The 115,343-nt window shown below is 53.2% G+C and carries 108 protein-coding genes and 1 tRNA gene (1 of these 109 running past the window's edge); 73 read left to right on the forward strand and 36 right to left on the reverse strand.

The genetic code is table 11. The annotated features are described in order from the left end of the window. Both F3J40_RS08840 and F3J40_RS08845 read left to right on the forward strand, forming a co-directional pair. On the forward strand, positions 1–1,676 hold a 1,676-nt coding region (locus F3J40_RS08840; protein ID WP_205297294.1), incomplete at its 5' end, for an Ig-like domain-containing protein. A 480-nt stretch (positions 1,677–2,156) separates the two neighbouring features. Further along, complete coding sequence (locus F3J40_RS08845) at positions 2,157–3,341, forward strand: aminotransferase-like domain-containing protein (protein ID WP_017346559.1); 1,185 nt, start codon at positions 2,157–2,159, stop codon at positions 3,339–3,341. A 43-nt stretch (positions 3,342–3,384) separates the two neighbouring features. On the opposite strand, the gene F3J40_RS08850 is transcribed toward F3J40_RS08845, so the two are convergent. The 4 genes from F3J40_RS08850 to F3J40_RS08865 all read right to left on the reverse strand — a co-directional run bounded on the left by F3J40_RS08850 (position 3,385) and on the right by F3J40_RS08865 (position 7,673). Next, a complete protein-coding gene (locus F3J40_RS08850) occupies positions 3,385–4,131 on the reverse strand; it encodes an SDR family oxidoreductase (RefSeq protein WP_167014461.1) in 747 nt (248 codons plus the stop codon). Positions 4,132–4,193: 62 nt separating this feature from the next. Next, entirely contained in the window at positions 4,194–5,072 is an 879-nt protein-coding gene (locus F3J40_RS08855) for a substrate-binding domain-containing protein (protein ID WP_167013862.1), read from the reverse strand. A gap of 67 nt (positions 5,073–5,139) precedes the next feature. Beyond that, a complete protein-coding gene (locus F3J40_RS08860) occupies positions 5,140–5,664 on the reverse strand; it encodes an HPP family protein (protein ID WP_167013864.1) in 525 nt (174 codons plus the stop codon). Between the two features lie 227 nt (positions 5,665–5,891). Then, a complete protein-coding gene (locus F3J40_RS08865) occupies positions 5,892–7,673 on the reverse strand; it encodes a chloride channel protein (RefSeq protein ID WP_167013866.1) in 1,782 nt (593 codons plus the stop codon). 80 nt (positions 7,674–7,753) lie between these two features. Here F3J40_RS08865 and F3J40_RS08870 point away from each other — a divergent pair, with 80 nt between their 5' ends. From F3J40_RS08870 to flhE, 18 genes are all read left to right on the forward strand, one after another. Further along, positions 7,754–8,161 carry a MarR family winged helix-turn-helix transcriptional regulator gene (locus F3J40_RS08870; protein ID WP_205297295.1) on the forward strand — a complete coding sequence of 136 codons (408 nt, stop codon included), beginning with the start codon at positions 7,754–7,756 and terminating at the stop codon, positions 8,159–8,161. A gap of 279 nt (positions 8,162–8,440) precedes the next feature. Continuing rightward, positions 8,441–9,226 (forward strand): trehalose-phosphatase, encoded by a 786-nt coding sequence (otsB, locus tag F3J40_RS08875; protein WP_167013868.1) that lies wholly within the window; start codon positions 8,441–8,443, stop codon positions 9,224–9,226. Next, the gene (gene otsA / locus F3J40_RS08880; protein WP_167013870.1) at positions 9,223–10,659 is read left to right on the forward strand and encodes an alpha,alpha-trehalose-phosphate synthase; all 1,437 of its coding nucleotides are present in this window, start codon (positions 9,223–9,225) and stop codon (positions 10,657–10,659) included. The genes otsB and otsA overlap by 4 nt, the downstream gene beginning before the upstream one ends. Before the next feature lie 995 nt (positions 10,660–11,654). After that, on the forward strand, positions 11,655–12,008 hold the full coding sequence (gene flhD, locus F3J40_RS08885; protein ID WP_017346551.1) for a flagellar transcriptional regulator FlhD: 354 nt from the start codon (positions 11,655–11,657) through the stop codon (positions 12,006–12,008). Continuing rightward, positions 12,005–12,583, forward strand: a complete 579-nt coding sequence (gene flhC / locus F3J40_RS08890; protein WP_167013872.1) for a flagellar transcriptional regulator FlhC — start codon at positions 12,005–12,007, stop codon at positions 12,581–12,583. The genes flhD and flhC overlap by 4 nt, the downstream gene beginning before the upstream one ends. Positions 12,584–12,717: 134 nt before the next feature. Next, positions 12,718–13,605 (forward strand): flagellar motor stator protein MotA, encoded by an 888-nt coding sequence (motA, locus tag F3J40_RS08895; protein WP_167013874.1) that lies wholly within the window; start codon positions 12,718–12,720, stop codon positions 13,603–13,605. Continuing rightward, on the forward strand, positions 13,602–14,546 hold the full coding sequence (gene motB, locus F3J40_RS08900; protein WP_167013876.1) for a flagellar motor protein MotB: 945 nt from the start codon (positions 13,602–13,604) through the stop codon (positions 14,544–14,546). Before motA ends, motB begins: the two co-directional genes overlap by 4 nt. A gap of 10 nt (positions 14,547–14,556) precedes the next feature. Further along, positions 14,557–16,515, forward strand: coding sequence for a chemotaxis protein CheA (cheA, locus tag F3J40_RS08905; RefSeq protein WP_205297303.1), 1,959 nt, complete (start codon positions 14,557–14,559; stop codon positions 16,513–16,515). Positions 16,516–16,538: 23 nt separating this feature from the next. Beyond that, positions 16,539–17,039 carry a chemotaxis protein CheW gene (gene cheW, locus F3J40_RS08910; RefSeq protein WP_167013880.1) on the forward strand — a complete coding sequence of 167 codons (501 nt, stop codon included), beginning with the start codon at positions 16,539–16,541 and terminating at the stop codon, positions 17,037–17,039. A gap of 140 nt (positions 17,040–17,179) precedes the next feature. Further along, positions 17,180–18,850: a methyl-accepting chemotaxis protein gene (locus F3J40_RS08915; RefSeq protein ID WP_167013882.1), complete on the forward strand. Its 1,671-nt coding sequence runs from the start codon at positions 17,180–17,182 to the stop codon at positions 18,848–18,850. A gap of 84 nt (positions 18,851–18,934) precedes the next feature. Then, complete coding sequence (cheR, locus tag F3J40_RS08920) at positions 18,935–19,804, forward strand: protein-glutamate O-methyltransferase CheR (RefSeq protein ID WP_167013883.1); 870 nt, start codon at positions 18,935–18,937, stop codon at positions 19,802–19,804. Further along, complete coding sequence (locus F3J40_RS08925) at positions 19,804–20,853, forward strand: protein-glutamate methylesterase/protein-glutamine glutaminase (protein WP_167013885.1); 1,050 nt, start codon at positions 19,804–19,806, stop codon at positions 20,851–20,853. Before cheR ends, F3J40_RS08925 begins: the two co-directional genes overlap by 1 nt. A 39-nt stretch (positions 20,854–20,892) precedes the next feature. Then, positions 20,893–21,282 carry a chemotaxis response regulator CheY gene (cheY, locus tag F3J40_RS08930; RefSeq protein ID WP_017346542.1) on the forward strand — a complete coding sequence of 130 codons (390 nt, stop codon included), beginning with the start codon at positions 20,893–20,895 and terminating at the stop codon, positions 21,280–21,282. A gap of 9 nt (positions 21,283–21,291) precedes the next feature. Further along, positions 21,292–21,930: a protein phosphatase CheZ gene (cheZ, locus tag F3J40_RS08935; RefSeq protein WP_017346541.1), complete on the forward strand. Its 639-nt coding sequence runs from the start codon at positions 21,292–21,294 to the stop codon at positions 21,928–21,930. A gap of 215 nt (positions 21,931–22,145) precedes the next feature. Continuing rightward, the gene (locus tag F3J40_RS08940) at positions 22,146–28,247 is read left to right on the forward strand and encodes a hypothetical protein (protein WP_167013887.1); all 6,102 of its coding nucleotides are present in this window, start codon (positions 22,146–22,148) and stop codon (positions 28,245–28,247) included. Positions 28,248–28,464: 217 nt separating this feature from the next. Continuing rightward, a complete protein-coding gene (gene flhB, locus F3J40_RS08945; protein ID WP_167013889.1) occupies positions 28,465–29,616 on the forward strand; it encodes a flagellar biosynthesis protein FlhB in 1,152 nt (383 codons plus the stop codon). After that, the gene (flhA, locus tag F3J40_RS08950) at positions 29,609–31,696 is read left to right on the forward strand and encodes a flagellar biosynthesis protein FlhA (protein WP_167013891.1); all 2,088 of its coding nucleotides are present in this window, start codon (positions 29,609–29,611) and stop codon (positions 31,694–31,696) included. Before flhB ends, flhA begins: the two co-directional genes overlap by 8 nt. Before the next feature lies 1 nt (position 31,697). After that, the gene (gene flhE / locus F3J40_RS08955; RefSeq protein ID WP_167013893.1) at positions 31,698–32,087 is read left to right on the forward strand and encodes a flagellar protein FlhE; all 390 of its coding nucleotides are present in this window, start codon (positions 31,698–31,700) and stop codon (positions 32,085–32,087) included. Positions 32,088–32,169: 82 nt separating this feature from the next. On the opposite strand, the gene argS is transcribed toward flhE, so the two are convergent. Further along, positions 32,170–33,900, reverse strand: a complete 1,731-nt coding sequence (gene argS / locus F3J40_RS08960; protein WP_167013895.1) for an arginine--tRNA ligase — start codon at positions 33,898–33,900, stop codon at positions 32,170–32,172. A 185-nt stretch (positions 33,901–34,085) separates the two neighbouring features. Then, a complete protein-coding gene (locus F3J40_RS25050) occupies positions 34,086–34,208 on the reverse strand; it encodes a hypothetical protein (protein ID WP_255464851.1) in 123 nt (40 codons plus the stop codon). 313 nt (positions 34,209–34,521) lie between these two features. Here F3J40_RS25050 and F3J40_RS08965 point away from each other — a divergent pair, with 313 nt between their 5' ends. The 6 genes from F3J40_RS08965 to F3J40_RS08990 all read left to right on the forward strand — a co-directional run bounded on the left by F3J40_RS08965 (position 34,522) and on the right by F3J40_RS08990 (position 40,420). Further along, complete coding sequence (locus F3J40_RS08965) at positions 34,522–35,079, forward strand: VOC family protein (RefSeq protein ID WP_167013897.1); 558 nt, start codon at positions 34,522–34,524, stop codon at positions 35,077–35,079. A gap of 260 nt (positions 35,080–35,339) precedes the next feature. Then, entirely contained in the window at positions 35,340–36,092 is a 753-nt protein-coding gene (gene cutC, locus F3J40_RS08970) for a copper homeostasis protein CutC (RefSeq protein WP_167013899.1), read from the forward strand. 905 nt (positions 36,093–36,997) lie between these two features. Further along, positions 36,998–38,053: an acyltransferase family protein gene (locus F3J40_RS08975; RefSeq protein WP_167013901.1), complete on the forward strand. Its 1,056-nt coding sequence runs from the start codon at positions 36,998–37,000 to the stop codon at positions 38,051–38,053. Positions 38,054–38,167: 114 nt separating this feature from the next. Then, positions 38,168–38,794 carry a glycoside hydrolase family 19 protein gene (locus F3J40_RS08980; RefSeq protein WP_167013903.1) on the forward strand — a complete coding sequence of 209 codons (627 nt, stop codon included), beginning with the start codon at positions 38,168–38,170 and terminating at the stop codon, positions 38,792–38,794. 78 nt (positions 38,795–38,872) lie between these two features. Next, positions 38,873–39,718 carry a hypothetical protein gene (locus tag F3J40_RS08985; protein ID WP_167013905.1) on the forward strand — a complete coding sequence of 282 codons (846 nt, stop codon included), beginning with the start codon at positions 38,873–38,875 and terminating at the stop codon, positions 39,716–39,718. Positions 39,719–39,796: 78 nt separating this feature from the next. Beyond that, entirely contained in the window at positions 39,797–40,420 is a 624-nt protein-coding gene (locus F3J40_RS08990; RefSeq protein ID WP_167013907.1) for a LysE family translocator, read from the forward strand. A 2-nt stretch (positions 40,421–40,422) separates the two neighbouring features. Here F3J40_RS08990 and cmoB read toward each other — a convergent pair whose 3' ends face one another. After that, complete coding sequence (cmoB, locus tag F3J40_RS08995) at positions 40,423–41,391, reverse strand: tRNA 5-methoxyuridine(34)/uridine 5-oxyacetic acid(34) synthase CmoB (RefSeq protein WP_167013909.1); 969 nt, start codon at positions 41,389–41,391, stop codon at positions 40,423–40,425. Next, entirely contained in the window at positions 41,388–42,116 is a 729-nt protein-coding gene (gene cmoA, locus F3J40_RS09000; protein WP_017346527.1) for a carboxy-S-adenosyl-L-methionine synthase CmoA, read from the reverse strand. The genes cmoB and cmoA overlap by 4 nt, the downstream gene beginning before the upstream one ends. Before the next feature lie 505 nt (positions 42,117–42,621). Between cmoA and F3J40_RS09005 the strand changes: the two genes are divergently transcribed. Next, the gene (locus tag F3J40_RS09005; RefSeq protein ID WP_167013911.1) at positions 42,622–43,053 is read left to right on the forward strand and encodes a hypothetical protein; all 432 of its coding nucleotides are present in this window, start codon (positions 42,622–42,624) and stop codon (positions 43,051–43,053) included. A gap of 6 nt (positions 43,054–43,059) precedes the next feature. Here F3J40_RS09005 and F3J40_RS09010 read toward each other — a convergent pair whose 3' ends face one another. Further along, a complete protein-coding gene (locus F3J40_RS09010) occupies positions 43,060–43,881 on the reverse strand; it encodes a DUF72 domain-containing protein (RefSeq protein WP_167013912.1) in 822 nt (273 codons plus the stop codon). 221 nt (positions 43,882–44,102) lie between these two features. On the opposite strand from F3J40_RS09010, the gene aspS reads away from it, so the two are divergent. From aspS to ruvB, 6 genes are all read left to right on the forward strand, one after another. Further along, on the forward strand, positions 44,103–45,881 hold the full coding sequence (gene aspS / locus F3J40_RS09015) for an aspartate--tRNA ligase (protein WP_167013914.1): 1,779 nt from the start codon (positions 44,103–44,105) through the stop codon (positions 45,879–45,881). Then, positions 45,881–46,312 (forward strand): dihydroneopterin triphosphate diphosphatase, encoded by a 432-nt coding sequence (gene nudB, locus F3J40_RS09020; protein WP_017346523.1) that lies wholly within the window; start codon positions 45,881–45,883, stop codon positions 46,310–46,312. Before aspS ends, nudB begins: the two co-directional genes overlap by 1 nt. A gap of 141 nt (positions 46,313–46,453) precedes the next feature. After that, a complete protein-coding gene (locus F3J40_RS09025; protein ID WP_017346522.1) occupies positions 46,454–47,197 on the forward strand; it encodes a YebC/PmpR family DNA-binding transcriptional regulator in 744 nt (247 codons plus the stop codon). 78 nt (positions 47,198–47,275) lie between these two features. Beyond that, positions 47,276–47,803, forward strand: a complete 528-nt coding sequence (gene ruvC / locus F3J40_RS09030; protein WP_167013916.1) for a crossover junction endodeoxyribonuclease RuvC — start codon at positions 47,276–47,278, stop codon at positions 47,801–47,803. Positions 47,804–47,880: 77 nt separating this feature from the next. Continuing rightward, positions 47,881–48,495, forward strand: a complete 615-nt coding sequence (ruvA, locus tag F3J40_RS09035) for a Holliday junction branch migration protein RuvA (protein WP_017346520.1) — start codon at positions 47,881–47,883, stop codon at positions 48,493–48,495. A gap of 8 nt (positions 48,496–48,503) precedes the next feature. Next, positions 48,504–49,511, forward strand: a complete 1,008-nt coding sequence (ruvB, locus tag F3J40_RS09040; RefSeq protein WP_167013918.1) for a Holliday junction branch migration DNA helicase RuvB — start codon at positions 48,504–48,506, stop codon at positions 49,509–49,511. 7 nt (positions 49,512–49,518) lie between these two features. Here ruvB and znuB read toward each other — a convergent pair whose 3' ends face one another. After that, a complete protein-coding gene (gene znuB / locus F3J40_RS09045; protein WP_017346518.1) occupies positions 49,519–50,304 on the reverse strand; it encodes a zinc ABC transporter permease subunit ZnuB in 786 nt (261 codons plus the stop codon). After that, positions 50,301–51,056: a zinc ABC transporter ATP-binding protein ZnuC gene (znuC, locus tag F3J40_RS09050; RefSeq protein ID WP_167013920.1), complete on the reverse strand. Its 756-nt coding sequence runs from the start codon at positions 51,054–51,056 to the stop codon at positions 50,301–50,303. The genes znuB and znuC overlap by 4 nt, the downstream gene beginning before the upstream one ends. 78 nt (positions 51,057–51,134) lie before the next feature. Between znuC and znuA the strand changes: the two genes are divergently transcribed. The 3 genes from znuA (at position 51,135) to lpxM (ending at position 54,542) form a co-directional block, all read left to right on the forward strand. After that, positions 51,135–52,094, forward strand: coding sequence for a zinc ABC transporter substrate-binding protein ZnuA (gene znuA / locus F3J40_RS09055; protein WP_167013922.1), 960 nt, complete (start codon positions 51,135–51,137; stop codon positions 52,092–52,094). 14 nt (positions 52,095–52,108) lie between these two features. Beyond that, positions 52,109–53,446 carry a murein DD-endopeptidase MepM gene (gene mepM / locus F3J40_RS09060; RefSeq protein WP_167013924.1) on the forward strand — a complete coding sequence of 446 codons (1,338 nt, stop codon included), beginning with the start codon at positions 52,109–52,111 and terminating at the stop codon, positions 53,444–53,446. A gap of 121 nt (positions 53,447–53,567) precedes the next feature. After that, positions 53,568–54,542 carry a lauroyl-Kdo(2)-lipid IV(A) myristoyltransferase gene (lpxM, locus tag F3J40_RS09065; RefSeq protein WP_167013926.1) on the forward strand — a complete coding sequence of 325 codons (975 nt, stop codon included), beginning with the start codon at positions 53,568–53,570 and terminating at the stop codon, positions 54,540–54,542. Positions 54,543–54,579: 37 nt separating this feature from the next. Here the strand turns inward: lpxM and F3J40_RS09070 are convergent, their stop codons facing one another. The 3 genes from F3J40_RS09070 to F3J40_RS09080 form a co-directional block, all read right to left on the reverse strand. Beyond that, positions 54,580–55,812 carry an MFS transporter gene (locus F3J40_RS09070; protein ID WP_167013928.1) on the reverse strand — a complete coding sequence of 411 codons (1,233 nt, stop codon included), beginning with the start codon at positions 55,810–55,812 and terminating at the stop codon, positions 54,580–54,582. An 80-nt stretch (positions 55,813–55,892) separates the two neighbouring features. Next, complete coding sequence (gene pyk, locus F3J40_RS09075) at positions 55,893–57,335, reverse strand: pyruvate kinase (protein WP_167013931.1); 1,443 nt, start codon at positions 57,333–57,335, stop codon at positions 55,893–55,895. 138 nt (positions 57,336–57,473) lie between these two features. Then, positions 57,474–58,325: a MurR/RpiR family transcriptional regulator gene (locus F3J40_RS09080; RefSeq protein ID WP_017346511.1), complete on the reverse strand. Its 852-nt coding sequence runs from the start codon at positions 58,323–58,325 to the stop codon at positions 57,474–57,476. A gap of 359 nt (positions 58,326–58,684) precedes the next feature. On the opposite strand from F3J40_RS09080, the gene zwf reads away from it, so the two are divergent. The 8 genes from zwf (at position 58,685) to F3J40_RS09120 (ending at position 67,978) form a co-directional block, all read left to right on the forward strand. After that, positions 58,685–60,160, forward strand: coding sequence for a glucose-6-phosphate dehydrogenase (gene zwf / locus F3J40_RS09085; protein ID WP_017346509.1), 1,476 nt, complete (start codon positions 58,685–58,687; stop codon positions 60,158–60,160). 252 nt (positions 60,161–60,412) lie between these two features. Then, complete coding sequence (locus F3J40_RS09090; protein WP_167013933.1) at positions 60,413–61,714, forward strand: NAD(P)/FAD-dependent oxidoreductase; 1,302 nt, start codon at positions 60,413–60,415, stop codon at positions 61,712–61,714. Positions 61,715–61,755: 41 nt separating this feature from the next. Continuing rightward, positions 61,756–62,130, forward strand: coding sequence for a cupin domain-containing protein (locus F3J40_RS09095; protein WP_167013935.1), 375 nt, complete (start codon positions 61,756–61,758; stop codon positions 62,128–62,130). 60 nt (positions 62,131–62,190) lie between these two features. Continuing rightward, positions 62,191–63,636 carry an APC family permease gene (locus tag F3J40_RS09100; protein ID WP_167013937.1) on the forward strand — a complete coding sequence of 482 codons (1,446 nt, stop codon included), beginning with the start codon at positions 62,191–62,193 and terminating at the stop codon, positions 63,634–63,636. A gap of 59 nt (positions 63,637–63,695) precedes the next feature. After that, complete coding sequence (locus tag F3J40_RS09105) at positions 63,696–65,183, forward strand: aldehyde dehydrogenase family protein (protein WP_167013939.1); 1,488 nt, start codon at positions 63,696–63,698, stop codon at positions 65,181–65,183. A 56-nt stretch (positions 65,184–65,239) separates the two neighbouring features. After that, a complete protein-coding gene (gene feaR / locus F3J40_RS09110; RefSeq protein ID WP_167013941.1) occupies positions 65,240–66,172 on the forward strand; it encodes a transcriptional regulator FeaR in 933 nt (310 codons plus the stop codon). A gap of 450 nt (positions 66,173–66,622) precedes the next feature. Continuing rightward, positions 66,623–67,333, forward strand: coding sequence for an NlpC/P60 family protein (locus tag F3J40_RS09115; protein WP_167013943.1), 711 nt, complete (start codon positions 66,623–66,625; stop codon positions 67,331–67,333). A gap of 60 nt (positions 67,334–67,393) precedes the next feature. Next, positions 67,394–67,978 (forward strand): hypothetical protein, encoded by a 585-nt coding sequence (locus F3J40_RS09120; RefSeq protein ID WP_167013945.1) that lies wholly within the window; start codon positions 67,394–67,396, stop codon positions 67,976–67,978. Positions 67,979–68,359: 381 nt separating this feature from the next. Here the strand turns inward: F3J40_RS09120 and F3J40_RS09125 are convergent. Together F3J40_RS09125 and F3J40_RS09130 are read right to left on the reverse strand one after the other, a co-directional pair. Further along, positions 68,360–68,435, reverse strand: a tRNA-Asn gene (locus F3J40_RS09125). Positions 68,436–68,589: 154 nt separating this feature from the next. Continuing rightward, a complete protein-coding gene (locus F3J40_RS09130; protein WP_167013947.1) occupies positions 68,590–69,273 on the reverse strand; it encodes a hypothetical protein in 684 nt (227 codons plus the stop codon). A 542-nt stretch (positions 69,274–69,815) separates the two neighbouring features. Between F3J40_RS09130 and F3J40_RS09135 the strand changes: the two genes are divergently transcribed. The 7 genes from F3J40_RS09135 to F3J40_RS09160 all read left to right on the forward strand — a co-directional run bounded on the left by F3J40_RS09135 (position 69,816) and on the right by F3J40_RS09160 (position 73,345). Beyond that, on the forward strand, positions 69,816–70,508 hold the full coding sequence (locus F3J40_RS09135) for a phosphohydrolase (protein ID WP_167013949.1): 693 nt from the start codon (positions 69,816–69,818) through the stop codon (positions 70,506–70,508). Positions 70,509–70,593: 85 nt separating this feature from the next. Then, a complete protein-coding gene (locus tag F3J40_RS09140; RefSeq protein WP_167013951.1) occupies positions 70,594–70,845 on the forward strand; it encodes a hypothetical protein in 252 nt (83 codons plus the stop codon). 254 nt (positions 70,846–71,099) lie between these two features. Beyond that, on the forward strand, positions 71,100–71,576 hold the full coding sequence (locus F3J40_RS09145; RefSeq protein WP_167013954.1) for a very short patch repair endonuclease: 477 nt from the start codon (positions 71,100–71,102) through the stop codon (positions 71,574–71,576). A 64-nt stretch (positions 71,577–71,640) separates the two neighbouring features. Next, positions 71,641–71,913 (forward strand): hypothetical protein, encoded by a 273-nt coding sequence (locus tag F3J40_RS09150; RefSeq protein ID WP_167013956.1) that lies wholly within the window; start codon positions 71,641–71,643, stop codon positions 71,911–71,913. Positions 71,914–71,928: 15 nt separating this feature from the next. After that, positions 71,929–72,840, forward strand: a complete 912-nt coding sequence (locus F3J40_RS09155; RefSeq protein ID WP_167013958.1) for a DUF808 family protein — start codon at positions 71,929–71,931, stop codon at positions 72,838–72,840. Between the two features lie 30 nt (positions 72,841–72,870). Continuing rightward, positions 72,871–73,002: a hypothetical protein gene (locus F3J40_RS25055; protein ID WP_017346444.1), complete on the forward strand. Its 132-nt coding sequence runs from the start codon at positions 72,871–72,873 to the stop codon at positions 73,000–73,002. Between the two features lie 163 nt (positions 73,003–73,165). Next, positions 73,166–73,345: a YodC family protein gene (locus F3J40_RS09160; protein WP_017346443.1), complete on the forward strand. Its 180-nt coding sequence runs from the start codon at positions 73,166–73,168 to the stop codon at positions 73,343–73,345. A 39-nt stretch (positions 73,346–73,384) separates the two neighbouring features. Here F3J40_RS09160 and F3J40_RS09165 read toward each other — a convergent pair whose 3' ends face one another. The 17 genes from F3J40_RS09165 to fliF form a co-directional block, all read right to left on the reverse strand. After that, positions 73,385–74,605, reverse strand: a complete 1,221-nt coding sequence (locus F3J40_RS09165) for a glycosyltransferase family protein (protein WP_017346442.1) — start codon at positions 74,603–74,605, stop codon at positions 73,385–73,387. A gap of 30 nt (positions 74,606–74,635) precedes the next feature. Next, on the reverse strand, positions 74,636–75,436 hold the full coding sequence (locus F3J40_RS09170; protein ID WP_167013960.1) for a mannosyl-3-phosphoglycerate phosphatase-related protein: 801 nt from the start codon (positions 75,434–75,436) through the stop codon (positions 74,636–74,638). Between the two features lie 516 nt (positions 75,437–75,952). Further along, positions 75,953–77,653 (reverse strand): methyl-accepting chemotaxis protein, encoded by a 1,701-nt coding sequence (locus tag F3J40_RS09175; RefSeq protein WP_167013962.1) that lies wholly within the window; start codon positions 77,651–77,653, stop codon positions 75,953–75,955. Between the two features lie 127 nt (positions 77,654–77,780). Continuing rightward, positions 77,781–78,419, reverse strand: coding sequence for a transcriptional regulator RcsA (rcsA, locus tag F3J40_RS09180; RefSeq protein WP_167013964.1), 639 nt, complete (start codon positions 78,417–78,419; stop codon positions 77,781–77,783). 620 nt (positions 78,420–79,039) lie between these two features. Continuing rightward, on the reverse strand, positions 79,040–79,825 hold the full coding sequence (gene fliR, locus F3J40_RS09185; RefSeq protein ID WP_167013966.1) for a flagellar biosynthetic protein FliR: 786 nt from the start codon (positions 79,823–79,825) through the stop codon (positions 79,040–79,042). Beyond that, positions 79,825–80,094: a flagellar biosynthesis protein FliQ gene (fliQ, locus tag F3J40_RS09190; RefSeq protein ID WP_017346437.1), complete on the reverse strand. Its 270-nt coding sequence runs from the start codon at positions 80,092–80,094 to the stop codon at positions 79,825–79,827. Before fliQ ends, fliR begins: the two co-directional genes overlap by 1 nt. A gap of 19 nt (positions 80,095–80,113) precedes the next feature. Then, complete coding sequence (gene fliP, locus F3J40_RS09195) at positions 80,114–80,851, reverse strand: flagellar type III secretion system pore protein FliP (RefSeq protein ID WP_026042443.1); 738 nt, start codon at positions 80,849–80,851, stop codon at positions 80,114–80,116. Continuing rightward, positions 80,848–81,243 carry a flagellar biosynthetic protein FliO gene (gene fliO / locus F3J40_RS09200; RefSeq protein WP_167013968.1) on the reverse strand — a complete coding sequence of 132 codons (396 nt, stop codon included), beginning with the start codon at positions 81,241–81,243 and terminating at the stop codon, positions 80,848–80,850. Before fliO ends, fliP begins: the two co-directional genes overlap by 4 nt. Before the next feature lies 1 nt (position 81,244). Next, the gene (fliN, locus tag F3J40_RS09205) at positions 81,245–81,655 is read right to left on the reverse strand and encodes a flagellar motor switch protein FliN (RefSeq protein ID WP_017346434.1); all 411 of its coding nucleotides are present in this window, start codon (positions 81,653–81,655) and stop codon (positions 81,245–81,247) included. Continuing rightward, positions 81,648–82,655, reverse strand: coding sequence for a flagellar motor switch protein FliM (gene fliM, locus F3J40_RS09210; RefSeq protein WP_017346433.1), 1,008 nt, complete (start codon positions 82,653–82,655; stop codon positions 81,648–81,650). The genes fliN and fliM overlap by 8 nt, the downstream gene beginning before the upstream one ends. Before the next feature lie 4 nt (positions 82,656–82,659). Beyond that, entirely contained in the window at positions 82,660–83,145 is a 486-nt protein-coding gene (gene fliL, locus F3J40_RS09215) for a flagellar basal body-associated protein FliL (RefSeq protein WP_017346432.1), read from the reverse strand. Between the two features lie 129 nt (positions 83,146–83,274). Further along, positions 83,275–84,534 carry a flagellar hook-length control protein FliK gene (locus F3J40_RS09220; RefSeq protein WP_167013970.1) on the reverse strand — a complete coding sequence of 420 codons (1,260 nt, stop codon included), beginning with the start codon at positions 84,532–84,534 and terminating at the stop codon, positions 83,275–83,277. Further along, on the reverse strand, positions 84,531–84,974 hold the full coding sequence (gene fliJ, locus F3J40_RS09225) for a flagellar export protein FliJ (protein ID WP_167013973.1): 444 nt from the start codon (positions 84,972–84,974) through the stop codon (positions 84,531–84,533). Before fliJ ends, F3J40_RS09220 begins: the two co-directional genes overlap by 4 nt. A 29-nt stretch (positions 84,975–85,003) precedes the next feature. Beyond that, a complete protein-coding gene (fliI, locus tag F3J40_RS09230) occupies positions 85,004–86,365 on the reverse strand; it encodes a flagellar protein export ATPase FliI (RefSeq protein ID WP_167013975.1) in 1,362 nt (453 codons plus the stop codon). Next, positions 86,365–87,060, reverse strand: coding sequence for a flagellar assembly protein FliH (gene fliH / locus F3J40_RS09235; protein ID WP_167013977.1), 696 nt, complete (start codon positions 87,058–87,060; stop codon positions 86,365–86,367). Before fliH ends, fliI begins: the two co-directional genes overlap by 1 nt. After that, positions 87,053–88,045, reverse strand: a complete 993-nt coding sequence (fliG, locus tag F3J40_RS09240; protein ID WP_167013979.1) for a flagellar motor switch protein FliG — start codon at positions 88,043–88,045, stop codon at positions 87,053–87,055. The genes fliH and fliG overlap by 8 nt, the downstream gene beginning before the upstream one ends. Beyond that, a complete protein-coding gene (fliF, locus tag F3J40_RS09245) occupies positions 88,042–89,733 on the reverse strand; it encodes a flagellar basal-body MS-ring/collar protein FliF (RefSeq protein ID WP_017346426.1) in 1,692 nt (563 codons plus the stop codon). The genes fliG and fliF overlap by 4 nt, the downstream gene beginning before the upstream one ends. Before the next feature lie 222 nt (positions 89,734–89,955). On the opposite strand from fliF, the gene fliE reads away from it, so the two are divergent. From fliE to F3J40_RS09260, 3 genes are all read left to right on the forward strand, one after another. Continuing rightward, positions 89,956–90,267 (forward strand): flagellar hook-basal body complex protein FliE, encoded by a 312-nt coding sequence (gene fliE / locus F3J40_RS09250; protein WP_167013981.1) that lies wholly within the window; start codon positions 89,956–89,958, stop codon positions 90,265–90,267. Positions 90,268–90,362: 95 nt separating this feature from the next. Then, a complete protein-coding gene (locus F3J40_RS09255) occupies positions 90,363–90,509 on the forward strand; it encodes a hypothetical protein (protein ID WP_167013983.1) in 147 nt (48 codons plus the stop codon). Next, on the forward strand, positions 90,494–90,961 hold the full coding sequence (locus F3J40_RS09260; protein WP_167013985.1) for a type II toxin-antitoxin system YafO family toxin: 468 nt from the start codon (positions 90,494–90,496) through the stop codon (positions 90,959–90,961). Before F3J40_RS09255 ends, F3J40_RS09260 begins: the two co-directional genes overlap by 16 nt. A 128-nt stretch (positions 90,962–91,089) precedes the next feature. Here the strand turns inward: F3J40_RS09260 and F3J40_RS09265 are convergent, their stop codons facing one another. Next, positions 91,090–91,719 (reverse strand): helix-turn-helix domain-containing protein, encoded by a 630-nt coding sequence (locus F3J40_RS09265; protein ID WP_167013987.1) that lies wholly within the window; start codon positions 91,717–91,719, stop codon positions 91,090–91,092. A 135-nt stretch (positions 91,720–91,854) separates the two neighbouring features. Between F3J40_RS09265 and F3J40_RS09270 the strand changes: the two genes are divergently transcribed. The 4 genes from F3J40_RS09270 to F3J40_RS09285 all read left to right on the forward strand — a co-directional run bounded on the left by F3J40_RS09270 (position 91,855) and on the right by F3J40_RS09285 (position 93,612). Next, positions 91,855–92,244, forward strand: coding sequence for a hypothetical protein (locus F3J40_RS09270; protein WP_017346420.1), 390 nt, complete (start codon positions 91,855–91,857; stop codon positions 92,242–92,244). Continuing rightward, positions 92,225–92,560: a hypothetical protein gene (locus F3J40_RS09275; protein WP_167013989.1), complete on the forward strand. Its 336-nt coding sequence runs from the start codon at positions 92,225–92,227 to the stop codon at positions 92,558–92,560. Before F3J40_RS09270 ends, F3J40_RS09275 begins: the two co-directional genes overlap by 20 nt. A gap of 81 nt (positions 92,561–92,641) precedes the next feature. Further along, complete coding sequence (locus tag F3J40_RS09280) at positions 92,642–93,064, forward strand: hypothetical protein (protein WP_167013991.1); 423 nt, start codon at positions 92,642–92,644, stop codon at positions 93,062–93,064. Positions 93,065–93,345: 281 nt separating this feature from the next. Beyond that, positions 93,346–93,612, forward strand: coding sequence for a hypothetical protein (locus F3J40_RS09285; protein WP_167013993.1), 267 nt, complete (start codon positions 93,346–93,348; stop codon positions 93,610–93,612). 38 nt (positions 93,613–93,650) lie between these two features. Here F3J40_RS09285 and F3J40_RS09290 read toward each other — a convergent pair whose 3' ends face one another. Together F3J40_RS09290 and F3J40_RS09295 are read right to left on the reverse strand one after the other, a co-directional pair. After that, positions 93,651–93,890, reverse strand: coding sequence for a DinI-like family protein (locus F3J40_RS09290; RefSeq protein ID WP_026042442.1), 240 nt, complete (start codon positions 93,888–93,890; stop codon positions 93,651–93,653). 339 nt (positions 93,891–94,229) lie between these two features. Further along, positions 94,230–94,553: a DUF6388 family protein gene (locus F3J40_RS09295; RefSeq protein ID WP_167013995.1), complete on the reverse strand. Its 324-nt coding sequence runs from the start codon at positions 94,551–94,553 to the stop codon at positions 94,230–94,232. A 170-nt stretch (positions 94,554–94,723) separates the two neighbouring features. Here F3J40_RS09295 and yedD point away from each other — a divergent pair, with 170 nt between their 5' ends. The 15 genes from yedD to gabT form a co-directional block, all read left to right on the forward strand. Next, positions 94,724–95,200, forward strand: a complete 477-nt coding sequence (yedD, locus tag F3J40_RS09300) for a lipoprotein YedD (protein ID WP_167013997.1) — start codon at positions 94,724–94,726, stop codon at positions 95,198–95,200. Positions 95,201–95,406: 206 nt separating this feature from the next. Then, positions 95,407–96,366, forward strand: coding sequence for an HTH-type transcriptional regulator Cbl (gene cbl / locus F3J40_RS09305; RefSeq protein WP_167014006.1), 960 nt, complete (start codon positions 95,407–95,409; stop codon positions 96,364–96,366). Between the two features lie 92 nt (positions 96,367–96,458). Further along, positions 96,459–100,307 carry a membrane-targeted effector domain-containing toxin gene (locus F3J40_RS09310; protein ID WP_167014008.1) on the forward strand — a complete coding sequence of 1,283 codons (3,849 nt, stop codon included), beginning with the start codon at positions 96,459–96,461 and terminating at the stop codon, positions 100,305–100,307. A 166-nt stretch (positions 100,308–100,473) separates the two neighbouring features. Next, a complete protein-coding gene (locus tag F3J40_RS09315) occupies positions 100,474–101,934 on the forward strand; it encodes an NAD-dependent succinate-semialdehyde dehydrogenase (RefSeq protein ID WP_167014010.1) in 1,461 nt (486 codons plus the stop codon). A gap of 352 nt (positions 101,935–102,286) precedes the next feature. Beyond that, a complete protein-coding gene (locus F3J40_RS09320) occupies positions 102,287–103,756 on the forward strand; it encodes an aldehyde dehydrogenase family protein (protein ID WP_167014012.1) in 1,470 nt (489 codons plus the stop codon). 30 nt (positions 103,757–103,786) lie between these two features. Then, entirely contained in the window at positions 103,787–104,455 is a 669-nt protein-coding gene (locus tag F3J40_RS09325; RefSeq protein WP_017346409.1) for a haloacid dehalogenase type II, read from the forward strand. Positions 104,456–104,472: 17 nt separating this feature from the next. Beyond that, the gene (locus F3J40_RS09330) at positions 104,473–105,750 is read left to right on the forward strand and encodes an NAD(P)/FAD-dependent oxidoreductase (RefSeq protein ID WP_167014014.1); all 1,278 of its coding nucleotides are present in this window, start codon (positions 104,473–104,475) and stop codon (positions 105,748–105,750) included. A 43-nt stretch (positions 105,751–105,793) separates the two neighbouring features. Further along, the gene (locus F3J40_RS09335; protein ID WP_167014016.1) at positions 105,794–107,398 is read left to right on the forward strand and encodes an ABC transporter substrate-binding protein; all 1,605 of its coding nucleotides are present in this window, start codon (positions 105,794–105,796) and stop codon (positions 107,396–107,398) included. Positions 107,399–107,426: 28 nt separating this feature from the next. Then, positions 107,427–108,383, forward strand: coding sequence for an ABC transporter permease (locus F3J40_RS09340; protein WP_017346406.1), 957 nt, complete (start codon positions 107,427–107,429; stop codon positions 108,381–108,383). Next, positions 108,380–109,231 (forward strand): ABC transporter permease, encoded by an 852-nt coding sequence (locus F3J40_RS09345; protein ID WP_167014018.1) that lies wholly within the window; start codon positions 108,380–108,382, stop codon positions 109,229–109,231. The genes F3J40_RS09340 and F3J40_RS09345 overlap by 4 nt, the downstream gene beginning before the upstream one ends. After that, entirely contained in the window at positions 109,228–110,892 is a 1,665-nt protein-coding gene (locus F3J40_RS09350; protein WP_167014020.1) for an ABC transporter ATP-binding protein, read from the forward strand. The genes F3J40_RS09345 and F3J40_RS09350 overlap by 4 nt, the downstream gene beginning before the upstream one ends. 86 nt (positions 110,893–110,978) lie before the next feature. Next, a complete protein-coding gene (locus F3J40_RS09355) occupies positions 110,979–112,310 on the forward strand; it encodes an NAD(P)/FAD-dependent oxidoreductase (RefSeq protein WP_167014022.1) in 1,332 nt (443 codons plus the stop codon). A gap of 10 nt (positions 112,311–112,320) precedes the next feature. Next, the gene (locus tag F3J40_RS09360; protein ID WP_167014024.1) at positions 112,321–113,169 is read left to right on the forward strand and encodes a GNAT family N-acetyltransferase; all 849 of its coding nucleotides are present in this window, start codon (positions 112,321–112,323) and stop codon (positions 113,167–113,169) included. Further along, positions 113,169–114,095, forward strand: a complete 927-nt coding sequence (locus F3J40_RS09365) for a 2-hydroxyacid dehydrogenase (RefSeq protein WP_167014465.1) — start codon at positions 113,169–113,171, stop codon at positions 114,093–114,095. The genes F3J40_RS09360 and F3J40_RS09365 overlap by 1 nt, the downstream gene beginning before the upstream one ends. Before the next feature lie 134 nt (positions 114,096–114,229). Further along, positions 114,230–115,343: the 5' portion of a 4-aminobutyrate--2-oxoglutarate transaminase gene (gene gabT / locus F3J40_RS09370; RefSeq protein WP_167014026.1), read on the forward strand. Its footprint extends 203 nt past the window's final position; the window shows 1,114 of its 1,317 coding nt (coding positions 1–1,114); it begins with the start codon at positions 114,230–114,232; its stop codon lies beyond the right edge, outside the window.

Raw genomic sequence — 115,343 nt, forward strand, 5'->3', positions numbered from 1 at the left:
CGACGAAGTCTGCCTCGTTGGGTGCTATCACGGAGAAAGGCAACGGCCTGTATGAAGTCACCCTGACGACGGGCACACGCTCAAGCCTCGCGGTGATTACAGCCTCTCTGGACGACGTGAGGTTGCCACTGGCCAGCGTTAAACAGATTGCGGATGAAGCGTCAGCGAGCCTGAACAAGGGAGATCTGACGCTGCTGAATACCGGCCCGGTAACGGCGAACGGCACGAGCCAGGCGCAGGCCAGTGCGCGCGTGCTGGATACCAATAACAACCCGGTGGCGGGCGTTGACGTGACGTTTTCACTGAGTGGTTCGGCGAAGCCCGTGGGCGGTGCGCTGGTGGTAAAAACCGACAGCAAGGGGATCGCTCTGCTGAAATTTACTAACACCGTGGCAGAAAAGGTGAAAGTGACCGGCAAAGTGGGCAGCGGCACGCCTCAGAGCGTGGAGGCAACCTTTATCGCGGACCGATCGTCAGCGAGCCTGAACAAGGGAGAGCTGAAGCTGGTTAATACCGCCCCGGTAGCGGCAAATGGCACGAGTCAGGCGCAGGCCAGTGCGCGCGTGCTGGATGGTAAAAACAACCCGGTGTCGGGCGTTGACGTGACTTTCACGCTGAACGGTTCGGCGAGGCCAGAGGGGGGTAGGCTGGTGATCAAAACTGACAGCAAGGGCATCGCTCTGCTGAAATTTACCAACACCGTGGCCGAAAAGGTGACAGTGACCGGCAAAGTGGGCAACGGCACGCCTCAGAGCGTGGAGGCGACCTTTATCGCGGATAGTGCGTCAGCGAGCCTGAAGCAGGGAGAGATGAAGCTGGTTAATACCGCCCCGGTAGCGGCAAATGGCAGGAGTCAGGCGCAGGCCAGTGCGCGCGTGCTGGATGGTAAAAACAACCCGGTGTCGGGCGTTGATGTAACGTTCACACTGGGCGGTTCGGCGAAGCCAGAGGGGGGTAGGCAGGTGATCAAAACTGACAGCAAGGGCATCGCTCTGCTGAAATTTACCAACACCGTGACCGAAAAGGTGAAAGTGACCGGTAAAGTGGGCAACGGCACATCTCAGAGCGTGGAGGCGACCTTTAAAGCTGATGAATCTACCGCGAATATCGTTGGATCCAATATCAAAACGAATGTCACGAAGATTACTGCCGATAGTGCTTCAAGCGTGCTTTACACGGTCACGGTTAAGGATGCTTTGGGTCATCCCGTACCCAATATGGCTCTCGTCTGGTCAGATGTTCCCGACGGCGCTACGCTGACAGGGCAGACCAAAACCAACAGTGAAGGCAAAGCAACGGTCAAAATGCACACGCGCAAGGGTGGAGATGCAGTACTTAAAGTCAGCGTCAACGGTAAAAGTAAAGTCTCAGCGCCGAAAATTATCATGGAGCAGAGTCGTGCCTCCTATAGCCACCAAATGACGGCTGCGAAGTTGAATGCGATACTCTTAAAATCACACGATGTCCTCATTCGATTTACTTATCCTACTAAGGGCAGTGGCACCGCCGTTTTTACTTTCCCTGCCGCAAGTGCGTCCAATAAGGGAGCTCGTATAGAAATATGGAGTCATGGCTACGGTGGTGTGCACGTTTACATAAATGGCTTAATGCTCAAACAACAATACGAAGCTGCTATGTATATATCTAACGGTGTAAAATGGACCAGAACTCGTTAAGACGAAAAACGATAACTATAAACTAACTAAAACCCCGGGCATTCCGGGGTTTTATTTTAAAAATCCAGTAAATGAGTGCAGGGATAATATCGTCCAATACTTGGTGGTGATAAATATAGAATACGCAAAAAATGATTTTTTCATCTGTGCCGCAATCAAAAGCAATATCAACATTATCCTTAAGGATATTATGGGCCGGGTATTGAGGTATCAATACTTTGACGAAGGTAGTGGAAGGAGGGGAGAAGCACGATATGCCACGAGCAGCAGTAAGGGATGCATGCATGGTAACGGCTGTCATTTGCAAGAAGGCGCTTTAACGTGCGCGATTTTGTGTGGTACCGGTGTGCACTAAACCACCACCACAGAGGGCAAAAAAAATTTCTTTTATCTACTCCGGTCAAACGCATCATTAGCAGTATTTACCTGAGGCAAAATTGTGATATGAATGCTGTATTAACATAAAAAAGGGTTCGCAGGATGTCGTCACAACAGTTAGCCAATCGAGTTAAAGCACTTCAGTCATCAGCCATTCGTGATTTGCTCAAGCACAGCAAAATGGAAGGGGTCATTTCACTGGGCGGGGGGATCCCTAACCCGGATCTGTTTGATACCGAAGGGCTCGAGTTGGCAATGGAACGAGTGATGACCACGGAGCGCCATAATGCGTTCCAGTATGGGCTGAGTGAAGGGGACCCGGCGTTAAGAGCGGCGATTTGCCAGATTCTGGCAGAGCGCGGCATCCAGTCGACGATTGATGATGTGATGGTCACGTCGGGATCGCAGCAGTCGCTGGATATCCTGGCGCGTGCGGTGATCAATCCCGGCGATACCATCGTGGTGGAAAGACCCACCTACCTGGCAGCATTGCAGGTCTTCCAGCTAGCGGAGGCGCAGTTAGCGTCAGTCGGCACCGATGGGGAAGGGATGATCGTCGATGAGCTGGCCGAACTGGTGCAAAAGCAGAAAATCAAAGCGGTCTACATCGTGCCGACTTTTGGTAATCCAAGTGGTGTGACGTTGTCTGCGGCACGCCGTCAGCAGTTAGTGGCCCTGGCACAGCAGCACGGTTTCCTGATTTTTGAAGATGACCCGTACAGCGAAATCAACTTCAGCAGCGAGAAGTTCCGCACCCTGAAATCGTATGCCCAGGAGATGGGAGCCAGCGATCAGGTGATCTACACCTCTACCTTCTCTAAAATCCTGGCACCGGGTGCGCGCGTGGGCTGGATTGTTTCACCTTCCTGGCTGAAACAGTCGGTGGTGAACCTTAAGCAGTCGACCGACCTGCATACCAGCTCATTGTCCCAGTCTTTAACGCGCCATTATTTAGAAACGGGCCGCTTGCAGTCGCAGATTGCCCTGATCAGCAAAGAGTATAAAAAGAAGTGTGATGCACTGTGCGTAGCAATGGAAAGCGAACTGGGCGATCGTATTCGCTTCCACCGTCCACTGGGCGGCATGTTCCTGTGGGCAACCTTTAAAGAGCCGTTCAACACCACCGAATGGCTGAAAACCACCTTGCAAAACGGCGTCGTGTACGTGCCGGGTGAGTTCTTCTATTGTGATAATCCAGACCAGTCTACGCTGCGTTTATCCTATGCCTCAGTCTCGGAAGAGAACCTGTTGAAAGCGGCACAGCGCCTGAAAGCGTCTCTGCCTTAAGTGATGCTCGACAGCCCTTATCTCCGCATAAGGGCTGTGGCGTTTAGCGGCCCCCGGAAACGTCAATAAACGTGCCGGTGCTGTAAGACGCGGCATCAGAAAGCAGCCACAACACCGCCTGCGCCACCTCTTCTGGTTGACCACCGCGCCCCATCGGCACGCCACCTTGTAACCGCGTGACGCGACCGGGTTCTCCGCCGCTGGCGTGCATCTCGGTGTGAATCAGCCCAGGACGGACGCCGTTAACGCGAATGCCTTCCTGTGCGACCTCTTTCGACAATCCGATAGTGATAGCATCCAGCGCCGCTTTTGATGCCGCGTAATCGACATACTCATTGGGCGACCCCAGCACGGCTGCACGTGAAGAGACGTTAACAATCGCGCCGCCACTCCCGCCATTGCGTGTTGACATGCGCCGAACGGCTTCGCGAGCGCACAGCAGGCTACCCGTGATGTTGGTACTCAGGATCTGTTGAATACGCGCGGCACTCATCTGCTCGACCCGCATCTGCTGCGATAAAATACCGGCGTTATTGACCAAGCCGTGTAGCGGTCCAGCGCGATCATCCAACTGGTGAAACAGGCGTTCGACCTGTGCTTCATCAGCAATGTCGGCCTGAAGGGCAAATGCGCTACCGCCGCGTTGCTGGATGCGATCCACCACCTGGGCAGCGGCATGCTCATCCGCACGATAGTTCACACACACCTGGTAGCCTTGTTCCGCGGCGAGCAGGGCGCAAGCGGCACCAATACCGCGCCCGGCACCGGTAATAAGCAGAGTTTTTGGCATCATTGCCTCTTTGAATTGTCAGCGCGAATAAAAAAGCCAGCAGGGCTGGCTCAGCGTAGGGATCAGTGGCGGATAGCACAGCCACACTTGTGCATCTCACCGTGCACGTGTTTGCCAAGGTGTGAGTGTCTAAGCTGTAGTTCACCGTGTCGCCACGCACCGTCTGGATTGGCTTTACCCTCCAGCAGGCGGCTCAGGGCTTCGGTCACCAGCAGGTCACTGCGCTGCGCCCAACTGGTTAAGTGCCAGGTGGGGGCATGAGCTTCACTGATATCGTCAAAGCCGACCACCGCAATATGCGCGCCCTGACCAAAGTCGCGGATGGCCTGCATGGCACCCAATGCCAGGACGTCATTTTCACAGAACAGCGCGTTGATACGATCAGAAGCGCGCGCCTGTTTCAGGTAGGCCATCATGGCGTTATACGCCACTTCACGGTCATAGCTGGCGGCTGTAATCACGTCTTCCAGCGGCTTCTCTGCGGTAGCCAACGCGCTGGCGTAGCCATCCATGCGCTGCAAATGTGTTGGGGAGGCGTGGAGGGATTTCATATAACCCGCACGTTGATGCCCCTGAGCCAGCAGCAGCCGGGCGATTTCGGCACCGGCGGCATAGCCTTCCACGGCGATAACGTCAGCCTGTGGATCGTCGGTGTGGCTGGCAATATGTATCGTCGGCACGCCAGGCAGCGCGGCGGCAACCAGTTGGCGTTCGTCAGCACAGACGGAGGTAAGGAACACCACGCCAGCCAGTGGTAATTGAGCAGATGCTTGCAACGTGGTCTGGAGTTGATCGCGCGAGGTGACATTAAGAAGCAGGGTGAGATCACCTCGCGCATTAAGCTGGCGGGTGACTTCATTTAACAGTTGTAAGGTATAAGGATTACTGAATTCATCGCTGACAACCCCGATGATTCGGCTCTGTGCTGCTGCGTTATTCATTATTATGATCCGGTTGGTAGAGTCACCCCAGAGTAACAAAAGAATAACAGCAGCAGTATCACCTGATTTACTCTTTTGTCTGCCCTAAGCCATGCCAGTAGTGCGGCCAGCGATTGGCTTTACCCAGGTTATTCAGCACCGAAGCAATCACCACTAGCGCGACGCTCCCTGCCAGCACCGGCGTTAACAAGAAGTGCCAGCCGACATCGTGCCCGGCCAGCATAATCACCACCGGATTAGCGCCCGCAGGCGGATGCACGGTGCGGGTGTATTGCATGACAAAAATGGATAACCCCACCGCGATAGCTAACACCGGCAGCGCATCACCAAACAGATGCAAAGCCGCAATACCGATGGCAGCGGTGAGCAAATGCCCGCCAATCACATTGCGCGGTTGCGCCAGCGGAGAGGCGGAAACAGCAAACAACAACACACAGGTTGCACCAAGCGGAGCCATCAGCCAGGATTCCCCGCTGAGTTGGCTCAGATAACCCAGCAGTAAAATGCCCAACGTGCCGCCGAGAAAGCCTTTAAACAGATGAAAGAAGCCCGCTTTCGGTGGCAGAGCACCTCCGCCAAGTAACTTACGCATAGTCCTGCTCCATAAGAAATTCCTGTTATTGTCCGCGCCGGAAAGCTGATAGGCTCGAAGTGCAGATCTTTACAATTTTTAATGAGTGTACCGATCTGTATTGATAAAGCAAAAGGCCAGCGGCAATGAGCCGGCCTATCGCGCGCGGGGTAAAGCCCTCGCCGGGCGGGTATAGCCCTGGCGTTAACCGCGCGAAACAGACCCCGGCTACCGCAGCGGATATTCAATTAACCGCGATGAGACGATAGCCGTGCACCAATAAATCGTTGGCGGCTGCCTTCATGGCGGCGCCAGGTGCCGCGCACTTTGAGCAAGTCAAAACGCGTGACGACGCCCGTGAGTTGGCCGTGGCTGTCTACAATCGGCAGCATGTTGTGCTGGCTGTCAAACAGATGGTCGGCCAGCGCGGCGCAGAGTGTGTCACTGGCGGCCACGGTTTGCGTCTGGTTAAGCAGCAGGTCCGCGAGGGTCAGCGTGTGATAATCCGCGCGATTTTGCCACTCCAGCGCCGCCTCACGTGAAACGACGCCCAGCAGCTGGTGCTGATTATCGACCACGGGATAACTGTGGTGCCGATGTTCACGCAGGAAAAAGGCCACGGCTGCGCTGGCGCTGAGATCGCCCGGCAGCGTTTGTACATCCTGCGTCATCACACTGCTGGCTGGGGTGGTCTCCAGCGGATCAACATGATACTCCTGCAACACATGGCGACCACGGCGAGCAAGACGTTCAGTGAAGATTGACCGCGGCATCAGCATCACACTAATGGCGTAGGCGGTGACCGAGGCCGCGAGGAGCAGCGGCAGCAGCGCCACATGGCCCGTGACTTCAGCAGCAAACAAGGCGCCGGTTAACGGTGCGCGCATCGCGCCACTGAGAATGCCCGCCATGCCTAACATCGCGCACAGTCCAACGCCGCCTGGCAGGAAGTGACCCGCCAGCGCGCCCAATGCACCCCCCAGAATAAGCAGCGGTGCCACCACGCCGCCGGAAGTACCGGAACCGAGCGAGACCAGCCAGACCACACCTTTCACCACCAACAACAGCATGATCGCCTGCATCGCCAGAGAGCCATCCAGCAGGTTCTGGATGTTGTCGTAACCGGTGCCAAGGACATGCGGATTGATCAATCCCCCCGCGCCGACCACTATCGACCCTAAAGCCGGCCACCACATCCAGTGTATCGGCAGGCGATGGAACAGATCCTCAATGCGATACAGACCATTTGACAGCACAATCGCTAAGACCCCCGTGATGATACCCAATGCCACCGCACCCGGTACCAGACTGCCGCTGAGGCTGGCAACGCTATGGAACGGGAACAAGGGGCCCGGTGTAAACAGCACATTGCGCCAGCACCATGAGACCATCACTGCGGTCACTACCGGGACAAAACTGCGCGGTTTCCACTCAAACAGCAGCACTTCAATCGCCAGTAACACCGCCGCTAGCGGCGTATTAAAAATGGCCGTCATCCCTGCCGCCGCACCTGCGACCAGCAGCGTTTTCCGCTCTGCGGCACTGAGATGAAAACTCTGGGCGAACAGCGAACCAATCGCACCACCGGTCATGATGATCGGGCCTTCTGCGCCAAACGGGCCGCCGCTGCCAATCGAAATGGCCGCAGAGAGCGGTTTTAGCAACGCCACTTTCGGTGACATACGGCTCTCGCCATATAAAATCGCTTCAATCGCCTCTGGGATCCCATGGCCCTTGATCTTCTCTGAACCGAAACGAGCCATCACGCCAATAATCAGGCTGCCTAACACGGGCGTCAGTAGCACGTTAATGCCCTGATGCGCTTCGGTGATGGCGCGGGTGTCGGTGGAAAAGTGGCCGAACCAGAACAGATTGGTCGCCAGCGCGATCATCTTCAGCAGCAGCCAGGCGCCCATTGCACCGCCGCTGCCTACCAGCAGACTCATTACGATCAGGCCCAGCATTCGGCGATCTACCGAGTGATCGGCCGTTTTATTCCGTCGTGGCAGGTTGACCAGCGGCGCATTCATTGTCATCTTCCTCACAGTTAAACAGTGCGCATTTATATCGCATTGCGATATAAATGCAACAACCAAACGGATATAAGCCGATGAAAAAATCTGCTATGCAGGATCAGGAGTACGCCGCCCTGGCGGATTTTCGCGCTACGTTGCGCCAGTTTCTTGCCTTCAGTGAGGGGGAAGCCAAAGAGGTGGGACTGACGCCACAGCAGCATCAGGCGCTGTTAGCGATCCGCGCGGCTAAACCCGGTGAGGCAACGATAGGTTTTGTGGCTAATCGGCTGATTCTGCAACCGCACAGCGCATCCGGACTGGTGCGCAGACTGGAAGAGCTGGAGATGCTGGAACGGGTGCCCTGTGAAGACGATCAACGTAAAACCCTGTTGCAGTTAACCGCAAAAGCAGAGGCGTTACTGGAGAGCTTATCCACGGTGCATCTGGAGGAATTACGCCGGTTAAAACCGCTACTGATTGATTTAATTACCCGTTTCGGATAATTCCGCAAATGGCAATTAGCCTGCTATTTATGGCAAACCCCGCAATGCCGTCTACACTTATCATTGACTATGTTCGCAGTCAGGATGTTGTGACGGCGTTATGTTGAGCGGTTTAAGGCGTGATATGCACGCAATTCTCTCTGTTAGCCCCTTCTCCGCGGTGTTAGCGCGAAAGCCGGCACCCGCATAAATTTCCTGCTGTGACATCGTCTACTGGATCCGTAACCGCGCTACGGATATCGCATCCCGTGATGGGACAGTCACCACCAGGAGGTACCAGTGACCGATTCATGCAGTACACATGGCACGCCCCCTGTCTTAAGTGAAGGGCCGTATGCCTTATTTTTTGATGTGGATGGCACACTCGCCACCCTGCAATCTCGCCCGGAAGCCGTGACGATCCCGGCTGGCGTGCGGGAACATTTACAGCAACTTGCCGCGCAGCAACAGGGCGCACTGGCGCTGGTTTCAGGCCGTCCGATAGCGGAGCTGGATCGTCTGGCGGCACCGTTAAACGCGCCATTGGCTGGCGTACACGGGGCTGAGCGACGCGATGCCCAGGGCAATCTCCACGTGATTTCGTTACCGGCTGCGCTGGTCCAGACGCTGGAAGCCCGACTCACGTCCGCACTTGCGCAGTGGCCCGGTACACAGCTGGAGTGCAAAGGCATGGCCTTTGCCCTGCATTACCGGCGTGGCATGACGTATGAAAGCCAGATTATGCAACTGGCCGAAGAGGTGGTTAGCCAGTTCCCTGAGCTGGTGCTACAGCCGGGAAAATGTGTGGTGGAGATCAAACCGCAGGGCGTTGATAAGGGGGCGGCGATTCGCGCATTTATGCAGGAATCCCCGTTTACAGGGCGAATTCCTGTGTTTATCGGCGACGATCTCACCGATGAAAAAGGCTTTCTGGCCGTTAATGCATTACAAGGCGTCTCGATTAAAGTCGGCGCAGGCTCAACCCATGCCCGATATCACCTCGACAGCGTTGAGGCGGTGTGGGCATGGCTTGAGGGATCATTACTACAACAACAAAATAATGTGGGTAAGGAGTTCAGCTTATGAGTCGCTTAGTGGTTGTTTCGAACCGTATCGCGATGCCTGAAGGGGGTAAAGCCAGTGCTGGTGGCCTCGCCGTCGGGATTCTTGATGCGTTGAGCAAAACAGGCGGCCTGTGGTTTGGCTGGAATGGGGAAATCAGTGAAATTTCTGGCGAGGAAGATGATGACCTGCAGCTAGTGGAACACGGCGGCATTACCTATGCATCCGTACCACTGAATCAGAACGACTATGACCTCTATTATTGCCAGTTCTCGAATACGGTTATTTGGCCTGCTTTTCATTATCGTCTTGATTTAGTGCAATATCAGCGTGAAGCCTGGGAAGTGTATTGCCGGGTCAATGAGCAACTGGCGCAGCGCTTAAAGTCACTGTTAAAACCAGACGATATCCTGTGGATCCATGATTACCATCTGCTGCCGTTTGCGGCTGCGTTGCGTGAGTCAGGTGTTCAAAACCGCATTGGATTCTTCCTGCACATCCCATTCCCGTCACCGGAAATCTTCAATGCGCTGCCGCCCCATGAAGATCTGCTGGAGATGATGTGTGACTACGATCTGCTCGGCTTCCAGACCGAGACCGACCGTATCGCCTTTCTCGATAGTCTGAGCCAACTCACCACGGTGCAGAATCAGGGTGAAAAATGCCATCGCGCTTTTGGCCACGACTTTGTTACCGAAACCTATCCGATTGGCATAGAGCCGGACAGTATTAAAGAGATGGCAGCAGGGGCGCTTCCACCGAAGATGGCCGCCATGAAGCGAGAGCTGGGGGATGCTCAGAACATCATCGCTTGCGAACGTCTGGATTATTCGAAAGGGTTGCCAGAACGCTTCCTCGCGTATGAAGCGCTACTGGAGAACTATCCCCAGCACCGAGGCAAAATTCGCTATTCACAGATTGCGCCCACGTCACGCGGTGAGGTGCAGGCATATCAGGACATCCGCCACCAGTTGGAGACCGAAGCAGGCCGCATTAACGGTAAATACGGCACGCTAGGCTGGACGCCGCTCTACTACCTGAATCAGCATTTTGATCGCCGACTGCTGATGAAGATTTTCCGGCTGACGGATGTTGGATTAGTCACACCGCTGCGCGACGGCATGAATCTGGTGGCGAAAGAGTATGTGGCAGCCCAGGACCCAGACGATCCTGGCGTGCTGGTGTTATCGCGCTTTGCCGGGGCGGCAAATGAACTGACATCAGCGCTGATCGTCAACCCTTACGATCGTGATGAGGTGGCTGCCGCGCTAGACCAAGCCCTGACCATGCCGCGCACTGAACGTATTTCGCGCTACAACGATATGATGGCGGTGCTGCGGAAAAACGACATTACCTTCTGGCGGGAGTCTTTCCTGCGCGATCTCAATGCCATCACGCTCCGTGACAGCGCAAGGTCTACAACTGGCAATGTGACGACATTCCCTAAGCTTGCCTGATAGCAGGACCAGTAACGTTATAGAACGTTACTGGTCATTTTCCAGTAAACCGCGCGACTTTATCGGTTAACGTGTCGATAAACGTCGGGCAATACTCGCGCGCAAACGCCTGTTTTCAGGCATCACGCCAGTAATTTTTTATCTTTTATATACAGTAACTTAATTTTATTTTTTGCGTTTTATCATAAAACAGGCTCAAGAAGTTGATTCACCTGCCGATACCTCAAATCCTGCCTTCTGTATCCTGATCAATACATTCAATTCGCTAATGTAACCCTTTGTTACACCTGCTAGCATAGGCTAAACATGCTTGACTCTCTGTTAACGCACCCTAACGTCCCGCTATCCAATTTTTGACGCCTTAGTGATAGCGCTATTTATCATTATGCGTAACATTTGATCTAAGTAACTAATTATATGTGGGTTATAAAACCCACAATGCGGAGCTATATGCTTCTTTAAGTGGATTTAAAGGTGTATTTTTGCGACTAAAGCGCAATAAATCAGACATAAAATCGGTTTGAATTGGTCCAGAGAGTGTGTAGCAGAATGTCATACTTTCTGCCGCTTTTGAGTGGGGAAAGTTAAGTAAAAAAAACCTTTGCAGTACAAAAAAGGGGCAAAAGAACAGCGATACTGAAGCTTCGTGAGAATAATTTGCCTTAAAAGTGTGACTCAGATCACACTTTATCTAAAATTTCATCCAAGTGTCGTTGTATGTCGAAATCAGAAGGGATAGATTTGCCTTGTTTTCAGATTAGTCTTAGAAAACTGTAAACAGACGTCCGGGAAGAGACCATAAAAACTCAGTAAATGAGTGGGCCAGGTAAGGGCCAGGGTGAAGGCGAAGCGAAAACAATCATGCTTGCTTCGAGATAGCCAAACGTTTGCGAAAGACAACTTTTACCATCGTTAAGCTCTTAACAACCAGCAACACGAAACGTGGCAGCTTACCGGCTGCGAAAGTATCAGTACGCGTCTGTCGGGATGGAAAAATGGGTACTACAGAATTACTGAAACATATTTATGACATAAATTTGTCATATTTGTTGCTTGCGCAACGATTAATAAACCAGGAAAAAGCTTCTGCAATGTTTCGCCTCGGTATTGATGAGTCGATGGCGGATACTTTGTCTCAATTGACCTTACCTGAAATGGTGAAACTGGCTGAAACTAATCAGCTGGTGTGTCAGTTCCGTTTTAACGATCATAATTTGATTAATCGCCTGACCCAGGAATCCCGCGTGGATGATTTACAGCAAATCCATACCGGTATTCTCTTATCCAGCCGTTTATTGCGGAATGGATCGTCTGAGGAAACTCCGGCGAAGAAGAGGGCGGTCTCATGAGTGAAAAAAGCATTATCCAGGAAGCACGCGATATTCACCTGGCCATGGAACTGATCACCCTCGGGGCTCGCCTGCAAATGCTGGAGAGCGAAACCCAGTTGAGCCGTGGCCGGTTGATTAAACTGTACAAAGAGCTGCGTGGTTGCCCTCCGCCAAAAGGAATGCTGCCATTCTCCACGGACTGGTTTATGACCTGGGAGCAGAACATTCACGCTTCCATGTTCTGTAACGCGTGGAAATTTCTGCTCAAAACCGGCCTGACGAGTGGCATCGAGGCCGTGGTTCAGGCCTATCGGCTCTATCTTGAACAGTGTCCTCAAACTGATGAAGGGCCACTGTTAGCGCTGACTCGCGCCTGGACGCTGGTACGCTTTGTCGAAAGCGGAATGCTGGAACTCTCAGATTGCCGCTGCTGCAACGGCAGTTTTATTAATCATGCACATCAGCCGCCGGGCAGCTTTGTTTGCAGCCTGTGCCAGCCGCCATCACGTGCGGTAAAAAGACGTAAACTTTCTCCAGAATTTGCCGATAGTTCTCCTCAACTGCTGGATGAACAGGTTAAACGCGCCGTTTAAGTCTGTTCGCAATGGGGAAGCACATACCAGCAGCGGTTAATCCGCTGCTTTTTTTTTGCTTGCGTTTGCGAATAACACCAGGCGCGCCCTCTGGCTTAACTTCCACCAACACGTTACGGACGTAAGGATTTTTTGTGCTGATCATATTAGGGTATATCGTTGTCCTTGGCTCCGTACTCGGCGGCTATTTAATGGTGGGTGGCCATCTGGGGGCATTATATCAACCCTCGGAGTTGCTGATTATCGGTGGTGCGGGCGTTGGTGCCTTTTTAGTCGGTAACAACGGCACGGCAATCAAAAAAACATTAAAAGCATTGCCGCTGTTAATGCGCGGATCGAAATATAACAAAGCCGTATACATGGATTTAATGTCGCTGTTATATCGCCTGATGGCAAAATCTCGCCAACAGGGGATGTTATCGCTGGAACGGGATATTGAAGACCCCAGCCAGAGCGAAATTTTTGCCAGCTATCCGCGAATTCTGGCCGATAAAATGCTGGTAGATTTTATCACTGACTACTTGCGCTTAATGGTCAGCGGCAATATGAATGCCCATGAAATTGAAGCACTGATGGACGAAGAGATTGAGACCTATGAGCATGAGTGTGATGTGCCTGCACAGAGTCTCTCCGCCATCGGTGATGGCTTACCGGCGTTCGGTATTGTCGCAGCAGTGATGGGGGTAGTTCACGCGCTGGCTTCGGCGGATCGCCCGGCGGCAGAACTGGGCGGGCTGATTGCCCACGCAATGGTCGGCACGTTCCTCGGCATCTTACTGGCCTACGGTTTTATCTCGCCACTGGCATCGGTGCTGCGACAGAAGTGCGCAGAAACTACCAAAATCATGCAGTGCATTAAGGTGACGCTGCTTTCCAGCCTCAACGGCTACGCCCCGCAAATTGCGGTGGAGTTTGGCCGTAAAATTCTCTACTCCACCGATCGTCCCTCATTTACTGAGCTGGAAGAGCACGTGCGCAATGCCAAAAATCCAGCGAAGCAGACGGCGGATGAGAATTCATGAAGCATGAAAACCGCCCGATTGTGCTGGTAAAAAAGCGCAAGCATAAAAAGCATGAGGGCAGCCATGGATCATGGAAGATTGCCTATGCCGATTTTATGACGGCGATGATGGCGTTTTTTATGGTGATGTGGCTGATCTCTATCGCCAATCCGCAGGAGTTGGTGCAAATCGCCGATTACTTTAAAACGCCGCTCAAAGTGGCGTTGACCGGGGGGCAGCGCAGCAGTGACAGCGACAGTCCTTTCCCCGGTGGCGGTGATGATCCGACGCAGAAAAAGGGTGAAGTACACAAAGAACCGAATATCGATGAACAAAAGCGTCAATTGGATGATATCCGCCTGAATCGCTTGCGCGAGCGGCTTGATCAGCTGATCGAAGCCGATCCACGCCTGAAAGCGCTGCGGCCGCATCTGATTATCAATCTGGTCGATCAGGGCTTACGCATTCAGATCATCGACAGTCAGAACCGACCGATGTTTAAGACCGGCAGTGCGGAAGTGGAGCCCTACATGCGCGATATTCTGCGCGCCATTGGCCCAGTCCTGAATGACATCCCAAATAAAATCAGCCTGGCAGGGCATACCGATGATATTCCCTATGCCAACGGCGATCGCGGTTACAGCAACTGGGAGCTCTCGGCGGATCGCGCCAACGCTTCGCGGCGCGAGTTGATCATTGGCGGCCTGGACGGTGCCAAAGTCCTGCGTGTGGTGGGCATGGCCGATACCATGAAGCTGAAAAATCGCGGTGGCGACGATGCGGTTAATCGACGTATTAGCCTGCTGGTATTGAACCACGATACCGAAGCTGAAATTGAAAAAGAGAATGCCGAGAGCGATGCCGCACAGGTCAGCGATCCGGCGCAGCTTGAACACATTACCGCGCCGCCTGTACCAGGCGCTTCTGCGGTAACCCCTGTTACTTCCTCACAACCGAGGTGATCCCGTGAGCATGGACATCAGCGATTTTTACCAGACATTTTTTGATGAAGCCGATGAGCTATTAGCGGATATGGAGCAGCACCTGTTGGCACTCGACCCGCAGGAGCCGGATGCCGAGCAGCTGAATGCGATTTTTCGCGCGGCCCACTCAATCAAAGGGGGGGCCGGTACTTTTGGTTTTAAGGTATTGCAGGAAACGACCCATATCCTGGAAAACATTCTCGATGGTGCACGCCGCGATGAAATGCAGCTCAGCACCGACATCATCAACCTGTTTTTGGAAACCAAAGATATTATGCAGGAACAGCTCGATGCCTATAAAACGGCCCAGGAGCCAGATGCCGATAGCTTCAACTACATTTGTGAAGCCTTGCGCCAACTGGCGTTAGAAGCCAAAGGGATTGCGCCTGAGCCAGCGGCAGCTGTCGCGGTGGCTGCACCCAGCGCCGCGACAACTGGCCTGCGCATACAGTTGGTCGACCTGAAAGAGAAAGAGGTCGATCTGATGCTGGAGGAGCTGAGCAATCTCGGCAAAGTGAGCCAGGTCAGCAAAAGCCAACATCAGTTGGACGCCACCGTTGAGGGCGTCGAAAAAGATGACATTGTGGCGGTGCTCTGTTTTGTGCTGGAAGAGCAGCAGATCCTGTTCCCGGAACCGACCTCCTCTGAGGTGGAAGCACCGGCAGCAGCCACGGCAAACGTCGTTACTGAAATCGCCCCTGTTGCGGTGGCTGAAGTCAAACGCGACAGCCGACGTGCAGCCCCCGCCGCCAAAGCCGGGGAGTCTAGCAGCATTCGTGTTGCGGTTGAGAAGGTCGATCAGTTGATCAACCTGGTCGGTGAGCTGGTGATCACGCAGTCGATGCTGGCGCAGCGGTCGGGCAGTCTCGATCCGGTGAATCATGGCGATCTGCTGAACAGCATGGGGCAGTTGGAGCGCAACGCCCGCGATCTGCAAGAGTCGGTGATGTCGATCCGTATGATGCCAATGGAGTATGTGTTCAGCCGTTTCCCACGTCTGGTGCGAGATCTGGCGAGCAAGTTGGGTAAGGAAGTCGAGCTGACGTTATCGGGCAGTTCAACCGAGCTGGATAAAAGCCTGATCGAACGCATTATCGATCCGCTGACCCACCTGGTCCGTAATAGCCTGGACCATGGTATTGAAGCCCCGGAAAAACGTCTGGCCGCTGGGAAAACCGCGGTGGGCAATTTGACGCTGTCTGCGGAACACCAGGGCGGCAACATCTGTATTGAAGTGGCCGATGACGGTGCAGGCCTTAATCGCGAACGTATTCTGGCGAAGGCGCTCTCTTCCGGCTTGCCAGTCAGCGACAGCATGACCGATGAAGAAGTGGGGATGCTGATCTTTGCGCCAGGTTTCTCCACGGCGGAAACGGTAACGGATGTCTCTGGCCGTGGGGTCGGCATGGACGTGGTGAAGCGTAACATCCAGGAGATGGGTGGACACGTTGAAATTGCCTCGAAGCAGGGTAAAGGCACTACGATCCGTATTCTGCTGCCGCTGACGCTGGCGATCCTCGACGGGATGTCCGTCAAGGTGGCGGACGAAGTGTTTATTTTGCCCCTGAACGCGGTAATGGAGTCACTGCAACCGCGAGCCGAAGAGCTGAAACCGTTGGCGGGTGGCGAATGCGTCCTCGAAGTCCGGGGTGAATATCTGCCGCTGGTAGAGTTGTGGAATGTCTTTGACGTGCAGGGGGCAAAAACCAATGCCACGCAGGGCATTGTGGTGATCCTGCAGAGCGCAGGTAAACGCTATGCCCTGTTGGTGGACCAACTGATTGGTCAGCACCAGGTGGTGGTGAAAAACCTCGAAAGCAACTATCGCAAAGTCCCTGGGATTTCCGCTGCCACCATTCTGGGCGACGGCAGCGTAGCACTGATTGTGGATGTTTCGGCGTTGCAATCACTCAATCGCGAAAAACGTGTGGCCGGTGCCGCAGCGTAATTGATTAATAAGGGTAAAAATACATGAGTGGAATGGCGACCGTCACTAAGATCACAGGTGAAACTGTCGGGCAGGAGTTCCTCGTCTTTACACTGGGTGAAGAGGAGTACGGCATTGATATCCTCAAGGTGCAGGAGATTCGGGGCTATGATCAGGTCACACGCATCGCGAATACGCCTGAGTTCATCAAAGGCGTCACCAACTTACGCGGTGTGATTGTGCCGATTATCGATCTGCGTGTGAAGTTCTCCCAACCCGATGTGGACTACAACGACAACACCGTGGTGATCGTGCTGAATCTGTTGCAGCGCGTGGTCGGCATTGTGGTCGATGGCGTGTCTGATGTGCTGTCGTTGACGCAAGAGCAGATCCGTCCGGCACCCGAATTTGCCGTCACCATGTCCACCGAGTACCTTACCGGACTGGGCGCACTTAACGATCGCATGCTGATTCTGGTGGATATCGAGAAGCTGCTCAGCAGTGACGAGATGGCGCTGGTGGATGGCCTGCATCACGCACTGTAAACCGCCTCATCTTCTTGCCCGTCAGCCCTGCTGACGGGTTTTTTTCCTCGCAAATATTCCTGCTTTTTCGCCTGTCCCCACTAACAAAACCGCGCACTTTGCCGATAACACCTGTGATTCGCCAACCAATTGAGGTGTGTATGTTTAATCGTGTTCGTGTGGTCACAGGCTTGCTGAGTGTGCTGGTCCTGTTTGCCATTATTCAGTTGTTTTCCGGGGGAGTGTTTTTTACCACCGTTCAGACCGACAAAGAGAATTTCTCTTACAACCAACGCCTGAGCGATCTACAGCGGGCAATGGGTTCCTCCTGGGTGGCGCTGATTCAGGCGCGTAACACCCTGAACCGTGCCGGGATCCGCTTCATGCAGGATTCTACGCAAAGCGGTTCGGGTGCCACGGTAAAAGAGCTGGTGGCACTGGCTCAGAGTGAGATGAAAAAAGCCGATGTGGGCATGGAACAGTTCAATGCCAATCTGTCGGAGAAAGGCAAAACGGCAGAGAACGTGTTGGCGTTGAAAGCCAGCTATACCGCGTATTCCGACTCACTGAACCGTCTGGTTGCCGATCTGAATGAAGGGCGCTTCCAGGCGTTTGTTGATGAGCCAACTCAGGGTTATCAGGATGGCTTCGCCAAACTGTATAACGCCTGGCTGGATTACAACGTGGTGCTTGGTCAGCGCGGTATTGATGCCAACCAGCAGGCTTATAACCGTTCCATTGTGCTGGTGAGCGGCATTCTGATTCTGACGCTGTTGGTGATTGCGCTGGTGTGGACCGGGATGCGCCGCATTCTGATCACCCCGCTGAAAGAGGGTATTGAACACATTCAGCACATCGCACGTGGCGATTTGACGCAGCCGATCAATGTCACGCTGCGCAATGAAATGGGTGAGTTGTTGAGTTCATTGCGTCACATGCAGCAGGAGCTGGTGCGGACTGTGGGTACGGTGCGTGATGGCGCAGATGCCATCTACAACGGTGCCAGCGAAATTTCCGCCGGTAACAATGACCTCTCTTCACGTACTGAACAGCAGGCCGCTTCGCTGGAAGAGACGGCAGCCAGTATGGAACAGCTCACTGCCACGGTGAAACAGAATGCTGAGAACGCGCGTCAGGCATCACAACTGGCGTTGAACGCGTCAGAGACCGCGCAGCAGGGCGGAAAAGTGGTGGATGGCGTGGTGACCACCATGAAAGAGATCGCCGGAAGTTCCAAGAAAATTGCGGATATTACCAGTGTGATCGACGGCATTGCCTTCCAGACTAACATTCTGGCGCTGAACGCGGCGGTTGAAGCGGCACGTGCGGGTGAGCAAGGCCGTGGCTTTGCCGTGGTCGCGGGTGAAGTGCGTAGTCTGGCACAACGCAGTGCGCAGGCGGCAAAAGAGATCAAATCGCTGATCGAAGACTCGGTTAGCCGCGTTAACACCGGCTCTGTGCAGGTAGAAAGCGCAGGCGAAACTATGAGTGAAATCGTCAGTGCGGTGACCCGTGTCACCGACATCATGGGCGAGATCGCTTCAGCTTCCGATGAGCAGAGCCGTGGGATCGATCAGGTTGGGCTGGCAGTAACCGAGATGGACCGTGTTACGCAGCAGAATGCCTCGCTGGTAGAAGAGTCCGCTTCAGCGGCGGCTTCACTGGAAGAGCAGGCCAGCCGCCTCAAGCAGTCGGTCGCAGTGTTCAATATTGGTAAAGAATATGCCACCCAGGCCGTTAATGTCAGCAGCGCCGTGAAAAGCATCAGGAAAGAGACACCGCTGACGCTGGCGCGCCAGAGCAGCAGTAACGACAACTGGGAAACCTTCTAAGCGTTGCCCGGCTACCCCGCGAACGCGGGGTAGCTCGTCGTCGAATCGAGCAAATAACCGTTTTGTCCGGGCAGGTGGAATCACATGAAAAAAACGTCATTACTGGAACAGGATACCACCACGCTGTTGTCGCAAATGGTCCAGCGCTTACCGCTTTCCGATACCCATTTTCGTCGTATCAGTCAGTTGATCTATCAGCGCGCCGGGATCGTGCTGGCGGACCATAAGCGCGAAATGGTCTACAACCGCCTGGTTCGCCGTCTGCGCACGTTGAATATTGATGACTTTGGCCGCTATCTGGCCTTGCTCGAGCAGGATCAGAATAGCGCTGAGTGGCAGGCGTTTATCAACGCGCTGACCACCAATCTCACGGCGTTTTTCCGCGAGGCACACCATTTTCCCATTCTGGCCGAGCTGGCGCGCAAACGTAGCGGCAGTTTTAACGTCTGGAGTACCGCCGCATCCACCGGGGAAGAACCCTATTCGATAGCCATGACCCTGGCCGAAACCCTGGGTAACGGGCCGGGTAAATTCCAGGTTTACGCCAGCGATATTGACACGCAGGTGCTGGAAAAAGCGGTTAACGGTGTCTATCGCCAGGAAGAGTTACGTACTTTGTCACCGGGGCAGATGCAACGCTTTTTCCTGCGAGGCACCGGTCCACAGGCGGGCATGGTGCGTGTGCGCTCTGAACTGGCGAATAACGTGACGTTTGCGCAGCTTAATCTGCTGGCTAACGAATGGTCACTGCCTGGCCCGTTTGATGCCATCTTCTGCCGTAATGTCATGATCTATTTCGATAAAGAGACCCAGGAAAAAATCCTGCGACGCTTTGTCCCGCTGTTGAAACCCGGCGGATTGCTGTTTGCCGGACATTCAGAAAACTTCAGTCAGATCAGTAAAGAGTTCTGGTTACGTGGGCAAACCGTCTATGGACTGACGAAGGAAAGATAATGAGCAAAATCACTGTGATGTGCGTGGATGACTCCGCATTAATGCGTCAGTTGATGACTGAGATCATTAACAGCCATCCCGATATGGAAATGGTGGCGACCGCGCCAGATCCGCTGGCGGCTCGCGATCTGATCAAACAGTTTAATCCGCAGGTGCTGACGCTGGATGTCGAAATGCCGCGCATGGACGGTCTCGACTTCCTTGAAAAGCTGATGCGTCTGCGCCCGATGCCGGTAGTAATGGTCTCCTCACTGACCGGTAAAGGTTCTGAGGTGACGCTGCGTGCCCTGGAGTTGGGTGCGGTGGATTTTGTCACCAAACCACAACTTGGCATCCGTGAGGGGATGTTGGCCTATAGCCAGATGATTGCGGACAAAATCCGCGCGGCCTCCCGTGCCAGGTTGCATCCTCGCTCCCCCGCATCTGTGCCGCCGGTGATCAAAGCCGGGCCGCTGCTGAGTAGCGAAAAATTGATTGCCGTCGGCTCTTCGACCGGGGGCACCGAAGCGATCCGGCATCTGCTGCAGCCGCTTCCGGCGACCAGCCCTGCGCTGATGATCACCCAACATATGCCACCGGGCTTCACCCGCTCGTTTGCCGAACGCCTCAATAAACTCTGCCAGATCACCGTTAAAGAAGCGGAAGAGGGCGAGCGAATTTTACCGGGGCATGCCTATATCGCACCGGGCGCACTGCACATGGAGTTGGGCCGCAGTGGCGCGAACTATGTGGTGCGGCTCAATGACGGGCCTGCGGTGAATCGCCATAAACCCTCGGTGGATGTGCTGTTCCGTTCGGTGGCGCTACACGCCGGCCGCAACGCAGTCGGGGTGATCCTGACGGGCATGGGCAATGACGGTGCGGCGGGCATGTTAGACCTGCATCGCGCCGGTGCCTGGACTATCGCGCAGAGCGAAAAAACCTGCGTGGTGTTTGGCATGCCGCGAGAAGCGATTGCTTTCGGTGGAGTGAGCGAGGTTTTGGACCTGGGAGAGATCAGTCAGCGCATGCTGGCGAAGATCAGTGCCGGTCAGGCATTACGAATTTAACCCGCCCGTCCAGCCGGGCAGATAAACACAGGAGTAAATATGGCTGATAAAAATATGCGTTTTCTGGTGGTCGATGATTTCAACACGATGCGTCGAATCGTCCGCAACCTGCTGAAAGAGCTGGGATTCAACAATGTGGAAGAGGCAGAAGACGGTGCTGATGCGCTGAACAAGCTGCGAGCTGGTGGATTTGATTTCATCATCTCAGACTGGAACATGCCCAATATGGATGGTCTGGAGCTGCTGCAAACGGTCCGCGCCGATGCCACCTTAGGTAAGCTGCCGGTGTTGATGGTGACCGCAGAAGCGAAAAAAGAGAACATCATCGCTGCGGCACAGGCGGGAGCCAGTGGCTACGTGGTGAAGCCCTTTACTGCAGCGACGCTGGAAGAGAAATTAAACAAGATCTTTGAAAAACTGGGTATGTAAGGAGATGTGATGAGCGTACTTCCGAAACCTGCTCAGGATGCTTCGGCGCACGATATCATTTCTCGTATCGGCGCGCTGACCCGTATGCTGCGCGATAGCTTGCGAGAGCTCGGGCTGGATCAGGCGATTGCGGAGGCAGCGGAAGCGATTCCGGATGCCCGCGATCGCCTGGATTATGTCGTACAGATGACGGCCCAGGCCGCCGATCGTGCGTTGAACAGCGTTGAGGCCTCGCAGCCGCATCAGGATGCGATGGAGGCAGGCGCGAAGGGATTAAGCGTGCGGTGGGATGCGTGGTTTGACAACCCGATTGAACTGACTGACGCCCGTGCACTGGTTTCGGATACGCGTGATTATCTCGCCGCCGTGCCAGAGCATACATCGTTCACCAACAAGCAACTGCTCGATATCATGATGGCGCAGGATTTCCAGGACCTCACGGGCCAGGTGATCAAGCGCATGATGGATGTTATCCAGGAGATTGAGCGTCAGTTGCTGATGGTACTGCTGGAGAATATTCCAGAAGCAGGTGCGGCACGTAAAGAAGATAACGGTCTGCTAAACGGTCCGCAGATCAATGCCGAGGCACCCAATGTGGTAGCCAGTCAGGATCAGGTAGATGACCTGCTGGACAGTTTAGGCTTCTGATTCAGGGGCACCCGCTTTTGACAGGTACAGTGCGATCGTTCCGATCGCACTGCTTGCATTTTCAGCAACTTCACCGATACTTATTCTGAAAGTTTCCATTTTTTATTTATAAAAATATTTTCCTTTCTTCAAGTCTATTTAATTTAAATATATATTTTCAATTTGATGCATTTTTTATCGCGGCGGCAAAGGGTTAACTCTGTCTGGAGATGAAAATGTCTGATTATGATGTATTAAATCAACAAGGGAATGATGCTTTAACCGAGGATGATGCGCTAACATATAGTCAAGGCAGGTTAATGGAAGAGACTTCGCTGTTATCATCAGAAGTGAGTGCTAATCCAGTAATTGATTCCCCATCAAATAAAGGGGCTGTAATCCTGGCTAAAACGATGCTGCCCGTTTTTCAACGGATGATTTATCAACTGCTTCATGCCTATTTTATTATGGTCTGCGAACAATATCTCAAACCGCTGGATAAGATAGAGCAGCAACTTAACGAAGTGCGGTCAATAATTAATGACGACACGATTTCTTTAAGCAGAAAAATTGCCGCCTTTCGCTCGCTAATTGATTCTCTCGACACCGGCTGGAGCGACGATGTCTCCGCTACGCTGACCGCATTTGACGGCTTGTCACTAAAAATCAGTACCGCCCTCAGTCCGGAAGATATTCCCGCTATGCTGGATACCTTTATCAACGTATTGTCACTTCCCAGTGTGGTCAGCCATGTTGATAAAGATTTTCTCTCTTACTGGAGAGAGCATTTAGTTTCACTTAAGCAACATATTCAATGGTCAGTCAGAATTTACACCGCGCCGCGTAACAGCATTACCGATTATCTTAACCTTATCTTTGATTCCGCGTTATTACCCGAATGGGCCACGGAGTTTATTCACCAGGTTCAGGATTTATATCTCTACTTGCAGCAGTGGGTAGCCGAACTCGGTGAGGGGGAGTTACCCGGAACCCTGGCGTGGATTAAAGGATACACGCAAGCCTACTCTGCCGCAGGAAGTCCGGGAGAGCGTATGAAAGTCATGTTTCATATGTTGCAACATGAGGAGGTCATGCAGATTATTTATCCGCTCATCAGACAGAAAATACCGCTGATCGCTGAGGCCTTCCAGACTCTGGATACCCTTAAGCTGGAAGCCAGTGAAATAGACCTGCGCCATGGTTCAGTCGCAACCTCGCTGGATTATTTCCTGCGCGTCACTGACGATAAATTCACCCAAAAACTGATGGAGGGGAGTGAGGATACCGCAGGTGAAAACAGGTTGCATATTGGCCGCGAAGTAGGCGCCATTCTCAGGCAGGCGGGTCAGTATACCCAGGCAGGCAGCTATTCCGGCATGTTGTTTAAAAATATGCTTAAGGTGATGCAATCTGACATGGGCTGGATAGAGTTTGTTAAAGCCTGCGCCAGTGAAACGCAGTGGTGGGATTTAACCGTCTCACTGCTCAAAACGGGCGTGGATTACTCACTCGGCGCATTTGTTGCAGCAATAAATATCGTTAACCTTGGCTGGAATTCCGAATTTGTTGCCACCTGGGGTTCGATGACATGGCGTCAGCTTCCCGCCGCCGCATTGAAAAATCTCAGCGATGAACTGAATAAAAAAGATTCGGCCTTGCTCAAAGAAGTGGAACGGTTTCCTTTGCTGGGGGCGGTAATCAAAACGCTGATGTTGCTGCTGAATGATTTATCCAATAAAGATAACTGGCTGGAAATATTAATCTCAAGATTGAGTGAGTACATCAGGGATGTGCCCCTGATAAAAATGCTCGATAAACTGATTAAATTAGGGCTGATGTGGCAGTTGTGGCAGGTCAGCCGCCTGCAGGGAACCGCGTCTTCGCTGGAGGAGAAAAAGCAGGCAATCCAGCAGGCGCAGTCAACGTTATATACCTATATGCAGTACTTCCCTGAGCAGGATCTGAGGATGCTACAGCCGATGATAAGCTGGCTGCCGATGATTCGTACCGCATGGGATCTCTCTGTGGGCGTGCCTCAGGTTGAGGATCACGCATCTCTTCTCAATTGGGGAGCTGAATTATTATCAAACGTGGAAAGCCAGGCCGAAGCCCATCCGACGCCAGCCGTGGTAGCGCTACAGAATGAAATGGCAGCGGGGCTAAACCCGGTGATAGATATTGCGCTGGGGGCAGGCGCTGAAAATATCCTGGCGGATAACGCTGAAGAAGCATCTCAACAGGCGGGTGTAACCCCCGGCTTTCTCCAGCAGCAGCGGGCAAAGATTGCACAATTGTCAGCGTTTGATGTCACGAAATGGTTGAATAAAGAAGAGATCGGAAATTTTACCAGCAGCACGCTACGTACGGGTAAAAATAACGCGATAAGCGCGCTCAGAAAATTTAATACGCTGGGGACGAGCAGAGTATCTTCAGTACGTAATAGCGTAATAGATTACTTCACAAATAAAGGAAAAACCGATGACCTGACGTTGCAGGGGTTTGAGGAAATCAGTCTTAATGACGATGTCACCGAACCTGCTGAGTTACGTTCAGCGGTTCAGACATTTATACCGCAGGCTGCCAGCGCATGGAGAAATCTCAGCCAGTATACCCGGGGACAGGGGCAGGAGGTTTATCAACGCTGGCAAAATATGAGCAGCACGAAGAAAAATGCGATTAAAGGCGTTGCCATCGGGTCTGCGGTGATTGCGGGCGGTGCCGGACTCTATGCGTTATTCAGAAATCAGGAACATGCACAGGGAATACCGGAATTTGAGCATCCGGAAGAACAAGAGGCTTACAGAAATCAGCTTATCGGGCAGCTTACGGGTATTGAGAAACGCAGGAAAATCGCCAAAGGCGTAAGCCTGGGGTCCGGCGTTCTTTCATTACTGATATCAGGCATGGGAGCAGGTATTCGGGCCGGTAAAGTTTATGATGCCTACCGGCGCGGAGAAATTCCTGAGGATGAGTTATCCGCAACGCCGCCGGATTTAGTCGGCAGGGAGGCGGAACAGGCGGCTGACGCCCAGCATGAAGCCCCCCAGGGCGTGTTAAGCCGCCTGAAAGCCACGCTGAATAATAATGAACGCCTGTTCTGGTCAGTAGGGGCGGCGCTGTTGCTCCCGGCCACGGTAGGCGGCTATTACTGGTGGCGCTACGCCCAACAGGCGAAAAACTTACATCGGCAGCTAGAGATGCTGGATGAAAAAGAGGAGGGCAGCGGCAGCGAACTATTGGCCCTTACGGCTGAGAGGCTTCTGGAGACTCTGGGGGATGATGCCGCCACGGCGTCACCAGAACAGATACGGGCTGCGATGCAGCAGGCTGATACAGAAAATAATAAATATATCGATGCAGTTTCCGATATCCAGAATGATGGTACTCCTTTCTATGCCAGACACATTCATACGTTTCCTCAAGAGAGACAATCCGGCCCAAATTCCTTTGCGATGGGGAGCGGGATACGAAATAAATTACGGGAAAATGTCAATCAAAGAGATGCAGAGAGGCGGGCAGACGAAGCCCAAAAAAGAGCTGAAACACAGCGTTTGGCTGAGGCAAACCGAGACCGAGACTGGCAATCCATGAGTACCGAAGAAATATTAAGCACTATTGTGAATGTTTCTTATCAGCAACGCTGTAAGGCTTACGAGGTTTTATCCGGGCGTAAAGGTGTCAATGAAAAAATCAAGATAGACCTCATTGAAATAGGTATGGTTTATGATCCCGTCCTTAACAAAGGATCTGCGCGTGCATTATCGGTTAAAAATACCAAAGGTTATCTTTCATGGGGTAATTCTGGAAAGAGGGTTATTGGAATTCTGCGAGATAAGCGAGGTGGTGTGCGTTCATTCCCCCTAGGACGGTATTTTCATTTGGACCTTGAAGCAAATGATGAGGTTAAATTCTCAAAAAATTATTTACCAAAAAAAAGTTACAAAGAAGAAGAGTGGCATGCTGATATTTCTCAACAGATAAATAAAGATATGGAAGGTTTACCTGAAAATTATCGTGCCAGAGTAGGAAGTATCAGTGATGAAAGCTATAATACCTTAACGCCTGAGATTATTGACGAGGTTTCACAGTCAACACTTAGAAATGTTTTTGTGACAGGAAATAACAGCCTGCTTACCGATGCGACCTGGCGGTTAGAAAAAATGCCCCAGCTTATGAGTAAGAGTGATGCTGAGTCGGATTTTCCTTCAACTAAAGTTTTTTTAATCACAGCCTACGACAGGAATAATCATGAAGTCTATAAGAAAAGTTTCATCCCACAAAAATATCGTGAAAACTTTTCTTACTCAGAAACTGAGAGATCCAGTAAACGTGCTGAAACCCTGAAAAATGCCAACTGGAAAAGAGATGTTATTGAACAGTTTCAGGAAGAATGTAAAGGTGATCGCCGCTTAGAAGGACTGTCTATTCACTGGCAAGGTGGCGAGGTGCTGTATTGTGTGAATGGTAATAGTTCAATTTCGAAAGTAGAAGGGAGGTTTAGTTCAGCACTGAGAAATACAGAAATATTCGTTCCAAAAGAAGTCAAAATTTGGATTAATGTTAATGCACCCGAGGTGTCTCTTGATTCATTGATAACCATTACGCAGTATTCAGAAAATTCCAAAGCATATTTTGATAAGCAATTTCCTGTGTCAGTTGCACTCTCACCTGGATTTAATACTCTCAATTTATTTGCTCCCACCAGCGATCATCCCGGAAAAATCGTTAACTGGGAGCCGGATAGTCATGGATGGGTGATGCAGAACTATAACTCAGGGATGACGGAAGAGGATTTTAAGTTGTCCCGGTCACTTACTGATGTAGAAGTAAATAAAAGGGCTAATGCTGCATTTGATGAAGTCATGAAGGAAAATCGTGGAAAGAACGATGCTATCGCTATGTTGGATGCCAGAACGTGGCTGGATAAACAAATTATTGATGCCATTAAAGATTATGGCGTTCCTGAAAATACTAAAATTGACTTGGAGCAAAATGTTAAATTCTTCATGAAGTCACAGAGGACAGCAAAATATTCTCCGATAAGAATAGCAACTGGACCACCTATATATCGTAATGAATCATTAAGCTTACGTGAGACGATTCTTAAGAATGTTGTCTTATCTGGTGTGATAAAAAGTGATGAATATAGTAAAAACCATATTATGTCAACCAGTTGGCCTGGCTATCTTCAAAGTAGAGAGAGGTTGCTTAACACATTGAATGACATTAATTTCGAAAAGAGGTATGTGAATAGAAAAAAAGAGTTGTCTGCAGAGGATAAGAATATTCAACGCGCTATCATTAAGCCCCAAGTAGATAAAGCCCTGACACGTGTCAGAAGGTATCAAGGTATCACTGTCGACGCTAACCCAGCGATCAGACTTTTACATAATGAGGGGCCTGTTATTCGGACTGTAGTTCATGGGGTATTCGTTGTAAATTGCAAGGATTCGCAAATGAAAAATATACTTGCACTATTGTCAACTAGAGATGACCGCCCTCCTTTGATTATTCATCGACTTGATGATTTGAAAAGAAATGATAATCTCATTGAGTGGTTGAAACCTCACCTTCACTTAGATGAAGAGTCATATAGACTAAAAGAATTTTCACTTGGAACTCAGCGATATACATTGAATCAAGTTTATGAACAAATGCGCGAATGGCAAATAGCAAAGGTGGCGAGGGATATTGATACATTGGTTGAAACTTCAACTGAGGTTTACATTGAATTCTTTAAAAACCTGGGAGGGCAACTTTTGCAATTTCTTGCATTTCCTTTGACGTTTCTTGGGTTAGCAGGCGTGCCGTATATGGTTACTACGGGACTGGTGGCATTTGCGGTGCTAGGACTGGCACCGACATTAATCAGTTATCTTGCTGCCGATACGCCAGAAAAGAGAGAGGCATTAGGACAGGAGTTGGAAGCGATGGTGATATCTGAACTATTTGGCTTATTTTTAGGTAAAATAACAGCGCCAATTTTAAAAGGTATCGGGAATGGGGTTTCTGCTTCTTTAAAAAATGCGAAAAAATTGGTGACTGATTTACAACAGAGGGCAAACAAGAAACTGTTCTCAAAACTAACTAATCCAGGCGAGGAAGTTACAAAAAAACTGAATTCATCGGAAGGGCGGGGGCGATTAACCTCAACCCAAAAAAACATCTTAAATGGCATTAATGAATCTCTGGGCAAAAATGTTAAATCGGCTACCTCAGACGGTGTTAGCCACACGGAAAATGTAGCAAATCTCATGACCGGTTCGTATGATTATCAATTTAAAGGGAACCTTCAGGCGTTAATACAGGAAATTTTAAAAGAGGATGAGGGAAATTAACTGCGTGAACAGCACCGGTGTAGGCTTCTTTGGCCACTGTCTACTCAGCATGAGACAGTGGCCGAAGTGTAAAGCCTGCTGATTTACTCTCTTGCTTCAGTTGTGCCCTCAGCTCTATTGCCTAAAAAGCCCCTCTTTCACCCCTGTATTTCTCGCATTAGCTGCGATCACCTTTGGCATCCTGTAGCGACCATTCCTGCGAGTCGAGAGGTGTGTTATGGCTGATGACAGCGATGACGACAAAACAGAATCGGCCACACCCCACCGAATAGAAAAAGCGCGTGAGGAGGGGCAAATCCCACGATCGCGCGAGCTGACGTCATTACTGATGTTGCTGACGGGCATCATGATCCTGTGGATGGGCGGCGGTGCGATGGCGCAGCGGCTGGCGGATATGCTGGCGAGCGGGTTGCTGTTCGACCATGGCATGGTGACGGATGACAAACAAACCGGCGTACACGTCGGCGATCTCATCGGCCAGGCAGTGCTGGCCATTTTGCCGATGATGGCGGGCCTGGTGCTGGTTGCCATTGCGGCACCTATGCTGCTGGGCGGCATCGTACTGAACAGCAAAGTGATCAAGTTCGACCTCACCAAGCTCAATCCACTGCCGGGCCTGCAACGGATGTTCGCGATGCAGGCCTGGGTTGAACTGTTTAAAGGTGTGCTTAAAGCGGTGTTAGTCGGCTGCGTGGGCGGCTGGTTTATCTGGACACACTGGCCGGAGATGCTGCGGCTGATGAGCCAGTCACCGGAAATGGCCCTGCGTCACGGCTTGAACATGATTGCCATGGGGTGTGCGCTGGTGATGCTCGGCCTGATTCCCATGGTGGGCTATGACGTTTTCTGGCAAATCTATAGCTATTACAAAAAGTTGCGTATGAGCCGTCAGGAGATCCGCGACGAGTTCAAACAGCAGGAGGGCGACCCGCACGTGAAAGGGCGTATTCGTCAACAAATGCGCGCCGCCGCACGCCGCCGCATGATGTCTGATGTGCCAAAAGCGGACGTGATTGTGACCAACCCCACCCACTATGCCGTGGCGCTGCAATACAACGAAAAGAAGATGAGCGCCCCCAAAGTGTTGGCGAAAGGCATGGGAGAAGTGGCGTTGAAAATTCGAGAAGTGGCGGCAGAACATCGTGTGCCGTTGCTGGAAGCACCGCCTCTGGCGCGTGCATTGTATCGCCATACTGAGATTGGTCAGGCTATTCCTGGCGCATTGTATGCTGCAGTGGCCGAGGTCTTGGCCTGGGTGTGGCAGCTGCGCCGCTGGAAGCGTGAAGGCGGACTGATCCCGAAAAAACCCGATAACCTGCCAGTGCCGGCAGAGATGGACATAGCAGGAGAGAAGCAAAATCATGGCTAACCTGGCCGAAAAACTGCGTTTACCGGGGAATCTGAAAGAGACCCAATGGCAGGTGCTGGCGGGGCCAGTACTGATTCTTCTGATCCTGTCGATGATGGTGCTGCCGCTACCGCCCTTTATTCTCGATCTTCTGTTTACCTTCAATATTGCCCTGTCGATCATGGTGCTGTTGGTGGCGATGTTCACTCAGCGCACGCTCGACTTTGCCGCGTTTCCGACCATCTTGCTGTTCTCCACCTTGCTGCGACTCTCTCTGAATGTGGCATCAACACGTATTATTTTGCTTGAAGGACACACCGGCGCTGGCGCTGCGGGTCGTGTGGTGGAGGCCTTTGGTCACTTCCTGGTGGGCGGTAATTTTGCCATCGGTATCGTGGTGTTCATTATTCTGGTGATCATCAACTTTATGGTGATCACCAAAGGTGCCGGGCGTATTGCTGAAGTGGGCGCACGCTTTGTACTGGATGGTATGCCGGGCAAACAGATGGCCATTGACGCCGACCTGAATGCCGGACTGATTGGCGAAGACGAAGCGAAACGGCGGCGTTCGGATGTCACCCAGGAAGCCGATTTCTACGGTTCCATGGACGGTGCCAGTAAGTTTGTTCGTGGTGATGCTATCGCCGGGATCATGATCATGGTGATCAACGTGATCGGGGGATTACTGGTGGGTGTGGTGCAGCACGGTCTGGATCTGGGCCATGCCGCGGAGAGTTACACCCTGTTAACCATTGGTGATGGCCTGGTGGCACAGATCCCGGCGCTGGTGATCTCGACGGCTGCGGGTGTCATCGTCACGCGTGTGAGTACCGATCAGGACGTCGGTGAGCAGATGGTGGGGCAGCTGTTTAATAACCCCCGCGTGATGGTATTGAGTGCCGGGGTGTTGGGATTGCTTGGCCTGGTGCCGGGAATGCCAAACCTGGTGTTTCTGTTGTTCACCGCAGGTTTATTGGGCCTGGCCTGGTGGGTGCGCGGTCGTGAGATGCAGCCGAAAAATCCGGCTTCCGCCGTGGTTAGCAGCAAGCCGCAGGAGAGCCAGTCGGTGGTGGAAGCTTCCTGGAGCGATGTACAGCTGGAAGATTCGCTGGGGATGGAAGTGGGCTATCGACTGATCCCCATGGTTGATCATCTGCAAAATGGTGAGTTGCTGGGACGTATCCGCAGTATCCGTAAAAAAGTGGCGCAGGAACTGGGCTTCCTGCCGCCGGTGGTGCATATCCGTGACAACATGGATCTGCCACCTTCGCGCTATCGTATCCTGATGAAAGGGGTAGAGATTGGCAGTGGCGATGCCTGGCCGGGCCGCTGGATGGCGATCAACCCCGGTACGGCTGCGGGCACTTTGCCGGGCGAAGCCACGGTCGATCCTGCTTTTGGACTGGCTGCGATCTGGATCGATGCTGCGCTTAAAGAGCAGGCGCAGATTCAGGGCTTTACTGTGGTTGAAGCCAGTACCGTGGTGGCAACGCATCTTAACCACTTGATCGGCCAGTTTGCGAGCGAGTTGTTTGGCCGTCAGGAAGCACAGCAACTGCTGGAGCGCGTGACCAAAGATATGCCGAAGCTGACGGAAGACCTGGTACCAGGCGTAATCACCCTGACCACGCTGCATAAAGTGCTACAGAATCTGTTGATTGAACGCGTGTCGATTCGCGATATGCGCACCATTATTGAAACCCTCGCAGAACACGCGCCGGTACAGAACGATCCCCAGGAACTCACCAGCGTGGTGCGCGTAGCCCTGGGCCGTGCGATTACGCAGCAGTGGTATCCGGGCGGGGATGAAGTACAGGTGATTGGTCTTGATGCCACGCTTGAACGCCTGTTACTCCAGGCGCTACAAGGCGGCGGCGGGCTGGAGCCAGGCCTTGCCGACCGTCTGCTGACGCAGGCGCAAGACGCGGTACAACGTCAGGAGATGCTGGGTGCGCCGCCGGTGCTGCTCGTTAACCATCCATTACGCGCCTTATTAGCCCGCTTCCTGCGTCGTAACCTGCCACAGCTGGTGGTGCTCTCAAACATGGAACTGAGTGAAAACCGTCAAATTCGTATGACCGCCACCATCGGAGGCAAATAACATGCAGAGCCTGTGGGGATTGTTATTGTTGCCGTTGATGGCCCATGCGGCCAGCGGCGGCTGGCATGCAAGCGTGAGTGGGCCGGGCTTAACTCAGCGCGGAAGCTGGCTGGTTTCACCGGCATTGCCGCCTGCAACAGGCGTGAGCGGGGAAATCACTATGGTCAACTGGCGTTATCAGCTTAATATGCCCGCGCCTTCTGGCCTGAAGGTACGGCTGTGCGCACCTCAACGTTGTGTCTTGCTGGAAGGGGCCAGCGGCATCACGCTGGGCCTGGCACACCTGCCTGCTAATCAGGCACTGCATTTTGCGTTTGGTTTTACGGGAAAAGGTGATCTGCCACCGGGACTGCGCGTTGTAAGCAGCGAAGTGATGGTGAACTATCACTGAATATAAGGAGGATGAAAATCAGAGGGATGAGTGAAAAGATGAGAACTGCGGCCACTGATATTCAGTGACCGCAGAGTAAACATTACATCCGGTCTACGGTTTTAATTCCCAACGTATTGAGACCCTGTTTCAGGGTTTTTGCGGTCAGCGCGGCCAGTTGCAGGCGGCTGTCACGCGTGGCTTCATCCTCTGCACTCAGAATTGGGCAGTGCTCGTAGAAGCCTGAGAACAGACCCGCCAGGTCGTAGAGGTAAGCACACATCACATGCGGCGTGCCGTCACGGGCAACCTGAGTGATGGTCTCTTCAAACTGCAGCAAACGCGTTGCCAACAGTGCTTCACGATCTTCTGTGATGATCACCGGTGCATTGAGCGAATCGGCTTCAATTCCGGCCTTGCGGAACACAGAGAGTACGCGGGTGTAAGCATACTGCATGTATGGCGCGGTGTTGCCTTCAAAGGCCAGCATGTTATCCCAGTCAAAAATGTAATCTGTGGTGCGGCTTTTTGACAGGTCGGCATATTTCACTGCGCCGATCCCCACGACTTCCGCCAGATCTTTCAGCTCCTGCGCAGACATCTCTGGGTTTTTCTCGCTCACCAATGCATGTGCGCGATCGACCGCCTCATCCAGCAGGTCCGCCAGTTTAATGGTGCCACCGCTACGGGTTTTGAACGGACGTCCATCTTTGCCTAACATCATGCCAAACGCGTGATGCTCTAAAGGTACCGATTCCGGTACATAACCGGCCTTACGCACGATGGTCCATGCCTGTTGCAGATGCTGATGCTGGCGTGAGTCGATGTAGTAGAGCACGCGGTCTGCACCCAGCGTTTCATAGCGGTACTTCGCACAGGCAATGTCCGTGGTGGTGTAAAGGTAGCCGCCATCCTTTTTCTGGATGATGACGCCCATCGCTTCGCCTTCCTTGTTTTTGAACTCATCAAGGAACACCACGGTGGCACCTTCACTGGTGACGGCCAGGCCTTTTTCGCGCAGATCGCTGACGATGCCAGGCAACATGTCGTTATACAGGCTTTCACCCATGACATCGTTACGGGTCAGAGTGACATTCAGGCGATCGTACACTTCCTGATTTTGGCTCATGGTAATGTCGACCAGCTTCTTCCACAGGGTGCGGCAATACTCATCGCCCCCTTGCAGCTTCACGACGTAGCCACGAGCGCGCTCTGCGAAAGCTTCATCCGCGTCATAAGTGACTTTGGCTTCACGGTAGAATTCTTCGAGATCCGCTAGGGCGATATCTTCATGATGCTCGTTCTGCTGCTTTTCCAGGTAGGCAATCAACATACCAAACTGCGTGCCCCAGTCGCCGACGTGGTTAGCGCGAATAACCTTGTGGCCGAGGAACTCCAGCGTACGAACGGCCGCATCACCAATGATGGTGGAGCGGACGTGGCCCACGTGCATCTGTTTGGCGACGTTAGGCGCTGAATAGTCAATAACGATGGTTTGCGGTTTCAGGCTGCTCACGCCGAGACGAGGAAGTTGCAGCGCCTGTGCCGTCTGCTCTGCCAGCCACTGGCGATCAAGGAATATGTTGATAAAGCCGGGACCGGCAATTTCAACTTTGCTGGCAATGCCGGTGAGATCCAGATGTTGGATCACGACCTCAGCCAGCTGGCGCGGTGCCTGCCCGAGCTTTTTCGCTACCGCCATAATGCCATTGGCCTGATAATCACCAAACTGGACCTTGGCCGACTGGCGAACCTGAGGTTCACAATCGGCGGGTGCGCCAGCCGCAATCATTGCCTGACTGACTTTATCGGAAAGAAGAGCCTGAATATTCACCGCGTTACCTTCATAAGCTGAAAAGGCCCGGCTGAGAAACAGCGGGCCGCTGGTTATCTCCTGTTAGGGTTAACCAACAGGAAAAACAAAAAATTAAGGGGCTAAGTATACGTGAATTGTGGCGGGGCGTCAGCAGCGGTTGTCGTTACGAGGGACAAAGGGGGAAGCTGCCTTCCCACTTTCTGCTAACGGCGTCGTGAATGACGACGCGTATTTTTAACGCTTTTGTCTGCTCGCACCTTCCAGTGGCGGGAAATAGCAAATCCCGTCACGGCGATCAGGACTGCAACAACAATGAGCATGGCCATAAAAATTTCCTTGCAGTAATGAAGCTGCAAATTTACAGGTAATGCAGGTAAAACTGCAAACCTCCGGCCGTAATTTAAGATGTTTCTCATTGTACTTATTAACACCAATAAAAACATGGTGTTATTACTGTTTTGTGTATTAATTAATGGCCCTGATATATAGATGTATCCGAAATAGCCGCGTAAAATAGGGGCCATAAAGCCAAAAAACAGGTGAAATCGGATGAGTCCGATCTACACCGTGGCGATATTTTGTACATTAATTTAAATTAAATGATTAAAGAAACTAACTATATTATGAGGTGGATCGAAGATGAGTTTGTCAACCGCAGGTCTTGAAGATCTGACCGAGGATTTAGAACGTTTTGACAATGAATTACAGAAATTTTCCCAATTACTGGGTCTGGATCTTGTGGGATGTGAGGCGGACCACATCGCGCTGCGTTGCCACCAAAATGCAACGGCTGAGCGCTGGCAACAGGGGCTGTTGCAAATTGGCACGGAATTCTCACGTGCGATGATTAATGGTCGCCCAATTTGCCTGTATCGCTTGCATCAGCCTCTGGCGGTAGCAGGTTTGACGATCAAGGTGGTTGAACTGCCGTGGCCGGGTGAAAAGCTCTATCGCCATGAGGGCTGGGAGCACATCGAAATCGTCTTACGTGGCGATCCTGCCACATTGGGCGTGCGAGCGATGGCACTGATTGCCGATCAGGCTTTGGTCACACCAGGCATTACTTTTAAGACCAGTAGCCCGCAGGGAGAAAATGAGCGCTTACCAAACCCCACTTTGGCGGTGAGTGATGGCCGAACCACCATTAAATTCCATCCCTGGAGCCTGGAAGAGATCGTCGCCAGCGAACAAGAATAGCTTCTCTCTTCTCGCATTGCGCCCTGATTGTTATCGGGGTGTAATCAAAAGGTGGATTTATTCACCTTCTCAACGCCGTGGTGACCCGCCAAAATGTAAGCTGTGTCATATTTATGCAATTTCAAACCTTTGCTGTGACCCCGGTCGATTCAGGAATCACTATTGAGTGCCATAGTTAGCGCTGTCTGGCCACGCTGGCCGCTATTTAGCCGTATCTGAACAGTGATTTTTCAACCAGATGCCACCACCGGAGGATTCAGATGCTGACACTGGAAATTTGTTGCTATGGCATAGATTGTGCGCTGACGGCACAGCAGGCAGGTGCGGACCGCATTGAGCTTTGTAGTGCACCCCGTGAAGGCGGATTAACGCCTTCCGCCGGTATGTTATCGGCAGCCCGTGCCGAAATTACGATACCGGTACACCCGATTGTACGCCCGCGTGGTGGAGATTTTTGTTACAGCGCGCGTGAGTTTTCGCTCATGAAGTCGGATATTGCCATCATGCGGGAGCTGGGGTTCCCGGGCGTGGTGCTTGGGGCGCTCGATGAAGACGGGCACATTGATATGCCGCGCATGCAGCAGCTTATGTCACTATGTGAAGGAATGGCGGTGACTTTTCATCGTGCCTTCGATCTGTGCCATAACCCGAAGCGTGCTTTAGATCAGTTGGCCGGGTTGGGCGTGGCTCGTGTACTCACCTCGGGCCAGCAGCAGAGTGCGGAAAGCGGAATTGTGTTACTGCGGGAACTTAATGCCAGCACGCCAGGTCCAATCATTATGGCTGGCGCAGGAGTACGTTTGAGCAACGTGCAAAAATTCCTGGATGTCGGATTGCAGGAGCTTCACAGTTCAGCCAGCCAACGCATTGCTTCGCCCATGCGCTACCGTAAAGCAGGTGTTTCGATGGGGAGTGACGTTGATGTCGACGAGTTCAGCCGTAACTGCGTTGATGGCGATATAGTAGGAGCAATGAAGAGTGTGATGCAGGTAGGCGATATCCGTGTTGCCTGAATCTGCCCGTTTTTGCCGCGCAGCGCGTCGAACCTGACGTGATGTTTGCAAGTACCAAGCCCCGGCCTCTATTGCTGGGGTTCTTTTTATCTGCGGTTTGCCAGCCAAACCTGTCACCGTTCTGCTACAAAGAAAAAACCCCGCATTATGCGGGGTGAAAAATCTAACTAACCAGTCAGAAAACCTTAGTCAGACAACTGCTTACCAATCTCGTAACAACAACTCGGGAGGCATCCTAACACACTGAAAAGTCCTAATTTTGATCCAGATCAACTTTTGCATCATTGAAAAACAGTGCTTATCAATTGAGTGTTATTTGAGTAATTTTTCATGAGGCTTGTCACAAACACCCGCATTTTTTGGTGAATTTAGTTAATGATGTGTTATCAATGTCCATAGTGATGATTAATTCCCTAACGATATCCTTACAGTGTGTGTGGTGTGTTGCCAGGCAGCCTCAGCGGTGTTGCGGCACTGTGCCTGCGCCTCACAGCGCGGTAATAATGCAATGTCTTAAGATTAATCCAGTGAAATATAGAGAAATATTTGTTGTTAAATAGTAAAGGTAGTATTAGTTTACTGTAAGTATCATCTTGTCGTTATTGGCCCGATTGTTTTAACACCAGTTATGTAACTCATTGCCTGAAACTAAACACTTTCAGTCAGGCAGACTCAATTCACAGGTAGGGTGAGTCGATGATTAGCCATGTCTCTGCTGCGTGCTTTTTCTCTATTAGTTTTATGATAAGACGAAACAAGGCTTTTTCCCCACATTAGGTCAGCCTCCGTGGGGAGCTAAACTACGCCGGTGACCTTGGCAGGTGTAGTTCTATTTTAATAATAAATGTTGGCGGTTTAACCGGCCGACTGATTTTTCCTGCGCGTTACTTATATGGGAGGGTGTTATGACAACGAATTATTCTGCTAAGCACGATAATAGTTTTGATATCATTCGTTTGCTGGCCGCAGTTGCTGTTATTTATAGTCATCACTTTGCTTTGAGTGGGTTTTCTGAGCCGCAAGTTTTAGGGCTGGAGTCGTTTGGTACCACCGCAGTGATTATTTTCTTCTCTATTTCTGGCTATCTTATTGCGCAAAGTTACCAGCGTTCTTCTTCTGATTTCGAATATGCGCGCAAACGTTTTCTCCGGGTGTATCCGGGGCTTGCCGTGTGTCTGGTTTTTACCATCTATATTTGCGGTGGGTTACTCGGCAGCGAGAGCTTCCTTCACTGGGTGACCTCCTGGGATGCGCTTAAAACCTGGCTTCGTGTGATGGGATTGACCGGCATTGGGTTTGTGGGTGTCACGCCTGAAGGGATGAATAACTTCACTAATGGTTATATTTATCCGAATACCATGAATGGCAGTTTGTGGACGCTTTTCTTCGAAGTGTTTGATTATATAGTGCTGGCATTTTGCCTGAAGTGGTTTTCGCGTTATAACGCAGGGTTATGGATATTTCTCGTGGGCTCTGTGGTGTTGCAGTTACTGTGCCTGCACTTTGGTATCACGAAGCTTGCTTTGGTAGCGACCAGTCATTTCTCTATTCCCTTTGCCGTTGGTGCACTGTTTTGCGTTTATCGCGACCGCTGGATCAATAATCCCAAAGTAAAAGTTGTCTTGCTGGTGGTGGCATTGATTGCGCTGTTGCTTTCTGGCCTTGATGTTATTTTGGTGAAAACGCTGTACACGGTTGCGGTTTGCTATTTGACACTGCTTATTGGGATCTCCTTCCGCGATCGTTTGATTAAAGGGCGCTTTGATTTCTCTTACGGTATCTATATTTATGCATTTCCAGTGCAACAGATTGCAATTAATGAGTTAGGTATTGGTTTCTGGTCATCAATGTTGTTATCGCTGCTGGTTACGCTGGTAATGGCTGCACTCTCATGGTTCTTGATTGAAAAACCAATGATTGGCCGGAAAAAGTCGCGTGTTCTGGTTAGAGCAACCGAATAAGCTGTCTTTTTCCTGGCGTATTTATCCGAAAACAAGCATTCCAGTCAGGCAAATGCCGGGTTTTTTTGCCCTCTGTCTAAGCTTAAGAGTGAGAGCTTAACAGAGGGCTTATTTATGACTCAGGATCAGTTCCAGAAGGCGGCAGGCATTAGTGCTGTGCTCGCGGTTCGTTGGTTTAAACCCATCACAGATGCCATGGCAGAGTTTGGCATCGATACCCCAACACGCCAGGCGAATTTCATCGCACAAACAGGCACGGAGTCCGCCGGTTTTAGTCGCCTGGTGGAGAGCTTTAACTATTCAGTGGCAGGTTTGGCCATTTTCGCTAACCGATTGACGTCGCAGCAGCGTCAACAGCTCGGACGCCGCAGTGGTGAAGCGATAGTCCCGATAGCGCGCCAAAGGCAGATTGCTAATCTGGTGTATGGTGGCCGTTATGGAAATACACAACCTGATGACGGCTGGACCTATCGTGGTCGAGGCCTCAAGCAAATTACCTTTCGCGCCAATTACGCCGCCTGTGGCACGGCATTAGCACTGCCGCTCCTGGATCAACCCGATTTGCTGCTGCAGGATGTGAATGCAGCGCGTTCCGCCGGTTGGTTCTGGCAGGCGAACAAACTGAATCCCATCGCCGACAGTGGGAACGTTGAAGCGCTAACGCGGCGTATCAACGGGGGCGAAAATGGGTTGGCCGATCGTATCGCCCGGACGCAACGAGCCAGTCAGGTGCTGGTGTGAATTCAGGCTAAAGATTATTTTTCTCCCCGTCGCACAGAGCGGTTTACACTGATTACATGGCGACTGGGGAGTAAGCGTATGAAACAGGTCATTTTTACCGCAATCGCGGCTTTACTTGTGGTCTGTAGTCCATCACTCCAGGCAAAGCCTGTCTGTATGGCGAAGAGTGCTGCCATCTCTGCCAGTAATAACTGGGTTTTGCTGGGCGGGAATGCAAAGGGCAACGTGCAGCAGGTGGTGGCCGGTGAGTTTGGCAAGGATGTGGATTCACAGAAGCGAGTGCTGGGGCAGTTTGATCGCTGTGGATCGCTGTTGGTGGCGGATATCAGCTATGACAAGAACGAACGCAATGTTGCCTTTAGCATGGAGCAGCACATTTCGCGGGTGCAGGGCGGTTGGGTCGCTGAATATGCCTATCTGGTTAAAGTGATCCGGCAAGGCAAGGAAGAGGTGGTGGATAATCGTCAGGGAACGGTGAGCTGGCATGTGGGGCGACACGGCACCATCACCAGCAGTTCAGACCGTTTTACCAGCATGGGGAAAAATGGCTTTACCGATATTACCTACCACTACGATCCGCAGTTGCGGTTGCAGAACAGTGTGGCGCGCGGCAGCGATGAAGAGAGTAACGGGGTTAATCGCTATCGCTGGAATGCGCAGGGTCAGGTGACGAATGCGGATACCGAGCGCAGTAAAAATCGTTACACCTATGACAGCCAGCGCCGTGAATGGAAACTGGACGCCACTGAACAAACCTCCGTCAGCATGTTGCACTCGGCCGATGAGTGCCAGTTATGGGATGAAGCCGGCAACTGCACCTTGAGTTATCTGCATGAAACCGAGGTCTTTGCTCAAGGCGTTATTGAGCGCCATCTTACTTCGGCTTATCGCTATCAGTACTGGGGCAGTAAAAGCGACAATTAATGAACAACGAACTCGCTGTCAACAGGACTCGGCTGCTAAACCTGGGTACACTGACGGCTGTTCAATAAGGAGATGTAAATGACGACGCTGTGGCTCTCTTTTCTGTTTGCGATCACCATTCTGACGTTAACCCCAGGTTTTGATACCGCTCTGGTGCTGCGCTCTGCGGCTGCTCAGGGATCGCGCCGTGCGGCGGCAACGGCATTAGGTGTCACTACTGGCTGTCTGGCCTGGGGTGTTGCCGTAGGTTTTGGCCTGGGCGCGCTGTTGCTGGCCTCGGAAGTGGCTTATGCCACGCTGAAATGGGTCGGTGCTGCCTATTTGTTGTATCTGGGCTTGCGTTTGTTGCTGAAGAAACCGGAAGCGGTGGCAGAAGTGGCGGTAGAAACGCCGGCCCAGCAAGGGATGTTTGCCTGTTTTAGCCGCGGATTGCTCGGCAACATGCTTAATCCGAAAGTGGGTGTGTTTTACGTGACCTTTTTGCCACAGTTTATTCCGGCTGGTGCCTCAGTGCCCCTGTGGTGTTTTTTGATGGCACTGGCACATATGGCGATTGGCCTGGTGTGGAACGCCGTGTTGATTGGCGGTAGCCATTACTTTTCCGCGCATTTACGTCGGCCAGCCGTCCAGAAAGTGATGGACCGACTGACCGGTGTGGTGTTTATCGGCTTTGCGGCGCGACTGGCACTGTCACGCCACTAATCTTACGGTTTGCGCGCCACGAGCACGGCGCGCAGCGGTGCCGGATAACCTTCTACCGTTTTGCTGCTGTCGTTCGGGTCGAGGAATTCAGCCAGTGATTCGCTGGTCATCCAGGCGGTTCGGCGCTGCTCTTCGGTGGAAGTGACGGCATAATCGGCGATGCGAACGTCTTCAAAACCACATTTTTCCAGCCAGCTTTTGAGTGCTGCCGCCGAAGGGATATAGTAGACGTTGCGCATTTGTGCGTAACGTTCGCCTGGTACCAGTACCTGATTCTCATCACCTTCAATGACCAGCGTTTCCAACACCAGTTCGCCTCCGCTGACCAGCTGATTTTTTAGCTGTAGCAGGTGATCCAACGGTGAACGGCGGTGATATAACACGCCCATTGAGAAGACGGTATCAAAGGCCTGCAAAGTAGGGAGCTGTTCGATCCCTAGCGGCAGGAGGTGAGCACGACGATCGTCGTTCAGCAGTTTACGCACGGCTTCAAACTGGCACAAAAAGAGCTGCATGGGGTCAATGCCGACCACTAAGCGCGCGCCAGCCCCAACCATACGCCACATGTGATAACCGCTGCCACAACCGACGTCCAGAATAGTGCGGCCAGCCAGCGGTGAGATGTGCGGCAGTACGCGTTCCCACTTCCAGTCCGATCGCCATTCCGTGTCGATTTCGGTGCCATACAGTGAGTAAGGCCCTTTGCGCCATGGCATGAGGTTGCGCAGGAGTTTTTCAATGCCTTGTCGCTGGCGATCGCTCAGTTCATCATGTTGTGCGCTGACGCTATCCACCAGGTCGAGATGCTGCGGGGCCAGTTGGGGCAAGTGTTCAACTGACTTTTCCCAGTTGCGGAAGTGCCCATGAAGGTTTTCACGCTGCCAGGTGGCGACCTGCGCTGGTAAGGTTTCTAGCCAACTGGCCAGGGGGCCGGTGGCAATTTGCTGATAGAAGCGGCCAAAATCAATCATTTCAGCGCCACCAGAGAACCAAAGTTGAAGCACTGGAACCACAGTTCAGCATGGGAGAAGCCAGCGGTTTTCAGGCGTGCTTTATGTGCTTCAACGCTGTCCGTCAGCATGACGTTTTCCAGCATGCTGCGCTTCTGGCTGATTTCCAGTTCGCTGTAGCCGTTGGCACGTTTGAAGTCGTGATGCATGTTGAACAGCAGCTCACCGACTTCGGCGTCTTCAAAGCTGAACTTCTCTGACAGCACCAAAGCGCCACCCGGATTCAGTCCGCGCCAGATTTTTTCCAGCAGTTTCAACCGTGCTTCGGGGTCGAGGAATTGCAGGGTGAAGTTGAGTACCACCAGCGAAGCATTTTCGATTTCGACATCGCGAATATCCGCTTCCATGACGTTGACCGGTGTTTCACCCCGGAAGGCATCAAGATGGCGGCGGCAGCGCTCGACCATCGCGGGGGAGTTATCAATGGCGATAATGGTACAACCCGGCACATGGATGTTGCGGCGCACTGAGAGCGTTGCCGCACCGAGTGAGCATCCGAGGTCATAAACCTGGCTGTCTGGTTGAACAAAACGTTCTGCCAACATGCCAATCATCGAGATGATGTTGGAGTAGCCAGGTACGGAGCGCTGAATCATGTCAGGGAAGACTTCAGCCACGCGCTCATCAAAGGTCCAGTCACCCAGTTTGGCAATGGGTGCGGAGAATAGGGTATCGCGGTCAGGCATAGCGAAAAATCCGAAGAATCGACATCAAAGGCGCTATTTTGGCAGAAATGCGCGCGCGCTGCATCTCTTAGCGGTGTGTTGAGAAGCCGCTGTAGATTCAGGTGGCAGGTCAGACAATGGGGGGTATGACTGCAAAGGAACATGCATCCTGCGATCCGCTGGCACATCCATGTGCCAGAGGCATTTGCTGTCATACCCCCCATCATCTTCCCAGAAGCAGCAGTGCGGCTGTTAGCAGCCCCAGCCCTTGGTGAGTTTCAGTGCTTAACTTCCAGGCAGCCTATGTTCAGGCAAAACAACCGTATGGATTTCGGAGGGCAGGGTAATCGGAGCGAGCCACGTCGCAGCCCGATTGCCCTGACAGGCCGAGGTATCTCGATCTATCAGACGATGGTTTAGACGTTGACGTTGACGTTGACGTTGACGTTGACGTTCCAGAGCTGAGCGCGTAAGACTACCGCTCAAGTAAATCAGGAATAAGCTTCATTTCAAGGATGAAAAAATTATGCTCATTAAGGGAAAACTTCAGCGGTTAAACCTGCTGGAACAGTGGCGGCGTGACAGCTACCGAATCTACTTCAATCTGGCGATATTAGCACTCTATATCAGCATCATCCGATGGGTGCTGCCGCTGTGGGCACATGGCAACATTCATGACGGTATTGTGGGGTGCATCTGTGGACTGGCAGCCACGTTTTGGCTCACCTGCATTGCGCGCCTCACGCTACCGGACGACGTCACGCCTGACCAGCTCAACGCTTTACTCACCAAAGCGAAATATCACGCCACCAGTGCCGGTTACTATGATGTGCCTCTTCATAAACGCATGAAATTCAAATCACAGCGTATCTACATTGAAAACCAAACGGGCCAGATTGTGCTCACCGGCCCGCACAACATCCTGAAGAGAATCAGAAACCAACTTGAGGAAGGATAACGCGACCTAAAACAGCGCGGCTTGCTGTGGCCAGTCTGGTCCGCTGCCGATGGTGGCATCCAACTGCTGCAACTGAGGCCACAGCGCCTGCACCAACGGAAACACCTGACCCATATCGGGCGTATGCAAAAACACCATCGGGTCGCTTTCCGGCTGCCACTGACGCAATTTTTCCAGCCAGATAGCAAACAGTGGCACACTCTCCTCTACGCTATCACTGGCGATAAACCGCACCATCGGTTGTGTCGCCGTACGGATAGCGTGAGGGGGCACACGCGGTTTCTTACTTCGCGCTTCAATGGCGGCGGGAGAAGTGGAAAGCGAAGCATGTACCGCACGGCTATCGAGAATCACCCGGTTCACGCCACGCTGATGCAAACCCCGATTCAGCGCCTGCTCGGCTTCACCTTTAGCAAAAAAGGCCGCGTGGCGGACTTCAACACCGTAGTGGAAACACTTAGGCAACGCGTCGAGAAAACGCCACAGGTCCGCCAACTGGGCCGGGGAAAATGACGCAGGTAACTGCAACCAGTATTGGCCGATACGTGCAGAAAGTGGATCAAGCAGACGAAAAAACGCATCAACCTCATCGTCACACTGACGCAGCGCAGCCTGATGGCTAATCGCAGAAGGAAACTTAAAACAAAACCGGAAATCGTCATGGGTCATCGCCTTCCAGCGCTGAACCGTGGCGGCATCTGGCAATGCATACAGCGTAGTATTGCCCTCCACGCACTGAAAATAGCGCGCATAGTCCGCCAGGCTCTCAATGCCCCAGCGCTTCCAGTGTGCATGCTGCCATTGCGGCAGACCAATACGAAGTGTCAAAACAGAATTCCCTCTACCCAAAGCATGATTTTTGCCCGCTAACAGCTTACCAGCAAATGAAAAGCCACGATTCAACCCGACAGAGTTGCATAGTCTGTTCGCTCTACTTATCCTGCCTGCCTTTTTAAATTATACTAAGCGCCATTTTTGCAGCAGCATCACTTCAGGTTACGTGGCCTGGTGTTGCCAGGCAGCAGCGGCGAAGTTAAAAGGATAGCGTTATGCGTACAGAATATTGTGGACAGCTCAATCTGTCACATGTGGGTCAACAGGTAACACTTTGCGGCTGGGTCAACCGTCGTCGCGATCTGGGCAGCCTGATCTTTATCGATATGCGCGACCGTGAAGGTATCGTGCAGGTCTTCTTTGATCCCGACCGTGAGCAGGCTTTCAAGCTGGCTTCAGAGCTGCGCAACGAATTCTGCATCCAGATCACCGGGACCGTGCGTGCTCGCGACGAAAAAAACCGTAACAGCGACATGGCAACCGGCGATGTTGAAGTGTTCGCCCATGAGCTAAACATCATCAACCGCTCTGAGCCCCTGCCGCTGGACTCCAACCAGGTCAACAGCGAAGAAGCACGCCTTAAATATCGCTATCTTGACCTGCGTCGCCCGGAAATGGCTCAGCGCCTGAAAACCCGTGCTCGCATCTCCAGCTTTGTTCGTCGCTTTATGGATGACAACGACTTCCTCGACATCGAAACGCCAATGCTGACCAAAGCCACGCCAGAAGGTGCGCGTGACTACCTGGTACCAAGCCGTGTGCATAAAGGCAAATTCTATGCGTTGCCACAATCACCACAGCTTTTCAAACAGCTGCTGATGATGTCGGGCTTTGATCGCTACTACCAGATCGTGAAATGCTTCCGTGATGAAGACCTGCGCGCTGACCGTCAGCCTGAATTCACCCAAATCGACGTAGAAACCTCCTTCCTCAGCGCTGAACAAGTGCGTGAAATGATGGAACGCATGATCCGTGAACTCTGGCTGGACGTAAAAGGTGTGGATCTCGGCACCTTCCCGCAGATGACCTTCGCCCAAGCGATGCAACGTTACGGTTCTGATAAACCTGACCTGCGTAACCCAATGGAACTGGTCGACGTGGCTGACCTGCTGAAAAACGTCGAATTCCAGGTCTTCGCGGGCCCGGCGAATGATGCCAAAGGCCGCGTTGCTGCGCTGCGTGTACCAGGCGGTGCCAGCCTGACGCGTAAACTGATTGATGAATACGGCAAATTCGTTGAGATCTATGGGGCTAAAGGTTTGGCCTGGATGAAGGTCAACGAACGTGCCAACGGCCTTGAAGGTGTGCAGAGCCCGGTTGCAAAATTCCTGACCGCTGACATCGTTGAAGGCATCCTCAGCCGTACCGGCGCACAAGATGGCGACCTGATCTTCTTCGGCGCGGATCGCGCTAAAGTGGTAGCGGATGCGCTGGGTGCACTGCGCCTGAAAGTGGGACGTGACCTGCAAATTACCGATGAGAAAGCTTGGGCGCCGCTGTGGGTAGTGGATTTCCCAATGTTCGAAGCGGATGATGAAGGCGGCCTGGCGGCTATGCACCACCCGTTCACCTCGCCGAAAGACCTCTCGGCAGAAGAGCTGAAAGTGGATCCAACCCAGGCTGTGGCGAATGCTTACGACATGGTCATCAATGGCTATGAAGTGGGTGGCGGTTCAGTCCGTATCCACAATGGTAAAATGCAGCAGACCGTGTTCAGCATTCTGGGTATTGAAGAACAGGAACAGCAAGAGAAGTTTGGCTTCCTGTTAGATGCCCTGAAATACGGCACGCCTCCGCACGCGGGCCTGGCATTTGGTCTTGATCGCCTGACCATGCTGCTGACCGGCACCGACAACATCCGTGATGTTATCGCGTTCCCGAAAACCACCGCGGCCGCCTGCCTGATGACCGAAGCACCAAGCTATGCCAATCCGGCAGCGCTGGGTGACCTGGGCATTCAGGTCGTCAAAAAAGACAAGCCTGAGAATAACTAATGGGCTATAAACACCCGGTATCGGTACTGATCGTGATTACTGCGCAGGATACCGGCCGGGTGCTGATGCTGCAGCGGCGCGATGATGCGGAATTCTGGCAATCGGTCACCGGTAGCCTGGAACCGGGTGAACAACCCGCTGAAGCCGCATGGCGGGAAGTACTAGAAGAGACGGGCATTGATGCCAGAGCCGAGCAACTGGCGCTGGAAGATTGCCACAAACAAATTGAGTTTGAGATCTTCGCCCACTACCGCCATCGCTACGCGCCGGATGTCACCCACAATCGCGAACACTGGTTTCGTTTAACCTTACCGGTCGAGCGTGACGTCACTATCAGTGAACACCTGGCGGCGCGTTGGCTCAGCGCAGCGGAAGCGGCAGCATTAACCAAGTCCTGGAGTAACCGCCAGGCAATTGAAGAGTTTGTCTGAATGGCGGTCTGACCGCCAACTGAACGTTTTGTTTATCGGGTGCAGGCTCCTGTACTGCACCTCTGCATTGAACCATCGGGTGGAACCGCCTCAGCAATAACCGGGCACAGTACCCCGTGCAATAGACAAGAGAGAAGAGAAATGGCTGGACATAGTAAATGGGCAAACACCAAACACCGTAAAGCGGCGCAGGATGCCAAGCGTGGTAAGATCTTCACCAAGATCATCCGTGAGCTGGTCACCGCAGCAAAACTGGGCGGCGGCGATGCGAACTCTAACCCGCGTCTGCGTGCTGCAATGGATAAAGCGCTGTCAAACAACATGACGCGTGACACCATGAACCGTGCGATTGCCCGTGGTGTGGGCGGTGAAGATGATTCCAATATGGAAACCATCATTTATGAAGGTTACGGTCCTGGCGGCTCAGCGGTCATGATTGAGTGCCTGAGTGACAACCGTAACCGTACCGTAGGTGAAGTGCGTCATGCATTCACCAAAACCGGTGGCAACCTCGGTACTGACGGCTCGGTATCTTACCTGTTCAGCAAAAAAGGGGTGATCTCCTTTGCGCCAGGTCTGGATGAAGATGCGGTGATGGACGCAGCGCTGGAAGCCGGTGCAGAAGACGTTGTCGCTTATGACGACGGCGCAATTGATGTGTTCACTGCCTGGGAAGAGCTGGGCAAGGTGCGTGATGCACTGGAAGCGGGTGGTCTGAAAGCAGACACCGCCGAAGTCTCAATGATCCCATCGACCAAAGCCGATCTGGATGCGGAAACCGCACCAAAACTGCTGCGTCTGATCGATATGCTGGAAGACTGCGATGACGTGCAGGAAGTTTACCATAACGGTGAAATTTCTGACGAGGTGGCGGCAACTCTGTAATGCCTTGCGCATCACTGAGTGCAGTGCACGCAGCGGCCATTCTCGTGCCGCTGCGTTATCGCTTAACGGGGAGTTGATATGGCGATCATTCTAGGCATTGACCCCGGCTCCCGCGTCACGGGGTATGGCGTAATCCGCCAGACCGGACGCCAACTCACTTATCTTGGTAGTGGGTGTATTCGCACCAACGTGACCGATCTTCCCTCCCGCCTGAAACTGATTTATGCCGGTGTCACCGAAATCATCACCCAGTTTTCGCCAGACTATTTTGCCATTGAGCAGGTATTTATGGCGAAAAATGCGGACTCCGCGCTGAAGCTGGGGCAGGCACGCGGTGCGGCGATCGTGGCGGCGGTCAATTTGGATCTGCCGGTGTTTGAATACGCGGCACGTCAGGTCAAGCAAACCGTCACCGGAACCGGTGGCGCAGAGAAAAGCCAGGTGCAGCATATGGTTCGCTCGCTGCTCAAATTACCGGCTAATCCGCAGGCGGATGCGGCGGATGCCCTGGCTATCGCGATTACGCACTGCCATGTCAGCCAGAATGCTGCGCGCTTGAGTGACAGCAAACTGACGTTAACCCGTGGCAGGCTACGTTCGGTCTAACCGGTGAGGCTGGATATTCATCCAGCCTTTTTTATGTTATAAACAGCGCATTATGCATTGAGAAAGGACAGAAACAGGTGATAGGGCGTTTACGCGGTACAATTCTGGAAAAGCAGCCACCGCTGGTGCTGATAGAAGTGAATGGCGTTGGCTACGAAGTACATATGCCGATGACCTGTTTTTACGAACTGCCTGAAATCCATCAGGAAGCCGTGATTTTTACCCAGTTTGTGGTGCGTGAAGATGCGCAACTGCTGTTTGGCTTCAATAATAAGCAGGAGCGGGCACTGTTCCGCGAGCTGGTGAAAGTCAACGGCGTTGGGCCAAAGCTGGCGCTGGCAATCCTTTCCGGCATGTCTGCACAGCAGTTTGTTACTGCGGTGGAGAAAGAAGAGATCGCGGTGCTGATCAAACTGCCTGGTGTCGGTAAGAAAACCGCTGAACGTCTGGTCGTTGAGATGAAAGACCGCTTTAAAGGCATGCACGGCGATCTGTTCGGTGGCGATTCTACCTTCACCCTCACCACGCCGGGGCCAGAACCTGAAGGCAATGATGCCGAAGCAGAAGCCGTTGCGGCACTGGTTGCGCTGGGGTATAAACCGCAGGAAGCCAGTCGTATGGTAAGCAAAATCGGTAAGCCAGATGCTGATTGTGAAACCCTGATCCGCGAAGCGCTCCGCGCTGCCATTTGAGGTAAGTCATGATAGAAGCCGATCGCCTTGTTTCCGCTGCACCTTCTTTTAACGAAGAAGAGAGCCTTGACCGCGCCATTCGCCCAAAACGGCTGACGGAGTATGTCGGCCAACCGCAGGTCTGCGAGCAGATGGAAATCTTCATCAAGGCGGCGAAACTGCGTGGCGATGCGCTCGACCACTTACTGATCTTCGGCCCGCCGGGATTAGGGAAAACGACTCTGGCCAACATCGTCGCCAATGAAATGGGGGTGAATTTACGCACCACCTCTGGCCCGGTGCTGGAAAAAGCGGGCGATCTGGCGGCGATGCTGACTAACCTCGAACCTCATGATGTGCTGTTCATTGATGAGATCCATCGTCTTTCTCCGGTGGTAGAAGAAGTGCTCTACCCGGCGATGGAAGATTACCAGTTGGATATCATGATTGGTGAAGGCCCAGCGGCACGCTCCATCAAACTCGATTTGCCACCGTTTACCCTGATTGGTGCCACCACCCGAGCCGGTTCTTTAACCTCTCCCCTGCGTGACCGTTTTGGTATTGTGCAGCGTCTTGAGTTTTATCAGGTCAAAGACCTCCAGCATATTGTGAGTCGCAGCGCCAGTTGCCTCGGCCTCGAGTTAAGCGATGAAGGCGCGCTGGAAGTGGCGCGACGTTCTCGCGGTACACCACGTATCGCCAATCGACTGTTACGCCGCGTGCGGGATTACGCAGAAGTGAAAGCGGATGGCGAAATGAGCGGGGAAGTGGCGACCAGTGCGCTGAACTTGCTGAATGTTGACAGCGAAGGTTTTGATTACATGGACCGCAAGCTGCTGTTAGCTATCATCGATAAATTTACCGGTGGTCCTGTGGGCCTGGATAACCTGGCAGCAGCCATTGGTGAAGAGCGGGAAACCATCGAAGATGTGATTGAACCCTTCCTGATCCAGCAAGGGTTCATTCAGCGCACACCGCGTGGCCGAATGGCCACACAGCATGCTTACCGTCATTTCGGGATTACACGCGAGAGTTAAGCGCGAATCACGAAGCGGGTTTACGTAACTGGCTGAGCACGAACAACAGTGCGGCAGCCAGTACCACGGAAGGGCCGGCTGGTGTGTCATATAACGCAGAGAGCGTTAAGCCACCGCTCACGGCAAGGATGCCGACAATCACCGCGAAGCCTGCCATTTGCTCTGGAGAACGTGAAAAACGGCGAGCGGTAGCCGCAGGAATAATCAGCAACGAGGTGATGATCAGCGCACCGACAAACTTCATTGCCACGCCAATTGTCAACGCCGTAACCAGCATCAGCATCAGGCGAGTACGCTGCACGTTAACCCCATCCACCTGCGCCAACTCCGGGCTGAGGGTCATCGAGAGCAGCGAACGCCACTGCCACAGCATCACCAGCAGCACAGCCAAAACGCCGCCCGCCATCAGCCACAGATCTTGCGGGGTCACTGCCAGCAGGTCGCCAAACAGATACGCCATCAGATCGACGCGCACACCGGACATCAGGCTCACGACCACCAGCCCAAGAGAAAGCGCGCTGTGCGCCATAATCCCCAGCAGGGTATCAATCGCCAGATTCGGTTTACGCTCCAGCCACACCAGGCCCAGTGCGATAAACACCGTCACCAGAATCACGGCATAGTAAGGATTAACATTAAGCAACAGGCCAAAAGCTACGCCAAGCAGTGAAGCATGGGCGAGGGTATCGCCGAAATAGGACATACGACGCCAGACCACGAACGAGCCTAACGGGCCTGCGGCCAGTGCCAGCATCACGCCGCCCAACCAGCCCGGTAACAGTAATTCAATCATGACGGCCCCTGTCCACGGCGTAGCACAATACGTCCCTGTAAATCGTGACGATGATTATGATGATGGCGATAGATCGCCAGTTGTTCGGCACCACGCTGGCCAAACATCGCGGTAAATTCTGGATGCTGGGCGACCACTTCAGGCGTCCCGGAACAACAGATATGGTGATTGAGGCACAGAACTTCGTCAGTTTTTGCCATCACTAAATGCAGGTCGTGGGACACCATCAGCACCGCGCAATTCAGTTCAACGCGCAGCTGATTGATGAGGTCATACAGGGCGACCTGGCCATTCACATCCACACCCTGCGTGGGTTCATCTAACACCAGCAGTTGCGGCTGATTCAGCAAGGCTCGAGCCAGTAACACGCGCTGGGTTTCACCGCCCGAGAGCTTCTGTAACGGGTAATTAAGCAGATGCCCGGCCTGGACTCGTTTCAAAGCAGGCAGTACCGCCGCTTTTTTCACGCCCCGTGATAAACGCATAAAACGTTCAACCGTAATCGGCAGGGTAGGATCGATGTGCAGTTTCTGTGGCACATAGCCGATGCGCAAACCGGGTTCGCGTTGAATGGTGCCGCTGCTGGCGTTGAGCAGCCCTAACACCAGGCGCACCAGCGTTGATTTGCCTGCGCCATTTGGACCAAGCAGCGTGAGTATGCGGCCCGGAGAAAGGTCAAGGCTAATGCCCGACAGCACCTGGCGCTGATCGAACTTTACCGAAACATCTCTGAGTGTAACTAAAGGTGACATGATTATTTACAGGTTGCGTAAAAAATATAATGTTATAATATCACATCCCCGCCTGCCGACACGATGGAATGACGCATTATGTTACATATTAAATCGCGCTTTATCTGCACCTTTTCTGCTGTAGCGCTAGCTGCTGCATTTGCTCTGCCTGCACGGGCGGATGTTGTGGCTTCAATCAAACCGGTAGGCTTTATTGCCGCAGCCATTGCTGATGGTGTTACGCCCGTGGATGTTTTGCTGCCTGATGGCGCTTCAGAGCACGATTATGCTCTGCGTCCGTCTGACATAAAACGTATTAAAAACGCAGACTTAGTGGTGTGGGTTGGACCAGAAATGGAAGCCTTTATGACGCAATCCGCGGCATCTCTACCGGCGCAAAAAAACCTCGAAATGGCAGCCCTTCCCGGCGTAAAATCTCTGCTGGTCAGAGGAGATGAAGATGACGATCATGATGAAGATAGCCATGCGGCAGGTGGCGATGATCATCAGGATAAGTCTCATGCTCACCATCATCATGGTGAGTTTAATATGCATCTCTGGATGTCCCCGGAGATAGCCCGTCAAACGGCGGTTGCAATCCATGGGAAATTATTGGAACTTATGCCGCAAAGCAGAGCCAAACTTGACGCCAACTTGCAACACTTTGAGGCGGATCTGGCGGATACTGACCAGAAAATTGGTGCGCAACTCGCACCGGTGAAGAGTAAAGGATATCTCGTTTTTCACGACGCTTACACGTATTTTGAAAAGCATTACGGTCTCTCCCCAACCGGGCATTTTACCGTGAATCCTGAGATCCAACCGGGCGCGCAGCGCTTACATGAAATACGAACACAGTTGGTTGAGCAAAAGGCGGTGTGCGTCTTTGCTGAGCCACAATTCAGGCCAGCAGTCATCGATGCTGTCGCGCGAGGTACTTCCGTACGCAAAGGGACTCTTGATCCCCTCGGCACAGCGATCAGCTTAAATAAAGACAGCTATGTGCAATTCCTTTCACAACTGTCGAGCCAGTATGTCAGCTGCCTGAATGGAGCATAAAGGAAATAGTTAACGTGCAGCAGATAGCCCGCTCTGTCGCCCTCGCATTTAATAATTTGCCGCGTCCCCACCGCGTAATCCTGGGTTCATTAACTGTTGTTACATTGGCCGTCGCTGTCTGGCGGCCATTTGTCTATCATCCGGCGGAGATGTCGCCGGTGATAAGACAAATCGCGTTAGATAAAAACGATCTGCAAGCCCTGTTGCCTGAGGCGAGCGAACCGGTTGATCAGAATGCGGATGAACCGGACGACGACGCCGTTCCCACCGATGAAATCGATAAAGATGTGGCCGATAGCCCAGATGCGCACGAATACACCGTCGCCACGGGGGATACCCTCAGCAGCGCGCTGAATCAGTACGGTATCGATATTGGCGATATCAACGCCCTGGTCAACAGTGACAAAGCGCTGGGGACGTTACAGGTAGGCCAGCAGCTTAACTGGTCGCTCACCGATGACGGTAGCCTGCAATCCCTGACGTGGGAGATCTCCCGCCGCGAAACCCGCACCTACACCCGCAATGACAATGGTTCATTCACCATGCAGCAGACGCTGCAAAAAGGTGAATGGCGCAATAGCGTGATGCAGGGTGTGGTACAGGGCAGTTTTGCCAGCAGTGCGCGTAGCGCGGGATTAACCAGCACTGAAATCAGTAACGTCATTAAAGCCCTGCAGTGGCAGATGGATTTCCGTAAACTGCGCGTAGGTGACAGCTTCAGCGTCCTGATGTCACGCGAGATGCTGGACGGTAAAAGCGCACAGAGTGAACTGCTTGGGGTTCATTTACGCAGCGCCGGTAAAGATTACTATGCGTTCCGTGCCGAAGACGGCAAATATTACGACCGTAGCGGTGCGGGTCTGGCGCAAGGCTTTATGCGCTTCCCGACGGTGCGTCAATACCGTGTCTCCTCGAACTTTAATCCACGCCGTCTGAATCCGGTAACGGGCAGAATTGCGCCGCACCGGGGGGTGGATTTCGCAGTGCCGATTGGCACACCGGTGTTAGCGGTGGGTGACGGAGAAGTGCTGATGGCGAAGAATGGCGGTGCAGCCGGAAATTACGTTGCGTTGCGTCATGGCCGTCAGTACATGACGCGCTACATGCATCTCAGCAAAGTGCTGGTGAAGCCAGGACAGAAAGTGAAACGTGGCGATCGTATCGGGCTTTCGGGGAATACCGGTCGTTCTACGGGTCCACACCTGCACTTCGAAGTGTGGATCAATAACCAGGCAGTCAACCCATTAACGGCTAAATTGCCGCGTATGGAAGGTCTGACGGGTAAAGATCGCAGCACTTACCTGACTCAGGTGAAAAGCTGGTTGCCACAGCTGGGTCTGAAAGCCGACTGATAACTGCGCAATTTTGATTAAACCGGGGGTATTTACCGCCGGTTTTTGCGTTTCGTCGGTTATGGATTGCAAATTCATCAGCCGACACTATCATTAGCGCGTCATTCCTTGAGGCGTTTGCATGGATAACCGTAAAAAAGATAACATCGAATTTATTCCCGTTTTTCAGCGTTCTTTTCTAAAGCCTAAATACTGGGGCAACTGGTTGGCGATCGGTGCGTTAGCCGGACTGGCTTATTTGCCGGTTAAAGTGCGCGATCCCTTGTTGGCCGGTTTGGGTAAATTTGCCGGCAAGCTGGCGAAAGGTGCGCGTCGTCGTGCCTTGATAAACCTGTATTACTGTCTGCCGGAGCTGAGTGAAGAGGCTCGGGCGGAAATTGTCGATGAGATGTTTGCTACCGCGCCGCAGGCGATGGTCACGATGGGCGAACTCTATCTGCGTGGCCCGAAAGCCGTTAAGCAACGGGTGAAATGGCACGGACGTGAAATCATCGATCAGATGAAAGCGGAAGGGCAGAACGTGATCTTCCTGGTGCCACACGGCTGGGCAGTGGATATTCCGGCGATGTTGCTGGCCTCTGAAGGCCAGATGATGGCGGCGATGTTCCATAACCAGAGTGATCCCCTGATGGACTACGTCTGGAACACCGCGCGTCGTCGCTTCGGTGGCCGAATGCACGCACGTAATGACGGGATTAAGCCGTTTATCAGTTCAGTACGTCATGGCTACTGGGGCTACTACCTGCCCGATCAGGACCACGGCGCAGAGCACAGTGAATTTGTCGATTTCTTTGGCACCTATAAAGCGACGTTGCCAGCGGTCGGTCGTCTGATGAAAGTGTGCCGTGCGCGCGTCATTCCACTCTTCCCGGTGTACAACGGCAAAACCCATCAGCTGGATATTTTTGTGCGTCCACCGATGGATGATCTGTTGGAAGCGGATGACCCGACGTTGGCGCGTCGCATGAACGAAGAAGTGGAAGTGTTTGTGCGGCCGAATCCAGAGCAGTACACCTGGATCCTGAAATTACTGAAAACCCGTAAACCGGGGGATCAGGAGCCTTACGACCGTAAAGAGCTGTATCCGCGTAAATAACGGCTAAGCGCTGGGCCTGATGCCCAGCGCGAGCTTATCAGAGTGCGGTCACGCGGCTATTGCGGCGGTGTTCACGCATAAACAGCAGAATCAGTCCAAACCACAGCACGCCACTGGCGAAGTTAAGCCCGCTGAAGCCCCCGGTTCCCAGGGTGAAGTAACTGCTTTTTGCCAGCTCCACCCCTACTGCCAGAATCAGTAAGCTCACCATCCCTAGCATGGCGGCAATACTGCCTTTGCCCTGATCGCTGGCATACAGCGTGAGGCGATACAAGCCCGCATTCACCATTCCCGCACCAAAAGCATACAGGCTCAGCCCGAGCGTAATCAGGATGTAGCCGTGGCTGCTCAACAGGCTGGCGATAAGTGCAAGGGTTAAACCGGCTAAAATCGGCCACGCGGCGAGCACCACTGGGCGTTCAATCGGTACGCGACCTGCCATTTTACTCAGCGTCAGGTTGCCGGCAATCATGGCCAGAAACACCGGCAATTGCAGCAAGGCATAGGTCATACGGCTCAGGCCTTCATCGCGCATCAGGATCACGGGAGACAAAGCAACCCAGGTGAGAATCGGGATAAATACCAGGCCAATTGCCACCGATCCATACATTACCTGACGGTTGCGCACCAGGCGGCCATACGCGCGCCCCAACGCGGGTAGGGCCACTGAGTGGCTGCGATCGCCTGCGGTTTCAGGCATCACGCGCAGTAAAATTGCCAGCGCCAGCGTACTCAACACGGCAAACAGCCAGAACATGCTGCGCCAACTGCCGACCGTCAGCCAGGCTGCCCCTGCCAGCGGGCCAACCAGCGGAGCCAGCAGGGCAACGTTTGCCATCAGCGCCATCATGCGCACCGCCAGCGCCTCTTCAAAGGCTTCTTGTACAGCGGCATAGCCCACCGCACCAATAAAACACAGGCTGATACCCTGTAAGAAGCGCAGCGCCACAAACTGCTCAATGTTACTGACCCAGTTGGTGACAATGCAGGCCAGGATAAAAAACAGAATGCCGCTCAGCATCACCGGACGACGGCCATATTTGTCTGAAAGTGGGCCCAGCAGCCACTGCAAAGTAATGCCGCCAATCAGGTAGGCCGTCAGGGAAGTGGAGACCCATTCCGGTCCGACTGCAAACTCATCAGTCACCAACAACATGCCTGGCTGGATCATGTCGTGAGCAATATAGGTGGCGAATTCGAACAACACCAACGCTAAAGGGAACAGCAACGCACGGCCGCTGAGTGATTTAACAGGGATAAATTGCGCCATCCAGGCTCCTCATAAAAAAGAAAAACGCGACTGAAGGCAGTCGCGTTAAGCATAACTACAGATTGTGACTTCTTGTGGTCTTAGTCGACGCGCAACACCCGGCTGGTGTTGGTGGTGCCCGTTGCGCCCATTACGTCACCTTGTGTCACAATGACCAGATCGCCTGAGACCAAAAAGCCCTTATCACGCAGCAAGTTTACCGCATCATGGGCGGCGGCTACACCCTCATTATCACTGTCAAAATAGACGGGAGTCACGCCACGGTATAACGCCGTCAGGTTGAGTGTGCGCTCATGACGTGACATGGCGAAAATCGGCAGGCCAGAGGTGATGCGCGACGTCATCATTGGTGTGCGGCCTGATTCGGTCATGGTGATAATCGCGGTAACACCTTGCAGGTGGTTAGCGGCATACATGGCCGACATCGCAATCGCCTCTTCGACGTTATCAAACTGCACGTCGAGACGGTGTTTGGAGACGTTAACGCTAGGGATTTTTTCTGCACCCAGGCACACTTTCGCCATCGCGGAGACGGTTTCGGCTGGGTACTGACCCGCTGCGGTTTCTGCTGAGAGCATGACCGCATCGGTGCCATCCAGCACGGCGTTCGCCACGTCCATGACTTCCGCACGGGTTGGCATCGGGTTGGTGATCATGGACTCCATCATCTGTGTTGCGGTAATGATGGTACGGTTAAGTTGACGAGCGCGGCGGATCAACGCTTTTTGAATCCCCACCAGTTCCGGGTCACCAATTTCCACACCCAGATCGCCACGCGCCACCATCACCACATCACACGCCAGAATGATGTCATCCATCGCTTCCTGGGTCGCTACCGCTTCTGCGCGCTCAACTTTAGCGACAATTTTTGCCTCGCAGCCTGCATCACGCGCCAGGCGGCGAGCATAATTGAGGTCTTCACCACAGCGCGGGAAGGAGACAGCCAGATAGTCGACGTTAATCATGGCTGCGGTGACGATATCGGCTTTATCTTTTTCGGTCAGCGCTTCAGCTGACAAGCCACCACCCAGTTTGTTGATGCCTTTGTTATTAGACAGCGGGCCACCCACGGTCACTTCCGTGAACACTTTCATACCCTGAACTTCAAGCACTTTCAGCTGTACGCGGCCATCATCCAACAGCAGGACATCCCCTGGCACCACATCCGCAGGCAGACCTTTATAGTCGATGCCCACTTGTTCTTTATCGCCTTCACCTTTGCTGAGGTTGGCATCCAGCAGGAATTTATCCCCCACATTGAGGAAAACTTTGCCCTCTTTGAAGGTGGATACGCGAATTTTTGGCCCCTGCAAATCGCCCAGAATCGCCACATGGCGGCCGAGTTTTGCGGCGATTTCACGTACTTTATCTGCCCGAAGTTTATGATCTTCCGGCGTGCCGTGGGAGAAGTTCAGTCGTACCACGTTAGCGCCTGCGGCAATAATCTTTTCGAGGTTATTATCACGATCGGTAGCCGGGCCGAGGGTTGTAACGATCTTGGTTCTTCTGAGACGTCTTGACATGAAGGGCTCCATTGGCTGATGTTCGTGCGCTTTTTGTCAGGCGCACGTTAAGCTCACTATTCTATACGATACCAGGATTGCGATACGACTCACATTGTAAATGTGATGTTAATTATTTTTAACTAAATCTGATGTTCATTAGCGATGCTTCTCGAGCCGGGAATCTTTCAGCGCTTCTTTTACCCGTTTCAGATTTTCCCGGAAGTCACTGCCGCGTGCCAGAATAAAGCCGGTTGCCAGCACATCAATGACGGTCAGTTGCGCCAGCCGGGACACCATTGGCAGAAAAACATCGGTATCTTCAGGCACATTCAGAGTAAGAGCCAGCGTGGCTTCAGCGGCCAGCGGTGTGCCCGGTGAGGTGACCGCCAGCACAGTGGAACCGGTTACACGCGCCAGTCGAGCCAGTTCTATCACATTTTTGGTCCGACCTGTATGCGAGATCAGCACAATCACATCCCCAGGCTGACTATTTATGCAACTCATGCGCTGGATCACAATATCGTCTGACCAGATGACAGGCAGATTGAAGCGCAGGAATTTATTGAAGGCGTCATGCGCCACCACCGCAGACGCACCCAGGCCAAAGAAGGTGATCTTTTTGGCTGAGGAGAGGTGAGCTACCGCCTGTTGCACCACGTTGAAATTCAGCTCCTGACGCACCTGATGCAACCCCGCGAGGGCAGAGTCGAAAATCTTCAGGCTGTAGCGCTCAACGCTGTCATTTTCTTCCACATCCTGGCTGACCCAACTGTTCTGGCGCTTCGCCAGGCTTTGCGCCAGCTGCAGCTTAAAGTCGGGAAATCCACGGGTGCCGAGGCGATGGCAAAAACGGTTCACGGTGGGTTCGCTCACCTGTGCGGCTTTCGCCAGCGTTGCAATGCTGGAGTGCATGGATTCTTGCGGTTGTGCCAGGATCTGCTCGGCAACTTTACGTTCGGATTTGCTTAGCGCATCAAGCTGCGCCTGAATTTTTTCCAGTATGTTCATTCACGGAGGGCCATGTTCATTATTGATCTTATTTGTCTGAAGCATCTTAACCATGAACGCCGCGCGAATATAGCGGGTTGTTGGTTGACGAGCAGCGATGGATAAACTCACCCAACCATTTTTTGCCATACTGCTCAGGTTGCTCATTTTCACTGAGCCAAAAGGCCGTAATCCCCCTGACATCAGCGTGGAGATACTGACCAATAGCACGAAATATGTGGAGAGTTGCCTGCTGAATCGGGTGTTCCGGTTTACCTGGCGCAGGGAAAAAAGTACATTGTGCTGAAAGAAAATTACAACATGGACCCGACATGCGCAGCCCTGCGATTTCGGGTATATCCTGCAACGAGGAGAGGAAAATGGCGGTAACACAAACAGCCCAGGCATGCGATCTGGTTATATTCGGTGCCAAAGGCGATCTTGCACGCCGGAAACTGTTGCCTTCACTGTACCAGTTAGAGAAAGCAGGACAAATTCATGAAGATACCCGCATCATCGGCGTAGGCCGTGCGGAGTGGGACAAGGCGGCGTATACCAAAGTGGTACGCGAAGCGCTGGAAACCTTCATGAAAGAGAAGATTGACGAAGCGCTGTGGGATAAGCTCAGCAATCGTCTCGACTTCTGCAACCTCGACGTTAATGACACCACGCATTTCCCGCGTCTCGGTAAGATGCTGGATCAGAAAAAACGCGCCACCATTAACTACTTTGCCATGCCGCCAAGCACCTTCGGTGCGATTTGCCAGGGCCTGGGCACCGCCAAACTCAACGCTAAGCCCGCGCGTGTTGTGATGGAAAAACCCCTCGGTACCTCACTGGCGACGTCAAAAGAGATCAACGATGCCGTTGGTGAGTACTTTGAAGAGAGCCAGGTCTTCCGTATCGACCACTACCTCGGTAAAGAAACCGTCCTGAACCTGCTGGCGCTGCGTTTCGCCAACTCGATCTTTGTTAACAACTGGGACAACCGCACCATCGACCACGTGCAGATCACCGTGGCAGAGGAAGTGGGGATCGAAGGTCGCTGGGGTTACTTTGATCAGGCGGGTCAGATGCGCGACATGATCCAGAACCACTTGCTGCAAATTCTGACCATGATTGCCATGTCTCCACCTTCTGATCTCAGCGCTGATGCGATTCGCGATGAGAAAGTGAAAGTGCTGCGCTCGCTGCGCCGCATCGACCAGACCAACGTGCGCGATAAAACCGTACGCGGTCAGTACACTGCGGGCTTCGTGCAAGGCCGTAAAGTGCCAGGTTATCTGGAAGAAGAGGGCGCCAACAAAGCCAGCGCCACAGAAACCTTCGTCGCGATCCGTGTTGATATCGACAACTGGCGTTGGGCGGGTGTGCCATTCTACCTGCGCACCGGTAAACGTCTGCCAACCAAATGTTCTGAAGTGGTGGTTTACTTCAAGAACCCAGAGATGAACCTGTTCAAAGACTCCTACGCTGAATTGCCGCAGAACAAACTGACGATTCGTTTGCAGCCGGATGAAGGGGTAGATATCGAGATCCTGAACAAAGTACCGGGTCTGGATCACAAGCATAAACTGCAAACCACCAAACTGGACTTAAGCTACTCAGAGACCTTTAACCAGTCGCACCTGGCGGATGCTTATGAGCGTCTGCTGCTGGAGAGCATGCGCGGTATTCAGGCACTGTTCGTCCGCCGCGATGAAGTCGAAGCCGCGTGGACGTGGGTTGACTCAATCATCAATGCATGGAACGCAGATGCTGATGCACCGAAGCCTTACCAGGCGGGTACCTGGGGTCCAGTGGCGTCCGTTGCCATGATCACCCGTGATGGCCGTTCCTGGAACGAGTTCGAGTAATCCTGCCTTAATGCTTCCCTAAAGGGCGTCGATTGACGCCCTTTTTTATTTCTTCCCCGGTTAAAAAATGTGAGCTGCGCGACAATCCTGGCGCATATTCCACGCTTTCGCCTGCCTCGGCACAAAAACACAACCCCCCTGTCTCTCCCAGACAAGCACCCTGTCAGACAACATGCGATAAATGGCGCAAACAGTGTTTCGTTTGATTGAACACCTCGGGATTGAAGCGAAAGATAAAAGGCGGGTAAAAGCATGCATGTTGATGAACAGGCGACTTACTACACAGCAACCAAAAAGTATGCGCTGAGTTTTCCCTCTCTGGAACAGGATATTGATGCCGATGTAGTGATTATCGGCGGCGGATTCTCCGGCATTCACACGGCGCTGGAGTTGGCAGAACAGGGCATTACCAACACCGTGGTGCTGGAGGCGCGTTATCTGGGCTACGGCGGTACCAGCCGTAATGGTGGACAGGTGATGGCTGGTATCGGTCACGATCTGGATGCCATCAAGAAAGATGTCGGCGTTGAGGGACTGAAGGCGATTTTTGCTCTCAGTGATGTCGGCCCACAAATCATGCGCGATCGCATCGCTCGCTATAACATCGATGCCGATTTTTGCAGCGGTTATGGCTACCTGGCATACAACGCGCGTCAGGCAAAAACGCTGCAAGCATGGGAAAAAGAGTTTAAGTCGCTGGGTTCAGGCTATGACATTCGCTATCTGGCTGGCCCGCAGGTTAAACAGATCATCGACTCTGACGTGTACCACTCAGCGCTGTTTCACAGCGGTGGCGGGCATGTTCACTCCCTGAACCTGCTGCTGGGAGAAGCCCAGGCGCTGCGCGACGTCTATGGCGTTAAGATTTTCGAATACAGCCCGGCACTGGAAGTGACCTATGGCGACCGGGTTGAAGTCCGGACGGCGAAGGGCAAAGTTCGCGCCAGCAAACTGGTGTGGGCAGTCGATGGTTTTAACAATCACCTTGAGCCAGAACTGCACCGTAGCACCATTAATGTCTATGCCTATAACTCGGTGACTGAACCCCTGAGCGATGAACTGATTCGCCGCATCAGCCCGATTCGCGGTGCCTACAGCGATATTCGTCCTGTTATCAACTATTTCCGTGTGACCAACGACAATCGCCTGATGTTTGGCTCATCGACTGCCTTAATTGAGCACATTCCGCAGGATCTTAAAGCGTGGAACCGCAAGCTAATGCTGGAAGTGTTCCCGTACCTCGACAACGTCGAGATCGATCTGGCGTGGGGCGGCCCCATGGCGGCGACCACCAACCTGTTCCCGCAGATCGGATCGCTGGTTGGGCGGCCTAATGTGTTTTATGTCCAGGGGTACTCTGGCTTTGGCGTCACACCCAGTCAGATCATCTGCAAAATTCTGGCAGAGGGGATTCTGGGCGAATCTGAGCGCTATCGCCTGATCAGCGCCGTCAGCCATCCGGCCATTCCTGGCAAAGATCGCCACCGTGCGCTGCTGTGCTCTCTGGGCAAAATACTTCACCAGTCTTCAGGCTATTTGCACGGTCGCCGTTAAGCACCGTCAGCCTGTCATTTTTTCACTATGAGGATCTTTCCATGGCTTTAACCAAACTCCAGTCCGGCATTACTCTGGCCGATTTACACGAAGCGGGCAGCCTGGCCGCGCTAGGTGCAGACATTTTTGAAGGTGGCGACGTGAAATTCTACGTTAAGCCGACCCACGGTGCGCCAACAGACCCGATCAACGCCGGTTACTTTGGCACCACTAAAGGGCGCTATCGTCTGGTCTATCCGTTTGATGAGCAGGCCACTATCACCTGGGGTGAAGTCAAAATCACCGATGAATCCACCGGTGAAACCCACTTCTACAAGGCAGGTGACAGCTGGTTCATCACTGCGGGCACTTCCACGCTGTGGGAAGTGGTTTCAGCCGGTTACACCAAGCACTACTACGCAGTAGTACCAGCGTAACAACATGCAGCGGGCACTCAGGTGCCCGTTTTGCATGGCAGGGGACAGGGAAAACAGAGAATGACAAATAATGTCACGACAGCCAACAATGGGCTGAATCGTAATGCAATCGGCCTATGGAGCCTGGTGTTTTTTGTGCTGGCGACCAACGGTCCACTGACAGGACTGGTGGGCGTTGCACCCACGGCGATTTTATTAGGGAACGGTATTGGTTTGCCCAGCGCCTACTTGGTCGCTGGCGGTGTTTATCTGTTGTTTTGTGTCGGTTTTGTGGCGATGAGTCGTTACATCCGCAATACCGGTGCGTTCTATGCTTACGTAGCCAATGGTCTGGGAAGACCGGCGGGCACCGCAGCCGCTTTTCTGGCGATTGTGGCCTATGCCGGATTACAAATCGCCTGCTACGGCATGATTGGTTTCTTCCTCGCTCACGGGCTGGGGCTGGCGGGGCTTTCACTGCCGTGGTGGTGTTGCAGCCTGTTTGTGGTGCTGGTGGTGCAACTGCTCAGCACGCGCAATGTCGCGGTGAATGGCAAAGCGCTGGGCCTGTTTATGACGTTGGAAGTGATCGTCATCTCTCTGTTTGATCTCGGGGGTATACTGCACGGTGGGGGACCCGCGGGTTTCAGTACCGAATCCTTTACCGTGGGAAGCTTTATGTCGCACGGCGTGGGGGCGGTGTTTGTCTTTGTCGCCAGCTCCTTTATGGGAATTGAAACCACCGCGATTTATTCAGAAGAGGCGCGCAATCCGGAACGTACGGTGCCTAACGCCACCTATATTGCCGTGATTCTGATCACCGCACTGTTGGTGTGCTCCTCGTGGCTGCTCATTCTGAGTTTTGGCCCGTCAAACATTTTGCAGCAGGTCACCGCCCATCCGGGAGATGTGTGGTTCATCGCGGCTGAACGCAATGTGGGCGGTTGGCTTGCCGTGGTGATGAATGTGCTGCTGATTACCAGCTTGTTCTCCATTGTGCTTAGCCTGCAAAACACGCTGTCGCGCTACCTGTATGCGCTGGGGCGTGAGGGCGTATTCCTGTCACACTTTGCCCAGTTGCATTCGCGTCACAAAACACCGTGGCTGGCCAGCCTGATTTTAAGTCTTGTCCATTTTGTTCTATTACTGGCCTGTGGATTACACCATATTAATCCCATGACCGGGCTGTTACCGATAGGCAGTGCGCCAGCAGCACTGGGCATTCTAAGCGTACAGGTGCTGACGTCCTGTGCAGTGATTGGTTACTTCAAAGGTAACCGGCGTCATACCAACCTGTGGCAGCGTTTAGTCGCTCCCGTTTTGGCGATCGGTGCCATGGGCTTTGGGGTGATTTTGATTGTTATGAACATGGATTTACTGACGGGAGGCGTTCCCGTGCTGGACTGGCTGATTCCGTTAGGCCTGGTGCTTATCGCACTGTACGGCGCATTAGTGGCCATTTGGCTACGGCGCTATCGTCCTGCTGAGTATGCCAACTTAGGGCAATCTTTAAATAACGAAGTGTAATTTTCCGCTCGAGCACCTTGCAGTGGTCGGTCAACCTCTTTGAGTATGGAGTTATCAATATGGCTGTTGTTTCATTATTACCGCAGGTTGAAGCCTTCCTGGCCCGTCAGCATGGCCACTTTATCGATGGTAAAGCCGTGGCGGGCAGCGGTGCGCGTATTGCGGTGGTGAATCCCGCAACCGGCGCGCCTATCGCCTCAATCGCAGATGCGACCAGCGAGGAAGTGGATGCCGCAGTGGCCTCAAGCCGTCGTGCGTTTCATGGCGCATGGGCGAAGACTACTCCGGCTGAACGTGGCAATTTCCTGTTGCGTCTGGCCGATCTGTTTTCGCAAAACCGCGAAGAACTGGCGCAAATCGAAACCAGCCAGTCAGGGAAAATTATCCAGATTTCCCGTGCTTTCGAGGTGGATCAGGCGGTTAATTTCCTGCGCTACTATGCTGGCGCTGCAACACGTATCAACGGTGAAACCATCACCCCGTCACTGCCTTCCTTTAACGGCGAGCGCTACAGCGCCTTTACCCGTCGTGAACCTGTTGGTGTGGTGGTGGGGATTGTGCCGTGGAACTTCTCTATCATGATTGCGGTATGGAAGTTTGCCTCAGCGCTGGCAACGGGCTGTACCAGCATCATCAAGGCCAGTGAGTTTACGCCGTTAACTATGCTGCGTATTGCGGAGCTGGCGACCGAAGCCGGCTTGCCGGACGGTGTGCTGAACGTAGTGTGTGGCGGCGGCGATGCCGGGCGTCAACTGATCGCACATTCAGGCACCAACAAAGTCAGCTTCACCGGTTCAGTGCCAACCGGGATTGCGGTTGGACGCAGCGCCATGGAAGCGAAGTTGACCCGCGCAACGCTTGAACTGGGCGGCAAAAACTCGGTGGGTTTCCTGCCGGATGTCGATGCGGATACCGCCGTTGCGGGTATTCTTGAAGCCGGTTTTGTTCATCAGGGGCAAGTGTGTGCCGCGGGTGAGCGCTTCTTTATCCACCGTTCACGCATTGATGAGACGCTGGAAAAGCTTTCACAGGCACTGGCAACCCTGAAAATTGGCGACCCAATGGATGAGGAGACGCAGTTCGGTCCGCTCTCCAATCAGGCGCATTTCGACAAGATTAATCAGTTCTTCCGCCAGGCGCGCAGTGAAGGGGATGAAGTGGTGTATGGTGGTGAGTCCCTGGAAGGGCCGGGTTACTTTGTTAAGCCGACGGTGATCCGCGTGACGGACGCCGGTGCCAGCTTACTGAATGAGGAAACCTTCGGCCCGGTTGCCACTTTCTACGCCTATGATGATGAAGAAGAGTTGCTGCGTTTGTTCAATGACACGCCATACGGTTTGTCGGCCAGTTTGTGGACCAGCGACCTGAGTAAGGCGCTGAACTATGTTCCACGTATTGAAGCGGGTACGGTTTGGGTGAATATGCACACCTTCCTCGATCCGGCAGTGCCTTTTGGTGGCGCGAAGGCTTCCGGGATTGGCCGCGAATTTGGTTCTGCGTTTATTAATGACTATACCGAACTGAAATCAGTGATTATTCGCCACTGATGTGTTCGTCTGCTGGCAGCATCAGCTGCCAGCGTTATAACCCTTGAGGGAGTGCGATGCTGCCAGCAACCTGTCATACCACGGATGTTATGGCGTGGAATTCTGCTCTGCGGCAGGTATGCGGCACCTTTCACGCCCAGCCAGCGCATGCACATTCGCTGTTTATCGGCGATATTGTGTACCGCGAATTGGCGGGGATCGGTTTCACCCTGATTCGGACTAACGCCGGGCGCATTGCGGGCTCACCAGCGCATGATAATGCGCACTGTTTCCTGGTTTATCAGGTGCAAGGCGAAAGCTGGATTGAACAAGGTGATACCAAATGCCACCTTGGGCAGGGCGAGCTCCTGCTACTGGACACCATCAATGCGTGTGAAATTGTGCCTGAAGGGCTGATTACCCACGCCTCTATTCATCTCCCCCGCGCGGAATTACAGCAGTTGCTCAATCATTCTGGTTCGCTGTTTCGTAAGCTGAGCTGTCAGACCCTGAGCGGCAGGATGCTGCGCGACCTGATTCGCCAGTCCTGTCACGACTATTTGCATGAGTTCGGCGAGCAGCAGGGGGCTCAGGAATCACTGCAACAGGTATTGCTGACGCTAGTGGCTGCCAGCTGGCAGCAATCGCCCCATGATGATCCCGCTGCGCTACCGAGCAGTGCCTCAACCCAGCAGCGCTGGCAGTGTATGCAGGCCTTTACCGATGCCAACCTCAATAACCCACAACTCAGCCCGGATTTGATCGCCCGCCATTTCAGCGTGTCACGGCGGCAGGTACAGCGGCTATTTTCCCTGCATGGCAGCACGCCCGCGAAATATATCCAGCAGGAGCGCATGAAGCGTATTGCCAGCAGCCTGCGCGATCCCGCCTTCCATGATAAAAACATCACCGAACTGGCATTTATGTGGGGCTTTTCAGATGCCACCTGGTTTAGCCATGCTTTTAAGCGGGCCTATGGCGTAAGCCCGAGCCTGTGGCGTAGGGGATAGGCATAACATCAACAATCTATTAGTTCTAATGTGATATTAATCCTGTTGCAGGTTTGAATGTCCGATAAATAGTAAAACATTTCGGTTTTATAACCCATTGGCCAGAGGGTAATGCTATTGGCTAAATAAGCTATGGCATTGAAAAATAGTGAAAGTCATCTTCGTATTCAAAGAAGCAAATCTGCGATACAGATGATTCACCATTGAAACTGTCACGCATGTAAAACAAATCTCTCTTTTTATTCTTTAATGCGATATTTAAAATGGTATTTTCGCTAATACAATGATTTTTAAATAGTATGATGGGGATTAATTAAAAAATGATATGTTTGACATTACCCGCACTGCTGTAATACTTTGACATAACATTACAGCCATTTTAGTATTCATGAGTTAGATTTACCTCCACACAGCCCGATCACTTTTATTTATAATAGTGAGGACCTTTCTATGCCTAAAATAAGTGAGATACAAAAACGACTACAAGCATTAAATATCGATCCTGGTCCTATTGATGGTGTTTATGGTAGAAAAACAATTAATGCGTTGAAAATATTTCAGAATAAAAATAATCTCGTTGTTGATGGTATTCCGGGAAAGAAAACGCTCGCTGCGCTTTTCCCGTCGCAAAATGTGGACCTCCCTGCTCAGCAATCTGTTTTTCGACTTGATCTGGTTTGGTTGAACGAAGCGAGAAGGTTGCTAGGAGTAAGAGAACAATTAGGACCGGGATCAAATATTATCATTCTTGACTGGGCAAATGACCTGGATATTCACTACCCAGACGATGAAATTCCATGGTGTGGATTATTTGTTGCTCATTGCCTTGGCAGTACGTTACAGGATGAGTCCTTACCGACAAATCCATTACTGGCCCGGTCATGGAAAAATTTTGGCGTAGATGCACAACCCACACCTGGAGCCGTTATGGTGTTTTGGCGGAAATCTAAAGAGGGAGTATCAGGCCATGTCGGATTCTATGTTGGTGAAGATGATAATAATTACAGGATATTAGGCGGTAACCAAGGTGATAGTGTTTCTATCGCCTGGATTGCAAAAAATCGCTGCCTGACTAGCCGCTGGCCATCTTGCGTCAACAATCCAAATTCTGGCCCTTTTATCTGCTCAAAAAAAGAAAGCCTTTCATGGGATGAAAGCTAAATTTCTTTTAAAGAACCTTGGTCAAATCACGCAGTGATTTTATTAACTTACGAGGTCTTTATGTCAGAAGAAATGAATAAACAGAATGCTGCTGATGCAACGAACCCCAATCAACCTTTTGTCGAAAGGCGACGTTTTAACAATGTTTTTCCTGTCTGGCAGTCGCGTGTGTGGATGATTGTTGTATTAGGTTTTGGTTTGATAACTGTTTTATGTATTTTGTATGCTTGCTATATGTTGGAAAATGAAATTTCTATACTTACTGAAGGGTTAAAGAAAGACCCGTTAATGGCCTTAACAGGTACAGGAATGCTGGGTGCTCAATTTTTACGAGGACTTAGTATTTTGATGGGCGGAGCAGTTATTTTTGGCGGTTTATCAATTTCATTTTTTTCTGGGCAAGATACTCACATTATCAATGGTGAAGTTAATGAATCAGTAAAAGCAAAAGTTTCTTTATCGACACGAACGCCCGGTGTTTTGGGTGTAATAACTGGAGGCATAATAATAGTCTATGCGCTTTATACTCCTTATACTTACCAACATAATGCCGGAAGTTATATGAGTTCGACTAATGTAGTTCCACCAAATGTTCAAAAAGATTCTGATCCTTCATCGACACCAAAAGGTCACCATGATGATTAACAATAAATTAAATTGGAGGGGTAATGAATGTATCATACTAGTAATAATGCTAATTTCATTAGAGTCATTTGCTAATGATTCTGGGAAATTTTCCGGGTGTGTCCTTTATTCTGACAAGTTAAATAAATGCAAACAGACTTCAGGGGGAAGTAAACAGGGTAGTTCGGGTGGAACTTTTAAAGTTTTCGACCATGGATCAAAATCGTCTAAAGATGATAAGTATAATTTTAACTCACAGACTGATAAAAATATGCTAAACAGTCAAAAGATGACTAGTGATAAGAAAAGCATAAATCCCATAGCAGGACCTTAGCATAACTGCGCAGACATCAGCCATAACAAAAAACCCGCTCAGGTTTCCCTGAGCGGGTTTCTTAAATTTGGCTCCTCTGACTGGACTCGAACCAGTGACATACGGATTAACAGTCCGCCGTTCTACCGACTGAACTACAGAGGAATCGTTTCGATGGGGCGCATATTAATGGCGCGTGCTCTGGGTGTCAACAGCAAAAAACAGTTTATCATTCAACTGGCTAGCTTTAATGCAACTTGTTGAAAAAATACACATTGCTGCGACTTTTTATCTCCTTTAACCCAGAAGCAGTCCCGTTTTAGGCGGGCTTATTGTGGTTAAGCTCAAAACCAATCACCCAGACCCATGGGTTCACTTCCCAACTGGTGGCACCGTACTGCTTTTGCCAGGCTTTGCGATAGGCTTCTTTTGGCGACTCGCTGGCGCTGTTCATGGTAAAGAAGTTATTGAGAAAATGGCTGTCGGTCTGAACCCCTTCACCCATGATGTCATCTTCGCTGATGTCCTGAATCTTTTCTGCCCGGACGGACGTAATCGCCAAATCGATACGGCTGGCCCAGCGGGGCATATGAATGGCGGTCTGCCAGCCAAACTGATCGGCTTCGGGAGAGCTTTGTACCAGTAGCCCGGCTTCATTACTGTCGGCACGATACTGACAAAAAGCAGACTGACGGAAATACTCGGGGTCGTTATCAAACTCTGCCGCGCGCGCCTGGGGGATGATCGGCCCACGCCAGGTTTCACGCACCCACAGTCGGTCACCGGGTTTGCCAAACGGGCAGTGCTGGCTGACATCTTCCATCGACATCAACTTATAACCCTGCAGATGATTGGCACTGACGTCAAAAGCGTGGACGCCTTCATGATGATCCTGACCAGGGCCAAAGGATTGCGTCTTGATGATGCGCCGGGTTTGGGTCTGTTGGCCAGCCAGCAAGGCTCTAACTCGCTGTTCTGAAAAAAGAATTGGCCGTTCTTTCATGTTCTACCTCTTGTTATAAATCCAACCCGGTTACAGGTTGAAATGGACTACTGCCTGTGTGTTACAGCTTTAGCATAATGTGTTTGAATCATTTTGCTTAATATTTTATCGGCTAACAGGCAGGAGAAAGCTGTGTGTAATGTTAACAAATTATCTGTTTGGAAAATTGCGGTGATCGTCCAGATTTTTGACCGGTTCCGCATCCCGGATACAGTACGTGATAGCGCGCCAAATGGGAACCCTTTAGGAAATCCCCCAGGCAAAATCAGAATAGATTAGGTGGAAACATGACCTGGTTTTTGTGGGGTAACGCCGTCATTCAGGCCAATTTTGTTGAGTGAAAAACATTAGCACTACTAAATAAAGAACGGGGCTTCACCTGTGGAGTAAATCCTGGATTGTGAAGTGACGGTATCGGCGGGCAAAAGAACAGGCTATAACCGATAAAGCGGGATGATTTTTTCTGGCTGTACATCTGGCTGTAAAAAAATTGTCATCATTGCATCGTTATGATGTTGATCACGAGTACAGGGAGAACAAGCATGTCATTGACACTGTGGCAAAGCCGCTTTGAGCGCTGGATGGAACAAAATTGGGTGCATGACGATCAGGCCCACGATATCGGCCACCTGCGCCGGGTGTGGGGCAGTGCGCAAAAGATCATGGCGAACAGCAATGCTGACGCACTCACTGTCCTGGCGGCCTGCTATTTCCATGATGTGGTGAATTTGCCAAAGAACCACCCTGAACGTCGGCTTGCTTCAACCTATGCAGCAGAAAAAACCCGTCAGGTATTGACGGAAACCTTCCCGGATTTCCCGGTAGATCGTATTGAAGGCGTGGCCCATGCGGTACAGGCGCACAGCTTCAGCGCGGCCATCACACCGGTGACTCTGGAAGCCAAAATTGTGCAGGATGCCGATCGCCTGGAGTCGCTGGGCGCGATTGGTCTGGCCCGGGTGTTTTATACCGCAGGGGTTATGGGCCGTCCGTTGTTTAACAGTGAAGATCCCTTAGGGAAATCACGCGAGTTGAACGATGTACTTTGGACACTTGATCATTTCCAGACGAAATTACTGCGGCTGCCTGCCACAATGCAGACGGCAGCAGGGCGCGAGCTGGCACAACATAATGCCCATTTTTTAGTGGGTTACATGGCAAAAATCTGTGCAGAACTGCAAGGAGACATGACCGGCATTGATGAGTCCGTGCTGCGTGACTTCGCGCCTGGATGACAGAGAAATATTAAATTTTTATGACAGTCTTCTTTTCATCACACCGTTCCGCTAGGTTGAGTATAAAAACCAAGGGAGTAGTGGAATGAGTGACAACGTTAATTTGACGATCAAGATTGATCCTGCGTTAAAAGAACAGATTAAACAACTGGCACTGGACAAGCAGGTCTCTATGAGCCAGGAGATTGTAGAACGCCTGACGGCAAGCTTCTCAGAGCAGGCCCAGCCGGAAGTTGACAACCAGAATACCGAAGAAGCCGCAGAATCCCCTTTCAGCGCAGCGGAAATCAAACAGCTGCGCGCGCTGCTGAAAAAGCAGTCAAAAAAGAAAAAGTAACCACGTTGGCCTTCCCGCCCTGACTGATTCAGGCGCGGTGGTTTCTTCTGCTCTACTCGCGGGCCTGTTTGCAGGCTCGCTCTCCGTGTTTTCTTCCGATCGGCCTCCCATGCTGTTTCCCTGACGTGTCAATCCGGGCATTTTTTCGGCTATAGTCTTTTACTGGTGCTTAGCGAGTCTGCGGTCAACGCCTGCGGTGACATTCCGGTGTCTCGTTATCAGGTCATCCTGCAAAGCCAAACCCAGAGGTCAACATGGCAGATGTGCATTCACGCGACATTCGCAGTAAAAACATGCGTGCTATTCGCCAACAGGACACGGTGATCGAACAACGCGTGGCGGCGCTGTTAAGCAACGCGGGGCTGAGCTGGCGTGCACAGGATAAAACCCTGCCCGGCAGACCCGATTTCGTCCTGCACAGCCATCAGGCGATTATCTTTGTGCATGGCTGTTTCTGGCATCGACATCACTGTTACCTGTTTAAGCTGCCGGAAACGCGCACCGGCTTCTGGGCGGGTAAAATCAACAGCAACGTCGAGCGTGATAAACGCTATATTCAGCAGCTAGAAGAGAAGCACTGGAAGGTCCTGATTATCTGGGAGTGTGCGCTGCGCGGTAAACTGCACCTGAGCGATCCCCAACTGCATGACAGGATTGAAGAGTGGTTGTTAGACATTCCCTACAGCGCCGAGATTGACGCTAACGGCATTCGCCGCTATCAGCCGGACTAGTTCTTGCAAATCAGTAGCCTGGTTGCTTGAATAATGCGTCTTGTCCGTCAAACAGGAAAATAGCATGTCCAGTATTAAGCTAACCGTGAAGAGGCTGTATCAACTCCAGGATGAGCGCATGGTCGGCACCCATGCCACCGCGCGCATCTATGTAGGCGAAAGGCTGATTGCCACGGAAGAGATAAGCGGGATGACGGAAAGCCCAGTCAGTAAATATCTGCACGCCACATGGCAGGAAGGTGAGGCGGTCAGAGTGGAATGGGATTGCGCGGGCATTGCGGATATTAGCGTCGTGCCGGTAGAACGCTGTCCTTGTTGTCAGCATGAAGATGAATAAAAGAGGGAGTTAATCTTGGCGGGAACAAGTCTACTGACATTGTTGGATGATATAGCAACACTTCTGGATGATATCTCCGTGATGGGAAAGATCGCGGCGAAAAAAACCGCCGGCGTGCTGGGTGACGATCTGTCACTGAACGCGCAGCAGGTCAGCGGTGTAAAAGCCAACCGTGAACTGCCCGTGGTCTGGGGCGTGGCAAAAGGTTCATTACTCAATAAAGTGATTTTGGTGCCGCTGGCACTGCTGATTTCCGCCTTTGCGCCCTGGCTTATCACGCCGCTATTGATGATTGGCGGGGCCTATCTCTGTTACGAAGGGGTGGAAAAAGTGCTCCACAGCTTCCAGCGAGATAAAGAGGAAAACAGCCCGGAAGCGCGCCAGCAAAGGCTGGATAACCTGGCCCGCCAGGACGCGATGCAATACGAAAAGCAGAAGGTGAAAGGGGCTATTCGCACTGATTTTATTCTTTCGGCGGAAATCGTGGCGTTGACGTTAGGGGTGGTCTCCGAGGCACCTCTGCTGAACCAGGTGATGATTCTGGCTGGTATTGCGTTATTGGTCACCGTGGGCGTCTACGGCATTGTGGCGGTGATCGTAAAAATTGACGATCTCGGCTATTGGTTAGACAAAAAGCCCTCGGCGATTGCCCGTGGACTCGGCGCAGTGTTACTGGCTGCTGCACCACTGCTAATGAAATTCCTGTCGATTGTCGGCACCATCGCCATGTTCCTGGTGGGCGGTGGCATTATCGTGCACGGTATTCCCTGGCTTGGTCATCAGTTGGAACAACTGACTGCGGGCTTTAGCGGCATAGTTACGATGCTGCTGAACAACGGCAGCCACCTGGTCCTGGGCTTTATCGTTGGGTCGATCGTGCTATTACTGGTGAGCCTGATTGCCAGAGTGCGGGGTAAAGAGGTATAACGCGCGCTAAACCGAACGGGAGCACACACCATGAAAGATGACGAGTTTGAATTTGATATTGACGCGCAGTTAGCTGATGCCGAAGCGCGCGCCGAAGAGAAAGCGGGCGCTGTGCCAGCTGACCTGAACGACGAAGGCGAGTGCGAAAGCTGTAAGATTTAACCCCTTCAAAGCGGATGATATTTTTTATCCGCTTTTTTTATATTCCGCATTTTTATCTGCCAAATTCTGAATTCGCACACATTTCACATTCTTTTAGAGGTCAAAATAACTTAAGGATGCTATACCTTTCAGGGTTCTAATTTCGGTCAAAGGGAGAGCACTTATGGTCTTTGCAGTCAGTGATGCAGTTCAGCACAGAGATGGCGGACCCACTATGGTGGTGACCGGTCATGCAAGCGGCATGGTTGAGTGTCGTTGGTATGATGGCTATGCCGTAAGACAGGAAGCCTTTCGTAGCGATGAGCTGAGCCACAGCGCCATCGTTGGCGAACTGGTCGGCTAGCGGTAATGGGGATGCACCTGCATCCCCGTATCATTTTCCTCAGACTGTCCCGTCATTATCCTCTTCAACCGCCTGATAAATACGCTGCAAAATATCCGGAAATGCCGATTGCACCCGGCTCCAGCTCGGAATAAACGGTTTCTCATTAGGGCGTTCAATAAAGGCCTGGCCTGCATCAAGAATCGCCTGTGTGAACATCTCCACCGCAGCTTCTTCGCTGTGCTGATCGAACTTCAGGCCATTCATCGCCGCTTCATGGTTGTAGGTTTCCATCATGTCCAGCGCGTTCCGATAGTAGGTGGCCTTTAACACGCGGAATGAATCACTGGTGAGGTTCACCCCCATGGTGGCAAGCTTACGCAGCAGCGACTGAACAATGTCATTACTCATTCGCTTCAGCCCCCCGGTACCATCTTCTTCGGCCAACGGTTGGTGTTTGTGATCGTAGTTATCGGCAATTTCCACCTGGCAGGTCTGGCGCGTGGTGTAGTTACGATAAATCTCCGACAGCACGCCAATTTCCAACCCCCAGTCACCGGGTATCTTGATGTTATTCAACACATGAGTGCGCATTGCGAACTCACCTGAGAGGGGGTAGCGGAAGCTGGAAAGGTAATCGAGGAACTCCGAATGGCCGTAGACTTTTTGCAGGGAACGTAACAAGGGGCCAACCAGTAAGCGTCCAACACGGCCATTCAGCTTGCCATCTGCCACTCTGGCATAGAATCCTTTGCAGAACTCATATTGAAACGCCGGGTTGGCGAGGGGGTAGAGCAGGCGAGCCAGCATCCCGCGTTCGTAGGTAACAATATCGCAGTCATGCAGCGCCACGCAGCTGCTACGGTCAGAGGCTAACACGTAACCGGTACAGAACCAGACGTTACGTCCTTTGCCGGGCTGGCTGGGGGAAAGCCCCTCTTTGTCCAGTTCTGCATCCAGTGCCTTCAGACGTGGGCCATCATTCCACAAAATGCGGTGGCGCTGTGGCAGGCGGGAAAAGAATTCTCGTGCGTGAAGAAATTGATCGCGATCGGCACGATCCAGACCGATCACGATCTCTTCCAGATAGGGCACCTGCGCCAGTTCATTCACGATTTTATCCAGCGCTGGGCCTTCAAGTTCGGAAAACAGCGAGGGCAAGATGAGCCCCATTTTGCGCTTGTGCGAGAAGCGCACCAAATCATTCTCCAGCGAAGATACGCTGCGGTGGGTGAGGTTATGGAAATTGGTGATTACGCCATTCTGATAAAAGTCACTCATCGCATCATCCTTCTGGTTAGCGGTCAGGGATTAGGTGTCTGGCGTCAGAAAATAGTCCATTCCTTCGCTCCACCCTTCAGGGCCGTAGTGCGCAGTAAAGTAGATGTTGTCTTTATCCGGGCGATGGAGTTCAACCGGCTGTTTACTGTAGCCTTTGATCACGACGGCGTAGTCAACGCTGTCTAACATCGTGGCATCGTTGGGGCCATCACCCAGCCCAATGGTGGTCAATTTTCCGCCCGCCGTCGCAGAGAGCGTGGTGAGGAGCTGAGCCAGCGCCGCTTGCTTGCTGCAATCGGCTGGCAATATGTGCCAGAAACGCCCGCCTTGTAGCAACGACAAATTTTGTGCGGCCAGTTGCTGTTGAAACGCGGCAAACGCGCCCTCGCTGTCGCGCCAGATCAGCACCTCAGAGGCTTCACGCTGACGTGCCAGTTCCGCCTGGGCCAGAGTAAGTCCGCTCACCGCGCTGACTTCCACATCACTCAATTGGTGGAAGGGGGTGAAGTGAAACTGTGTCTGCAAGCGGGAGATCTGCTGACACAAGGCGGAGTAGCTGAGCGACCCGCTGTGGGGTTGCAGGCGTTGCTCACTGTTCAGTTGCAGCACTGCACCATTTTCCGCAATAAACGGACTGCCTGACAGCCCGAGCTGCTTCTGTAACGGAACAATCTCTGCGGCTGTTTTACTGGAACAGATAACCAGGGGAATCAACTGCTGACGCAAGCGCTCCAGCCAGGGCTGCGCGGCATCCCAGCGGTAGCTGTGGTGGTCAAGCAGCGATCCATCCAGGTCAGTGACAATCAACAAGGGGTGTTGCCGGTCAATCATTGCTCAGCTCCTTGCGGTTACATGGCTATGATCCTGTGATTTCAACAGTATAGACCGCTTTTATGACGGCTCTCGTCAGCGGAGGGATTTAACCTGAGTTTACGGCAGATAAAATCACAGCAGGGCGGTGTTCTTGTAGCCAGATATTGCAGTGTTGATCACATTTTATGCTGCAAATGAAGATCAAGACTTGTCTTGAGAGGCAGGGGAGTTCATTTTGTGAACTGTTAGTGAATTCCCTGGTGTAACGAAATTTTGTGTCTTTTTAACCCGGCCAAGCGTGTCGGGTTTTTTTATGGGCGCTGGAATGTTTTCGCTGGCGGTAAGAGACGGTGTGAAACGCGGGACAAAAAAAAGCCCGCGCTGCGCGGGCAAAAATCCTTGTTACTTTTAGGTTGACTGCGCCTTTGGGGTTGGTGCAGTGAGAGAAGTGTAAGAAATTACAGCGCTAAAAGTCTCAACGGGAAATGTTAAGAAAGTGAAAAGCCAACACGGGCGGGTGAGCGCCCGCCAGAATCAAAAGGTTTCCCAGTGGCTGTTATCTGATGTCACTGCCGCAAGTCGGGTGGGCCGTGCAATCGCGGCCACCGGCATGGAGGCAGGGGCGCTGATTCCACTGTGGCTGTCCAGGCGGAATGCCGCCACAGATTGAGTCAGACGACCCGCTTGCTCTTCCAGCGCGGCGGCAGCGGCAGAAGCCTGCTCAACCAGCGAAGCATTTTGCTGGGTAACGTTATCCATTTCAGTCACCGCTAAACTCACCTGTTGAATACCCCGGCTCTGTTCATCTGAAGCGGCGGCAATTTCAGCCATGATATCGGTCACGCGGCGCACGGCGGTGACAATCTCATGCATGGTGCCACCCGCGCTGCCAACCTGTTGTGATCCTTCGCTGATCAACGCGACGGATTCTGCAATCAGGCCATCGATCTCCTTGGCGGCCTGAGCACTACGCTGTGCCAGGTTACGGACTTCACTGGCGACCACGGCAAAACCGCGCCCCTGCTCACCCGCACGGGCCGCTTCAACGGCGGCATTCAGTGCCAAAATGTTGGTCTGGAAGGCTATGCTGTTGATCACGTTAGTGATCTCTGCAATTTTTTTCGAGCTGCTGGAGATGTTATCCATGGTGGTGACGACCCCGGCAACCAACTCGCCACCATCCTGTGCCTTGGCTGACGCATCGGCCGCCAGTTGGCTGGCATGATGGGCATTCTCTGCGTTTTGTTTCACGGTCGCAGTGAGTTGTTCCATGCTGGCGGCGGTCTGCTCCAGCGCGGCCGCCTGCTGTTCTGTTCGGGAAGAGAGGTCTGTATTTCCGGCACTGATTTCACCCGAGCCTTGATAAATAGCCATCGCCCCTTCACGCACGCCGCTGACCGTAGTTGCCAGTGCATGTTGCATCTTTTGCAGATGGGTCAACAGCGTACCAATCTCATTGCGGCCTTGTGGCTGCGTCGGTGAGGTGAGATCACCTTGTGCAATCAGGGTGATATGGCTAACCGCATGGCGCAGTGGGGTAATGATCACCCGGCGCAAGAAAACAAAAGTGAGCAGCGTTAATGCCAGAGCAAGGGCAAAGGCGACACCCATACAGATGAAACCGGTGCGTGCACGCTGCTCTGCCTCAAGACGAATGTGATCTGCGCGCTGCGTGCGGATTTGAATCACCTTGAGCAGGACTTCGTTGTAGGCATCATCCAGCTTGCGCGTAACGTCCGTCTCCTGTGAAACAATCCCCTCAAAGCTCCCCTGACGGGCCGACTCGATCATCGGCTGCAACCCTTTTTGCACATAGTTGTTAAAGCGGGTTTCGAGGTCGGCATCGAGTGCAGCATCGGCAGGGGTTTTGACCCGGCGGTGGAGATAGGCCGAAAATCCGTCTTTCGCCAACTGAATCCGCTGTTGGGTACGGGCCAAATCCTTGCGGAATGCGTCCATCTCGCCTATGCGTGTCGCTGCGCCAGCCTGAATGACGTTCAGACGAGCCGTGCGCAGATGGTTGGAACTGTTGGAAATCGCCATACGCACCTGAATTTCTTCAGTGGCGTCTTTCAGGGCCTGATCACTTTGGTGAAGGTAATAGCTGGCCACGCTAATACACAGCGCAAACAGCAGTAAAATACCGGTGAAAATAAGAGTGAAAAGAGGAACCATCCGCAGGTTTTGCCAGCGACGGGAGGAATCTGTTCGGGGATGAAGCGGAGCGGTATGCATGTTATCTCTCTCATAGGCAGTGTGGTATGAGAAAGCATCGGCACGCGCGGGAAAATACTTAGTGGGGGAAATGAGATCTGGCTAGCAAAATGAACCGGAGCCTGAGTCAGGCTCCGGACAACAGAGATTAAGGTCTTACATTGACGTAAATACCGGAGGTGACATTATCGGTCAGACGCACCACATGGTAAATCACCTGTTTATTGTGCGTCTTAATTTTGCGTTTAATATTACCTTTATGTGAAGAAACGGTTTTTGCCTTAATTTGCATCTCTTCGGAAATTTGAATGGTGTCGCGTCCTGACATCCACATTTTCAACATATTTGATTCTGTCTGGCTCAACGTGAGCGGATGAACATCCAACCCAGAAGAGATCCGTGAAGAAAGGTTGAATTTCTTCTGTAGATATGTGGTTAACAGCGAATCCAGTGTCGATGTCTTCATCGATTTTGATGTAATAATCAGGTTCTTACGAACGTAGAGATATTCCTCAAAATGGATATTAGAGATCGCCATAAAAATAAAGAAAAGCGTATCAGGATGCTGAATGATTACCTGCCTGATGCGATCGCTTGAATCAGACTCATGGATAAAACACTCTTCGCTAATAAAGACCACACCAGGTTTAAGCTGAGCACACTTTTGTTGTAACTGTTCTATATCGTTAACTGAATATATGTTTTTCTTTTTGACCCCTTTCGAGGACATATAATCCGTCAACCCCAGTCGTGTGTAGTTGCATGAATCCATAATAATTGTTGGCATGTTAGCGACCCTCACCAATTTGTTATCCGTTTAAATCAACGATGAATTTCACGTTGTGGTACGAGAGAGATTTCAAAAATACTTTTTATTTTTTTATAACCTGGCATCGTTACACAGAGATTCTCAAAGAGAGGAGTCTACTTCCATGCACTAATTTGCTAAGCATATTATTGAGCTGAGACGTCACCAACCCCCTTACAACCGAGGTCGCTGTGTTACTACAGATGCGTTGTGATTTAACCCTTGCCACTATCGCTGATAACTCGTTAGTTGCTGATAGGACAATTCTTAAATGCATTTGTTTCTCGAAAGTGTAACGTTTCAACGAATGTTGACAATGCCGGAAAAATGTTTATCTGACAAGTAAAATCGCTTATGGCCGATTTTTACCTGAAAAACAGTTTATTACCGGAATTGTCATAAATTATGTGCAGTTACAGCTAACCGAACACGACACCTAAAATACGCGAAGCGCGTTTTAATAAGAATAATTTTCACTCCCCAATCGCACTTATCAGAATTTCCTTAGCTTTTTTCAGTTATAAATGGTGCAAAAAATGCTCAGATACATTTTGAACGCTTAACTATTGGGCGTAAACAGGTGATGAGACGGCTAATGATTAGCCGTTCGCGAGCTGATGCAAGAATCGTGCGATTAAATCAAACACTTCGCTAACAATATGTTCACAAAAAGGTGCGAGCAACGGCATCATTAACCCTAATGTCAGTATTCCTACTGTTAATGTCACGGGAAAACCAATGGCGAAAATAGAGAGCTGTGGTGAAACGCGGTTTAACAATCCCAGGACCAGATTGAGTGTGAGCAGTAAGACGATTAAGGGCAATGCCAGCATCATACCGTTAAGAAAAATAAGTGACGCTGATTGGGTTAATGCCATAAACGCCGAGGCATTCAGGGGCGTGTCGTTTATTGGCAAGATATGAAAACTGTCTGCCAGCAGCGAAATTAACCACAGATGCCCATCAAAGGAGAGGAACAACAGCAGGGCTAAGATTTCCAGCAGTCGGGCCACCACCGGCATGCTGGCGCGGCTGCCGGGATCGTAGAAGGTGGCAAATGAGAGCCCCATTTGCAGGCCGATCACTTCTCCTGCCGCCCGCACGGTGGCGAAAGCCAACTGCATGGTCCAGCCGAGGCCTACCCCGATGAGAATTTGCTGTAATAACACCCAGAAGCCAGCCGCAGAGAACAGCGTGGTGTTGACCGCCGGGAGCAGCGGAGCCAGTAACCAGGTAACCATCACTGCGAGGCCGATTTTCACGCGATTACTGATGTTCTTTTCGCTGAATAACGGTGCCGTGGCAAACAGGGCCAGAATACGTGCAAGAGGCCAGAAAAACTGGCTGACCCAATGTACCAGTTGGGCGCTGTCTAAAGTGACCATCAGCCAATGATATAGGGCAGGTTGGTAAACAAATTGCGCATATAATCCAGCAGCAGGCCCAGCATCCACGGTCCTGCAATGACCCCCGTGGCCGCGACGGCGAGGATTTTGGGGATAAACGACAGCGTCTGTTCGTTAATTTGGGTCGCCGCCTGGAGCAGGCTAATGGTCAAACCGCTGACCAGTGCCGCCAGTAAGCAGGGGGCGGCCAGCATCAGGGCCAGCTTCATGGCTTCTTGCCCCATCATCATCACCGATTCGGGTGTCATCTTGTTCTGCCTTGTGCGATTAAGAGTAAAAACTTTGCGCCAGTGAGCTGATCAGCAGTTGCCAGCCATCCACCAGCACAAACAGCATCAGCTTAAACGGCAGTGAGATAGTGGCAGGGGGCACCATCATCATGCCCAGCGCCATCAGCACGCTGGCAACCACCATGTCGATAATCAGGAAGGGAATAAACACGGTAAACCCGATTTGAAAGGCGGTTTTCAGCTCGCTGGTCACATAGGCGGGGAGCAAGATGCGCATTGGCACCGCTTCCGGGCCCTGAATCGGCGGGGTATTGGCTAAACGGGCAAACAGGGCCAAATCGGCCTCGCGTGTCTGGCGCAACATGAACTCACGCAGCGGTTGTGCGCCTTTGTCCAGGGCGACATCCATGGCAATTTTATCCTGACTAAAGGGCAGGTAGGCATCCTGATAAATCTTATCGAAGGTGGGCGCCATAATAAAAAAGGTTAAAAACAGCGCTAATCCCAGCAAAACCTGGTTGGGTGGGGCTGACGTGGTACCCAACGCATTGCGCAGCAGGCCGAAGACAATAATGATGCGGGTGAAGCTGGTCATCATCAGCAGTGCGGCAGGAATAAAGGTCAGTGAGGTAATAAAGACCAGGGTCTGAACGGGCAGTGACCAACTCTGGCCGCCGCCAGGCAGCGGATGGCTGAGCAAACCTGGCAATTCAGCCTGCGCGGCTCCCGGCAGCAGAAACAGCAGGGGCAGAAGAAGTGAAAATCGGCGCATCAGGATTTTTTTCCACGACGTTTAAACGTTTGCAGCAGTTGACGGAAATCCGGCGTGGCGCTGGTTGCAGCCGCATCGGTGCCCGGTTCTGCGGGGGGAAGCGTATGTAGCAGGGCGATCTGCTGCGCAGTCACCCCCAGCACTAAGCGGGCATCTGCGGTTTCGACAATCACCACCCGCTCACGTTGACCCACCTGCAAACTGCCAGCCAGCTTCAGGCTGTGGCTACTCGCCTTAGGGGTTGCCAGCCCTGAACGGCGTGCCAGCCAGGCGCAGGCGAGAATCAGTAAAATGATAAACGCCAGAACACCGACGATTTGCATCAAAACAGAGGCGGTAGAAACCACGGGCTCTGTGTGACTGGTCGCATGGAGCAGGGGTGATTGTGGATTCATCTTAACGACTCAGGCGACGCATACGTTCAGATGGCGTGATAATGTCGGTAATGCGCACGCCGTATTTATCATTGACCACCACCACTTCGCCCTGGGCGATCAGATAGCCGTTGATCAGAATATCCAGCGGTTCACCGGCTAATCCATCCAACGCCACCACCGAACCTTGCGTTAATCGCAGCAGCTCTTTGATGGTCATTTTGGTGCGCCCCAACTCCACGGTCAGCTTGACCGGAATATCCATAATTAAATCGATATCCTGGAATGAGCTGGCAAGATCGTTGCTCTCAAACGATTTAAACACGCCATCGCGTGATGCCGCAGGTGCGGTTGCCGCCTGCTCGTTCATGGCTTCAGCCCACAGATCGTCCGCAGAGATGGCGTCCTCGGACGGTTTGTTAGTCTCACTCATCGGGCTGTTCCTCATTCAGCGAATTCAAAATCGGGTTTATCAAGTGCTCAACACGCAGCGCATACTGGCCGTTCAGGGTGCCGTATTGACTGGTCAGTACCGGTACGCCATCGACGTGGGCGATAATGCGATCCGGTTTATCGATGGGCAGAACATCGCCCGGTTTTAGCTGCAAAATGCGCGACAGGCGGAGCGCAATATCGGCAAAGTGGGCAATCAGCTCCAGTTCGGAGTGCTGCACCTGCTTCACCAGATTTTCGCGCCAGTGGTTATCCTCCTGACGGGAGTTCTCCAGCGGCGGATTGACCAGCAGCTCACGCAGCGGTTCAATCATTGAGAAGGGAATACAGATATTGAATTCACCCACCAGATTACCGATCTCAACCTGGAACGGGGTATTCACCACAATATCGTTCGGCGATGTGGTGATATTGGTGAATTTGACCTGCATCTCTGAACGCACATATTCCACTTCCAGCGGGTAGATGGCTTTCCAGGCCTCGCTGTAGGTTTCCAGTGCCAGCTTCAACATGCGGCGAATGACTCGCTGTTCAGTGTGCGTAAACTCACGCCCCTCAACTTTGGTGGGGAAGCGACCATCGCCACCAAACAGGTTGTCCACCGCGATAAACACCAGGCTTGGGGAAAACACCACCAGAGCGGTGCCACGCAGCGGGTTCAGATGGATCAAGTTCAGGTTGGTTGGTACCGGCAAATTGCGGGCAAATTCATGATAAGGCTGAATTTTAATTGCACCAACGCTGATGTCCGGACTGCGACGTAGCAGGTTAAACAGCGCCATACGGAACTGTCGGGCAAAACGTTCATTAATAATCTCCAGCGCCTGTAAGCGTTCACGCACCACACGGCGCTGGGTATTAGGATCGTAAGGGCGGATATCGCCCTCGGGACCACTTTGACTCTTTTCAACTTCCGCGCTGTCGCTGTCGCCATTGAGCAACGCGTCAATCTCTGCCTGGGAGAGAATACTATCGCCCATTGACTCACCTTAAAATGAAGGCCGTAAACAGTACGTCGTTTACCGCCTGCGGAGGTTGACCTGTTACCAGAGGGGGGGCCAGCACCTGCTTGATCTGTTCAACCAATGCCTGTTTTCCTTGCTCTGTTGCCAGCGCACCAGCACTCTGGCGCGAAAGCAGCAGCAGCAAACGGCTGCGCACCTCGGGCAGATAGTCATTCAGCCGACGACGGGTGTCCTCATCCGGTAGACGCAGGGTAAAGCCTACATACAGGACGCGGTCCGGATCGTTATCGGGATTGACCAGGTTAACCGTAAATGTATCAAGTGCAAAAAAGACCGGCGCGGCCGGCGGTTCTACTTTCGCAGCAGCCGACTTTTCGCCCTCGGGTTTATTCATCATTCGCCAGACTGCATAGCCTGCTACGCTGCAAGCGGCCAGGGTGACGAACAGTAACACCGGCACTAAAATTGAACGTTTGCGGCCTTTAGCTTTCGCGTTATCAGACATTTTTGCAGTTACTTCCTGTGAATTATGGGCGGGCTTTTCGGCTCGCCTGGACAGATTATCCCGTGTCTTAAGTCAAACAATGGCAAGAAAAGACACGGGTTTTACGCTTACCTTCAGCGTTTGTCGCTGTCAGGCAAAGATATCAACAGCACCTGTCCCGGTAACCATCGCCTGAAGTGAGGCAGGAACGGCGATCGGCGCTGTCGCACTATCATTTTCCTGAGCCAGAGAGAAGCTGCCGTGCTGTCCATCGCGGCGGGCCTCCTGATGCTGCGGGGAACCCTGGCCTTGCGAGAAGCTGTCACTGCTGACCTGGCTCTGCCCCAGGTTGATACCACTCTCCGCTAACGCCGTGCGCAATTGCGGCAGAGCGGCTTCCAGCGCGGCCCTGACGTGGCTGTGACTGGAAACCATAGTTAACTGTGCCTGATCGTTTTCCAGTTTCAGGCTGATCTGAATCGAACCCAGATCTTCCGGGTGCAGACGTAGCTCTGCATTCTGTTGCCCATTACGGCTGTACATCACCACCTGTTGGCTCAGCGCTTGCTGCCACTCATTGCTGCCTAGCTGTGCATTTAACGTCGGTGTGGCTGGCGTATTATTGCTGGCTGCGGCCAGCGGCTGGCTCACTACGTTGGTCGCACTAAAGGTGACTGCCGTACTCTGACTATCATTACTGCTGTCACTGCTTTTCACGGCCTGATTGCCGTTGCTGCTCTGAGTCACCAGGCTATTCAGCGTCTGCTGAAAATCTTTATTCTGTGTCGGTGTCAGCGTGCTGACTGCGTCATTGCGCACCGGTGTACTGCTGGTGTCATCCGGGCTGACGCTGCTTTTTACACTCAGCGAGGTGGCAGCCGTCTCCTGACTTACACCGCGCTCTTTCGCGGTTTGCTGCTGTTCGCTTTGCACCAGCTTGCTCACCAGAGGTGAAGCGCCCGACGTGACGATTGCGCTAGCTTCTGTTGCGCGCGTCTCTACTGGGGTGGCTGCTGTGCCAGGCAACATCGCCATCAGCGCCTGCACACTCTGCATCTCACTGGCACTCAACCCTGACGATTCAGAATTATCTGTATCATCGGCGGATTTCGCCGTGTCTTTAATATTTTCCCGGTTTAACAGTGCACTTAGGGTCTGTGGGTCCTGCAACGCGCCAATCAACGCGTTTAACTGCGTAGCCGGAGAGGCGTTATCGCTGTTTTTATCATCACTATCAGTCGATTGCGCAGAAGCGCCTTGCTGTTTCACCAGGCTTAGCAAGCGGTTACCTAGCTGAGTGACAAAATCCGTGGGGAGCGCGGCCACACCGCTCTGCGCGTCGCTACTGTCGCTGGTGTCTGCCAGGTTGATATCGGCCTTAGTGATGGCAATTTTTGGTAGCGTTATCAATCACTTTTCCTCAAAGCGGCCCGTTGGGCGTATTCATCCATCCGTTTCTGATCGAGCCGGTTTTCTTGTTGTAAGGCCGTCTCGGCGGCACGGGTCTGTAAAGTCTGGTAGGCATTCAGGCGGCGCTTTTTCTCACGCCAACTGACAAGGGCCTGCTCCATACGTTGATTCCAGTGGGTTAACTGTGCGCGATGCTGTTCAATGGCTTTTTCCAGCGTGGCGATAAACTGGTGGTAGTTGGACCAGCGATTGGCGGCAATGCCGCCGCTCATGTCCTGATTCAACTTGTTACGGTATTCATCCTGGTACTCCAGCAACATCAGTAACTGTTCATCAGCCTGCTGTTGTGCGCGACGCATATCCCCTAAATGGATCATCGCCTTGTCCAGATCCTTCTCAGCAAGATCGCGCAGTGTCTCAATGGCAGAGCCATTTCTCATCAGTCTGGCCTCCGGTTAGTCACAACAACTCAACCAAACAGTGCCTGTAAGTGCAGGCAGGCATTGTTGTACTCACTACGCTCAAAGATGCCCTGTTGCAGAAAGGCTTCCATTTCCGGGTAGAGTTTAATGGCACGATCCAGCAGGGGATCGCTGCCAGCAGCGTAGGCACCTACGCTGACTAAATCGCGGTTGCGCTGATAGCTAGAGAGCATCTGTTTAAACTGGCGCACCCGCGCATAATGGCTTTCATCAATCAGCGCGGTCATGGCTCGGCTAATTGAGGCTTCAATATCAATCGCCGGATAGTGTCCAGCTTCAGCCAGACGGCGTGACAGAACCACATGTCCATCCAGAATGGCGCGGGCGGAGTCGGCAATGGGGTCTTGCTGGTCGTCGCCTTCGGTCAACACGGTATAAAAAGCGGTAATTGAGCCTCCGCCGTGGGTGCCATTCCCGGCACGCTCTACCAGTGCGGGCAGTTTGGCAAAGACAGAAGGGGGGTAGCCCTTGGTGGCCGGGGGTTCGCCGATGGCTAACGCAATCTCACGCTGTGCCATGGCATAGCGGGTCAGGGAGTCCATGATCAGCAGTACGTGCTGCCCGCGATCGCGGAAATCTTCCGCAATACGCGTGGCGTAGGCCGCACCCTGCATACGCAGGAGCGGTGACACATCGGCTGGCGCGGCAATCACCACCGAGCGAGCACGGCCCTCGCTACCGAGAATGTTCTCGATAAAATCTTTGACCTCACGGCCACGTTCGCCAATCAGGCCGACGACAATCACATCGGCCTGGGTGTAGCGCGCCATCATGCCTAACAGGACACTTTTGCCCACGCCAGAACCGGCAAACAGGCCCATGCGTTGACCACGACCCACGGTCAGTAGGGCATTGATGGCCCGCACGCCGGTATCTAACACTTCCGTGATGGGCGTGCGCTGCAATGGGTTAAACGGCGCGGTAGAGAGCGGGGCACGGTAGCCGGTATCCGGTGCGGGAAGACCGTCCAGCGGGCGGGCGCTGCCATCCAGTACCCGGCCCAGCAGGGCAGGGCCAAGGGGCAACTGTTTGCCGCCATGAGGATTATCGCCGTTGAAGCGCGCATAAACGCGAGCTCCCGGCAAGATGCCATCCACCTCTTCCAGCGGCATCAAAAACAGTTTCTGTCCGTTGAAGCCCACCACTTCGGCTTCCACTTCATCCATCTGTTTGCCGTCGTGACGTTCGATCACGCAGGTGGCCCCCAGCGGTAACTGTAAGCCTGTCACTTCCAGCACCAGCCCGGTGGCCCGCACCAGGCGGCCATAGCGGCGTACCGGTTGCACCAGTGCGATACGGTTTTCAAAGGTGTCCAACGATCCCAGCCAGCGTGTAAGACGTGACGTCATTACAATTCTCCCGGTGCCGCAAGACGGCACAGTTCCTGCCAGCGGGTCGCCACACTGGCATCCAGATCGCCATCTTCCGCGCTGAGCTTGCAACCGCCCGGATGCAGCGTGCTGTCGGCAAGTAACCGCCAGCCGTGCAGATCCAGGGTTGCCCCAAGTGTCTGTTCGACCTGTTGTAAATCATCCGGGTGGACGCGCAGTTGTGGCTTACCGCTAAACATCGGCTCCTGTTGAATCAGGCCCTGGATCTGGCGCAGTAAGGCACTGCCATCCACGCTGGTGGACTGGCCAATTACCGTGCGGGCTGCTTCCAGTGCCAGCTGCATTAAACGTGCGGCAATCACACTGTCCAGCGCCTCCAGGCTGTGCTGGAACTCGGTGACCAACTGCTGCATACGCGCCTGGATCGGGGCTTGCTGCTGTTGGGCTTCCGTTAAGCCCTGTTGAAAACCGGCGTCATAACCGGCTTTCTGGCCCTCGCTGACCCCTAACTGGTGGCCCTCGCGATAGCCCTGATCGTGTGCCTGCTGGCGCATCGTGGCCTGTAAGCGTTCCAACTGCTGCTGCTCATTGGCGGCTTCGTCGACTACGTCTTCCAGGGTTTCCGGCAGCAACTCAGGTTCGGGTTCGATCGGTTGCGCCAGATCTTCCGGTTGCCACAGCTGCCAGGGGTGAGACGAGAAGGCATCAGACATAGGTTTCCTCGCCGCCACCAATCACCATCTCACCGGCTTCCGCCAGGCGACGTACCACCAACAGAATGGCTTTCTGCTCATTTTCCACCGCAGACATGCGCACCGGACCACGGTTCGCGAGGTCGTCACGCAGGATGTCAGCCGCACGCGCCGACATATTTTTGAGGAACTTCTCGCGCAGCGGCTGTTCGGCACCTTTCAACGCCACCAGCAACTGCTCGGATTCCACTTCCTGCAACAGACGCTGGATGCTGCGGTCGTCCACTTCCACCAGGTTTTCGAACAGGAACATTTCGTCGATGATCTTCTGTGCCAACTCGCCATCGAAGGTGCGTACCGCTTCGATAACCGCCTCTTCCTGCTGCGTTTTCATCAGGTTGATGATTTCCGCTGCGGTTCTCACGCCGCCCATCTTGGCACGCTTGAGGTTCTGGCCATCCAGTAGGTTGTTGAGCACCTCAGTCAGTTCCGCCAGTGCGGCTGGCTGTACGCCGCCGAAGGTGGCAATACGCAGCATGACGTCATGGCGCAGGCGCTCATCAAACAGCGCCAGAATATCGGCCGCCTGACTGCGTTTCAGGTGCACCATAATGGTGGCGATAATCTGCGGATGCTCATCGCGGATCAGGTCTGCCGCTGCCTGCGGCTCCATAAAGTTCAGCGTCTCCATGCCGCTGGTGGTTTCGCGGGTTTCGAGAATATCCTCCAGCAGGCTGGCGGCGCGCTCCTCGCCGAGCGCCTTCACCAGCACCGCACGGAGATACTCATTGTTATTCAGGCTCAGTGCGGCGAACTGCTCGGAATCCACCTCAAACTGACGGAGGACTTCCGTCAACACCTTGTGTGATACCTGGCGCATATTCGCCATGGCGGCACTCAGATGTTGAACTTCGCGTTGGCTCAGGTGTTTAAACACTTCAGCCGCACGCTCCTCGCCGATGGTCATCATCAGGATGGCGCTTTTTTCAGTTCCGGTCAGGCTCATAGTTCGGTACTCATCCATTCACGGATCACCAGCGCAACTACGCGTGGATCGTTTTCAGACATATCGCGGATGCGCTGGCTCATGACCTCGGCGTTCATGCGACTATTGGATTTGCGTTCCTGATCCAGCTCCTCTCCGCTGAGCTGTACGCTGTAGGCATCACCCTCTTCTTCGGCGGCTGCCTGCTGGGCCACGGCTTCGGCGGCGGCTTTTTCCGCCTCCTGTTTACGCATCAGCTGCGGACGCACCAGCTTGCGATAGAGAATGAAGGCCACCAACGCCACCAGTAACCAGCGACCTGCGCTCATTAACTGATCGAAGAAGGCTTGCTGTTTCCAGAACGGCAGTTCGCCACCGCTGGTATCGGTCAGATTGAACTGAGAGTTCACCACGTTGAGGCTGTCACCACGATCCTTTGAATACCCCATTGCTTCACGCGTCAGGTCTTCAATCTGCTTGATCTGCTGGTCGCTGAGTGCCACCTCTTTGCCTTTATCGTCCAGGCGGTAATTCACCACCACCGCGACAGACAGACGCTGTACATCACCAGTGTTGAGACGGGTATGACGGATGGTGCGATCCAGCTCGTAGTTCACCGTATCATCGCGGCGCGAGCTGCTTGGGCCACTGCTTTTCGCAGTGCTGGTGGTGGTGCCGTTATTCGCGGCCGCGCCGTTTTGTGCAGGAGGATTGGTGACTGGCGCGGTGTTAGCCGGTGCCGGTTCATTCGACAACGCACCAGGTACACCACCAGGGTAAGGCGAACCATTCTGCTCGCTGGTGCTGGTTTGGCGTGAGCGCACCGCGCTGTTGGCCGGATTGGCGTTCGGCTGGTAGTTTTCGATGGTTTGTTCACTGGTATCGAAGTTGAGCTGAGCAGTGACCTGAGCGTGGACATTACCCTGACCCACAATCGGGTTCAGAATGGCTTCAATACGCTGCTGGTAACGGGCTTCAACTTCGGAAGTAAATTTCAACTGGCTGTCGTTAAGATCGCGGCCACCGCTGTCTGCATGGGTCAGCAGATGTCCCGCCTGATCCACCACCGTCACATTGCCGGGCGGTAGCCCTGGCACGCTGCTGGAGACGATGTGCACAATGGCCTGAATCTGGCCTTCATCTAATGCGCGTCCCGGTTGCAGCGTTAAGGTTACAGAGGCTGAAGGTGCTTTTTGCTCACGCACAAACAGCGAAGGTTTTGGCATCGCCAGGTGGACGCGGGCATCTTTTACCGGGCCCAGGGTGCTGATGGTACGCGCCAGTTCCCCTTCCAGAGCGCGTTGGTAGTTGACCTGTTCGCTGAACTGGCTAATACCAAACTTCTCTTTATCCAGCAGCTCGAAGCCTACGGATCCGCCTTTAGGCAGGCCCTGTTGCGCGAGACGTAAACGGAGTTCATAGACTTTGTCGGCAGGGACCATTAACGCGCCACCATTCTCTTCGAAATGGTATGGCACGTTCATCTGCGTCAGTTGGGTGACGATGGCACCGCCATCTTCATTGCTCAGATTGCTAAACAACACACGATAGTCGGGGGCTTTCGCCCAGAGCACCAGTGCAAAAATCACCGCAATGGCTGCGGCGGCTGCGATTATAAGGGGGATACGTGGATTGGCGCGCAGGCGAGCGAGGATCTCGCTGATGCCCTTGGCGGCTTTATCCTGGGTTGCGGTTACACTCGCATTCATGAACGATTCCTGCCTGACATCATTGACCGGGTGGGTTGTGGTGACAAAAGGGACTCCCTGACACTGCTTTGGGTAAATTCAATTCCTGTTATGGGCATTATTTTCTGAATCGGGAAATTTGATGGCTGAATAAGCCGGGTTTTTTGCGGTTATTTAGCGCCTTTGCCACCTGTCCGCTGTGCTACCTTTTCGCCAACTTGACCTCCTCATTAAGGTATTCTCATGACTATCCAGGCGATTGACGGCGTTTTACAACAACTGCATCTCACGGCACTGCAAGCCGACAACCGTGCCAGCGACGCGTCCAGCCCGTTAGATTTCTCCGCCACCATGAAAGCCGCACTGGATAAAATCAGCGATACGCAAAACACCGCCAAAACCCAGGCCCAGGACTTTGAGCTAGGTAAACCCGGCGTGGCGCTGAATGATGTGATGGTCGATCTGCAAAAATCGTCAGTGGAGATGCAGATGGGCGTGCAGGTGCGCAATAAGCTGGCGCAGGCTTATACTGAAATCATGTCCATGCAGGTGTAGGTCTTCCTCCACTTAATAAGTAACCCTGGGTTGAAGGCAACCGGCGGCGCTTATATAATGAGCGGAAAATCACTGTTGGTGATAAGGCGTAAATTATGACTGAAAAGCGTGATAATCCTTCAACACAGAAGCCGCGTAGAACTGTACGTCGCTCCGATGAGTTCAAGGCTAAGCTGGCTGAAGCCTCTTCACTTCTCGCGGACAAAATGGAAGAAAAGCGACATCTATGGGATTCAAAATAAGTCGATCGCAAGTGTTATCTGATGTTATTTCGGAGTTTCCTTTAGCTGAACTACCCATTTTGGAATTTGAACAATATAAGCAGGAATGCATTAATTTTAATGATATTCCTGCTCCTGCTATTCATGTTCAGCTTGAATATCCCGCCCACTTAGAGACCATCGGCAGAGATAAGCTGATGGAAAGACCTGTAGAGGCAAGAAGCGAAGAACTTCATCATGTACATGTCTGGCAGGAGGGTTGTTGCTGGGAAGATGAAGACGGGCTGCTGGTGCAGTGGGCTTCTACCAGTGATAGCTACGTTGTCTACTCTTACTTTAGAGACCGTGATGATGATCATCATTTTTATGTCATAGACTATTGCCGAGATAATGCTCACAAACTGATAGAAGATAAATCGCAAGTTGCTCAATGGACTCAACAGGCAAGAGCATTCCGCATGCTGAATATCTAACCCACGATAGAGTGGGTTTTTTATGCCTCACGGATGAATAAAGTCACGCCGTCAGAAAAACACACGCGAACATTCAACTCAGGATGGTTTAGCACGTTTTACATCGAAACTCAGGTTTCCGCTTTTACTTAAAAACGCCGCCGCATTTCCACCAGCGTTGCCACCACCTGCAACGCATGCTGGGTGGAGCGCAGCAGCGGGTAATCGGGGTTCAGCGCGGCCAGTTCGAAATAGTGCTCGCCCTGTTCCGTCTGGCGGGGACGCCAGACGCGCAGGAGATACCCGTGCTCGGGATGCTTTGCCAACACATAATTTCCTGGCTGGGGCAGGACCTCGGGATCGAACAGCAGCACATCGCCGCACTGGCACGCTGGCTGCATCGCGTTTTCTTCCAGTCGCAGGGCAAAGCTGCCCGCAGACAATGCGGTATCGACAGAGACGGATGTCTCATCGCCACTCACCAGGCCGGTGACTAACCAGTTATCCAGTGCTGTCCGCGCCAGCAGCGGTATCTGCTGGCCTGTCTCGGTGGAGGGAAAAACAAATACCTGACCCTCACCATCAATCAGCCAGGCAGGGGCACAGCTCAACACTTCCGCCAGCCGCAGCAGATTCTCACCTCGCGGCTGCGTCTCCTCTTTCTCCCACTGTGACACCGCCACGTGTGACACCGCCAACTGTGCCGCCAGTGCTTTCTGTGTGAGTTGCAGCGATTTGCGGCGCAACCTGATGCGATCGCCAATCGTTTCTTTTTTCATCACTTGACAACTCCTGAAAGATTTACTTAAGTAATCTTAAGTCAAATTAAAGATAACTTAAATTTGACTCAGCACCGGACAGATTTTTCTGTCTTTGTTTCGGTCCATACACCTTGCAAGCGAGAGAGGTGGGGCATGGAAAGTAGCCTGATAACCAGTATCGGCGCTTTAGTCATGGGGGGCAGTGCCGCTGCCCTGTTCTGGAAACCCTTAATGGCAGGTATTGCGGCCATTGTCACCAGCAATCGTGCTGGAGGAGAGATTATCACCAGTTATAAAGAGCAAGTCATGATGTTGAAAGAGGAGCAGGCACTTTTACGTCAGGAAAATGATGCTTTACGCATTCGGCATGATGCCAGCCAGCGCCTGATCTCCGGACGTGAAACCGATTTGAAGTTGATGAAAAACGCATTGGCGCTACTGCTCTCCCTGACGGAAAGCGATCAGAGTGACAGGCTGCACCGTGAGCTAACCCGGCTGATCGCGACGTTAGAGGATCGAGAAAATGGCAGAGATCAGGTTTGACCGTCCATGGTTACGACACAAACGCCATCTGATTCTGGGTGGATTACTGATGACGCTGGCACTGCTGTGTACCGTTATCACCATCATTTCGCTTTACGTCAATAATGCGGCGAACCACCGGGTGGCCGATATTCGCCGCGAGTACCGGGAAATCTCGAACCGCCGTGAAAATAAAGTCGAGTTGCTCTCTGAGCAGGTGGCGGGGTTGCAGAAAAAACTCGATACCCTCCCGGAAAACACCGCCAGCAAAACGGCGGACAAAGTTAAGCAGGTGGTCAGCAATGACCTGACAGAGAAAGAGAAGCAGTCGCAGTAACGCAGTAGAAGCGGTGAGGAGATGCGGCTCTCTGACTTAGCATTCCCTTCACCTTAACTAAATCTGAAGAAGGAATACGTTATGACTGATATCAGCGATACCACACCAGAAGCGGTTTTTTCAGCGACAAATACTGGTGAGGCGAGTGATGTTGCCGCCGCCGCTTCACAGACCACCACTGCGGTGCAACAACCCGCAGGCGACAGCAGCAGAACCTCGGCGGCATCGGTAGTGGACGACAGCGGCGATGCGCCTGATGCTGGCACTGCTGCAGGTGATAGCGCTACGGCTGCCAGCGCGGTTAATGTCGCTTCCGACACCGCAGCGGATACCACCGCCACAGCATTAGTGAGCGGGCTGGCTGGATTACCGCAAGGCCTTGATGCCGTCACCAGTGGGGTACAGGATTTCGTCGCCGCCTACCATTTCGTCGAGCATGGCATCAGCCTGCTGGGGCTGGGATCTAAAGGTGATTTACTGGCACTGGCACGGAAATATCTCTGAATGTGTTTCTTTCCATCGCGTTGCATTACGGGGACTTTACGTCCCCTTTTTTGTGTTTAATGTGCTGTTAATTACAACATACTTAAAGCGTGCTCCTGCGTAGAAACCTGACCGCTTTGCCGGGAAGGGGGGCAGATGTGCCAAAGGCGTCATGCCAGAGCATCGCGCATGCTACAAGCACACTTGCGACTATTCCTAAGGAAAGCTTGGCTATATCCGCTACCTTTAAGCATGAAAACGATACTTTTATCATTTCAAAGAGAAATAAAGGGGCAGAAAATATGAGTCAATCAGAACAGGTGAAGAGCAAAACGGATTATCTGCGCGATGTCACTTCGCAAGTGAAAGAGATGCAGCACTATGCGCAAACCAACACTGAAAAGCTATCGTCTGCCTGGCTGGCATTTGATGCCGGTGAATACAAAGACAAAACCTTCGCACCCCGTTTTGAGACCTTAATTGAACAGCAAGGTAAGCTGCTGGATGAGTTTAATACGGTGATTCAGGACATTGAAATTGCGATAAATCACAGCGAGCAGGAAAAATAAGGCCCGCTGTTATCTGTTTACTGCGCGGTGGCTGAGCGTTACTCGGCCACCAACCACATCTCCGCTTCTTCGAACATCTCTTCAATAATCCGCGCCAGTGTGGCTTTATCATTCTTGCTCATGTCAGTTTCGATGGCATTACGCTCCATCGGCTTAACGCGTGCTTCAATATCTGGAAAAACGCGCTGCACTCTTTTTTCCAACTCTTGCTGGATCATTTCGCGCGCACCTGGCAGGCCTGCCACATTGCGCTTATCGTAAATCAGTTCCACAAACATGCTTTTGCCGTCCATACCGATAAAATTGCCGCTATTTTACTGTAAATAAAAACAGTATCAACAACAGCAGGGGCTGAAACAGCGAAAAAACAGCAGGTTGGTCGCCGTCAGAGTCTGGTAAGTGAAGGTTTAAGCGAAAAGGAGGCGGTGTGTCTGTGTTAACCGGGGGAAAAAATAGCCTCTGGAGGTAGAAATCCAGTGATACCTCCAGAGGCAGTGCAAGCGCACTCTTCGTTCAAGGACAATCACGACTGACGTCGTTGATTAAACTTATACAAGTTTTACCTCCTTGTACAACTTTGAACGTGATTTTGTGCAACTTTTTTCGGGTTACACCGATCAGAGTTCGTTTTTTATACAGAACTCTTCCCAACTCATACCCAGCGACGCCGCGTGGCTTTTGAGGTACGCCTCAATGGCATCGGCGGCAACCGCTTTGTCTGGCTCAGCTAACTGAATAGAGAAAATCATGCCATCCAGCTTTTTCTGGCGCAGGAAGGCGGCATAAATACGTTCGGCGTGCCAGGCGCGCAGGGCTTCCAGTGTCATGCCTGCGGCGGTGGCATCATCAGCACTCAGCGCATCCAGGGCAGCCTGGAAATCCGGGTGGGCAGTGAAAAACATCTCGCGCGCCTGCGCATAATAAGCTTCTGGGGTCTTCATCTTGATTCCTGAATCTGTAGCAGGCGCACAGTTTACCCATGCCAGGGTGTTTTGTCAGGTTCACCCCCCGATAATTCACGGGATTGCTGCCTTGGTTATGCAGATACCTTGCACTGCGCAGGTAAAAAATTATAACGTAGCCGCCATCAAGGCGATTTCAGGAATTGAGAATGAAAAAGTGGATTGTCATTGCGACCCTGGCGTTAAGCGGTTGTGCGCAGCTCAACAATTACAGTGAAGCGGTGAAAACACCAGCACCCGCTGACCTGCAGGGTAACTGGCAAACAGTAGGAGCGCAGAGCGCGCTGGTTAGCCCAGAGGCGATCGGCTCACTCTACATTGGGGCTGATGGTTCCACGCTGGACTGCCGACAGTGGATGCGCGTCATTGCTAAGCCTGGAAAGCTGACCCGGTTTGATGACCAGTGGGTGAATGTGAATCGTCAGGTACGCGTGATGCCGCTGGTAGTGGAAAATGGCGAGCTGCGCTACGATGGCCTGACATTACGTAAAGTTGACCGCCCAACCCTGGAGTGTCAGCAGGCGCAGGATATGGCCACGAAGTATCCTGATCTAGACCAGATCCAGAATGTGGATGTCCAGATTTTACAACCTCATACTGACACGCCAGCCCCAACGGCTCAGTAAGTTTCTCCGCCATCCCCTGCGGTGGCGGAAGTCGCTTCATACCGTACTGCAAACGGCCTGGCTTGCGTTGTCTGGCAGGGCCAGCCCATCGCTGAAATTCTCGCTATATTCTGATTCTGCATAACAACGACTTTTTTATTATTTGTTGTTATCTGAATTCGTTTTTAACATCAGTTGAAACAGTTTCGTAAAGCGAGGTAAATAGCGTGAATTTCCAGCAACTTAAAATCATACGCGAGGCAGCGCGCTGCGAGTTCAACCTGACGGAAGTTGCTAATACGCTCTTTACTTCCCAGTCAGGCGTTAGCCGCCATATTCGCGACTTAGAAGATGAACTCGGCGTTGAGATCTTTATTCGTCGCGGCAAACGTTTATTAGGCATGACCGAGCCAGGCAAAGCGCTGCTCACCATAGCGGAGCGTATTCTGGATGAAGCCGGTAAAGTGCGTCGTCTTGCTGATGTCTTTACGAATGAGACCAGCGGCATCCTGACCATCGCCACCACCCATACTCAGGCGCGTTATAGCCTGCCCAAAATTATCAAAGCGTTTCGCCAGCTCTACCCTAATGTACGGCTTGAGTTGAATCAGGGATCGCCACAGGAAATTGTCACCATGCTGTTGGCGGGTGAAGCAGATATTGGCATTGCCAGTGAGCAGTTAGTGAATAATCCGAGTCTGGCGGCATTCCCGTGGTTTAGCTGGCACCACTCTCTGTTAGTGCCGAAGGATCATGAACTGGTGCAGGCACAGCCGCTGACCTTAAGCAGCCTGAGCCGTTTTCCACTGATCACCTATCGCCAGGGGATTACCGGACGCTCACGCGTTGACCGTGCTTTCCAGGCGGCGGGATTAAAAGCGGACGTGGTACTGAGTGCGCAGGACTCCGACGTGGTGAAAACCTATGTGCAACTGGGCTTAGGGGTGGGAATACTGGCCGATCAGGCCTGTGAAACCAGCCAAAACGATGAACTGGTGCGAATTGATGCGCAGCACTTGTTCGATCCCAGCACCGTCTGGCTGGGATTAAAGCGCGGCCAGTTGCAACGCAACTATGTCTGGCAATTCCTTGAGCTGTGCAATGCAAATCTGTCACTGGAAGAGATTAAGCGCCAGGCGCTCTCTTACCAGACGGAAGATGAACCGGCCATCGATTTCCAAATCTAATTTTCCTCTGTCCGCCGTGATGACGCGGACAACTTATCGCCTCAATGAAGAACTGATGAGAGTTATTCAACTTCTTCAACGAGGCGATTTCTATGCATATCCAACAGTTTTCTCTTCCTGTCTTATCACGGATTGATGACGGGAAAGCGCAGAGCACTCCCCAAAGCCTGACTGAGCCCACTGCCGATCCCTTTTCTTGTTCGCACCACCGGGCTGCGCCATCCAGCCTGACCTCCCCCAGCAATGCCACATGGGCCACCTTGTTTACGCCGCTGCAATGTGCGGTTGAACAGCTGAACCATGCACTGCCATTGCCAGAACAGGCAGTGTTAAACCGTCTGGAACAGCAGTTTAGCGACGTATTTCCGTCACTCGCGGGCAGTGTGAAACTCGGACAACTGGCGGTCAGCACACCCTATCATCACAAGACACAGCCGCTGACCGACCTTTTCTGGCTGAGTGCGGCGCAGAGGCTGCCGTCCAGTCTGACCCGACATGGCGAAATAGTGCCGCTACGGGGCAAACAGCAGGACGTGATCAAGACGCTCAACAGCGCTGAGGCGAAATCACGGCTGATGAAGATGCTAGCGAATTGGCATCCAGAGGAGGCTATCGCCGCCATGCACATCGCGCTGGATCGATTCTGGCAGCAACCTGCCGGTTTTAGCCAGGGGCTGCCTGTAGCAAGCTGGCTGGAAAAAATTTTGTGCAACCAGCTAAGCCTTGAGCTTCAGCAGCGGATTCAGGATGGCTCGCTGTCTGAAATCGGACAGACGCTGTTGCGTGAGGTGGTTGAATATCGCGCTGCCGCCAGAGGCTGGTTTATCCTCTACGCCGACCCAGATGACAACATCCCCGCTTACATCATTACTGAGCACTTACCGAAGAAGCAGGCTGGGTATGCCATCCTGTGGCGGCCAGGGCAAGCACTTCAGACATTTGACGATCTCAGGGCGATCCCCCAACTTGCACAACCTCATGCAGCACTGCTTACCCTAAAAGACGATCCTTTCAAACACCGGGTGGCGGCGATACGGGAATGGCAGCAGGTGCAGGTACGCCAGGCAGTGGAAGACGGGGTAGAAGCCCTGGCTGAAGGGGCTTCGCTGAGGCGCTTTATACGCGATCTCAACAACAGTGACGACCTGCGCGACTGGCTTGATTTTACGGCGATTGCCGATGCAAATAGCGAGTTGCAAGCACGCATCAGGCTGGATACATGGCTGCACCAGCGGGAGCAACATGAACGGCCCGGCGTGCGCATGGCCTGGTTAGCAGCGGTACAACGTTTAAAAACTTGCCGCCTCGAAGCTACCACGACCAATTGGCCAGAAACGCAGAGCGTAGAGAAGATTGAACGCTTCGCGGCGGAACGCCTCAAGACCGTGGCAAAACAACGCTATAACGCCTCTATCGATCCCGATGGCATTCAGCTTAATTTGCCTCAGTTAATTCAGGAGGCGGCATCACCAGTGGGGGGCTACACCTACAATGGTGAACGCACCCGACTGGAACCGGACTGGCGTAGCCTGACGGAGTGGAGTCTGGAAAACATTGGTTGGCTGCGTGCCTGGAATCAGTTCAGTAAGGTCAGAGGCACCTCATTAACGGCGGATCAATTGACGGCGTTGGTACGAGAGGCGGATATCGGCACGCACTATACGCGTCAAATTCGTCATCTGCTGGCGGATTCGGCGGAAGGCAAACATATCCAGGACAGGTTCCAGCGTCTGACGCTGGCGCAAATGCGGGTAGAGGCACTGACGGCCAGCATTAACGGTGACTTTCTTCCTGCCAGCGCAAAGGGGGTAAATTGGGTTCAGGCCGTGTTAGATCACCCAGATCCGACTACACGATCGACTATTAACCGCCATCAGGTGCAGGTGCATGCACTAAAAATAGGTGAGCACCTGGTGCCGGGGGCGTTCACCTTTAGCGACACAGACCCTGCACACCCTCAACATGTTGTGGTCTATTTGCCTGGCGCACCTGATGGGCGGCTGTTTCGCGAGTCCACCCATGCTGCAAACCTGTTTCGCCAGATGCTGCGCCAGCCAGCGATGAAAATGTATTTCTATCAACGGGTGGGGATCCGTGGAAAACAGACGCTCGAAACCGCATTCCCTTTTCGTGGCCCGGCAAAGATAAACCTGCATCGCGAGTTAATCAGCAGTGATTTTATTCAGACTCACTGGCAACAGGTCGTGACGCAGGCGCTGGAGGATGTTGCCAAAGTGGCCACCACCACGCAACAGGCTGATAAGGCGTCTACACAACATCTTCTCAAGGTGACCTCCTCAGCCCTGTTCAGTTTAGTTGTTCCGTTTATGCCAGCCGCAGTGGCGATTCCCGTGACACTGATTCGGGTGGGTATCCATACCTCTCTGGGGATTAAGTCCTGGCACGCGGGAAATAAAGAGCAGGCGGCCTGGGATTTCATTGACGCCTTAGCGGCGCTGACCGATGGCGTGGCCGCAGGGCAACATGGCCGTTGGCAGCAGCGTCGGCGTAAGGCGTTTGGCGATCCGGCACTACGTCCTTACCGTATACCTGCTCTGGATAAACGCGGTTTACACTTGCTTGAGCAACACGTTTGGCAATCGGCGGGGGGAGAGCAGTTCATCAAGTTAGATGGCCATTTTTACAAGAGTGCGCTGCGTAACGGAAGGCGGGAAATTTACGCCACGTTTAATCGTGAAGACACTATTCCGGTGTTGTTGCGCCACGGCGAATGGCAACCGGGCCGAAGAGGGCGACTGGTGGGGGGAGGGCCTGCACAATCGCTTCCACGCCTGTCTGAAACGGAAGCTGTGGCACTGAACAATCGCTTTGGGGTTCCTGTGGAGTCACGCGCCGCTTTTCAGCAGCAAATAGAGCGGCCCCACTTTTTTAATTCTGCGTATTCTGGCAGCAGCAGCCGCGAGCTGTTTTTTAAAAGACAACAGTTACTGCTGGCAAGCGCCGAAGCCGCGCTCTCGCAGCCTCAACGACCCGCCAGACCGGCCGTGCCCGATTTCCAGGCGAACAGGCCTAAAAGCTTTATCAAAAGTGTTTACCGCCAAGGACAGGGGCTGGTGCTAGGGGAACGACACGATGCCATAGCCAGCAAACGCTTCTTGCTGGAAAACTTTGCAACGATGAAAAAAGCCGGGGTAAAAACCTTCTATATGGAGCATTTACAGACCGATCTGCACCAGGCCGATCTCGATGCGTTTATGCGCACGGGTCACATGCCTAAAGGCCTAAAGCGCTTTCTACGCAGTCTTGATAAGGGGCATCACACCGATCCCGGTAAAAAATATACCTTTGAAAAAGTCGTGATACGCGCACGTCAGCATGGACTGCGTATTGTGCCCGCAGATGTCGCCACCGGCTATTACCTGAATGGCCTGCAGACTGACCTCCCAGCGCCGCGACAAAAAATGTTTAACTACTATGCCAGCAGCCAGATTAATCAGGGCGGGGAAGGAAAGTGGGTCGCACTGATGGGGGACAGCCACGCTAGCCAGTTTTCTCAAGTGCCGGGTGTAGCCGAATTAACGGGGGCTACCAGCCTGCGCATCAGTGATGGCCCTAAAGGATCTACCAGGCGGTTAGCTGCCGATGGCGGGCACTATTACCCCTATGATTCCCTGAATTGTGATTTCCCCGGTGGTGCCTGGGTTCAGGCTGATTATCATCTCCAGCTTCCGGGCGCACAGCGTCCAGCCACTTCCGCCCAACGGTTAACGCAGCCAGGGATGTTCATGATTGAAAATCATGCGAACGGTGAACCGGTGCTGAGCCATGCCACTCGCAGTGGATCAATCGAACAGGAAACGATTCAGCGTGATAGTCGAGGCGTTTTTATTCAGCATCCTGCTTTTGTCCGGCACCGTTTTGCTGACGTTCCGGCGCTGGTGGTGGCACTGGAACGATCGGGGATGAAATATGCCGATTGAATCGCAACGCCTGCATCCCGCTTTGCCCTCGGCGCGGCATAAAATTTTTTCCTGTAGGAAAAAACGCCGTTCAGATGTTCTACGCTGAGTGTTAACAACATCCTGCGCTGTGTAGCGGGGGGTAAAGTGAATCAATGATGCTGCGAACCTGATCTTAAGAGGATTTATGTCACGTATTAAACTGAACGATAGCTCGCTGTTATGCCAGCAAGCGCTGTTTGCCGGCCAATGGCAAGGTGCGCAAAGTGGAGAGACGCTGAAGGTTACGGACCCCGCTACGGGCGAGACACTGGCGGCCATTCCTGCGCTCGGTGCAGCAGAAACCACGGCGGCGATAGACTATGCCGAGTCAGTGCGCATCTCATGGGCAAAAACTCCCAATGCACAGCGTGCCGTGTTGCTGGAAAAATGGCACGAGCTGATTCTGCACCATGCGGACGACCTGGCAGTAATCATGACCGCAGAGCAAGGTAAACCACTGGCGGAAGCCAAAGGCGAGGTGCTGTATGGGGCAACCTTTGTGAAATGGTTTGCGGAAGAAGCCCGGCGGATCTACGGCGATACAATCCCTGCGCCGACAGGCGATCGACGTATTCTGGTACTGAAGCAACCGGTGGGTGTGGCGGCAGCCATTACCCCATGGAATTTCCCGATTGCGATGATCACGCGTAAAGTCGCTCCGGCACTGGCGGCGGGCTGCCCAATCATTATCAAACCTTCTGAACTGACGCCGCTCTCTGCATTGGCGCTGGTGGTGCTGGCCGAACGTGCAGGCTTCCCGTCTGGGGTCATCCAGATCCTGACCGGGCTGCCAAAAGCGATCGGCGAAACCCTGACGGCGAGCCGCACCGTACGCAAAATCTCCTTTACCGGATCGACGCGCGTTGGGCAGTTACTGATGCAACAAAGCGCCGACAGTATCAAACGGCTCAGCCTGGAACTGGGGGGCAACGCACCGCTGATTGTGTTTGATGATGCAGATATTGAGATCGCTGTCGCGGGCGTGATGGCGAGTAAATTCCGTAATGCCGGACAAACCTGCGTCTGTGCTAACCGCATTCTGGTGCAGCGCGGTATCTATGAGGCATTTAAAGATCGTCTGCTGGAAGCGGTTGCCACGTTGCAAGTGGGCGATGGTTTTGCACAGGGCAGTACCATAGGACCATTGATCAATGACAGCGCCGTTGAGAAGGTGAAAAGCCATATTGACGATGCGCTGAGCCACGGGGCAACGCTACTGGCCGGGGGTGGCAGCCATGGGCCTGGGACGTTTGTGACTCCCACCGTGTTGGGTAACGTGACCAGCAACATGCGCATTGCCCATGAAGAAACCTTTGGCCCGGTCGCGCCGCTGTTTATCTTCGACGATGAGGAAGAAGCGGTGGCATTAGCTAACGATACCCCGTTTGGCCTGGCCGCTTACTTCTTCACGGAAAACATTCGTCGCGCCTGGCGTGTGGGTGAAGCGCTGGAGTTTGGCATGGTCGGTTTCAATACCGGCGCTATATCACTTGAAGTCGCACCTTTTGGTGGCATTAAATTATCCGGTATTGGTCGTGAAGGATCGCATTACGGTATTGATGAATACCTTGAGCAGAAATCTTTCCACTTTGGCAGCCTGAATTAAAACAACGTAATAACGATTATCAAGCGCCGGTTGTGCATAACAACCGGCGCTTTTTTATTTTGTGCGCAAGATCTCTCTTTCATGCTTCTCGCCGTTTTAGTGCAAGTTTCATGCTGGTTGCACCAAAGGGAGGCGGTAAAATTGTGAGCTAAATCATCTGCTTAATTGTTCGGCAATTCAGCAAGATTTCCCGTGGGAATACGGCAGAAAATTTTTTTCCGCCTATTTAAACGCATTTTAATTTTTTGCCTGACTGGCATACTTTCTGCATTAGCTTATTCATGTCGGTAATAACAGGCGCGGAAAAATAATTCTTCAGCTTGTCACGGTTGTTACAAATAAGGATTTCTCCATGTTAAGTTTCGACCCAGATAAAGTCTCTCTGCCCGTAGGCCATTATATCGATGGGCAGCATATTCAGGCGCAAGGCACTGCCTTTGCGGTTAAGCGTCCTTCCGATGGCAAGGTCTTCGCCACGTTGTATGAAGCGGATGCCGCGCTGGTGGATCGTGCCGTGCAGGTTGCGCATCGACGAGTGAAAGAGAGCGGCTGGGCGAGCTGCCCACCACGTGAACGTGGCCGGGTACTGCGCCGCTGGGCGGACCTGATTGAGCAGGATCTGCTGTTGGCACAGCTGGAGTCACTCGGTTCAACGCGTCCAATCAGCGACGTGGTTCAACATGAGATTCCGTTTACCGCCGAAGCCATTCGCTTCTATGCCGAGTGTGCCGACAAATACAGCGGGGATGTTTTCCCTACCCGCGACAGTAGCCTCGGCATGTTGGTGAGTGAGCCTTATGGCGTTATCGCTGCGATCACCCCGTGGAACTTCCCGCTGTCGATGGCTTCATGGAAATGTGGCCCGGCACTTGCCGCCGGTAATGCGGTGGTGCTTAAACCGTCAGAACTTACCCCATTCTCAACCGTAAGAATGGCAGAACTGGCTATTCAGGCCGGTTTGCCAGCAGGCGTGCTGAACATTATTCAGGGCGGTGGGGCAGTAACCGGCAGCTCGCTGGTTAAACACCCTCTGGTACGCAAAGTCTCCTTCACCGGCTCAACCCTGACGGGGGCACGCATCATGAGTGATGCCGCGCAGCACGGCATGAAACCGGTCACGCTCGAACTTGGCGGCAAAAGCCCGCAGTTAGTGTTTGACGACGCAGGCGACCTCGATGTGCTGGCGCAACGCATTATGCGGGGCTTCACGGCAAACGGAGGTCAGGCCTGTGTGGCCGGCACCCGTTTAATTGTGCAGCAAGGTATTGCCGCAGCGCTCACCGACCGACTGGTAGCACTGTGTCGTGAGGTCCAGCCCGGTGTGACCTGGCACGAGCAGAGCCGCTATGCGCCACTGATCGATGAACGCCAGGGCTGCAAAGTCGCCAGTGTGGTCGCCGCAGCAAAAGCACAGGGTGCAGAAGTACTGGTCGGCGGGGAGCGTTTCGGTAATACCGACGCGGGCTGGTTCTGGCAGCCGACCTTGCTCAGCCACGTTAACAGCGACAACCCGGCCGTCCAGCAGGAAATTTTTGGGCCGGTACTGACAGTGCAAACCTTCAGCGAGGAGGAAGAAGGGCTGGCGCTGGCCGCGCATGACACCTACGGGCTTTGCGCAGGCGTACACACACTGAGTCTGCCGCGCGCACTGCGCGCCATGCGAGCCATTGAAGCGGGTACGGTGTGGATCAACCGCTACGGTCGTTCCGGTGACTTTATTATCCCGACCGGGGGCTTCCTTGGGTCTGGTATTGGTAAAGATTTGGGCCGTCAGGCGTTTCAAGCCTGCCAACGGCAGAAAAGCGTATTAATCGATTTCTGAGTGTACTCAATTCAACGATGAGGTGATGGAATGGCGATCTTTAAACCTAAGTATATTACGTTTGATACCTACGGCACGCTGATTAACTTTGATATGGCAGGTGCAGCAGAGCGCTGTTTTGCCCAACGTGTTGAACCTGCGCGTATGGCAGCCTTTACCACTGATTTTGCCCGCTACCGTATGGATGAAGTCCTCGGTGCCTGGAAACCCTACTATGACGTGGTGAGCAATGCGCTCCAGCGTACCTGCAAAAAGTGGGGCGTAGCCTGGGACAAAGCCGACAGCGATTTTATCTACACGGACTGCGCCACCTGGGGACCACACCCGGATGTGCCAGCCGGTTTAGCCAAAACCGCCGAAGAGTTCCCACTGGTCTTGCTGACTAACTCCATGGACAACCTGATCACTCACCATGTGCCTCGCCTGGGTGCGCCGGTTCACATGGTGATCACCGCTGAAGAAGTCGGGGCGTATAAGCCGCAGATGAAAGGCTTCGAATACATGCTGGATAAGCTCAACTGCGGCCCGGAAGACATTCTGCATGTCTCCTCGAGCCTGCGTTATGACCTGATGACCGCACACGATCTCGGCATTAAGAACAAAGTCTGGGTTAACCGTGGGCATGATTTTGCCAACCCGGCATTTGGGTATACCGAAATTAAAGATATCGGCGGCTTGCCTGCTGTAGTGGGACTCTAATCGCGGAGGGCGGTGGAATGAAACTGGAATCTTTCTGGCAGGCAACAGCACCGGTATTCAACGGCGCAGCCACAGCACCTTTACCTGCACGCGCAGACGTCGTGGTGGTAGGAGGCGGATTTACCGGCATGTCTGCCGCCCTCAATCTGGCACGCAGCGGCGTTGACGTTGTGCTGTTGGAAAGCGGCAATGTGATGAGCCAGGCCTCTGCGCGTAATGGCGGTCACTGTAACACTGGGTTGGCCCAGAACTTCTCTGCGCTGGTCGCCAGCAAAGGGCTGGAACAGGCGAGCCGTTTCTACCGTGCTTATGACGGAGCAGTCAGCTACGTCCAGCAGCTGATTGAAGAAGAGAACATCGACTGCGATTTTCGCATGTGCGGCAAGATCAAACTGGCCAGCAAAGCGTCGCATTTTGCCGGCCTGCGTGATGCCTGGCAGATGATGCGCACCACGGTTGATCCTGACGTCGTGCTGTACAGCAAAGATGAGATTCGCCAGGAAGTCGGCAGTGATAACTTCCACGGTGGTCTGCTGCAAAAGCGTGGTGGCCAGATGCACATGGGCAAATTTGGCATCGGTTTAGCGCAGGCAGCGGCTAACAGTGGGGCGAAGATCTACCCCCATCATGCGGTGAAGGGAATGACCCGTATCAAAGGGCACCAGCATCGCATTCAGACCGCCCAGGGTGAAATTATTGCAGACAAAGTGCTGATGGCAACCGGCTGTTCGAACGTCGGGCCCTTCCCGTGGTTCCAGCGCCGCATTGTGCCGGTCGGCAGCTTTATCGTGGCGACTGCGCCGTTGGAACGTGCGCTGATCGAGGGGCTGCTGAACCAGGACCGCACTTATGTCACCTCCATGAATATTGGCAATTACTTCCGCACCACCGCTGACAACCGCCTGATCTTTGGCGGCCGGGCGCGATTTGCGGTGAGTAATCCCACTTCTGACACCAAAAGCGGTGAAATTTTACACCGTTCTATGGTGGAGATGTTCCCGGCGCTGGCAGCGGCCAGCATCGACTACTGCTGGGGTGGCATGGTGGATATGACCGCCGACAGATTGCCGCACGCTGGCGAACACGAAGGGGTGTTCTACTCCATGGGATACAGCGGACACGGCACACAAATGTCGGTGTGGATGGGCAGTGTGATGGCCAATCTGCTGATGGAAAAGCGCGTGGACAACCCCTGGCAGCGCGAGGATTGGCCTGCACTGCCGGGCTACCACGGCAGACCCTGGTTCTTGCCGCTGGCGGGGCTCTATTACCGATTCAAAGACCGGATTTCCTGAAACGCATTTTTATCAATAACAGTTCATTTTGAGGGGTGTGCAGATGAGTAAATTTAATAAAGAGTCTGGCGCAATAAATCCAGCCCTGACCCAGGCCATTACTGAAGCGCGGTTATCGCGCCGGGGTCTGATGAAGTTGTTATCCGCAGGTGCAGTGATGAGCACGGGCCTGGTGGGTTTTCCTGAAACCAGCTTTGCGGCCGAGACCCCCGTCAAGGGCGGCAAGCTGCGTGCCGCATTTGCTAACGCCTCTGCCACCGACACACTCGATCCCGCCAAGGGCAATAACAGCGGTGACTACAGCCGCCAGTACATGTTCTACAGCGGCTTAACCGAGCTGGATAAAAGCCTGACCGTTCAGCCCGCGCTGGCGGAAAGCTGGCACTCTGATGACGGTATCACCTGGCAGCTGGTGCTGCGTAAAGGGGTGAATTTCCATAACGGGCAGCCGTTAACCAGCAAAGACGTGATCTACTCGCTGAGTCGCCATAAAGATCCTGCCGTGGCCTCCAACGCTTTTAAACTCGCAGAGCAGTTCAAAACCTTCACCGCCGTCAATGATAGCGAGGTGAAACTGGAGCTATCTCAGGCGAATTTTGATCTGCCGTTTATGCTCTCATCCGCACCTTTCCTGATTGTCCCGGATGGAACCAAAGATTTCAGTAAAGGCATCGGTACGGGACCTTTTGTTCTGAAAGAGTTCCAGCCGGGACTGCGTACGGTGGGGACACGCAATCCGAACTACTTCAAGCCAGGCTTGCCGCATCTGGACGAAGTGGAGCTGTTGGGAGTGACCGACCAGGCGGCACGCGTCAACGGGCTGTTCTCTGGCGATCTGCATATCGTTTCTACGTTGACCGCCTCTGACTGCAAGCGCATTAAAGCCAGCAGTGATTTTGCCGTGCTGGAGAGTAAATCTGGCATGTATACCAACCTGATCGTGCGCACCGACCTCAAGCCAGGCAGTAACGAAGATTTCGTGCTGGCGATGAAGTACCTGCAACCGCGTGAAATGCTGGTGAAGACCGTGCTGCAAGGCTATGGCGATGTCAGTAATGATACGCCAGTGCCACCCTGGCATCCGCTGTATAACGCCGATCTGAAGCCGCGTGCGTTGGATGTGGAAAAAGCCAAATTCCACTTACAGAAAGCCGGTATGACGGGGCAAACCGTGGAGATCATTACCACGCCAAATATCGAGGGTTCGGTGGAAGGCGGGCAGCTGATCCAACAGTTTGCCGCGCAGGCTGGACTGAAAGTAAAAGTCCGACGTGTGCCTTACGACGGCTACTGGTCAACACACTGGACCAAAGATCCCATCGGTTACGGTTCCATTAACCCGCGCCCAACGCTGGATATGCTGTTCTCGCAGTTTTATCTCTCCAGTGCGCCGAACAACGAATCTGGCTGGAAAAACCCGCAGTTCGATCAGCTGGTCGTCGCGGCACGCGGTGAACGCGATCAGGCGAAACGCAAGCAGATGTATGGCGATATGCAAACCCTGATTTATGACCACTGCGGCACCATCATTCCGACCTTTATCAGTGCGAATGACGGTTACAGCAAAAAAGTGAAAGGGGTAGAGGCCTGGCCAACGGGCATGATGATGGGTTATCGCTTCCATGAGTTCGCCTGGCTTACGGCCTGATTGTTCTGTCTGAAGAGGGGGTTCGCCGATGAACCGATACATGATGTTCCTGATTGCCCGCCGCGCCGGTGCTGGCATTCTGACTTTACTGATCGTCTCGGCGGTGGTGTTTTTTATCACCAGCTTGTTGCCCGGCGATGCCGCACAAATGATCCTCGGGCAAAACGCGACGCCAGAGACGGTAGCCGCGTTACGCCAGCAGTTAGGGCTGGATCAACCCCTGCTGATGCGTTACTTCAGTTGGCTGGGCGGTATGTTGCAGGGCGATTTTGGCACCTCTTTTGCCAGTCATCTGCCGGTTATGCAACTGGTGTCACAGCGCATTCCCGCCACGTTCGAACTGGCGGGGATCACCACGGTGATCTGTGTGCCGTTGGCGCTGACGATTGGCATTATCGCCGCGATGAATCGCGGTTCCCTGCTGGATCGGGCGTTGGTGATCGCCACCATGGCAACGGTTGCCGTGCCTGAGTTTCTGGTGGCAACCGTCGCGGTGCTGATTTTTGCCGTGAAGCTGCACTGGGTGTCTGCGATGTCGCTGGGCGGCGCACATCTGGATGTGATCAGCTATCTCAAAGCTTATGCGCTGCCGGTGTTAACGCTGTGCTGTGTGCTGGTCGCACAGATGGCACGTATGACCCGCGCAGCCATCATCAACCAACTGGACAGCCCGTACCTGGAGATGGCGCGTCTGAAAGGGGTTTCGCCGATCCGTGCGGTACTGCGTCATGCTTTACCGAATGCCGTCGGGCCGATTGCGAATGCTATCTGTCTGAGTCTCTCCTACCTGTTCGGCGGCGTCATTATCATTGAAAGCATCTTTAGCTATCCGGGCCTTGCCAGCCAGTTGGTGGATGCCGTGAGCAACCGCGATCTGCCGGTGGTGCAGTTCTGTGTGATGCTGTTTGCTGCGTGTTATCTGCTGTTGCTGCTGTTGGCAGATATCCTCACCATCGCCTTTAACCCTAAATGGAGAAGCGCATGAGAATTTTATTGCTACCGTGGCGTTTCTTTAGTGCCCTGTCCATTTCTGGACGACTCGGGCTGACGATTTCCCTGTTCTGGTTGCTGATGGCGCTGTTTGGTAACGCCCTGGCCCCCCACAGCGTAGAAGACATTGGCGGCGGTCCGATTCTGGGTGGTTTCACCCATGAAAACCTGCTGGGTACGGACTATCTCGGACGCGATATGCTGAGCCGCGTGCTGTATGGTGCCCGCTTCTCCATTGGCCTGGCGCTCAGTGCAGCCCTGCTGGCAAGCCTGGTCGGTACCTTGCTGGCCCTGCTGGCGGCGGTAGCCGGACGCTGGATCGAAGAGCTGCTCGGCCGCGTTAATGACGCACTGCTGGTGCTGCCAGGCAAAGTGTTATCGCTGATGATTGTTGCCGTCTTTGGCTCTTCACTGCCGATGCTGATCCTGACCGCTACGTTTACCTACTGGCCCGGTGCTTTCCGTATTGCCTTCGCCATGGCGAGTAGCCTGCGCAATATGGACTACGTTCGTGCTTCTCGCTTGCGTGGTGAGAGCCGCTGGTATGTCGCGATCCATGACATCTTGCCGAATATGCTCCACCCGATGCTGACCGACTTTGGCCTGCGTTTTGTCTACATCGTCCTGTTGCTGAGCGGATTGAGTTTCCTCGGACTGGGGGTTCAACCGCCGTATGCCGACTGGGGCACGCTGGTGCGTGAAAACTTGCAGGGGCTGTTTGACGGATCACCCGCCGTATTGATGCCAGCACTGGCCATTGCCAGTCTCACCATCGGTGCCAACTTGTTTATTGACAGCCTGCAAGCGATGCGTCCACTGACGCTGGCGAAGGAGGGAGCATGAACGTGACACCCCACTCTGCACGTCCTGTTATTGCGGTAGAAAACCTGCGTGTGGTTGCGCATACCGACAGTGGCAGTGAGATCGATCTGGTCTCCGATATCCGTTTTACCGTGCAAAAAGGTGAAGTGCTGGCGTTGATCGGTGAGTCTGGATCGGGCAAGACCACCATTGCCATGGCGCTGATGGGCTATGCCCGCCAGGGCTGTAGCATTGCCGGTGGCACGATCCATGTTGCCGGAACCGATGTGCACCACCTCAGTGCTGCCCAGCTGCGCGAATTTCGCGGTAACAAAGTGGCCTATATTGCCCAGAGTGCCGCAGCTTCGTTTAACCCTGGTATGAAGATTATCGATCAGGTGATCGAGCCGGTGGTGATCCACGGCACCATGACGCGTAAAGAGGCCAAAGCGAAAGCGCTGGCGCTGTTCCGTGAGCTGGCGCTACCCGATCCCGATCACATTGGCGATCGCTACCCGCATCAGGTGTCTGGTGGCCAGTTGCAACGTTTAATGACGGCAATGGCGCTGATTGGCGATCCGGATGTGGTGATCCTCGATGAACCGACCACGGCGCTGGATGTCACGACCCAGGTCGAAGTGCTGAAAGCGTTTCGTCGCGTGGTGGCACAGCGTGGTGTGACGGCGATTTATGTCAGCCACGATCTGGCGGTGGTCGCGCAGATGGCCGACCGTATTCTGGTTCTGCTGCGTGGACGCATTGCTGAATATGGCACCACGGAACAGCTGATCGGTGCGCCGCAAGAGCCCTATACCCAACAGCTAATGGATGCGGCCCGTCAGGCGCCACGTCCGAGTAGCTGGCTGCGTGCGGACTCCGAGATGCAGCCGCTGCTGGAAGTGCGCGATCTCTCGGCCGGTTATGGCCCGCGTGACAGCAGCGGTCAGCCAAAAAATCTGATTCTGGCTGACATTAATCTACAGCTCTGGAAGGGACAGTCGATTGGCATTATTGGTGAATCAGGGTCGGGAAAAACTACGCTGGCGCACGCCATTGCGGGCCTGAATGCGCCTTGCCACGGTCACCTGTTGTTTAACGGCCACTATATTGCGGGGGACATGCACAAACGCCCTGACAATGAACTGCGCCGCATTCAGTACGTCTTCCAGATGGCGGATACCGCGCTGAACCCGGCGCACAGCGTGGAGCGCATTTTGAGCCGACCGCTGGCACTGTTCCACGGCCTGAGCGGTGCAGCACGCCAGCAGCGCCTTTATCAACTGCTGGATCTGGTGCGACTGCCGCGTGCAGTGCTGGATCGCCGTCCCTGGGCGTTGTCGGGCGGCCAGAAGCAGCGCGTCAATCTGGCCCGTGCTTTGGCGGCCGAGCCAGACATCATTCTGTGTGATGAGGTGACCTCTGCACTGGATACTGTCGTGGCTTCTGCGGTGCTGGATCTGATCAATGAGCTACGCCGTGAACTGGGGCTGTCGGTGATTTTTATCAGCCACGATATGCACGCCGTGCGTGCTGTTTGTGACGATATTGTCGTGATGAAGAGTGGGCGTATTGTGACCCATCTCCCGCGTGAAGATTATGATAAACCGAGTACTGAGCTCTATTTCGAGCGCCTCAAACGCGCCGTGCCAGAGCTACGGCAGGGCTGGCTGGATGAGCACGAAGAAGTGTTAAAGGCGGAGTAGCCGCAGATGGCGTTCAGCTTCACCGTAAAACAGACGAATTGAGCAGTGAGGGGAATCCCTCCAGAAAATACAGAGGTAACAAGGCTATGCCAGCACCAATACGCTACGTCCAGGACAGTGCATATTTCCCCGATTCCGCTGATGTCGTGATCATCGGCGCGGGGATTGCCGGTTCAGCCGCCACCTGGGAACTGACCCGAAAAGGCTTAAAAGTTGTGCTGGTAGAGAAAGGTCTGGTGGGGTGTGAACAGTCCAGCCGCAACTGGGGCTGGTGCCGCCAACAGAACCGTGATGAACGTGAACTCCCGTTGATCATCCATGCGCTGCAACGCTGGGGTGAACTCGGTGACGAGACCGGTGAAGAGCTGGGTTTCCGCCGTTCAGGACTGGTCTACGCCACCGGCAATGAGAGTGATATTGCCGCGTGGGAAAAGTGGGGCCAGATGGCAAAACAGTACGGCGTGCGCAGCGACATTCTTAACGCCGAACAGGCCAAGGCGATGACGCCAGGCAGTACCAGCCGCTGGTTAGGCGGTGTCTCCTCCCCAACCGACGGCCATGCTGAACCGCGTCTGGCCTCCGCCGGATTAGTGATTGCTGCACAGCGCCATGGCGCTCAGGTCTTTCAGCAGTGTGCCGTGCGCGGGCTGGACATTTCCGCAGGTGCGGTGAGCGGCGTCTGGACCGAACGTGGCCTGATTAAAACCACCCGTGTGATCTGTGCTGCCGGTGCCTGGACCTCAATGTTCTGTCGTCGCCACGGCATCGATCTCCCGTTAGGTAACGTGATAGGCACGGCATTCCGCACCTATCCCATTGAACAGGCGATTGCGCTGCCGCTCTACACGCCAGGCTTTGCCTGTCGCCCGCAGATCGACGGCAGTTATACCGTTTCGGTATCGGGGCGTGGACGTCTGGAACCGGGGGCGCAGGGCATTCGCTATGCGCGCCAGTTTATGGACACCTTCCGCAGTCGCCGTAAAAATCTGAAGTTCCGTCCGGGCATCCGGCCATTCCTGCGCGGGCCAGAGGCGTTTGGTCGCTGGGAGTTTGACCAGCTTTCGCCCTTTGAGCGCGTGCGCATTATGGATCCGGATGCCGATCAGGCCATTGTGCAGGAGGGGCTCATGGCGATGCGCAAAGAGTATCCGGCGCTGGCAAACCTGCGCGTCGCCCAATCCTGGGGCGGCATGATCGACAGTACGCCGGATGCCATTCCGGTGATCTCAGCGGTGCCAAAATTGCCGGGTCTGATCTTATCGGCCGGCTACAGTGCGCACGGTTTCGGTATCGGTCCTGGCGCAGGGCGGCTGGCAGCGGATCTCGCTACTGGCGATACACCGATTGTCGATCCCACCCCCTACCGTTATTCCCGCCTGGTGGATGGCAGCGATCTTGCCGCGCCGGGCATGATGTAAGGAGACAGCCATGAGCATCATCATTCGTACTATGACCGCCGCAGATCTCAACGCCTGCTACAGCATGACGCAGCATCTTAAATGGCCACATCGACCGGAAGACTGGCAGCAGGCGCTGGCGTTGGGGGAGGGCATCGTGGCAGAGGATCAGGGTGAACTGGTCGGCAGTGCCATTGGCTGGCGTTGGGGTGAACACTACGCCACGCTGGGTTTAGTGATCGTCAGCGATGCGCATCAGGGTCGAGGCATTGGTAAGCAGTTAATGCTGGGGCTGCTGGAAAAATATCCCGGTTACAACGTGCGCCTGCACGCGACGGAAATGGGCAAAGGGCTGTATGAAAAGCTCGGTTTTCGCAGCTACGGTCATATTCAGCAGCACCAGACGCGGGCACTGGCGAGTCTCCCGACAGTGGTGCTGCCGCAAGGCGTTAGCATTCATCCCGCGGGCGTGGAACAGGCTGCACAGTTAACGGCGCTGGATCATCAGGCGCACGGTTTGCTGCGCCCCACACTGATCGACCAACTCCTCAGCAGTGCAACGGTGCAGGTCGCCCGGCAGGAAGATGGCAGCGTGCGTGGTTTCGCCGCGCTGCGCCGTTTTGGTCACGGCTGGGCAATTGGTCCGGTGATTGCCGCCGATCTGGCTACTGCCCAGGCGTTAGTCGCTAACTTGATGCAAGGCCTGCAAGGTGAGTTTGTCCGTATCGATACCGATGGCAGTCTGGCTCTGGGAGAGTGGTTAAATACCCTGGGGCTGGTGCAAGTCGATGCACCCGTGCTGATGGTAAAAGGCACGCCATGGGCGGCACAGCCCGATGGGATGCAGCCGTTCGGCCTGATGACACAGGCGATGGCATGATGCAGATCGTTTATAAATCGGAACCGCAGCGTGGATTGCTGTGGCAGCAGTGGCTGGCACAGCATGCACCGGATATTCAGCTGCACCTGTGGCCGGAAATCGGCATTGCGGAAGAGGTTGAGGTGCTGGTGGCGTGGCAGCCTCCCGCTGATCTGATGACGGTGTTCCCAAATCTGAAACTGTTGATCTCGGTGGGTGCCGGCGCGGACCAGTTCGATCTCACTCAACTGCCTGCCAGCTTGCCGGTGGTACGGATGATCGAACCTGGCCTGACGCAAGGCATGGTGGAGTATGTCACCTTTGCTGTGCTTGGCCTGCATCGTGATATGCCGCGCTATTTCCAGCAACAGCGCGCCGCACAGTGGCAGACTCATCCCATTAAACCGCCAGCGCAACGGCGGGTAGGGGTGATGGGGTTAGGAGAGCTCGGGCAGGCAGCGATCCAGCAGTTAGCCTCACTGGGTTTTGACTGTGCTGGCTGGAGTCGCTCCCCGCGTCAGATCCCCGGCGTACAGTGCTTTGCCGGTAATCACCAGCTAGCTGACTTTCTCGCCCGTACCGATATTCTCATCTGCCTGTTGCCGCTAACCCCGGAGACCCGGGGGTTGCTTAATGCTCAACTGTTTGCTCAATTGCCGCGTGGTGCCTCTCTGGTACAGGCAGGGCGTGGACAGCAACTGGTGCAGGATGATCTGCTGTCTGCACTGGAGAGCGGCCAGCTTTCTGCCGCGGTGCTGGACGTGACCGCTCCTGAACCGCTTCCTCCCGAACACCCCTTGTGGCGGCATCCCGCGATCTGGCTAACGCCCCATATCGCCAGCACTACACAGGCTGAAACAGCGCTCGCCGCGTTGCTGGAGAACCTGCGTCGCTGGGAGCGAGGAGAAAGTTTACGCGGTGTGATTGACCGCCAGCAGGGTTATTAATCTTCAACAGATTTTTGCTGTAAGTGTGCCGATTTTGACAGGAAATGCCGCAGGATCGCCAATAACGGCAGCAGAAGATGCCAGCAGATTGCGATACTTGAGCCAATCAAATGTGACGTGGATAGGGGTTTAAAATGCAGAATGTCATGACAGAACAACAGACCTGGTCGGACAACAATGTGTTACTGGATGCGCGTGAGCAGAACGTGCCGCGTGGTATTGTTACTGCCCATCCGCTGGTAATCGAACGTGCGAAAGGTAGCGAAGTGTGGGATGTAGAAGGGAATCGCTATCTCGACTTTGTGGGTGGTATCGGTGTGCTGAACGTGGGGCATAACCATCCGGCGGTAGTCAATGCGGTGACTAAGCAGTTAGGTCTGGTCTCACACGCCTGTTTCCAGGTTGTGGCTTATCCCGGCTATATTGAGCTGGCTCAGCGTCTGAATCAGCTGGTGGGCAAGGGCGAAGCCTATAAGAGTGTGTTTTTCACCAGCGGTGCCGAAGCGGTAGAAAATGCGGTGAAAATTGCGCGTGCACACACGAATCGACCAGGTGTGATCGCCTTTGATGGCGCGTTCCATGGCCGTACGCTGTTGGGTGTGACCCTGACCGGGATGAGCCAGCCATACAAGCAGAACTTTGGTCCGTTCCCCTCAGACATCTATCGTCTGCCATTCCCTAATCCACTGCACGGTGTGACCGAGGCTGACTGTCTCAAAGCGCTGGACCAGCTGTTTGCGGTGCAGATCCTGCCGGAGCGTGTGGCGGCAATCATTATCGAACCGGTTCAGGGTGACGGTGGGTTCCTGCCAGCGGGTGCCGCCTTTATGCAGTCTCTGCGCCGCATTACCCAGCAGCATGGCATTGTGCTGATCTGCGATGAAGTGCAGACCGGTTTTGGCCGTACCGGCACTATGTTTGCCTTCCAACAATTGGGTATTCAGCCGGATCTGGTCACCGTGGCGAAAAGCCTGGGTGGCGGCCTGCCCATCTCGGGAGTGGTGGGGCGTGCTGCCATGATGGATGCACCGACACCGGGTGGTTTAGGTGGCACCTACGGGGGGAATGCGCTGGCCTGTGCAGCAGCACTGGCGGTGCTGGATCTGCTGGAGCACGATAATCTACTGGAACGCGCGAATCAGTTGGGCGCACAGCTTAATGCTCGTTTGCGCCAACTGGCTGAAAAATATGCCTGTATTGGTGATGTGCGTGGTGTTGGCTTTATGCAGGCGGTGGAAATTCTTGATT

Origin of the sequence: Candidatus Pantoea multigeneris (genome assembly GCF_011752615.1) — a bacterium.
In the GTDB taxonomy this organism is placed as follows: domain Bacteria; phylum Pseudomonadota; class Gammaproteobacteria; order Enterobacterales; family Enterobacteriaceae; genus Pantoea; species Pantoea multigeneris.

Bases quoted from the DNA above. Each gene is read 5' to 3' on its own strand.
- F3J40_RS08845 (WP_017346559.1), top strand. From the start codon at position 2,157: ATGTCGTCACAACAGTTAGCCAATCGAGTTAAAGCACTTCAGTCATCA.
- F3J40_RS08850 (WP_167014461.1), bottom strand. From the start codon at position 4,131: ATGCCAAAAACTCTGCTTATTACCGGTGCCGGGCGCGGTATTGGTGCC.
- F3J40_RS08855 (WP_167013862.1), bottom strand. From the start codon at position 5,072: ATGAATAACGCAGCAGCACAGAGCCGAATCATCGGGGTTGTCAGCGAT.
- F3J40_RS08860 (WP_167013864.1), bottom strand. From the start codon at position 5,664: ATGCGTAAGTTACTTGGCGGAGGTGCTCTGCCACCGAAAGCGGGCTTC.
- F3J40_RS08865 (WP_167013866.1), bottom strand. From the start codon at position 7,673: ATGAATGCGCCGCTGGTCAACCTGCCACGACGGAATAAAACGGCCGAT.
- F3J40_RS08870 (WP_205297295.1), top strand. From the start codon at position 7,754: ATGAAAAAATCTGCTATGCAGGATCAGGAGTACGCCGCCCTGGCGGAT.
- otsA (WP_167013870.1), top strand. From the start codon at position 9,223: ATGAGTCGCTTAGTGGTTGTTTCGAACCGTATCGCGATGCCTGAAGGG.
- flhD (WP_017346551.1), top strand. From the start codon at position 11,655: ATGGGTACTACAGAATTACTGAAACATATTTATGACATAAATTTGTCA.
- flhC (WP_167013872.1), top strand. From the start codon at position 12,005: ATGAGTGAAAAAAGCATTATCCAGGAAGCACGCGATATTCACCTGGCC.
- motB (WP_167013876.1), top strand. From the start codon at position 13,602: ATGAAGCATGAAAACCGCCCGATTGTGCTGGTAAAAAAGCGCAAGCAT.
- cheA (WP_205297303.1), top strand. From the start codon at position 14,557: ATGGACATCAGCGATTTTTACCAGACATTTTTTGATGAAGCCGATGAG.
- cheW (WP_167013880.1), top strand. From the start codon at position 16,539: ATGAGTGGAATGGCGACCGTCACTAAGATCACAGGTGAAACTGTCGGG.
- F3J40_RS08915 (WP_167013882.1), top strand. From the start codon at position 17,180: ATGTTTAATCGTGTTCGTGTGGTCACAGGCTTGCTGAGTGTGCTGGTC.
- cheR (WP_167013883.1), top strand. From the start codon at position 18,935: ATGAAAAAAACGTCATTACTGGAACAGGATACCACCACGCTGTTGTCG.
- F3J40_RS08925 (WP_167013885.1), top strand. From the start codon at position 19,804: ATGAGCAAAATCACTGTGATGTGCGTGGATGACTCCGCATTAATGCGT.
- cheY (WP_017346542.1), top strand. From the start codon at position 20,893: ATGGCTGATAAAAATATGCGTTTTCTGGTGGTCGATGATTTCAACACG.
- cheZ (WP_017346541.1), top strand. From the start codon at position 21,292: ATGAGCGTACTTCCGAAACCTGCTCAGGATGCTTCGGCGCACGATATC.
- F3J40_RS08940 (WP_167013887.1), top strand. From the start codon at position 22,146: ATGTCTGATTATGATGTATTAAATCAACAAGGGAATGATGCTTTAACC.
- flhB (WP_167013889.1), top strand. From the start codon at position 28,465: ATGGCTGATGACAGCGATGACGACAAAACAGAATCGGCCACACCCCAC.
- flhA (WP_167013891.1), top strand. From the start codon at position 29,609: ATGGCTAACCTGGCCGAAAAACTGCGTTTACCGGGGAATCTGAAAGAG.
- flhE (WP_167013893.1), top strand. From the start codon at position 31,698: ATGCAGAGCCTGTGGGGATTGTTATTGTTGCCGTTGATGGCCCATGCG.
- F3J40_RS25050 (WP_255464851.1), bottom strand. From the start codon at position 34,208: ATGGCCATGCTCATTGTTGTTGCAGTCCTGATCGCCGTGACGGGATTT.
- F3J40_RS08965 (WP_167013897.1), top strand. From the start codon at position 34,522: ATGAGTTTGTCAACCGCAGGTCTTGAAGATCTGACCGAGGATTTAGAA.
- cutC (WP_167013899.1), top strand. From the start codon at position 35,340: ATGCTGACACTGGAAATTTGTTGCTATGGCATAGATTGTGCGCTGACG.
- F3J40_RS08975 (WP_167013901.1), top strand. From the start codon at position 36,998: ATGACAACGAATTATTCTGCTAAGCACGATAATAGTTTTGATATCATT.
- F3J40_RS08980 (WP_167013903.1), top strand. From the start codon at position 38,168: ATGACTCAGGATCAGTTCCAGAAGGCGGCAGGCATTAGTGCTGTGCTC.
- F3J40_RS08985 (WP_167013905.1), top strand. From the start codon at position 38,873: ATGAAACAGGTCATTTTTACCGCAATCGCGGCTTTACTTGTGGTCTGT.
- F3J40_RS08990 (WP_167013907.1), top strand. From the start codon at position 39,797: ATGACGACGCTGTGGCTCTCTTTTCTGTTTGCGATCACCATTCTGACG.
- cmoB (WP_167013909.1), bottom strand. From the start codon at position 41,391: ATGATTGATTTTGGCCGCTTCTATCAGCAAATTGCCACCGGCCCCCTG.
- cmoA (WP_017346527.1), bottom strand. From the start codon at position 42,116: ATGCCTGACCGCGATACCCTATTCTCCGCACCCATTGCCAAACTGGGT.
- F3J40_RS09005 (WP_167013911.1), top strand. From the start codon at position 42,622: ATGCTCATTAAGGGAAAACTTCAGCGGTTAAACCTGCTGGAACAGTGG.
- aspS (WP_167013914.1), top strand. From the start codon at position 44,103: ATGCGTACAGAATATTGTGGACAGCTCAATCTGTCACATGTGGGTCAA.
- nudB (WP_017346523.1), top strand. From the start codon at position 45,881: ATGGGCTATAAACACCCGGTATCGGTACTGATCGTGATTACTGCGCAG.
- F3J40_RS09025 (WP_017346522.1), top strand. From the start codon at position 46,454: ATGGCTGGACATAGTAAATGGGCAAACACCAAACACCGTAAAGCGGCG.
- ruvC (WP_167013916.1), top strand. From the start codon at position 47,276: ATGGCGATCATTCTAGGCATTGACCCCGGCTCCCGCGTCACGGGGTAT.
- ruvB (WP_167013918.1), top strand. From the start codon at position 48,504: ATGATAGAAGCCGATCGCCTTGTTTCCGCTGCACCTTCTTTTAACGAA.
- znuB (WP_017346518.1), bottom strand. From the start codon at position 50,304: ATGATTGAATTACTGTTACCGGGCTGGTTGGGCGGCGTGATGCTGGCA.
- znuC (WP_167013920.1), bottom strand. From the start codon at position 51,056: ATGTCACCTTTAGTTACACTCAGAGATGTTTCGGTAAAGTTCGATCAG.
- znuA (WP_167013922.1), top strand. From the start codon at position 51,135: ATGTTACATATTAAATCGCGCTTTATCTGCACCTTTTCTGCTGTAGCG.
- lpxM (WP_167013926.1), top strand. From the start codon at position 53,568: ATGGATAACCGTAAAAAAGATAACATCGAATTTATTCCCGTTTTTCAG.
- F3J40_RS09070 (WP_167013928.1), bottom strand. From the start codon at position 55,812: ATGGCGCAATTTATCCCTGTTAAATCACTCAGCGGCCGTGCGTTGCTG.
- pyk (WP_167013931.1), bottom strand. From the start codon at position 57,335: ATGTCAAGACGTCTCAGAAGAACCAAGATCGTTACAACCCTCGGCCCG.
- F3J40_RS09080 (WP_017346511.1), bottom strand. From the start codon at position 58,325: ATGAACATACTGGAAAAAATTCAGGCGCAGCTTGATGCGCTAAGCAAA.
- zwf (WP_017346509.1), top strand. From the start codon at position 58,685: ATGGCGGTAACACAAACAGCCCAGGCATGCGATCTGGTTATATTCGGT.
- F3J40_RS09090 (WP_167013933.1), top strand. From the start codon at position 60,413: ATGCATGTTGATGAACAGGCGACTTACTACACAGCAACCAAAAAGTAT.
- F3J40_RS09095 (WP_167013935.1), top strand. From the start codon at position 61,756: ATGGCTTTAACCAAACTCCAGTCCGGCATTACTCTGGCCGATTTACAC.
- F3J40_RS09100 (WP_167013937.1), top strand. From the start codon at position 62,191: ATGACAAATAATGTCACGACAGCCAACAATGGGCTGAATCGTAATGCA.
- F3J40_RS09105 (WP_167013939.1), top strand. From the start codon at position 63,696: ATGGCTGTTGTTTCATTATTACCGCAGGTTGAAGCCTTCCTGGCCCGT.
- feaR (WP_167013941.1), top strand. From the start codon at position 65,240: ATGCTGCCAGCAACCTGTCATACCACGGATGTTATGGCGTGGAATTCT.
- F3J40_RS09115 (WP_167013943.1), top strand. From the start codon at position 66,623: ATGCCTAAAATAAGTGAGATACAAAAACGACTACAAGCATTAAATATC.
- F3J40_RS09120 (WP_167013945.1), top strand. From the start codon at position 67,394: ATGTCAGAAGAAATGAATAAACAGAATGCTGCTGATGCAACGAACCCC.
- F3J40_RS09130 (WP_167013947.1), bottom strand. From the start codon at position 69,273: ATGAAAGAACGGCCAATTCTTTTTTCAGAACAGCGAGTTAGAGCCTTG.
- F3J40_RS09135 (WP_167013949.1), top strand. From the start codon at position 69,816: ATGTCATTGACACTGTGGCAAAGCCGCTTTGAGCGCTGGATGGAACAA.
- F3J40_RS09140 (WP_167013951.1), top strand. From the start codon at position 70,594: ATGAGTGACAACGTTAATTTGACGATCAAGATTGATCCTGCGTTAAAA.
- F3J40_RS09145 (WP_167013954.1), top strand. From the start codon at position 71,100: ATGGCAGATGTGCATTCACGCGACATTCGCAGTAAAAACATGCGTGCT.
- F3J40_RS09150 (WP_167013956.1), top strand. From the start codon at position 71,641: ATGTCCAGTATTAAGCTAACCGTGAAGAGGCTGTATCAACTCCAGGAT.
- F3J40_RS25055 (WP_017346444.1), top strand. From the start codon at position 72,871: ATGAAAGATGACGAGTTTGAATTTGATATTGACGCGCAGTTAGCTGAT.
- F3J40_RS09160 (WP_017346443.1), top strand. From the start codon at position 73,166: ATGGTCTTTGCAGTCAGTGATGCAGTTCAGCACAGAGATGGCGGACCC.
- F3J40_RS09165 (WP_017346442.1), bottom strand. From the start codon at position 74,605: ATGAGTGACTTTTATCAGAATGGCGTAATCACCAATTTCCATAACCTC.
- F3J40_RS09170 (WP_167013960.1), bottom strand. From the start codon at position 75,436: ATGATTGACCGGCAACACCCCTTGTTGATTGTCACTGACCTGGATGGA.
- F3J40_RS09175 (WP_167013962.1), bottom strand. From the start codon at position 77,653: ATGCATACCGCTCCGCTTCATCCCCGAACAGATTCCTCCCGTCGCTGG.
- rcsA (WP_167013964.1), bottom strand. From the start codon at position 78,419: ATGCCAACAATTATTATGGATTCATGCAACTACACACGACTGGGGTTG.
- fliR (WP_167013966.1), bottom strand. From the start codon at position 79,825: ATGGTCACTTTAGACAGCGCCCAACTGGTACATTGGGTCAGCCAGTTT.
- fliQ (WP_017346437.1), bottom strand. From the start codon at position 80,094: ATGACACCCGAATCGGTGATGATGATGGGGCAAGAAGCCATGAAGCTG.
- fliO (WP_167013968.1), bottom strand. From the start codon at position 81,243: ATGAATCCACAATCACCCCTGCTCCATGCGACCAGTCACACAGAGCCC.
- fliN (WP_017346434.1), bottom strand. From the start codon at position 81,655: ATGAGTGAGACTAACAAACCGTCCGAGGACGCCATCTCTGCGGACGAT.
- fliM (WP_017346433.1), bottom strand. From the start codon at position 82,655: ATGGGCGATAGTATTCTCTCCCAGGCAGAGATTGACGCGTTGCTCAAT.
- fliL (WP_017346432.1), bottom strand. From the start codon at position 83,145: ATGTCTGATAACGCGAAAGCTAAAGGCCGCAAACGTTCAATTTTAGTG.
- fliJ (WP_167013973.1), bottom strand. From the start codon at position 84,974: ATGAGAAATGGCTCTGCCATTGAGACACTGCGCGATCTTGCTGAGAAG.
- fliI (WP_167013975.1), bottom strand. From the start codon at position 86,365: ATGACGTCACGTCTTACACGCTGGCTGGGATCGTTGGACACCTTTGAA.
- fliH (WP_167013977.1), bottom strand. From the start codon at position 87,060: ATGTCTGATGCCTTCTCGTCTCACCCCTGGCAGCTGTGGCAACCGGAA.
- fliG (WP_167013979.1), bottom strand. From the start codon at position 88,045: ATGAGCCTGACCGGAACTGAAAAAAGCGCCATCCTGATGATGACCATC.
- fliF (WP_017346426.1), bottom strand. From the start codon at position 89,733: ATGAATGCGAGTGTAACCGCAACCCAGGATAAAGCCGCCAAGGGCATC.
- fliE (WP_167013981.1), top strand. From the start codon at position 89,956: ATGACTATCCAGGCGATTGACGGCGTTTTACAACAACTGCATCTCACG.
- F3J40_RS09255 (WP_167013983.1), top strand. From the start codon at position 90,363: ATGACTGAAAAGCGTGATAATCCTTCAACACAGAAGCCGCGTAGAACT.
- F3J40_RS09260 (WP_167013985.1), top strand. From the start codon at position 90,494: ATGGGATTCAAAATAAGTCGATCGCAAGTGTTATCTGATGTTATTTCG.
- F3J40_RS09265 (WP_167013987.1), bottom strand. From the start codon at position 91,719: ATGAAAAAAGAAACGATTGGCGATCGCATCAGGTTGCGCCGCAAATCG.
- F3J40_RS09270 (WP_017346420.1), top strand. From the start codon at position 91,855: ATGGAAAGTAGCCTGATAACCAGTATCGGCGCTTTAGTCATGGGGGGC.
- F3J40_RS09275 (WP_167013989.1), top strand. From the start codon at position 92,225: ATGGCAGAGATCAGGTTTGACCGTCCATGGTTACGACACAAACGCCAT.
- F3J40_RS09280 (WP_167013991.1), top strand. From the start codon at position 92,642: ATGACTGATATCAGCGATACCACACCAGAAGCGGTTTTTTCAGCGACA.
- F3J40_RS09285 (WP_167013993.1), top strand. From the start codon at position 93,346: ATGAGTCAATCAGAACAGGTGAAGAGCAAAACGGATTATCTGCGCGAT.
- F3J40_RS09290 (WP_026042442.1), bottom strand. From the start codon at position 93,890: ATGTTTGTGGAACTGATTTACGATAAGCGCAATGTGGCAGGCCTGCCA.
- F3J40_RS09295 (WP_167013995.1), bottom strand. From the start codon at position 94,553: ATGAAGACCCCAGAAGCTTATTATGCGCAGGCGCGCGAGATGTTTTTC.
- yedD (WP_167013997.1), top strand. From the start codon at position 94,724: ATGAAAAAGTGGATTGTCATTGCGACCCTGGCGTTAAGCGGTTGTGCG.
- F3J40_RS09310 (WP_167014008.1), top strand. From the start codon at position 96,459: ATGCATATCCAACAGTTTTCTCTTCCTGTCTTATCACGGATTGATGAC.
- F3J40_RS09315 (WP_167014010.1), top strand. From the start codon at position 100,474: ATGTCACGTATTAAACTGAACGATAGCTCGCTGTTATGCCAGCAAGCG.
- F3J40_RS09320 (WP_167014012.1), top strand. From the start codon at position 102,287: ATGTTAAGTTTCGACCCAGATAAAGTCTCTCTGCCCGTAGGCCATTAT.
- F3J40_RS09325 (WP_017346409.1), top strand. From the start codon at position 103,787: ATGGCGATCTTTAAACCTAAGTATATTACGTTTGATACCTACGGCACG.
- F3J40_RS09330 (WP_167014014.1), top strand. From the start codon at position 104,473: ATGAAACTGGAATCTTTCTGGCAGGCAACAGCACCGGTATTCAACGGC.
- F3J40_RS09335 (WP_167014016.1), top strand. From the start codon at position 105,794: ATGAGTAAATTTAATAAAGAGTCTGGCGCAATAAATCCAGCCCTGACC.
- F3J40_RS09340 (WP_017346406.1), top strand. From the start codon at position 107,427: ATGAACCGATACATGATGTTCCTGATTGCCCGCCGCGCCGGTGCTGGC.
- F3J40_RS09345 (WP_167014018.1), top strand. From the start codon at position 108,380: ATGAGAATTTTATTGCTACCGTGGCGTTTCTTTAGTGCCCTGTCCATT.
- F3J40_RS09350 (WP_167014020.1), top strand. From the start codon at position 109,228: ATGAACGTGACACCCCACTCTGCACGTCCTGTTATTGCGGTAGAAAAC.
- F3J40_RS09355 (WP_167014022.1), top strand. From the start codon at position 110,979: ATGCCAGCACCAATACGCTACGTCCAGGACAGTGCATATTTCCCCGAT.
- F3J40_RS09360 (WP_167014024.1), top strand. From the start codon at position 112,321: ATGAGCATCATCATTCGTACTATGACCGCCGCAGATCTCAACGCCTGC.
- F3J40_RS09365 (WP_167014465.1), top strand. From the start codon at position 113,169: ATGCAGATCGTTTATAAATCGGAACCGCAGCGTGGATTGCTGTGGCAG.